Annotated in this window: 116 protein-coding genes and 2 tRNA genes (2 of these 118 only partly in view); 50 read left to right on the forward strand and 68 right to left on the reverse strand. The window is 66.5% G+C overall.

Translation table 11 applies throughout. The features are described 5' to 3' along the window. Positions 1-3 carry the start of a DUF4238 domain-containing protein gene (locus AAC067_RS02645; RefSeq protein WP_339929248.1) on the reverse strand. The gene continues 1,281 nt to the left of window position 1, outside the view, so 3 of the gene's 1,284 nt are visible here — the first part of the coding sequence; the start codon lies at positions 1-3; the stop codon falls past the left edge of the window. 115 nt (positions 4-118) lie between these two features. Here AAC067_RS02645 and AAC067_RS02650 point away from each other — a divergent pair, with 115 nt between their 5' ends. Further along, the gene (locus AAC067_RS02650; RefSeq protein ID WP_339929250.1) at positions 119-712 is read left to right on the forward strand and encodes a hypothetical protein; all 594 of its coding nucleotides are present in this window, start codon (positions 119-121) and stop codon (positions 710-712) included. A 66-nt stretch (positions 713-778) separates the two neighbouring features. Here the strand turns inward: AAC067_RS02650 and AAC067_RS02655 are convergent, their stop codons facing one another. From AAC067_RS02655 to AAC067_RS02665, 3 genes are all read right to left on the reverse strand, one after another. Then, the gene (locus AAC067_RS02655; RefSeq protein WP_339929252.1) at positions 779-1,294 is read right to left on the reverse strand and encodes an HAD family phosphatase; all 516 of its coding nucleotides are present in this window, start codon (positions 1,292-1,294) and stop codon (positions 779-781) included. Positions 1,295-1,439: 145 nt separating this feature from the next. Further along, complete coding sequence (mazG, locus tag AAC067_RS02660; protein WP_339929254.1) at positions 1,440-2,225, reverse strand: nucleoside triphosphate pyrophosphohydrolase; 786 nt, start codon at positions 2,223-2,225, stop codon at positions 1,440-1,442. Further along, entirely contained in the window at positions 2,222-3,592 is a 1,371-nt protein-coding gene (locus AAC067_RS02665) for an MFS transporter (protein WP_339929256.1), read from the reverse strand. The genes mazG and AAC067_RS02665 overlap by 4 nt, the downstream gene beginning before the upstream one ends. Before the next feature lie 160 nt (positions 3,593-3,752). Here AAC067_RS02665 and AAC067_RS02670 point away from each other — a divergent pair, with 160 nt between their 5' ends. Together AAC067_RS02670 and AAC067_RS02675 are read left to right on the forward strand one after the other, a co-directional pair. Then, positions 3,753-4,637, forward strand: coding sequence for a D-alanyl-D-alanine carboxypeptidase family protein (locus AAC067_RS02670; RefSeq protein WP_339929258.1), 885 nt, complete (start codon positions 3,753-3,755; stop codon positions 4,635-4,637). Further along, positions 4,634-5,101 carry a hypothetical protein gene (locus AAC067_RS02675; RefSeq protein WP_339929260.1) on the forward strand — a complete coding sequence of 156 codons (468 nt, stop codon included), beginning with the start codon at positions 4,634-4,636 and terminating at the stop codon, positions 5,099-5,101. The genes AAC067_RS02670 and AAC067_RS02675 overlap by 4 nt, the downstream gene beginning before the upstream one ends. Before the next feature lie 82 nt (positions 5,102-5,183). Here the strand turns inward: AAC067_RS02675 and AAC067_RS02680 are convergent, their stop codons facing one another. Together AAC067_RS02680 and AAC067_RS02685 are read right to left on the reverse strand one after the other, a co-directional pair. Further along, entirely contained in the window at positions 5,184-5,603 is a 420-nt protein-coding gene (locus AAC067_RS02680; RefSeq protein WP_339929262.1) for a DoxX family protein, read from the reverse strand. A gap of 84 nt (positions 5,604-5,687) precedes the next feature. Beyond that, positions 5,688-7,244, reverse strand: coding sequence for an AMP-binding protein (locus tag AAC067_RS02685; RefSeq protein WP_339929264.1), 1,557 nt, complete (start codon positions 7,242-7,244; stop codon positions 5,688-5,690). A gap of 188 nt (positions 7,245-7,432) precedes the next feature. Between AAC067_RS02685 and lipA the strand changes: the two genes are divergently transcribed. The 14 genes from lipA to AAC067_RS02755 all read left to right on the forward strand — a co-directional run bounded on the left by lipA (position 7,433) and on the right by AAC067_RS02755 (position 19,812). Continuing rightward, complete coding sequence (lipA, locus tag AAC067_RS02690) at positions 7,433-8,407, forward strand: lipoyl synthase (RefSeq protein ID WP_339929266.1); 975 nt, start codon at positions 7,433-7,435, stop codon at positions 8,405-8,407. 7 nt (positions 8,408-8,414) lie between these two features. Further along, the gene (locus AAC067_RS02695) at positions 8,415-8,870 is read left to right on the forward strand and encodes a type II toxin-antitoxin system RatA family toxin (protein WP_339929268.1); all 456 of its coding nucleotides are present in this window, start codon (positions 8,415-8,417) and stop codon (positions 8,868-8,870) included. Further along, positions 8,867-9,979: an NAD(P)/FAD-dependent oxidoreductase gene (locus AAC067_RS02700; protein ID WP_339929270.1), complete on the forward strand. Its 1,113-nt coding sequence runs from the start codon at positions 8,867-8,869 to the stop codon at positions 9,977-9,979. The genes AAC067_RS02695 and AAC067_RS02700 overlap by 4 nt, the downstream gene beginning before the upstream one ends. Beyond that, positions 9,972-10,505, forward strand: coding sequence for a GNAT family N-acetyltransferase (locus tag AAC067_RS02705; protein ID WP_339929272.1), 534 nt, complete (start codon positions 9,972-9,974; stop codon positions 10,503-10,505). Before AAC067_RS02700 ends, AAC067_RS02705 begins: the two co-directional genes overlap by 8 nt. Before the next feature lie 31 nt (positions 10,506-10,536). Further along, on the forward strand, positions 10,537-11,052 hold the full coding sequence (locus AAC067_RS02710; RefSeq protein WP_339929274.1) for a GNAT family N-acetyltransferase: 516 nt from the start codon (positions 10,537-10,539) through the stop codon (positions 11,050-11,052). Between the two features lie 112 nt (positions 11,053-11,164). Then, the gene (gene rpmF / locus AAC067_RS02715; RefSeq protein ID WP_300445374.1) at positions 11,165-11,347 is read left to right on the forward strand and encodes a 50S ribosomal protein L32; all 183 of its coding nucleotides are present in this window, start codon (positions 11,165-11,167) and stop codon (positions 11,345-11,347) included. Positions 11,348-11,442: 95 nt separating this feature from the next. Continuing rightward, the gene (locus tag AAC067_RS02720; protein ID WP_339929276.1) at positions 11,443-12,033 is read left to right on the forward strand and encodes a hypothetical protein; all 591 of its coding nucleotides are present in this window, start codon (positions 11,443-11,445) and stop codon (positions 12,031-12,033) included. A gap of 66 nt (positions 12,034-12,099) precedes the next feature. Further along, the gene (gene eno, locus AAC067_RS02725; protein WP_339929278.1) at positions 12,100-13,377 is read left to right on the forward strand and encodes a phosphopyruvate hydratase; all 1,278 of its coding nucleotides are present in this window, start codon (positions 12,100-12,102) and stop codon (positions 13,375-13,377) included. A 104-nt stretch (positions 13,378-13,481) separates the two neighbouring features. Continuing rightward, positions 13,482-13,811, forward strand: coding sequence for a septum formation initiator family protein (locus tag AAC067_RS02730; protein ID WP_339929280.1), 330 nt, complete (start codon positions 13,482-13,484; stop codon positions 13,809-13,811). A gap of 114 nt (positions 13,812-13,925) precedes the next feature. Continuing rightward, on the forward strand, positions 13,926-14,954 hold the full coding sequence (gene pdhA, locus AAC067_RS02735; protein ID WP_339929282.1) for a pyruvate dehydrogenase (acetyl-transferring) E1 component subunit alpha: 1,029 nt from the start codon (positions 13,926-13,928) through the stop codon (positions 14,952-14,954). Between the two features lie 3 nt (positions 14,955-14,957). Further along, positions 14,958-16,322, forward strand: a complete 1,365-nt coding sequence (locus AAC067_RS02740) for a pyruvate dehydrogenase complex E1 component subunit beta (protein ID WP_339929284.1) — start codon at positions 14,958-14,960, stop codon at positions 16,320-16,322. Beyond that, entirely contained in the window at positions 16,319-17,647 is a 1,329-nt protein-coding gene (locus tag AAC067_RS02745) for a pyruvate dehydrogenase complex dihydrolipoamide acetyltransferase (RefSeq protein ID WP_339929286.1), read from the forward strand. Before AAC067_RS02740 ends, AAC067_RS02745 begins: the two co-directional genes overlap by 4 nt. Positions 17,648-17,657: 10 nt before the next feature. Continuing rightward, positions 17,658-19,061 (forward strand): dihydrolipoyl dehydrogenase, encoded by a 1,404-nt coding sequence (gene lpdA, locus AAC067_RS02750; protein WP_339929288.1) that lies wholly within the window; start codon positions 17,658-17,660, stop codon positions 19,059-19,061. A gap of 49 nt (positions 19,062-19,110) precedes the next feature. After that, entirely contained in the window at positions 19,111-19,812 is a 702-nt protein-coding gene (locus AAC067_RS02755; protein WP_339929290.1) for a VIT family protein, read from the forward strand. Positions 19,813-19,909: 97 nt separating this feature from the next. Here the strand turns inward: AAC067_RS02755 and AAC067_RS02760 are convergent, their stop codons facing one another. From AAC067_RS02760 to AAC067_RS02780, 5 genes are read right to left on the reverse strand one after another with little or no spacing between them, the layout of a single operon-like run. After that, positions 19,910-20,713 (reverse strand): MBL fold metallo-hydrolase, encoded by an 804-nt coding sequence (locus AAC067_RS02760; protein ID WP_339929292.1) that lies wholly within the window; start codon positions 20,711-20,713, stop codon positions 19,910-19,912. 5 nt (positions 20,714-20,718) lie between these two features. Beyond that, a complete protein-coding gene (locus AAC067_RS02765) occupies positions 20,719-21,507 on the reverse strand; it encodes a TatD family hydrolase (protein ID WP_339929294.1) in 789 nt (262 codons plus the stop codon). Continuing rightward, the gene (locus AAC067_RS02770) at positions 21,507-22,499 is read right to left on the reverse strand and encodes a DNA polymerase III subunit delta' (protein WP_339929296.1); all 993 of its coding nucleotides are present in this window, start codon (positions 22,497-22,499) and stop codon (positions 21,507-21,509) included. Before AAC067_RS02770 ends, AAC067_RS02765 begins: the two co-directional genes overlap by 1 nt. Continuing rightward, entirely contained in the window at positions 22,496-23,122 is a 627-nt protein-coding gene (tmk, locus tag AAC067_RS02775) for a dTMP kinase (RefSeq protein WP_339929298.1), read from the reverse strand. Before tmk ends, AAC067_RS02770 begins: the two co-directional genes overlap by 4 nt. Before the next feature lie 49 nt (positions 23,123-23,171). Beyond that, entirely contained in the window at positions 23,172-24,008 is an 837-nt protein-coding gene (locus AAC067_RS02780) for a septal ring lytic transglycosylase RlpA family protein (RefSeq protein ID WP_339929300.1), read from the reverse strand. Between the two features lie 99 nt (positions 24,009-24,107). Here AAC067_RS02780 and AAC067_RS02785 point away from each other — a divergent pair. The 13 genes from AAC067_RS02785 to AAC067_RS02845 all read left to right on the forward strand — a co-directional run bounded on the left by AAC067_RS02785 (position 24,108) and on the right by AAC067_RS02845 (position 36,715). Beyond that, positions 24,108-24,194 (forward strand) — tRNA-Ser (locus AAC067_RS02785). A 186-nt stretch (positions 24,195-24,380) separates the two neighbouring features. Then, positions 24,381-26,681: a bifunctional salicylyl-CoA 5-hydroxylase/oxidoreductase gene (locus AAC067_RS02790; protein WP_339929302.1), complete on the forward strand. Its 2,301-nt coding sequence runs from the start codon at positions 24,381-24,383 to the stop codon at positions 26,679-26,681. After that, a complete protein-coding gene (locus AAC067_RS02795) occupies positions 26,678-27,439 on the forward strand; it encodes an SDR family NAD(P)-dependent oxidoreductase (protein ID WP_339929304.1) in 762 nt (253 codons plus the stop codon). Before AAC067_RS02790 ends, AAC067_RS02795 begins: the two co-directional genes overlap by 4 nt. After that, positions 27,436-27,933 (forward strand): MarR family transcriptional regulator, encoded by a 498-nt coding sequence (locus tag AAC067_RS02800; protein WP_339929306.1) that lies wholly within the window; start codon positions 27,436-27,438, stop codon positions 27,931-27,933. The genes AAC067_RS02795 and AAC067_RS02800 overlap by 4 nt, the downstream gene beginning before the upstream one ends. Further along, the gene (locus tag AAC067_RS02805; RefSeq protein ID WP_339929308.1) at positions 27,930-28,742 is read left to right on the forward strand and encodes an enoyl-CoA hydratase family protein; all 813 of its coding nucleotides are present in this window, start codon (positions 27,930-27,932) and stop codon (positions 28,740-28,742) included. The genes AAC067_RS02800 and AAC067_RS02805 overlap by 4 nt, the downstream gene beginning before the upstream one ends. Positions 28,743-28,745: 3 nt before the next feature. Next, positions 28,746-29,915 carry an acyl-CoA dehydrogenase family protein gene (locus AAC067_RS02810; protein WP_339929310.1) on the forward strand — a complete coding sequence of 390 codons (1,170 nt, stop codon included), beginning with the start codon at positions 28,746-28,748 and terminating at the stop codon, positions 29,913-29,915. Continuing rightward, positions 29,915-31,519 carry an AMP-binding protein gene (locus AAC067_RS02815; protein ID WP_339929312.1) on the forward strand — a complete coding sequence of 535 codons (1,605 nt, stop codon included), beginning with the start codon at positions 29,915-29,917 and terminating at the stop codon, positions 31,517-31,519. The genes AAC067_RS02810 and AAC067_RS02815 overlap by 1 nt, the downstream gene beginning before the upstream one ends. Then, on the forward strand, positions 31,516-31,938 hold the full coding sequence (locus tag AAC067_RS02820; protein WP_339929314.1) for a thioesterase family protein: 423 nt from the start codon (positions 31,516-31,518) through the stop codon (positions 31,936-31,938). Before AAC067_RS02815 ends, AAC067_RS02820 begins: the two co-directional genes overlap by 4 nt. Next, entirely contained in the window at positions 31,935-32,324 is a 390-nt protein-coding gene (locus tag AAC067_RS02825) for a RidA family protein (protein ID WP_339929316.1), read from the forward strand. The genes AAC067_RS02820 and AAC067_RS02825 overlap by 4 nt, the downstream gene beginning before the upstream one ends. 125 nt (positions 32,325-32,449) lie before the next feature. Next, on the forward strand, positions 32,450-33,832 hold the full coding sequence (locus AAC067_RS02830; RefSeq protein WP_339929318.1) for a mechanosensitive ion channel domain-containing protein: 1,383 nt from the start codon (positions 32,450-32,452) through the stop codon (positions 33,830-33,832). Positions 33,833-34,042: 210 nt separating this feature from the next. Beyond that, entirely contained in the window at positions 34,043-35,785 is a 1,743-nt protein-coding gene (locus AAC067_RS02835; protein ID WP_339929320.1) for a serine hydrolase, read from the forward strand. A 7-nt stretch (positions 35,786-35,792) separates the two neighbouring features. Then, positions 35,793-36,137 (forward strand): PadR family transcriptional regulator, encoded by a 345-nt coding sequence (locus tag AAC067_RS02840; RefSeq protein ID WP_339929322.1) that lies wholly within the window; start codon positions 35,793-35,795, stop codon positions 36,135-36,137. Then, positions 36,134-36,715: a hypothetical protein gene (locus tag AAC067_RS02845; protein ID WP_339929324.1), complete on the forward strand. Its 582-nt coding sequence runs from the start codon at positions 36,134-36,136 to the stop codon at positions 36,713-36,715. Before AAC067_RS02840 ends, AAC067_RS02845 begins: the two co-directional genes overlap by 4 nt. Before the next feature lie 68 nt (positions 36,716-36,783). Here the strand turns inward: AAC067_RS02845 and AAC067_RS02850 are convergent, their stop codons facing one another. Further along, positions 36,784-38,433: an amidase gene (locus tag AAC067_RS02850; RefSeq protein ID WP_339929326.1), complete on the reverse strand. Its 1,650-nt coding sequence runs from the start codon at positions 38,431-38,433 to the stop codon at positions 36,784-36,786. A 515-nt stretch (positions 38,434-38,948) separates the two neighbouring features. Between AAC067_RS02850 and AAC067_RS02855 the strand changes: the two genes are divergently transcribed. The 6 genes from AAC067_RS02855 to AAC067_RS02880 all read left to right on the forward strand — a co-directional run bounded on the left by AAC067_RS02855 (position 38,949) and on the right by AAC067_RS02880 (position 43,472). Next, positions 38,949-39,476, forward strand: a complete 528-nt coding sequence (locus AAC067_RS02855; protein ID WP_339929328.1) for a DUF2231 domain-containing protein — start codon at positions 38,949-38,951, stop codon at positions 39,474-39,476. 54 nt (positions 39,477-39,530) lie between these two features. Further along, positions 39,531-40,025, forward strand: a complete 495-nt coding sequence (locus tag AAC067_RS02860) for a nuclear transport factor 2 family protein (protein WP_339929330.1) — start codon at positions 39,531-39,533, stop codon at positions 40,023-40,025. 55 nt (positions 40,026-40,080) lie between these two features. Then, positions 40,081-40,548 (forward strand): DUF411 domain-containing protein, encoded by a 468-nt coding sequence (locus AAC067_RS02865; protein ID WP_339929332.1) that lies wholly within the window; start codon positions 40,081-40,083, stop codon positions 40,546-40,548. 9 nt (positions 40,549-40,557) lie between these two features. Next, positions 40,558-41,283: a PepSY domain-containing protein gene (locus tag AAC067_RS02870; protein ID WP_339929334.1), complete on the forward strand. Its 726-nt coding sequence runs from the start codon at positions 40,558-40,560 to the stop codon at positions 41,281-41,283. Between the two features lie 60 nt (positions 41,284-41,343). Further along, a complete protein-coding gene (locus AAC067_RS02875) occupies positions 41,344-42,669 on the forward strand; it encodes an APC family permease (protein ID WP_339929336.1) in 1,326 nt (441 codons plus the stop codon). 260 nt (positions 42,670-42,929) lie between these two features. Further along, entirely contained in the window at positions 42,930-43,472 is a 543-nt protein-coding gene (locus AAC067_RS02880; RefSeq protein ID WP_339929338.1) for a DsrE family protein, read from the forward strand. A gap of 21 nt (positions 43,473-43,493) precedes the next feature. Here the strand turns inward: AAC067_RS02880 and AAC067_RS02885 are convergent, their stop codons facing one another. The 7 genes from AAC067_RS02885 to tpiA all read right to left on the reverse strand — a co-directional run bounded on the left by AAC067_RS02885 (position 43,494) and on the right by tpiA (position 51,109). Continuing rightward, on the reverse strand, positions 43,494-44,225 hold the full coding sequence (locus tag AAC067_RS02885; RefSeq protein WP_339929340.1) for a proteasome-type protease: 732 nt from the start codon (positions 44,223-44,225) through the stop codon (positions 43,494-43,496). Between the two features lie 34 nt (positions 44,226-44,259). Next, entirely contained in the window at positions 44,260-45,060 is an 801-nt protein-coding gene (locus tag AAC067_RS02890) for a transglutaminase family protein (RefSeq protein ID WP_339929342.1), read from the reverse strand. Between the two features lie 4 nt (positions 45,061-45,064). Further along, entirely contained in the window at positions 45,065-46,006 is a 942-nt protein-coding gene (locus tag AAC067_RS02895; RefSeq protein WP_339929344.1) for an alpha-E domain-containing protein, read from the reverse strand. Between the two features lie 22 nt (positions 46,007-46,028). Further along, entirely contained in the window at positions 46,029-47,456 is a 1,428-nt protein-coding gene (locus AAC067_RS02900) for a circularly permuted type 2 ATP-grasp protein (protein ID WP_339929346.1), read from the reverse strand. A 597-nt stretch (positions 47,457-48,053) separates the two neighbouring features. Continuing rightward, positions 48,054-49,706 carry a CTP synthase gene (locus AAC067_RS02905; protein WP_339929348.1) on the reverse strand — a complete coding sequence of 551 codons (1,653 nt, stop codon included), beginning with the start codon at positions 49,704-49,706 and terminating at the stop codon, positions 48,054-48,056. Between the two features lie 150 nt (positions 49,707-49,856). Continuing rightward, positions 49,857-50,264, reverse strand: coding sequence for a preprotein translocase subunit SecG (gene secG, locus AAC067_RS02910; protein ID WP_339929350.1), 408 nt, complete (start codon positions 50,262-50,264; stop codon positions 49,857-49,859). 95 nt (positions 50,265-50,359) lie between these two features. Continuing rightward, positions 50,360-51,109 (reverse strand): triose-phosphate isomerase, encoded by a 750-nt coding sequence (tpiA, locus tag AAC067_RS02915; protein WP_339929352.1) that lies wholly within the window; start codon positions 51,107-51,109, stop codon positions 50,360-50,362. 128 nt (positions 51,110-51,237) lie between these two features. Between tpiA and AAC067_RS02920 the strand changes: the two genes are divergently transcribed. Together AAC067_RS02920 and trpE are read left to right on the forward strand one after the other, a co-directional pair. Continuing rightward, the gene (locus tag AAC067_RS02920) at positions 51,238-53,181 is read left to right on the forward strand and encodes a peptidyl-prolyl cis-trans isomerase (protein WP_339929354.1); all 1,944 of its coding nucleotides are present in this window, start codon (positions 51,238-51,240) and stop codon (positions 53,179-53,181) included. After that, positions 53,178-54,692, forward strand: a complete 1,515-nt coding sequence (gene trpE, locus AAC067_RS02925) for an anthranilate synthase component I (RefSeq protein ID WP_339929356.1) — start codon at positions 53,178-53,180, stop codon at positions 54,690-54,692. Before AAC067_RS02920 ends, trpE begins: the two co-directional genes overlap by 4 nt. Before the next feature lie 4 nt (positions 54,693-54,696). On the opposite strand, the gene AAC067_RS02930 is transcribed toward trpE, so the two are convergent. Next, a complete protein-coding gene (locus tag AAC067_RS02930; protein WP_339929358.1) occupies positions 54,697-54,903 on the reverse strand; it encodes a peptidoglycan-binding protein in 207 nt (68 codons plus the stop codon). Positions 54,904-55,122: 219 nt separating this feature from the next. Here AAC067_RS02930 and AAC067_RS02935 point away from each other — a divergent pair, with 219 nt between their 5' ends. The 4 genes from AAC067_RS02935 to lexA all read left to right on the forward strand — a co-directional run bounded on the left by AAC067_RS02935 (position 55,123) and on the right by lexA (position 58,318). Further along, positions 55,123-55,713 (forward strand): aminodeoxychorismate/anthranilate synthase component II, encoded by a 591-nt coding sequence (locus AAC067_RS02935; protein WP_339929360.1) that lies wholly within the window; start codon positions 55,123-55,125, stop codon positions 55,711-55,713. Between the two features lie 4 nt (positions 55,714-55,717). After that, on the forward strand, positions 55,718-56,755 hold the full coding sequence (trpD, locus tag AAC067_RS02940; RefSeq protein WP_339929362.1) for an anthranilate phosphoribosyltransferase: 1,038 nt from the start codon (positions 55,718-55,720) through the stop codon (positions 56,753-56,755). Continuing rightward, positions 56,752-57,540 (forward strand): indole-3-glycerol phosphate synthase TrpC, encoded by a 789-nt coding sequence (gene trpC / locus AAC067_RS02945; RefSeq protein ID WP_339929364.1) that lies wholly within the window; start codon positions 56,752-56,754, stop codon positions 57,538-57,540. The genes trpD and trpC overlap by 4 nt, the downstream gene beginning before the upstream one ends. 82 nt (positions 57,541-57,622) lie before the next feature. Continuing rightward, positions 57,623-58,318, forward strand: a complete 696-nt coding sequence (lexA, locus tag AAC067_RS02950; RefSeq protein WP_339929366.1) for a transcriptional repressor LexA — start codon at positions 57,623-57,625, stop codon at positions 58,316-58,318. On the opposite strand, the gene AAC067_RS02955 is transcribed toward lexA, so the two are convergent. Beyond that, the gene (locus AAC067_RS02955; protein WP_339929368.1) at positions 58,299-60,452 is read right to left on the reverse strand and encodes a ComEC/Rec2 family competence protein; all 2,154 of its coding nucleotides are present in this window, start codon (positions 60,450-60,452) and stop codon (positions 58,299-58,301) included. The two genes, lexA and AAC067_RS02955, sit on opposite strands and share 20 nt — an antisense overlap. A 12-nt stretch (positions 60,453-60,464) precedes the next feature. On the opposite strand from AAC067_RS02955, the gene gltX reads away from it, so the two are divergent. Further along, entirely contained in the window at positions 60,465-61,877 is a 1,413-nt protein-coding gene (gene gltX / locus AAC067_RS02960) for a glutamate--tRNA ligase (protein ID WP_339929370.1), read from the forward strand. A gap of 62 nt (positions 61,878-61,939) precedes the next feature. Then, positions 61,940-63,241: a citrate synthase gene (gene gltA / locus AAC067_RS02965; protein ID WP_339929372.1), complete on the forward strand. Its 1,302-nt coding sequence runs from the start codon at positions 61,940-61,942 to the stop codon at positions 63,239-63,241. Between the two features lie 45 nt (positions 63,242-63,286). On the opposite strand, the gene lpxB is transcribed toward gltA, so the two are convergent. From lpxB to rpsB, 16 genes are all read right to left on the reverse strand, one after another. Next, complete coding sequence (gene lpxB / locus AAC067_RS02970) at positions 63,287-64,459, reverse strand: lipid-A-disaccharide synthase (protein WP_339929374.1); 1,173 nt, start codon at positions 64,457-64,459, stop codon at positions 63,287-63,289. After that, positions 64,456-65,310, reverse strand: coding sequence for a UDP-2,3-diacylglucosamine diphosphatase LpxI (gene lpxI, locus AAC067_RS02975; protein ID WP_339929376.1), 855 nt, complete (start codon positions 65,308-65,310; stop codon positions 64,456-64,458). Before lpxI ends, lpxB begins: the two co-directional genes overlap by 4 nt. Continuing rightward, on the reverse strand, positions 65,307-66,092 hold the full coding sequence (lpxA, locus tag AAC067_RS02980) for an acyl-ACP--UDP-N-acetylglucosamine O-acyltransferase (protein WP_339929378.1): 786 nt from the start codon (positions 66,090-66,092) through the stop codon (positions 65,307-65,309). The genes lpxI and lpxA overlap by 4 nt, the downstream gene beginning before the upstream one ends. Continuing rightward, positions 66,089-66,553, reverse strand: coding sequence for a 3-hydroxyacyl-ACP dehydratase FabZ (fabZ, locus tag AAC067_RS02985; RefSeq protein ID WP_339929380.1), 465 nt, complete (start codon positions 66,551-66,553; stop codon positions 66,089-66,091). Before fabZ ends, lpxA begins: the two co-directional genes overlap by 4 nt. After that, positions 66,550-67,569, reverse strand: a complete 1,020-nt coding sequence (gene lpxD / locus AAC067_RS02990) for a UDP-3-O-(3-hydroxymyristoyl)glucosamine N-acyltransferase (protein ID WP_339929774.1) — start codon at positions 67,567-67,569, stop codon at positions 66,550-66,552. The genes fabZ and lpxD overlap by 4 nt, the downstream gene beginning before the upstream one ends. Before the next feature lie 22 nt (positions 67,570-67,591). Continuing rightward, a complete protein-coding gene (locus tag AAC067_RS02995; RefSeq protein WP_339929382.1) occupies positions 67,592-68,179 on the reverse strand; it encodes an OmpH family outer membrane protein in 588 nt (195 codons plus the stop codon). Positions 68,180-68,213: 34 nt separating this feature from the next. Continuing rightward, a complete protein-coding gene (gene bamA / locus AAC067_RS03000; protein ID WP_339929384.1) occupies positions 68,214-70,589 on the reverse strand; it encodes an outer membrane protein assembly factor BamA in 2,376 nt (791 codons plus the stop codon). 86 nt (positions 70,590-70,675) lie between these two features. Next, complete coding sequence (locus AAC067_RS03005; protein WP_339929386.1) at positions 70,676-71,893, reverse strand: M50 family metallopeptidase; 1,218 nt, start codon at positions 71,891-71,893, stop codon at positions 70,676-70,678. Positions 71,894-71,933: 40 nt separating this feature from the next. Beyond that, a complete protein-coding gene (gene dxr, locus AAC067_RS03010; protein ID WP_339929388.1) occupies positions 71,934-73,130 on the reverse strand; it encodes a 1-deoxy-D-xylulose-5-phosphate reductoisomerase in 1,197 nt (398 codons plus the stop codon). After that, complete coding sequence (locus AAC067_RS03015) at positions 73,127-73,945, reverse strand: phosphatidate cytidylyltransferase (RefSeq protein WP_339929390.1); 819 nt, start codon at positions 73,943-73,945, stop codon at positions 73,127-73,129. The genes dxr and AAC067_RS03015 overlap by 4 nt, the downstream gene beginning before the upstream one ends. Beyond that, on the reverse strand, positions 73,945-74,694 hold the full coding sequence (gene uppS / locus AAC067_RS03020) for a polyprenyl diphosphate synthase (RefSeq protein WP_339929776.1): 750 nt from the start codon (positions 74,692-74,694) through the stop codon (positions 73,945-73,947). The genes AAC067_RS03015 and uppS overlap by 1 nt, the downstream gene beginning before the upstream one ends. Positions 74,695-74,747: 53 nt before the next feature. Beyond that, complete coding sequence (gene frr, locus AAC067_RS03025) at positions 74,748-75,305, reverse strand: ribosome recycling factor (protein WP_300445279.1); 558 nt, start codon at positions 75,303-75,305, stop codon at positions 74,748-74,750. Between the two features lie 29 nt (positions 75,306-75,334). Beyond that, positions 75,335-76,078: a UMP kinase gene (pyrH, locus tag AAC067_RS03030; RefSeq protein WP_339929395.1), complete on the reverse strand. Its 744-nt coding sequence runs from the start codon at positions 76,076-76,078 to the stop codon at positions 75,335-75,337. A 204-nt stretch (positions 76,079-76,282) separates the two neighbouring features. After that, the gene (locus AAC067_RS03035) at positions 76,283-77,899 is read right to left on the reverse strand and encodes a M20/M25/M40 family metallo-hydrolase (protein WP_339929397.1); all 1,617 of its coding nucleotides are present in this window, start codon (positions 77,897-77,899) and stop codon (positions 76,283-76,285) included. Between the two features lie 126 nt (positions 77,900-78,025). After that, a complete protein-coding gene (tsf, locus tag AAC067_RS03040; RefSeq protein ID WP_339929399.1) occupies positions 78,026-78,967 on the reverse strand; it encodes a translation elongation factor Ts in 942 nt (313 codons plus the stop codon). Between the two features lie 91 nt (positions 78,968-79,058). Further along, entirely contained in the window at positions 79,059-80,015 is a 957-nt protein-coding gene (gene rpsB, locus AAC067_RS03045; RefSeq protein ID WP_339929401.1) for a 30S ribosomal protein S2, read from the reverse strand. A gap of 248 nt (positions 80,016-80,263) precedes the next feature. On the opposite strand from rpsB, the gene AAC067_RS03050 reads away from it, so the two are divergent. Both AAC067_RS03050 and AAC067_RS03055 read left to right on the forward strand, forming a co-directional pair. Further along, the gene (locus AAC067_RS03050) at positions 80,264-80,926 is read left to right on the forward strand and encodes a hypothetical protein (RefSeq protein ID WP_339929403.1); all 663 of its coding nucleotides are present in this window, start codon (positions 80,264-80,266) and stop codon (positions 80,924-80,926) included. Further along, positions 80,923-81,744, forward strand: a complete 822-nt coding sequence (locus tag AAC067_RS03055; RefSeq protein WP_339929405.1) for a M23 family metallopeptidase — start codon at positions 80,923-80,925, stop codon at positions 81,742-81,744. The genes AAC067_RS03050 and AAC067_RS03055 overlap by 4 nt, the downstream gene beginning before the upstream one ends. A 9-nt stretch (positions 81,745-81,753) precedes the next feature. On the opposite strand, the gene dnaE is transcribed toward AAC067_RS03055, so the two are convergent. After that, positions 81,754-85,197: a DNA polymerase III subunit alpha gene (dnaE, locus tag AAC067_RS03060; RefSeq protein ID WP_339929778.1), complete on the reverse strand. Its 3,444-nt coding sequence runs from the start codon at positions 85,195-85,197 to the stop codon at positions 81,754-81,756. Positions 85,198-85,625: 428 nt separating this feature from the next. Here dnaE and AAC067_RS03065 point away from each other — a divergent pair, with 428 nt between their 5' ends. After that, the gene (locus tag AAC067_RS03065; protein ID WP_339929407.1) at positions 85,626-85,742 is read left to right on the forward strand and encodes a hypothetical protein; all 117 of its coding nucleotides are present in this window, start codon (positions 85,626-85,628) and stop codon (positions 85,740-85,742) included. Positions 85,743-85,769: 27 nt separating this feature from the next. Here the strand turns inward: AAC067_RS03065 and AAC067_RS03070 are convergent, their stop codons facing one another. The 30 genes from AAC067_RS03070 to AAC067_RS03215 all read right to left on the reverse strand — a co-directional run bounded on the left by AAC067_RS03070 (position 85,770) and on the right by AAC067_RS03215 (position 110,467). Further along, the gene (locus AAC067_RS03070; protein WP_339929409.1) at positions 85,770-86,177 is read right to left on the reverse strand and encodes a hypothetical protein; all 408 of its coding nucleotides are present in this window, start codon (positions 86,175-86,177) and stop codon (positions 85,770-85,772) included. A gap of 39 nt (positions 86,178-86,216) precedes the next feature. Next, positions 86,217-86,945, reverse strand: coding sequence for an ABC transporter ATP-binding protein (locus tag AAC067_RS03075; protein WP_339929780.1), 729 nt, complete (start codon positions 86,943-86,945; stop codon positions 86,217-86,219). 7 nt (positions 86,946-86,952) lie between these two features. Next, entirely contained in the window at positions 86,953-88,257 is a 1,305-nt protein-coding gene (locus tag AAC067_RS03080; protein WP_339929411.1) for a lipoprotein-releasing ABC transporter permease subunit, read from the reverse strand. Then, complete coding sequence (gene proS / locus AAC067_RS03085) at positions 88,254-89,570, reverse strand: proline--tRNA ligase (protein ID WP_339929413.1); 1,317 nt, start codon at positions 89,568-89,570, stop codon at positions 88,254-88,256. Before proS ends, AAC067_RS03080 begins: the two co-directional genes overlap by 4 nt. Positions 89,571-89,642: 72 nt before the next feature. Beyond that, positions 89,643-89,906, reverse strand: a complete 264-nt coding sequence (locus AAC067_RS03090) for a DUF1467 family protein (RefSeq protein WP_339929415.1) — start codon at positions 89,904-89,906, stop codon at positions 89,643-89,645. Between the two features lie 2 nt (positions 89,907-89,908). After that, complete coding sequence (mce, locus tag AAC067_RS03095) at positions 89,909-90,331, reverse strand: methylmalonyl-CoA epimerase (RefSeq protein WP_339929417.1); 423 nt, start codon at positions 90,329-90,331, stop codon at positions 89,909-89,911. 8 nt (positions 90,332-90,339) lie between these two features. Continuing rightward, the gene (locus AAC067_RS03100) at positions 90,340-90,678 is read right to left on the reverse strand and encodes a DUF3088 family protein (protein WP_339929419.1); all 339 of its coding nucleotides are present in this window, start codon (positions 90,676-90,678) and stop codon (positions 90,340-90,342) included. A 19-nt stretch (positions 90,679-90,697) separates the two neighbouring features. After that, a complete protein-coding gene (locus AAC067_RS03105) occupies positions 90,698-91,123 on the reverse strand; it encodes a hypothetical protein (RefSeq protein ID WP_339929421.1) in 426 nt (141 codons plus the stop codon). Positions 91,124-91,134: 11 nt separating this feature from the next. Further along, positions 91,135-92,808, reverse strand: coding sequence for a ribonuclease J (locus AAC067_RS03110; protein ID WP_339929423.1), 1,674 nt, complete (start codon positions 92,806-92,808; stop codon positions 91,135-91,137). After that, positions 92,805-93,587, reverse strand: a complete 783-nt coding sequence (locus tag AAC067_RS03115) for a type III pantothenate kinase (RefSeq protein ID WP_339929782.1) — start codon at positions 93,585-93,587, stop codon at positions 92,805-92,807. The genes AAC067_RS03110 and AAC067_RS03115 overlap by 4 nt, the downstream gene beginning before the upstream one ends. Continuing rightward, positions 93,584-94,333: a biotin--[acetyl-CoA-carboxylase] ligase gene (locus AAC067_RS03120; RefSeq protein ID WP_339929425.1), complete on the reverse strand. Its 750-nt coding sequence runs from the start codon at positions 94,331-94,333 to the stop codon at positions 93,584-93,586. Before AAC067_RS03120 ends, AAC067_RS03115 begins: the two co-directional genes overlap by 4 nt. A 4-nt stretch (positions 94,334-94,337) precedes the next feature. Continuing rightward, a complete protein-coding gene (gene nuoN, locus AAC067_RS03125; protein WP_339929427.1) occupies positions 94,338-95,783 on the reverse strand; it encodes an NADH-quinone oxidoreductase subunit NuoN in 1,446 nt (481 codons plus the stop codon). A 7-nt stretch (positions 95,784-95,790) separates the two neighbouring features. Then, positions 95,791-97,269 (reverse strand): NADH-quinone oxidoreductase subunit M, encoded by a 1,479-nt coding sequence (locus tag AAC067_RS03130; RefSeq protein ID WP_339929784.1) that lies wholly within the window; start codon positions 97,267-97,269, stop codon positions 95,791-95,793. Between the two features lie 18 nt (positions 97,270-97,287). Next, positions 97,288-99,372, reverse strand: coding sequence for an NADH-quinone oxidoreductase subunit L (nuoL, locus tag AAC067_RS03135; RefSeq protein ID WP_339929429.1), 2,085 nt, complete (start codon positions 99,370-99,372; stop codon positions 97,288-97,290). Positions 99,373-99,379: 7 nt separating this feature from the next. Further along, complete coding sequence (nuoK, locus tag AAC067_RS03140) at positions 99,380-99,688, reverse strand: NADH-quinone oxidoreductase subunit NuoK (RefSeq protein ID WP_339929431.1); 309 nt, start codon at positions 99,686-99,688, stop codon at positions 99,380-99,382. Then, positions 99,688-100,314, reverse strand: a complete 627-nt coding sequence (locus tag AAC067_RS03145; protein ID WP_339929433.1) for an NADH-quinone oxidoreductase subunit J — start codon at positions 100,312-100,314, stop codon at positions 99,688-99,690. Before AAC067_RS03145 ends, nuoK begins: the two co-directional genes overlap by 1 nt. Positions 100,315-100,377: 63 nt before the next feature. Then, positions 100,378-100,869, reverse strand: a complete 492-nt coding sequence (gene nuoI, locus AAC067_RS03150) for an NADH-quinone oxidoreductase subunit NuoI (RefSeq protein ID WP_339929434.1) — start codon at positions 100,867-100,869, stop codon at positions 100,378-100,380. Then, positions 100,869-101,087 (reverse strand): hypothetical protein, encoded by a 219-nt coding sequence (locus AAC067_RS03155; RefSeq protein ID WP_339929436.1) that lies wholly within the window; start codon positions 101,085-101,087, stop codon positions 100,869-100,871. Before AAC067_RS03155 ends, nuoI begins: the two co-directional genes overlap by 1 nt. Further along, the gene (nuoH, locus tag AAC067_RS03160; protein ID WP_339929438.1) at positions 101,084-102,160 is read right to left on the reverse strand and encodes an NADH-quinone oxidoreductase subunit NuoH; all 1,077 of its coding nucleotides are present in this window, start codon (positions 102,158-102,160) and stop codon (positions 101,084-101,086) included. The genes AAC067_RS03155 and nuoH overlap by 4 nt, the downstream gene beginning before the upstream one ends. 3 nt (positions 102,161-102,163) lie before the next feature. Further along, positions 102,164-104,209, reverse strand: coding sequence for an NADH-quinone oxidoreductase subunit NuoG (nuoG, locus tag AAC067_RS03165; protein WP_339929440.1), 2,046 nt, complete (start codon positions 104,207-104,209; stop codon positions 102,164-102,166). Further along, on the reverse strand, positions 104,209-104,601 hold the full coding sequence (locus AAC067_RS03170) for a hypothetical protein (protein ID WP_339929442.1): 393 nt from the start codon (positions 104,599-104,601) through the stop codon (positions 104,209-104,211). Before AAC067_RS03170 ends, nuoG begins: the two co-directional genes overlap by 1 nt. A 7-nt stretch (positions 104,602-104,608) precedes the next feature. Beyond that, complete coding sequence (gene nuoF, locus AAC067_RS03175) at positions 104,609-105,922, reverse strand: NADH-quinone oxidoreductase subunit NuoF (protein WP_339929444.1); 1,314 nt, start codon at positions 105,920-105,922, stop codon at positions 104,609-104,611. Between the two features lie 3 nt (positions 105,923-105,925). Further along, positions 105,926-106,192, reverse strand: coding sequence for a hypothetical protein (locus tag AAC067_RS03180; RefSeq protein ID WP_339929446.1), 267 nt, complete (start codon positions 106,190-106,192; stop codon positions 105,926-105,928). Further along, the gene (gene nuoE, locus AAC067_RS03185) at positions 106,189-106,851 is read right to left on the reverse strand and encodes an NADH-quinone oxidoreductase subunit NuoE (protein ID WP_339929448.1); all 663 of its coding nucleotides are present in this window, start codon (positions 106,849-106,851) and stop codon (positions 106,189-106,191) included. The genes AAC067_RS03180 and nuoE overlap by 4 nt, the downstream gene beginning before the upstream one ends. 3 nt (positions 106,852-106,854) lie before the next feature. Then, positions 106,855-107,190, reverse strand: a complete 336-nt coding sequence (locus AAC067_RS03190; RefSeq protein ID WP_339929450.1) for a nuclear transport factor 2 family protein — start codon at positions 107,188-107,190, stop codon at positions 106,855-106,857. Continuing rightward, positions 107,187-108,470, reverse strand: a complete 1,284-nt coding sequence (locus tag AAC067_RS03195) for an NADH-quinone oxidoreductase subunit D (RefSeq protein ID WP_339929452.1) — start codon at positions 108,468-108,470, stop codon at positions 107,187-107,189. Before AAC067_RS03195 ends, AAC067_RS03190 begins: the two co-directional genes overlap by 4 nt. Further along, positions 108,463-108,867: a hypothetical protein gene (locus tag AAC067_RS03200; protein ID WP_339929454.1), complete on the reverse strand. Its 405-nt coding sequence runs from the start codon at positions 108,865-108,867 to the stop codon at positions 108,463-108,465. The genes AAC067_RS03195 and AAC067_RS03200 overlap by 8 nt, the downstream gene beginning before the upstream one ends. A 6-nt stretch (positions 108,868-108,873) precedes the next feature. Beyond that, positions 108,874-109,434, reverse strand: coding sequence for an NADH-quinone oxidoreductase subunit C (locus AAC067_RS03205; protein ID WP_339929786.1), 561 nt, complete (start codon positions 109,432-109,434; stop codon positions 108,874-108,876). 56 nt (positions 109,435-109,490) lie between these two features. Further along, positions 109,491-110,120, reverse strand: a complete 630-nt coding sequence (locus AAC067_RS03210) for an NADH-quinone oxidoreductase subunit B family protein (protein WP_339929456.1) — start codon at positions 110,118-110,120, stop codon at positions 109,491-109,493. After that, positions 110,090-110,467 (reverse strand): NADH-quinone oxidoreductase subunit A, encoded by a 378-nt coding sequence (locus AAC067_RS03215; RefSeq protein WP_339929458.1) that lies wholly within the window; start codon positions 110,465-110,467, stop codon positions 110,090-110,092. The genes AAC067_RS03210 and AAC067_RS03215 overlap by 31 nt, the downstream gene beginning before the upstream one ends. A gap of 240 nt (positions 110,468-110,707) precedes the next feature. Between AAC067_RS03215 and AAC067_RS03220 the strand changes: the two genes are divergently transcribed. The 3 genes from AAC067_RS03220 to AAC067_RS03230 all read left to right on the forward strand — a co-directional run. Continuing rightward, positions 110,708-110,784: transfer RNA gene (locus AAC067_RS03220), tRNA-Asp, on the forward strand. A gap of 158 nt (positions 110,785-110,942) precedes the next feature. Beyond that, positions 110,943-111,317: a BlaI/MecI/CopY family transcriptional regulator gene (locus AAC067_RS03225; RefSeq protein ID WP_339929460.1), complete on the forward strand. Its 375-nt coding sequence runs from the start codon at positions 110,943-110,945 to the stop codon at positions 111,315-111,317. Continuing rightward, on the forward strand, positions 111,314-113,044 hold the 5' portion of the coding sequence (locus tag AAC067_RS03230) for a M56 family metallopeptidase (RefSeq protein ID WP_339929462.1). The gene runs 33 nt beyond the window's last position; the window shows 1,731 of its 1,764 coding nt (coding positions 1-1,731); the start codon lies at positions 111,314-111,316; its stop codon lies off the right edge, out of view. Before AAC067_RS03225 ends, AAC067_RS03230 begins: the two co-directional genes overlap by 4 nt.

Below are 113,044 nucleotides of genomic sequence, written 5' to 3' on the forward strand. Positions count from 1 at the left end.
CATTCGCCTTGGTCTTTCTCTTATCGGCAACTAATATTCGGTGGATTTTCGCGAGAAAGCTAGCGATGCGGAATGGCCCCCGACCGCTTCTGACGTCGCCGCATGCCAGACTGCCCGCATGACCTCCGACACCCAGATCAACCCCGCCGACCTCGACGGTCTTGGCGGCAACATGTGGGACCACGCCCGGCGGGAATATCTCTCGGGGGTGAAGGCGACGACCGTGTGCCAGCGCTACGGCATGTCGCTCAGCTCGTTCCGGCTGCATGCGCGGGCCGGGGGCTGGCGGCGCATGGACCAGGCCGCCTGCGACGTCCCGCCCGAAGCCGGCGAATACCACCCGGATGACGATGTCAGTTTCGCCGACCTCGCCGACGAGGCCTTCCTCAACATCCGCCGCGCCCTGGGCATGGGCCGCGCGTCGGAGGCCTCGACCTGGATGCGCGTCTACGACCGGCTCGCCGACCGCGCCCGCGCCCAGGTCATGGCCGACCTGCCCGACGTGGCACCGCCCCGGCTCGAGTCCCGTCACGAACCGCTGAGACTGGTCGCAACCGAAGACACGACCGTCAATGATTTGAATGTCGTGCCCGAACATCCTGACATCGAACCCCAGGAGTTGGACGCCTTGCACCCGGTTTTTCCGGAGTCCAATTCGCCCTCCGAATCCCTTCTCCCGGTGGGAGAAGGTGGCCGCGCAGCGGACGGATGAGGGTCGGCCCTGACCGTCGGCGAAGCCGTCGCAGGGACGTCGGACACAGCCGACCCTCACCCCGACCTACGGACCATCCAGCAGCGCCGTAACGCCCGCATAGTCATCGACCACATGATGTGCCCCCGCCGCGTGCAGACGATCGGCATGACCGTCACGGATATGACCGCCGGCGCACAGTCCGACGACCGTCATCCCCGCGGCAACGCCGGCTCTGACGCCGGTCGGCGTATCCTCGATCACCAGGGCACGGGACGGATCAACCGCCATAACCGCAGCGGCATGCAGGAACAGGTCCGGGTGGGGTTTGCCCCGCTTAACGTGCACCGCGGCGCTGAAGATGGGACCGTTGAAGGACGTCGCCACACCGAACCGGGCCAGGCCCATTTCGATCCAGCCGACCGGGCTCGACGAGGCGATGCAGCGCCGTTCCCGACGCGACGCGAGAAAATCAGTGAACCCGGGACGGGCTGCAGTTCGGCCGCGGCACGGTCGTGGCAGCGCCGGGTCCATTCGCCATGCACGTGGTCGGGACAGGGCCCGCCCAGTCGTTCCTCGACCAAGGGCAGACAGTCGAGCCATCGCTTGCCCATATAGGTCGCCAGGGCGTCATCCAGACTGGTGGTGAGACCGGTCTCGGTCAGCAGGTCGGCCAGCACCTGATTGTTGAGCAGTTCGCTGTCAGCGACGACCCCGTCGTAGTCGAAGACGATCAGGTCGTATCGGCTCACCCCCGCTCCGCCACCTTCGCCGCGTTCCATAGCCGGTCCATCTCGGCCAGGTCCGACTGCTCCGGCGACCGCCCGTCCTTGGCCAGTTCGGCCTCGATAAAGCCGAAGCGGCGGATGAATTTGGCGTTGGTGCCGCGCAGGGCGTCCTCGGGTTCGACGCCCAGCTTGCGCGCCAGGTTGGCGACGACGAACAGCAGGTCGCCCATCTCGGCCCGGGCCTTGTCGAGGTCACCGGCGGCGATCTCGGCGCGCAGTTCGGCCACCTCCTCATGCAGCTTGTCGAACACCTGATCGGTCGAGGGCCAGTCGAGGCCGACGCGGGCGGCCCGCTTGGTCAGCTTCACCGCCCGGGTCAGGGCCGGCAGGCCGACGGGCACGTCATCCAGCACCCCGTGCTGGGCCTTCGCCTTGCGCTCCCCGGCCTTGATGTCTTCCCAGCGCATCTTCTGGGCCGCCCCGCTCATCTTCGGATCCTCGTCGCCGAACACATGCGGATGGCGGCGGGTCAGCTTGTCGGCGATGGCCTCGACCACGTCGTCGAACACGAACAGCCCGGCTTCCTCGGCCATGCGGGCATGAAACACGACCTGGAACAGCAGGTCACCCAGTTCGGACTTCAGATCATCCCAGTCCCCGCGCTCGATGGCGTCGGCCACCTCATAGGCCTCCTCGACCGTGCAGGGGGCGATGGTGGCGAAGGTCTGCTCCACGTCCCACGGACAGCCGCCGTCGGGATTGCGCAGGGTGCGCATGATGCCATTCAGCCGGTCGATCGGGCTCATGTCGCCGCTCCGTCGCGGGCTTCCAGCGCCTTGCGGATCTCGTCATGCCGCGCTGGCGTCAGCGGATACCCTTTCAGCACCAGCGCCGCCGCCGCCAGCAGCAGGCCGGGCACCAGGATGAACAGCACCTGCAGCGTCAGCAGCGAAGACTCGCTGTTGCCGGCGATCCCGGGCAGGGCGCGGAACCCGACCCACTGCAGGATCAGATAGGGGATCAGGGCCACGACATGGCCAATCTTGGTGGTGGCCGACAGGATCGAGAACATCAGGCCGGTCCGGTCTACGCCCGTGTCCAGCCGGATCTCGTCGCCGGCGTCCGCCATCATCGCCCGCAGCAGGAACAGGCCCGCCGCATAGGGCAGGCCGGCGATGAACATGGCGACGGCGGTCAGGGCGAAATTGCCGCCCGGAACCAGCGTCGCGCCGATGTAGAAGACGGCGAAGATCAGGCTGGCCACGGCCAGCGCCTTGTCCTTGCCGATCTTGGTCGCCAGCCAGGCCCAGAACGGCGCCCCGACCAGTCCGGCCATGAAATAGAACAGCATGAACAGCGAGGCCTCGGTGTGGTCATAGCCCTTCACCTGGCCGAAGAAGAAGAACAGCAGCGAGCCGGTGATGCCCGGTGCCACGCCCAGCAGCAGGTCGGCGAACAGCAGCTTGCGCACCGTCTTCTTGGTGAACAGCGCCAGATAGGCGCGCGGTCCGCCATGCGGGGCGGCCCCGGCATTGACCGGTTCTGGCACCACGAACATGGCCAGACCGATGGTGACGGGCAGGGCGATCATGATGGCCCAGCCCATGATGCGGACACCGTCGGCGTAGTCGCCGATGCCGGTCCTCACCACGATGGTCGGCAGCACCAGAATCAGGATCACCCCGATGATGTTGAATACCTGCCACCAGCCATAGACCCGGCTGCGCTGGTCATATTGCGGGGCCAGCACCGAAGCCCAGCCCAGCTGACCCAGGGTGCCGATCGAGAAGCCGAGGTAGAGCACCAGCAGCCAGCCGAACAGATAGACCGGGCCGGCTCCCGGCTGGACCACCACAAACATCATCAGGGCCGACAGCATCAGGATCGGCGTCGACAGCACCATCCACGGCCGGTAGCGGCCGAACCGCGTCCGGGTCCGGTCCATGCCCCAGCCGATGAAGGGATCGAACAGGATGTCGATCAACCGCACGGCCATGAACACGCCCGCGACCACACCCAACTCCAGCCCGACATGGGTGGCGTAGAACTCCGGCAGGGTCACCGGCAGGGCCACGCCGAAGGCCGCCAGCGGCAGACAGGGGCCGGAGAAGGCCGCCAGCACCGCATTGGAACGGCGGGGCGCTGCGGGTGCGGACGAAACGGCGTCGGTCATACGGGGCCAGGGGCGATCCGGCCCGAGTCGGCCGTGCCCTCACCATGCCAGTTTTTCAGTCCGACATGACCCCGGGAAATTGCGCGGAACCGTCTGGCGGCCGGGCAAGGAATCGGACCGGTGACTTGCCCCCGGCGCGTGGCTGGGGCTTGCTGTCACCATGTCCCTGCGTCTGATCCTGATCGTTCTGCTGACCGTCACAGGAATAGTGGCCGCAGCGCCGGCCCACGCCCGGGACACAGGGTCCGAAGGCGCGACCATCTGCGACACGCCCACGAGCTGGTACGAGCCAGCCGCAGCCAATGCGATCTCCTACTATTCGCTGGAATGGGCCCCGTTCGGTCAGACGGAATGGGGCTGGGAAACCTATCTACCGCTGATCCAGCAGGAGCTGGCGACCGGCTGCGGGGCGGGGACCCCGGCCTTCGCCGTCGCCCTGGCGGACTTCCAGAGCCGCTACAACCTGCCCGCCACCGGCCTGTTCGACCTGGCTACCTTCCAGGTGTTCAAGGGGGTGTGGCAGGAGCGTCGTCCCTTCGTCATGGCCCGCTTTACCGGCGGCGGAGCCTGCCCCGAGCCGCCGCCGCTGAACCAGCTGGGCTATCTGGTGACCGAAGAGGAACACGCCGACCGCCTGACCCGGCTGCTGCGCCGCGACACCCTGGCCGCCTATCGCGCCATGGTCGCCGCGGCCCGGGCCGAAGTGCCCGACATGGCCGACGACCCCGAACTGCTGCAGATCTTCTCCGGCTTTCGCGATCCCGAGGCTGACGCCGCCCGCTGTGCCGTCGACAACAATTGCGACGGCGTCCGCCGCGCCGCCTGTTCGCCCCACCGCACCGGCACGGCGGTCGACCTCTATGTCGGCCAGATCATCGGTCTCGGTGTCGATTCCACCATACCCGCCAGCCGCCTGCACATGACCCGCGGGGCCACCTATCGCTGGCTGGTCCGCAATGCCGGCCGCTTCGGCTTCGTGCCCTATGTCTATGAGCCTTGGCACTGGGAGTGGACCGGTCGCCCGACCGCCGGAGCCCATCCGTGATCCGCGGCCTGACCCCCGGTGAAGCCGCCCTGGCGCTGGAGGTGTTCGGCGACGCCCTTGATCCTGCCCGGGTTCGCATCCTGGCGGCACCCTGGCCCTTTGTCCGCGCCTTCGTGGCCGGGCGCTGGTTCGGCCGCGACTGGATCATCTGGCCGCGCCGGACCCTGCCCGATGACCTGGCCCTTGGCCCGCTGTTTCGCCAGGCGACGCTGGTGCATGAACTGGCCCACGTCTGGCAAGTCGCCAGAGGGGTAAACCTGCTGACCGGCAAGCTGCGGGCAGGGGATCGTCCGGCGGCTTACGAATACCCGATGGATGCGGGCTGCGATTGGGACGCCCTCAACATCGAACAGCAGGCGATGATCATTGAACATCGCTTCCGTCTGTCGCGCGGTGGCAGCGTTCCGGCCGAGCGCGCCTTCTACGACCGTATCTGTCCGCTGGCCCACCGCATGGAAATCTGAATCCGTCCGCCGGCGGCGTCCGGGCCCTTTCCCGGACGCCCGGACGACCGCGGCCGTCCGGGGTGGGATCGGAATCGGCTGATCAGAAGCGGCGGCGCTGCGACGGCAGGTGGTGGTCCAGCGCCCATGCGCCGGGTCCGGCGAAGACCAGATACAGGAAGACCCAGCAGTACAGGGCCGCAAGCTCCCCCTGGTTGACCAGCGGGAAGAAGGAGGCTCCGCCGAACTGCCAGTGGAACTGGACGAAGGCCACGGCCATCATGCCGGACAGGATGAAGGCGACCGGACGGGTGAACAGGCCCAGCACGATCAAGGCCCCGCCGACCAGCTCCAGCACGCCGCCGATGCCCATCTGGCTGGCGATATTGAACGGGCCCATGGCCTCGGCCGGGAAGCCGAATATCTTCTGGGCCCCGTGCTGCATGAACATCAGGCCGGCAACGATGCGCAGACCGGACAGCACCTTGGGCGCGTGACCGTCAAATCGGGAGAACAGGCTCATGGCGTCGTGTCCTTGGAAATGCGGCCGGTTGGCCAGCTGGCCGCCATACTGCAACCTGAGCTGTAGCCGTCAACCGTTCGACGATCAGGCAGCCTGGGCCTCGGCCTCGACGAGCTTCTGAATGCCGACATAGTCCGTCTTGCCCGTGCCCAACACCGGAACCTCGGCCAGGCGCAGGATCTTCTTCGGCACCGCCAGGTCCGGGGCCCCATGTTCGCGCGCCCATTGACTGAGCCGGGCGCTCTCGGCGTCCATCCGGTCGGTCACCAGCACCAGTTTTTCGCCCTTGCGACTGTCAGGAATGGAGATCACGGCATGGCGCGATTCCGGCCACACCGCCGCCGCCAGGCCCTCGACCGCCGCCAGTGAAACCATCTCGCCCCCAATCTTGGCGAAGCGTTTGACCCGCCCGAGAATGCAGACATAGCCGTCGGCGTCGATGTCGACGATATCGCCCGTATCGTGCCATCCACCGCTCAGCGGTTCGATCACGCGGGGATCGTCGGGGGACATATAGCCCCGCATGACATTGGGTCCGCGCACGAACAGACGGCCGCCGCCGGTGATGCCCTCGACCGGCTCGGTGCGCCATTCCAGTCCGGGCAGCATCTGGCCGACACTGCCGGGACGATTGCGGTCTGGATGGTTGACCGCCACAACCGGTGCCGCTTCGGTCGCGCCATAGCCCTCCAGCAGCTTCACGCCGCCGAACTTGGTGTTGAAGAGATGATGGGTCTCGTCCCGCACCCGTTCGGCACCGGCAACGACGAACTGCAGGGTCGCGAAATCGTCCGGCCCGGCGACGCGGGCATACTGGTTCAGGAAGGTGTCGGTCGCGAACAGGATCGACGCCTTCACCTGGGGCAGCAGCTCGACGATCTGTTTGGCGTGCAGCGGTGACGGATACTGGAACGCCTTCATTCCCGTCAGCACCGGCAGCAGCACGCCGCCCGTCAGGCCGAAACAGTGGAAGGTCGGCAGCGGGTTGAACACCACCCAGTCGGGGTTCAGCGCGATATGACCAGCGACCTGACGCACGTTCGACACCAGATTGGACTGGCTCAGGACCACCCCCTTTGGCGCACCGAAGCTGCCGGAGGTGAACAGAACCACGCCGGGCTCCGAAGGCGCGGTTTCGGTCCGGAAATGGTTCGGAAAAATCCCCGCCATCAGGCCGAACAGCTTGTCCTGCAGACCGACGGTTTTGCGCAGATCATCCAGCCAGACAATCTCGGTCACGGTCGCCAGATCATCGATCAGCGGCTCGAGCTTGGCCTGGGTGACGAAACGCCGCGCCGACAGGACACGCTTGACCCCAGACGCCTTGATGGCGGCCTTCAGATTGCGCTCACCCGAAGTGAAATTGAGCATGACCGGCACCCGGCCATAGGCGTGCAGACCAAAGAAGGTCACGACCACCCCGGCGCTGGACGGCAACAGGATACCGACCCGCTCGCCCGACTCGGTGAAGGCCGCGATCTTGCGGCCCAGTACGAAGGCGGCCCGGATCAGGCCGGTATAGGTGAGGGGATTACGATCCTGGTCCTCCAGGATCTCCTTGTCGCCGAACCGCTCTCGCGCCGCGATAAGGGCGTCGAAGATGGGTTCTTCGCTCGCCTCGGGGGTCAGGGCAGCCCGCAAGCACTTCCTCCTTCAGAGGGCAGGAGGCCCCCTCGTGTTCATTGCGCCGGAGCCTAGAACCGACGCAGGGGATTGAAAAGGTGTGTTACGATGCGTGACCCGGCAAGGTCGAACCGACCGACACCTTGCCATCCGGGGCCGGAAAGACGACATAGCGGCTTCACCCACAGGAGCCTGCGACGCCCTCGATGGTCACTCTCATCGACACCCTGACCAAGACCCCCGCCGAGCTTCGCCATCCGGAGAAGCAGAATCGGCCGGAGAGCGCGGTGCTGCGCAAGCCCGACTGGCTGCGGGTCAAGGCCCCGGGTTCGGGTCAGTACAATGCCACCAAGGCTATCGTGAAAGACAAGGGTCTGGTCACCGTCTGCGAAGAGGCGGCCTGCCCCAATATCGGCGAGTGCTGGAGCCAGAAGCACGCCACCCTGATGATCATGGGCGACACCTGCACGCGGGCCTGTGCCTTCTGCAACGTCAAGACGGGCCTGCCGCAGCCACTTGACCCGGAAGAACCGGGCAAGGTCGGTCTGGCCGTGGCCCAACTGGGTCTGAACCATGTGGTGATCACCAGCGTCGACCGCGATGATCTGGCCGACGGCGGGGCGACTCATTTCGCCGAGGTCGTGCGCCAGATCCGGCTGCAGGCCCCGAACACCACGATCGAAATCCTGACGCCCGACTTCCTGCGCAAGGACGGCGCGCCTGAGGTGATGATCGACGCCACCCCGGACGTGTTCAACCACAACCTCGAGACCGTGCCGCGGCTGTATCTGAAGATTCGGCCGGGGGCCCGCTACTTCAACAGCCTGCGCCTGCTGCAGATGGTCAAGGAACGCGACCCCAACCAGTTCACCAAGTCGGGCATCATGGTCGGCCTGGGCGAGACCAAGGAAGAGGTCATGCAGGTGATGGACGACATGCGTTCGGCCGGCGTCGACTTCATCACCATCGGCCAGTACCTGCAGCCCACGCGCAAGCATGCCGCCATCGACCGGTTCGTGACCCCGGACGAGTTCAAGGCCTATGAGGCGATTGCCCGGGCCAAGGGCTTCCTGATGGTATCGTCCAGCCCGCTGACGCGCAGTTCGCACCACGCCGGCGACGATTTCGCCCGACTGCGTAGCGCCCGCATGGCCCAATCTCCGTCATTGGCCGGACGCTGAACCGGACTTGGCCGTCCATCGCGTCACCCGCATCCTGCCCTATGCGCCCGACCAGCTGGCCGAGCTGGTCGCCGACGTCCCGGCCTATCCCGACTTCGTCAAATGGGTCACCGCCATGCGCGTCTGGAACCGACGCGATGAAGCCCCCGGCGTCACCGTCCTGGACGCCGAGGCCCAGGTCGGGTTTTCCTTTCTGACCGAGCGGTTCTCGACCTGGGTCCGGCATGACCGGACGGTCCCGTCGGTCGAGGTCGGCCTGATCCGCGGTCCGTTCCGGCACCTTAAGAACCGCTGGATCTTCCATCCCGACCCCAAGGGCACACGGCTGGAGTTCACCATCGACTTCGCCTTCAAGTCTCCAATCCTGAACGCCATGCTTAACGCCAATTTCGACCGCGCGGTCTCCGCCCTGATCGGCAGCTTCGAGGCCGAGGCCAAACTGCGCTATGGAGCGAAACCATGAGTTTCGATTTCGACGCCACCGTGATCGGGGCCGGGGCCGTCGGCCTCGCTTGCGGCCGGGCTCTGGCGCGACGGGGTCTGACCGTGCTGGTGCTCGAACAGGCCCCGCACATCGGTCAGGGCGTGTCCTCGCGCAATTCCGAGGTCATCCACGGCGGCCTCTACTATCCGACCGGGTCACTGAAGGCCCGGTTCTGCGTCGAGGGCCGCCGCGCCCTTTATGATTTCCTCGAAAGCCGCAAGGTCGACTACCGAAAATGCGGAAAGCTGGTCGTGGCAACGGAGGAGGGGGAGGTCGCGCGGATCGAGGCCATCTTCCAGCAGGCCACGATCAATGGGGTCGAGGGCCTGGCTCATCTGAGCGGGGCCGAGGCCAGGGCGCTGGAACCCGGGCTGAACGCCCACGCCGCCATTTTGTCGCCAGAGAGCGGCGTGTTCGACAGCCACGGCTATATGTCGGCGCTGGAGGGCGAGATCGGGGACGCGGGCGGTTCGGTCGTGGTCGCGACCCCGTTCGAACGGGCCGAACCCCTACCGGGCGGCGGCTTCACCATCACGGCGGGCGGGGAGGGCGGGGCGACCCTGACCACCCGTCTGCTGGTTACGGCGGCCGGGCTGCAGGCCCAGGCCGTAGCTGCGCGCATCGACGGCTATCCGGCCGAGCACATTCCGACCGGCCATTTCGGCAAGGGCGTGTATTTCCGCCTGACCGGCAAGGCCCCGTTCGAGCGGCTGATCTATCCGCCGCCGATCGCCGGGGCCCTGGGCACCCACTATCGCAAGGACCTGGGCGGGCAGGCTGTGTTTGGGCCAGACCTCGAGTTCGTGGAGACCGAAGACTATTCGGTCGACCCGGCCAAGGCAGATGTCTTCGCCCACTATATCCGTCGCTTCTGGCCCGGCCTGCCGGACGGGGCGCTCAGCGCCGACTACGCCGGCATCCGGCCCAAACTGCATGGCGCGGGGGCGACCCAGCCCGATTTCCAGCTGTACGGGTCTGAGGTACACGGGCTGGACGGGCTGATGGCCCTGTTCGGCATCGAGAGCCCCGGCCTGACGAGTTCGCTGGCCATCGGCGAGGCCGTGGCGGCTCGGCTGCTTGATGACTGAGACCCTCACGTTCGCCGAGGCGACAGTCGACGACCTGCCGGAACTGCATACCCTGGTGCACGGAGCCTATCGCGGCGACAGCGCCCGGCGCGGCTGGACCCATGAGGCGGACCTGCTGGACGGCCAGCGCATCGACCGGCCCTCGCTCGAGGCGGCGCTGGTTGATCCGACCCAGCTGATCCTGCTGACACGGCAGACCGGCGTTCTGACCGGCTGCGTCCAGATCAGCGACCGCGGCGACGGCCTGGCCTATCTGGGCATGTTGTCGGTCGATCCCGCCCGGCAGGCCGCCGGACTCGGGCGTCGGCTGGTTGCGGCAGCCGAGGTCGCGGCGCGCGACCAATTCGGTGCTGCCCGCATGGAGATGACCGTCATCGTCCAGCGCACCGAACTGATCGCCTGGTACCAGCGGCTCGGCTATGTCCGCACCGGCGAAACCCGGCCGTTTCCGGCCACGGACCCGCGTTTCGGCCTGCCGCGCCGTGACGATCTGGCGTTCACCGTTCTAGCCAGATCACTGCCTTGACCGGCCGGAAACCGACGCGCATTGGCCGAACATGGAAATTTCCACACCCCGGCTGAAACTGAGAACGGCACAGCCGGGCGATCTGGCAGCCATTCATGCCATCATGATCCGGCCCGACGCCATGCGCTGGTGGTCGACCCCGCCGCACGAGACGCTGGATCAGACCCGGGTCTGGCTCGACAGCATGATCGCCAACGGGCCCGACCATCCCGACTTTGTCATCGAATTCGAGGGACAGGTGATCGGCAAGGCGGGGTTCTGGTCCCCGCCGGACGTTGGCTACATCCTGCACCCGAACTATTGGGGCAAGGGCCTGGCGACCGAGGCGCTGGAAGCCGCGATCGACCACATTTTCATCGACCAGCCGTTCGATATGCTGACGGCGGACGTCGATCCAGACAACGTCGCATCGATTCGGTTGCTCAACCGTCTCGGCTTCACAAAAACCGGCCAGGCCGAGCGGACGATGCAGGTCGGCGACACCTGGGTCGACAGCGTCTACTACGGCCTGCAGCGCCATGTTTGGGAGTCGCGTCGCAAGGCTTGAACTCCCGGGCATGTTCATGCATAAGCCCCCGCTCACGTGGCGGCTCTTCCGAGGGCCGCCGCATCTGTTTTCGCGCCTTTACCGGCGCACCGACCCTGAGATCGAGACGGTCATGGCTGTTCCCAAGCGCAAAGTATCGCCCTCGCGTCGCAATATGCGCCGCGCCCACGACTCCCTGGGGGCCAACCCCTACGTCGAGGACAAGGACACGGGCGAGCTGCGCCGCTCGCACCACATCGACCTGAAGACCGGCACCTATCGCGGTCGCCAGGTGATGACGCCCAAGGAAGACTAGGTCTTTCCACCGGTTTGAACGAATTGACGGCGCGCGATGTCATCGCGCGCCGTTTTCGTGCGTTGTAGCTCCGGAAACCCATCTGGAGACCCGCCATGATCCGTATAGCCACCCTAGGATCCGTCGCCCTTCTGGGCCTGTCCGCCTGCAATTCCCCCGAACCGGCCCCGCCAGCCTCCGCGCCGTCGGTGCCGCAGACACCCACGCCCCCCGCACCCGCAAACGCGCTCACGGCTGAAGGCTACGGGCCGCTGCGGATCGGCATGACCCGGGCTGAGGTCATTGCCGCCATGGGCGCAAACGACAACCCGAACACCGTCGGCGGTCCCGATCCCGAATCCTGTGACATGTTCCACCCGGCGCGGGCTCCCGAGGGCCTGTACGTGATGGTGGAAAATGGCGTGCTGACCAGCGTTCAACTCGGCAGCACCAGCGTCCTCAAGACCGACCGGGGCCTGGGTATCGGCGACACAGCCGCAGCGGTGAAACAGGCCTACGGCCCCGACGCCCGGGTCAGCCCGCACAAATATGCCGATGCCCCGGCGGAATACGTCACCACCTGGACCACGACCGACCACGACAGTCCGGCGGCCAGGGGCGTGCGCTACAACATCGGCGCGGACGGGCGGGTTCAGGGGGTCGCCGTCGGCGGCCCGTCCATCCTGTATGTCGAAGGCTGCGCCTGACCATTGGCGTATCCGGACGGCTGGGCTACACCGCGAGCGTCCTCCCTCCCTGCATAGAGCCGCTCCATGACCGACATCGCCGACATTGTCGCCCGCCAGATCCTCGACAGCCGCGGCAATCCGACGGTCGAGGTCGATGTGATCCTGGATGACGGCAGTTTCGGCCGCGCCGCCGTTCCCTCGGGCGCGTCGACCGGGGCTCACGAGGCGGTGGAACTGCGCGACGGCGACAAGGACTTGTGGGGCGGCAAGGGCGTCGGCAAGGCCGTCGACGCCGTCAACGGCGAGATCTTCGACGCCCTGTCCGGCATGGATGCCGAGGACCAACGCCGTATCGACGAGGCGCTGATCTCGCTGGACGGCACCGAGAACAAGGGTCGACTGGGTGCCAACGCCATCCTCGGCGTGTCGCTGGCCTGCGCCAAGGCCAGCGCCATCTCCTCCAACCTGCCGCTGTATCGCTATCTGGGCGGGGTCACGGCCCGGGTGCTGCCGACGCCGATGATGAACATCATCAACGGCGGCGCCCATGCCGACAATCCGATCGACATCCAGGAGTTCATGATCCTGCCGACCGGGGCCGACAGCTTCTCGGAGGCCCTGCGCATGGGGGCCGAGATCTTCCACGCCCTCAAGGCCCAACTCAAGGACGCCGGTCACAACACCAATGTCGGCGACGAGGGCGGCTTTGCCCCCAACCTGGGCTCAGCCGAAGAGGCCCTTGCCTTCATCACCCGCGCCGGACAGGCGGCGGGCTATCTGGCGGGCGAGGACTTCCACCTGGGTCTCGACGTCGCCGCCACCGAATTCTTCAAGGACGGCAAATACGTGCTGGCGGGGGAGGGCAAGACCCTCGATCAGGACGGCATGGTCAACTATCTGGCCGACCTGTGCGAACGCTTCCCGATCATCTCGATTGAGGACGGCTGCGCCGAGGATGATTTCGACGGCTGGAAACAGCTGACCGACCGTCTCGGCGACCGGGTCCAGATCGTCGGCGACGACCTGTTCGTGACCAATCCGATCCGTCTGGCCGCCGGTATCGGCGAGGGTTTGGCCAATTCCATCCTGATCAAGGTCAACCAGATCGGCACCCTGTCCGAAACGCTGGACGCCGTCGATATGGCCCAGCGCGCCGGCTATACAGCGGTCATGAGCCACCGTTCGGGCGAGACCGAGGACTCGACCATCGCCGACCTGGCCGTGGCCACCAACTGCGGACAGATCAAGACCGGGTCGCTGGCGCGGTCGGACCGCACCGCCAAATACAACCAGTTGCTGCGCATCGAAGAGATGCTGGGCGACCAGGGCGTCTATTTCGGCGACGGCATGCTGCTCAAATAGATCGCAAAGGCTTACGGCCAAGCTACGGTTTGTTAGGCATTTCCGGTCAGGTTTCAGTCATTACAAGTTCGCGCTCAGAACGAGCGTAAGTGGTGCCTGAACGGATGAAGTCCTACACCCTGTCTGCCTGCCTTCTGCTGATGATCGTCTACCTCGGCGTTCAGGCCCTGACCGGTCAGCGCGGCCTGCTGAGCGGCGGCCAGCGCGACGCGCTGCTGGACGCCCGCGAAACCCAGTTGCACCAGCTCGTGGCCGAGCGCAGCGACCTCGAGGTCCGCGTGCGCTATCTGCGCAGCGACAGTCTGTCGCGCGATCTGCTGGAAGAGCGCGCCCGGGCCGTCATCGGTTTCGCCGACCCTCGCGACTATGTGATCCCGATCTCCAACACCGCCCCGGCCATGGTCCCGGGCAGGGCAACCGCCCGGAAGTCCTGAACTTTCGTTACAGGGCCGACGGGGCGCTTTGCCTTTGGGGAACGAAGGCTGCTAAAGCCCCTTTCCGTAACGACAAGAGGCCCTTCATACGGGGGTCCAGCCGGGAGATGACGGATGGCGAAGGCCCCCGCCGCCAAAGCTGATTCCAGCAAGGCGACAAAACTGCCCAATACGCCGACAGCCTCCAAGGAGGACCTGCTGCGCTTCTACCGCGAGATGGTACTGATCCGCCGTTTCGAGGAACGCGCGGGTCAGCTCTACGGGATGGGCCTGATCGGCGGCTTCTGCCATCTGTATATCGGCCAGGAAGCCGTGGCTGTGGGCGTGCAGGAGAGCGTGCGTCAGGGCCACGACAAGATCATTACCGGCTACCGTGACCACGGCCATATGCTGGCCGCCGGCATGGACCCGAATGAGGTAATGGCCGAACTGACCGGACGCTCGGGCGGCTCGTCCAAGGGCAAGGGCGGCTCGATGCACATGTTCGACACCGCCACCGGCTTCTATGGCGGCCACGGTATCGTCGGGGCCCAGGTGGCGCTGGGCACCGGCCTGGCCTTCAGCGGTCGCTACCGGGAAGACGACAGCGTCGCCTTCATCTATTTCGGGGACGGTGCGGCCAACCAGGGCCAGGTCTATGAGAGCTTCAACATGGCGCAGCTGTGGAAGCTGCCGGCCATCTACATCATTGAGAACAACCAGTACGCCATGGGCACGAGCATCGAGCGCTCGTCCTCCACAACTGACTTGAGCCAGCGCGGGGCCAGCTTCGGCATCCCCGGCGAACAGGTCGACGGCATGGACGTGCTGGCCGTGCGCGACGCCGTGGCCAAGGCTGTCAAACGCGCGAGGGAAGGGGAAGGCCCCTACATCCTCGAGGTGAAGACCTATCGCTACCGCGGTCATTCCATGAGTGATCCGGCCAAATACCGGTCCAAGGAAGAGGTCGACGAGGTCAAGAAGACCCGCGACCCGATCGATCACATCAAACTGCTGCTGGCGGACGCCAAGGCCACCGAGGACGAGCTCAAGGCCATCGACGCCGAGATCAAGGCCATCGTCGCCGAAGCCGTCCGCTTCGCCCAGGAAAGCCCGGAGCCGGATCCGTCCGAGCTCTACACCGACGTCTATGTGGAGGCCTGAGCGTTGACCGACATTCTGATGCCGGCGCTGTCCCCCACGATGGAAGAGGGCACGCTGACCAAATGGCATATCAAGGCCGGAGACACCGTCTCCGCCGGTGATGTCATCGCCGAGATCGAGACCGACAAGGCGACGATGGAGGTCGAGGCCGTCGACGAGGGCGAGGTGCTGGAAATTCTGGTGGCCGAGGGGTCCGAGAACGTGAAGGTCAACACGCCGATCGCCCGTCTGGCCGGTGAGGATGGGGCCGCTGCGCCTGCACCCAAGGCCGACGCTGAGCCGAAAGCCAAAGAGGCAGAGACGGAGGCCCCGGCTGAGTCCGAAACGGAACCGACGCCCGCCGTCACCAAGACCGAACTGCGCGATCCCGATATTCCCGAAGGCACGAAGATGGTGCGCACCACGGTTCGCGACGCTCTGCGCGACGCCATGGCCGAGGAGATGCGCCGCGACGAGTCCGTTTTCCTGATGGGTGAGGAAGTCGCCCAGTACCAGGGGGCCTACAAGGTCAGCCGCGATCTGCTGCAGGAGTTTGGCGACAAGCGCGTCGTCGACACCCCGATTACCGAACACGGCTTCGCCGGTCTCGGCGTCGGGGCAGCCTTCGCCGGTCTGAAGCCGATCGTCGAATTCATGACCTTCAACTTCGCCATGCAGGCCATCGATCACATCATCAACTCGGCGGCCAAGACCCTGTACATGTCCGGCGGCCAGATCCGCGCCGGCATCGTCTTCCGCGGTCCGAACGGCGCGGCCAGCCGGGTCGGGGCCCAGCATAGTCATGACTATTCCTCCTGGTACGCCAACGTTCCCGGCCTGAAGGTCGTCGCTCCCTACGATGCGGCCGATGCCAAGGGCCTGCTCAAGGCGGCGATCCGCGATCCGAACCCCGTCGTCTTCCTCGAGCATGAGATGATGTACGGCACCGAATTCGACGTGCCGGAGATCGAGGACTGGGTCCTGCCGATCGGCAAGGCCCGGGTGCGCCGCGAGGGTACCGACGTGACCATCACCGCGCACAGCCGCATGGTCGGGTTTGCCCTCAAGGCCGCCGAGACACTGGCCGAGGACGGCATCAGCTGCGAGGTCATCGACCTGCGTACGCTGCGGCCGCTGGACCACGAGACCATCGTCGAGAGCGTCAAGAAGACCAGCCGTCTGGTCAGCGCCGAGGAAGGCTGGGGCCCGATGGGCGTCGGGGCCGAGGTCGTGGCCCGGGTCATCGAACACGCGTTCGACTATCTCGACGCTCCGCCGCTTCGGGTGCATCAGGAAGACGTGCCGCTGCCCTATGCCGCCAATCTGGAAGTGCTGTCCCTGCCGGGCGTGGACAAGATCATCAAGGCTGTGAAGGCGGTGATGGCATGACCGACATCCTGATGCCCGCTCTGTCTCCGACCATGGAGGAGGGCGTTCTGTCCAAATGGCTCGTCAAGGTCGGCGACACGGTCAAGGCCGGTGACGTCATGGCCGAGATCGAGACCGACAAGGCAACCATGGAGGTCGAGGCCGTCGACGAGGGCGAGATCACCGAGATCCTCGTGGCCGAAGGCACCGAGGGCGTGAAGGTCAACTCGCCGATCGCCCGGCTCAGGCAGGACGGTGAGACCGCCGCGCCCGCCCCGAAGGCCGAGGCCCCCAAGGCCGGGACCGATAAGGCGGAAAAAGCCGAGGCGAAGCCGGAGACGGACACCGCTCCCAAGGCCGACACCACCAAGACTAAAAAAACCGAAGTGGCCGAGACGAAGGGCGAAACGGCCAAGGCGGCACCGGCCGCCAAACGGGCTGACGGCGCGCGCATCTTTGCCTCGCCCCTGGCCCGTCGCCTGGCCGAACAGGCCGGTCTGGATCTGGGTTCCCTGACCGGCTCCGGCCCGCACGGCCGGATCGTCAAGCGCGACATTGAGGCCGCCGGCAAGGGTGAAGCCCGACCTGCCGCCAATGCCACCGCGAGTGCCGAGCCGCGCAAGGTCCAGTCCCTGGCCCAGATGGGTATCCCGGACGGCAGCTACGACCTGATCCCGCTGGACGGGATGAAGAAGGCCATCGCCCGCCGCATGGTCGATGCGATCCAGCAGGTGCCGCATTTCCCACTGTTCATCGACGTCGAGATCGACGCCCTGCTGGCCGCCCGCGCCAGGGTCAACGCCCTGCTCGAAAAGGACGGCGTCAAGGTCTCGGTCAATGACTTCGTGATCAAGGCCGCGGCCATGGCCCTCAAGGCCGTGCCGGAAGCCAATGCCAGCTATTCGCCGGAAGGCATCGCTATGCACCACAACGCCGATGTGGCGATGGCGGTGGCGATCGACGGCGGCCTGATCACCCCGATCATCCGCAAGGCCGAGACCAAATCCCTGTCGCAGATCGCCGTTGAGGCCAAAGACCTGGCCAAGCGCGCTCGCGAGCGCAAGCTGAAGCCCGAAGAGTTCCAGGGCGGCACCTTCTCGGTCTCGAACCTGGGCATGTTCGGCATCAAGGCCTTCTCCTCGATCATCAACGAGCCGCAGGGCGCGATCATGAGCGTCGGGGCAGGGGAGCAACGCCCGGTCGTGAAGAACGGCCAGCTGGCGATCGCCACTGTGATGACGGTCACCCTGACCTGCGATCACCGCGTCGTCGACGGCGCCATCGGCGCGCGCTTCCTGCAGGCGTTCAAGCCGATGATCGAAGATCCTGTGACGATGCTGGCGTAGGGAAGACACCGTGGCTGAATTCGATCTCATCGTCATCGGCTCGGGACCGGGCGGCTATGTGGCCGCCATCCGCGCCACCCAGCTGGGCCAGAAGGTGGCCATCGTCGAGCGCGACCTGCTGGGCGGCATCTGCCTGAACTGGGGCTGTATCCCGACCAAGGCCCTGCTCAAGTCGGGCGAGAAGTACGAAAGCCTGTCGCACCTCAAGGATTTCGGCCTGTCAGCCGAAAAGGTCGGCTTCGATTTCGACGCCATCATCGCCCGTTCGCGCGGCGTGGCCAAACAGCTGAACGCCGGCGTCGGCTATCTGATGAAGAAGAACAAGATCGAGGTCATCGAGGGGACCGCGAAGCTTGAAAAGGGCAGCGCCGCCCCGAAGGTGGTCATTGCCCTCAAGGCCGGTGGCAACCGCACGGTCGAAGCGAAAGCCGTCATTCTGGCCGTCGGTGCCCGGGCCCGGGCCCTGCCGCAGATCGGCCTGGAAGCCGATGGCGAGCGCATCTGGGCCTATCGCGAGGCCATGGCCCCCAAGAGCCTGCCCAAATCGATCATCGTCATCGGCTCGGGTGCCATCGGCATCGAGTTCGGCAGCTTCTATCGCGCCCTCGGCGTCGACGTCACCGTGGTGGAAGCGCTGCCGCGCATCCTTCCCGTCGAAGATGAGGAAGTGTCCAAGGCCGCACAGAAATCATTCGAGAAACGTGGCTTCAAATTCCGTGTCGACGCCAAGGTCACCAAGGTCACCAAGAGCGGCAAGGGCGTCAAGGTCGCGATCGAGGCCGGCGGCAAGTCCGAAACCCTCGAGGCCGAGGTCTGCATCTCGGCCGTCGGCATTACCGCCAACACCGACGGCATCGGACTGGACGCCCTGGGCGTCAAGATGGACCGCGGCCACATCACCATCGACGGCCATTGCCAGACCAACGTCAAAGGCCTGTACGCCATAGGCGACTGCGCCGGAGCCCCATGGCTGGCACACAAGGCCTCGCACGAGGGCATCCACGCCGCAGAGCACATCGCGGCGTGGAAGACGCCCAACGTGCATTCGCCGATCGCCGGCTGCACCTATTCGCAGCCGCAGATCGCCTCGGTCGGGCTGACGGAGCAGGGGGCCCGCGAGGCCAAGCGTGAGGTCAAGGTCGGCCGCTTCCCCTTCAAGGTGAACGGCAAGGCCATCGCAGCCGGTGACACCGACGGATTCGTCAAGACCATCTTCGACGCGAAGACGGGTGCGCTGATCGGCGCCCATATGATCGGGGCCGAGGTCACCGAGATGATCCAGGGGTTTGTCACCGCCATCACCCTCGAAGCGACCGAGGAAGACCTGCACGGCACCGTCTATCCGCACCCGACCATGTCGGAAGCGATGCATGAGTCCGCGCTGGACGCCTACGGCCGCATGATCCACCTGTAGGCCGCCGCCGGGCCTTGCCTCAGGCGGCGGGACAGCGTCGAATAGCCGGATGAGCCGTCTTCATGCCCATGGTGAGTCCCACCTCGTGTCCCGCATCGGCTGGATGCGCGCCGCCGTTCTGGGAGCCAATGACGGCATCGTCTCGACCGCCAGCCTGATCGTCGGCGTCGCCGCCGCTGGATCCTCCAAGAGCGCCATCCTGATCGCCGGCGGAGCCGGGCTGGTCGCCGGGGCCCTGTCGATGGCAGCGGGGGAATACGTCTCGGTCAGCTCCCAGTCAGACACCGAAAAGGCCGATCTGGCACGCGAGGCCGAGGAACTGGCCACCAATCCCGAAGCCGAACACCACGAACTGGCCGGAATCTACATCATGCGGGGCCTGAGCCCGGACCTGGCGGTTCAGGTCGCCACCCAGCTGATGGCCAAGGATGCCCTCGGCGCCCACGCCCGCGACGAACTGGGCATTTCCGCAATAAGCACGGCACGCCCCATTCAGGCCGCCTGGACATCGGCCCTGACCTTCGCGGTTGGCGCGGCGGCCCCATTGATCGTCGTCAGCCTGACACCGTCCAGCCTGACTATTCCGCTGGTCAGCGCGACCTCACTGATCTTTCTCGCGGCCTTGGGGGCCGCTGGTGCCCGGGCGGGTGGGGCCGGTCTGTTGCGGCCGGTGGCCCGCGTCGTGTTCTGGGGGGCCGTGGCCCTGGCCGCCACCGCCGGCATTGGCAAGCTGTTCGGAAGCGTAACGTAGAGGGGGGCGAATCCATGCCTCGATTTCGCGATCCATTTATCGCCTAAGATATATTATGCGAAATTTGAAGATGATAAAACGCCGCTGGACTGGTCCGTCACAGCGAAAACCGACCGTTCCAGCCGTCGAACGCTACCTCAACACCGTCCGGCACGATGGCCGACAAGGCGTTGTAATCCAGATCAAGATGCAAGTTTGTCAGCACGGCTCTCGGCACTCCGGACCGCGCGACCCACTCCAGCGTGCGATCCAGATGGGCGTGCGTCGGATGCGGCGTCCAGCGCAAGGCATCGACGATCCAGAGCTCCGCGCCACGCACGGCCTCCATCGCGCGTTCATCCAGCCCCGAGACGTCGCTGGAATAGACCACCGGACCGATCCGGTAGCCGACCGAGCGGATCGGTCCGTGCGCCTGATCGAAGGTGTTAACGGGCACGGGGCCACCCGCGCCGTTAACACTCCAGGCTTGGCCGTGCGGCGGGATGGCCTGCGCCTCCAGAATGGCCGGATAGCCCTCGACACTGTCGAAGATGTAGGGAAATCGTCCGGTCAGGGCCGCGCGCGTCGCCGCATCCATCCAGGCCGGAATCCGCCCGCGCGCCCGCATGGCGAACACCCGCAGGTCGTCGATACCGTGCGTCTGGTCGGCATGGTCGTGGGTGTAGAGTACGGCGTCGACGTGGCGGATCCCGGCGGCCAGCGCCTGGCTCCGGATGTCGGGCGAGGTGTCGATCAAAACGCTGGTGATGCCGTCAGGCCCGTGGCGGCGCAGCAGCAGTGAACAGCGACTGCGGCGGTTCCGGGGCTCGGCCGGATCACAGCGGCCCCAGTCACCGTCGCCGCGCGGCACCCCGCCAGACGATCCGCAGCCCAGGATCACGACCTCCAGCTCGCCCGCCATGGCCGTCAGGCCCCCGCCGGACGCGGAATGCGGTCGAACAGGGCGAAGAAGGCCTCGGTCGTTTGACGGTCGGCCTCTTCGGCGCTCCAGCCGCGGATTTCGGCCAGCTTCTCCAGCACATGGCCGACATAGGCCGGTTCGTTGCGCCGACCCCGATGCGGCATCGGGGCCAGATAGGGGCAGTCGGTTTCGATGATCAGCCGGTCGGACGGCAGGGTGCGGATCACCGCCCGGACATCCTCGGCCGCCTTGAAGGTGGCGATCCCCGACACCGAGAACCACGCCCCCAGTTCAACTGCCAGATCAGCCAGTTCCTGACCACTGGTATAGCAATGCATGAGGAGCTTGAACGGCCCGGCAGCGTGTTCTTCGGCCAGGATCGCGCCCATCACATCGTCGGCCTCACGCGTATGCACGACCAGCGGCAGGCCGGTCTCGCGTGCGGCGGCGATATGCTGGCGGAACACGGTCGCCTGGATATCGCGCGGGCTCAGGTCATAGTGGAAGTCCAGGCCGCATTCACCGATGCCGATCACCCTGGGACGCGCGGCCAGATCAATCAGGGTTTGCGCCGTCAAGTCCGGTGCGTCCTTGGCCTCATGTGGATGCACCCCGACCGTGCACCAGATGTCGTCATGCGCCATGGCCAGCGCATGGGTCGCCTCGAACGTCGTCAGCCGGTCCGAAATCTCGACCATCAGGCCGACTCCGGCGGCGCGGGCCTGGGCGATGACAGCGTCGCGATCCTCGTCGAACTGCGGTGCGTGCAGGTTTACGTGGCTGTCGATCAGCATCAGCCGGCCGCCTTGGTCCGCGCCAGATCGGCCAGCGCCCCGGCCAGCACGTCACCGCGATCAAGGTTCAGCCCGGCGGTGCGGTCAGGCAACTCCGACAGCCGGGTCCACAGCTCGGCCCAGCGCCCCCCCTGCCCCCGGCTCTCACCCTCGCTTTCCCCGAGGGCCCGAACCTTCACCGCCGCGATCAGCCGGTCCATTAGCGTCTCGAACCGGGCCTGGCCCTCGGCCCCGCGGAAGCCGTCCGCGATCTTCAGGGCCTCGGCCCGGTCGACCGTGGCCGCCTCGACCCAGCTGCGCGCCAGCCGATCCGCCTCCAGAGTCGAGCCCGAAGCCAGCGCCAGGGCCGCGCCCGGCGAGCCATTGGCCAGTCCGGCGATACGACCTGCCTCCTCCGCCTCCAGCCCGGCCCGGTCGCCCAGCAACTGCTCCAGCGCCGCCGGGGACCAGACCGGAAAGGCCAGCCGGCGACAGCGCGAGCGGATCGTCGGCAGCAGCCGCCCCGCCGCATGCGTCACCAGCAGCAGCACACCGCGCGCAGGCGGCTCCTCAAGAACTTTTAACAAGGCATTGGCAGCATTGGGATTCAGGTCGTCCGCAGCATCGACAATCGCGACCCGGTACCGGGCTCGGGACGGACTCTTGGAAAAGAATTCCGGCAAATCGCGGGCCTGGTCGACCGAGATGGACTTCTTGGTCTTGCCGCCCTCGACCAGCCGTTCCAGCACCATCAGGTCCGGGTGCGACTGGGCCGAGACCAGCTGGCTGACCGGATCGCCCGGCCGCGCCCCCAGCGGACCCCGCGTCGGGTCTGGTTCTGCCCCCAGCAGCCGCCGCGCGGCGCGATAGGCGAAGCTGGCCTTGCCGGTACCCTCGACCCCGCACAACAGCCAGGCGTGATGCAGTCGCCCGCGATCCCAGGCCTCGACAAAGGCGGTCTCGGCCGCCAGATCCGGCATCAGGTCAAAACGGTCGCGCGGATGCTCGCTCATGCCGTGCGCGCCTGAACAGCGGCCCAGACCCGGGCCTCGACCGTGTCCTCGTCGCCGTCGGCGTCGATCAGCACGCAGCGGTCGGGATGGTCGCGGACGATGGCCAGAAAGCCCTCGCGCAGCCGGGTATGGAAGGCCAGACCCTTGGACTCGAACCGGGTCTCGAACAGGCCACGCCCGAACGCCCGCTCCAGCCCGACCTCGACCGGCAGGTCGAACACCAGGGTCAGGTCCGGCTGGTCACCGGCGACGATGCCGGCGTCCAGTGCCTCGATGAAGGCCGGCGGCACCCCGCCCCCGGCCCCCTGATAGGCGCGGCTGGAATCGGCGAACCGGTCACAGACGACCCAGGTCCCGCTCTCAAGCGCCGGGCGGATGGTCCGCTCCAGATGGTCGGAGCGGGCCGCATACATCAGCAGGGTCTCGGTGCGCGGCGACCAGCGCTCGGCGTCGCCGGCCACCACCAGGTTGCGGATCGCCTCGGCCCCGGTCGAGCCGCCGGGCTCGCGCGTCTGCACGACGCCGTGCCCGAGGGCGCGCAGGCGGTCGACGAGCCGGCGGGTCTGGGTCGACTTGCCGGTTCCCTCGCCGCCTTCCAGGGTGATGAAGATTCCACGGGACACCGGCGCACCATGGCGACCCCGGGCCGCCGTGCAAAGCCTTCGCCGGATATCAGGAGGCGGATATCAACAGGGCGTCGTCGATCCCGCGCGCCAGAATGGCCTGACGGGCCCGTTCGGCGGCGTTGGCGTCATTCCAGGGCCCGACCAGCACCCGGTACAGCGTGCCCTGACTCGTCCGGACCTCGTCGACGGCCGCCGTGTCGCCCAGGCGTCGGGCGATCCGCTGCGCCGTGCGCCGATTCGCATAGGCCCCGGCCTGAATCCAGTAGGCCGTGCCGCCGTAGACCGGCGCGGGGGCCGGGGCTTCCGCCCGGACCGGCGCGGCGGCCGAGGCTGTCTGCAGGCGCATGCCGCCGCCCTGGCGCGGAGCCCGGCCCAGATAACGCACCCGCACCTGACCGACGCCGCGCGACAGCAGGTCCAGTTCCTCGGCCGCGCCGCGCGACAGGTCGATGACGCGATTGTCGACGAACGGCCCCCGGTCATTGACCCGCAGCACCACGCTGCGCCCGTTGGCTAGGTTGGTGACCTCGACCAGACCCGGCAGCGGCAGGGTCTTGTGGGCTGCGGTCAGGGCATGCATGTCGAAAATCTCGCCGGTCGCAGTCGGGCGGCCGTTGAACTGGTCGCCGTACCAGGAGGCCAGGCCGGTCACGTCATAGTTGGGATCCTCGACCGGTCGGTACCACTGGCCGCGGATCTGATAGGGCCGCATTGTGCCCGACACGATCGGCGCCGGATCGGTCACCACCGGCATCCGCGCCGCGGCCGCATAGCCCCCGTCCCGCACCCCGCCACTGGCGCAGGCGGCCAGCAGCGACATCAGGCCCAGGATCAGGGCCCCCTTCAGCATTCTCGTGGTCATGGCGGTCGGCGCAGGTTTCATGATGACTCAAGCATGACCCAAGACATTTCCGCTTTGGTTAATCCGCCGTTTGTTTGCTATGCCCCCTCGCCCGCACCGGATTTGCGAATCCGGTCCGCAGGACAGGTGGCCGAGTGGTTTAAGGCAGCGGTCTTGAAAACCGCCGTAGGTGTGAGCCTACCGTGGGTTCGAATCCCACCCTGTCCGCGGCGGCGAAATCCTGAAACCTGTCGCTATTCAGACGACAGCTCCGACGAGCGTCGCACCGTTGACGGAAGGCGCTGTACCCGGGCCTGGAATTTGAGGCGCACCGCCGTGCAGTCTCAGGGCATGCCGGAACGCGCCCGCCATCCGCCGCTGGACGTCGCGGTTCAACTATTTTAGGCTTAAAACATGTCGTCGAGTCGCGCCGTCAGAAGCATCGCCGTCGTGGGTGCCGGTCCGGGCGGGCTTTACGTCGCCATCTCCCTGAAGCTGCGCGATCCGTCGCTGACGGTAGTCGTGTATGAGCGTAACCGCCCGGATGACACCTTCGGCTGGGGGGTGGTCTTCTCCGACCAGACCCTGGCCAACCTCAAGGCCAATGATCCCGAAACCGCGGCCCTGATCGAGGCGGCCTTCGTCCACTGGGATGACATCGACGTCCATATCCACGGCCGGACCATACGCTCGGGCGGCCACGGCTTTGCCGGTATCGGGCGCCAGCGGCTGCTGACCATCCTGCACGACCGCGCCCGCGCCCTCGGCGTCGAGCTACGGTTCGAGTCCGAGGTCGCGGACGCCTGGGCGCAGGACGCCGACATTGTGGTCGCCGCCGACGGCCTGAACAGCCTGACCCGCAATGCCCGGCCTGAGACCTTCGGGGTCGACGTCGATGTGCGCACCAACAAATACATCTGGCTGGGCACGCATCAGGCGTTCGACGCCTTCACCTTCGCCTTCGTCGAGACCCCGCACGGCTGGATCTGGGCCCACGCCTACCAGTTCGAACCGGGGGCCTCGACCTTCATCGTCGAATGCACCGAGGCAACCTGGCGCGGTCTCGGCTTCGACGAGCTGGATCAGGACCAGACCTGCCGCGCGGCCGAGGCCCTGTTCGCCGACTGGCTGGATGGCCACGCCCTGATGAGCAATGCGCGGCATATCCGCGGCTCGGCCTGGCTCAACTTCCCGCGCGTCGCCTGCTCGAACTGGCGCGACGGTAAAGTAGTGCTGCTGGGCGACGCGGCCCACACCGCGCATTTCTCGATCGGCTCGGGCACCAAGCTGGCGTTCGAGGACGCTATCCATCTGGCCGGGGCCCTGACCGATGGCGATGACCTCGACGCCGCCCTCGCCATCTATGAGGCCGAACGCCGGATCGAGGTGCTGAAGCTGCAGAGCGCCGCCCGCAACTCGACCGAATGGTTCGAGACGGTCGACCGCTACGTCGACCTCGATCCGCTGCAGTTCACCTACAGCCTGCTGACCCGCAGCCAGCGCGTCAGCCACGAGAACCTGCGCCTGCGGGACGAGACGTTCCTGACCGGAGTCGAGCGCTGGTTCGCGGACAGCGCCGGTGCCCCGCCCTCGGCCAGCCCGCCCGCCCCCATGTTCGCCCCGCTGCAACTGCGCGGCCTGACCCTGGCCAACCGCGTCGTGGTCTCGCCCATGTGCATGTATTCGGCCGAGGACGGGCTGATCAACGACTTCCATCTGGTCCACCTCGGCGGTCGCGCTCTCGGCGGAGCCGGGCTGGTCTTCACCGAGATGACCGACGTCTCGGCCGACGCCCGCATCACCCCCGGCTGCGCGGGGATGTACCGGCCCGAACACCGCGACGCCTGGAAACGGATCGTCGATTTCGTCCACGGTCAGGGCGCGCGCATCGCCATCCAGCTGGCCCACGCCGGCCGCAAGGGCTCGGTCGAACGGCCGTGGGGGCCACGAGCCGATCAACCATTGATTACCGACGGATGGGAGCTCATCGCGCCCTCACCCATCGCCTGGTCAGAGGGGGATCAGGTCCCGCGCGAAATGACCCGCGCCGACATGGACCGCGTCCGCGACGACTTCGTCCGCTCCGTCGGCTGGGCCGTCGAGGCCGGTTTTGATATGGTCGAACTGCACTGCGCCCACGGCTATCTTCTGTCGTCCTTCCTGACCCCGGTGTCGAACCATCGCACCGACGACTACGGCGGCTCCGTCCAAAACCGGCTGCGTTTCCCGTTGGAGGTCTTCGCCGCCATGCGCGCGGCCTGGCCCGACGACCGCCCCATGTCGGTGCGCCTGTCGGCCACCGACTGGGTCGACGACGGCATCACACCCGAGGAGACGGTGATCATCGCCCGCGCCTTCGCCGACGCCGGTTGCGACCTGATCGACGTCTCCGCCGGATCGACCACGCCGGAAGGCGAGCCCGTCTACGGCCGCATGTTCCAGACTCCGTTCAGCGATCGCATCCGCAACGAAGCGGGCGTCGCCACCATGGCCGTCGGTAACATCTACGAGACCGACCACGTCAACAGCATCCTCGCCGCCGGGCGCGCCGACCTGTGCGCCTTGGCCCGGCCGCATCTGGCCGATCCGAACTGGAGCCTGCGCGCCGCCGCCGAGCTCGGCTGGCGCGGCCTCCAGCCGCCGGTCCAGTACCGCGCCGGCTTCGCCCAGCTGGCCCGCAACCTCGAGAAACAACAACAGGCGGAGGCGGTATGAGTCTGCAGGGACGCCATGCGGTGATCACCGGTGCCGGCTCCGGCATCGGCCGCGCCACGGCCGAACGGCTGGCCGAGGCGGGGTGCCAGGTCACGCTGATCGGTCGTCACCTGGGTCGCCTGACCGAGTCCGCCGACCGCATCGGCGACGCAGCCTTCGTCGCCCCGGCCGACGTGACCGACCCCGACGCCCTCGCCGCCGCCATCGAGGTCGGCCGCGACCGCTTCGGCCCGATCGACATCCTGGTCAATAACGCCGGCACCGCCTCGTCCGCACCGTTCCTGAAGACCTCAGCTGACGACCTGCGCGCCATGCTGGCCCTCAATCTCGAGGCCCCGGCCGAGGCCGCGCGACTGGTGCTGCCGGGCATGCTGACGCGTCGCTGGGGCCGGATCGTCAATGTCGCCTCGACCGCGGGGCTGAAAGGCTACCCCTATGTATCGGCCTATGTGGCGGCCAAGCACGGGCTGGTCGGCCTGACCCGCGCCGTGGCGCTGGAGGTCGCCAGCAAGGGCGTCACCGTCAACGCGGTCTGCCCCGGATTCACCGACACCGACCTCGTCGCCCGTTCGGTCGCAGCTATCACCGGCAAGACCGGCCGCACCGAGGACGAGGCCCGCGCCGCCCTCGCCGCCTCCAATCCCCAGGGCCGGCTGATCACCCCCGACGAAGTGGCCCAGACCATCGTCTGGCTGTGCGGCGACGGGGCCTCGGGCGTCAACGGCGTGGCCTTGTCGGTGGCCGGAGGCGAGCTGTGAGCCCGACCGCCGCCCTGCTCCCCGACAGGCTCGGCGGTGCCCCGGACGGCAAGCGGGCGCTGCGCCTCTGGCTGCGTCTGCTGACCTGCACCACCACGATCGAACAGACCATTTCCCAGCGCCTGCGCGACACCTTCGACACCACCCTGCCCCGCTTTGACATGCTGGCGGCGCTCGACCGCGCCGGCGACCCCGGCCTGACCATGGGCGAGGCCGCCGGCATGCTGATGGTGTCGAACGGCAACGTCACCGGTCTGGCGGCGCGCCTGAAAGCCGACGGCCTGATCGAATCCCTGCCGGGTCCGGATCGGCGTGTGCAGCGGATCCGGCTGACGCTGACGGGTCGCACCCGCTTCGCCGCCATGGCCGCCGCCCACGAACACTGGATCGAAACCCTGTTCGCCGGTCTCAGCGACACCGAGGCCGAAGACCTGACCCATCTGCTGGAGCGCACCAAACGCTCGCTGCAACCGCACACGGAGCCGACCCCATGAAGGCGCGCGACTACAAGGCCGAACATTTTCTCTGGTCGGTCGATGACGACGGGATCGCCACCCTGACCCTGAACCGGCCAGAGCGGAAAAATCCGCTGACCTTCGACTCCTATGCCGAGATGCGCGACCTGTTCCGCGCCCTCGTCCATGCCCGCGACTGCAAGGTGGTGATCATCACCGGGGCCGGGGGGAATTTCTCGTCCGGCGGCGACGTGCATGAGATCATCGGTCCGCTGACCGAGATGGCCATGCCGGCCCTGCTCGACTTCACCCGCATGACCGGCGATCTGGTCAAGGCCATGCGCGGTTGTCCGCAGCCGATCATCGCCGCGCTGGACGGCATATGCGTCGGGGCCGGCGCGATCATGGCCATGGCCTCCGACATGCGGATCGCCACCCCGAAAACGAAGACCGCCTTCCTGTTCACCCGCGTCGGCCTGGCCGGCTGCGACATGGGGGCCTGCGCCATCCTGCCCCGCCAGATCGGTCAGGGCCGGGCTTCGGAACTGCTGTTCACCGGCCGTATCATGACCGCCGACGAGGGCGAGCGCTGGGGCTTCCACAACCGGCTGGTCGAGCCGGACGCCCTGATGGGAGCCGCACGCGAACTGGCCCAGTCGCTCGCCAAGGGGCCCACGTTCGCGCACGGGATCACCAAGACCCAGCTCAACCTCGAATGGGACATGAGCCTCGACGCCGCCATCGAGTCCGAGGCCCAGGCCCAGGCCATCTGCATGCAGACGAAGGATTTCCGCCGCGCCTTCGAGGCCTTCGCGGCCAAGCGTGATCCGGTGTTCGAGGGGAACTGAGCCATGAGCGATCGCACCTTCCTCGACTGGCCCTTCTTCGACGACCGCCACCGCGCCTTCGCCGCTGATTTGGAACGCTGGGCCGAGGCCAATGCCACGACGGTCAATCTGCACGGCGACCATGATCTGGACGGCGACTGCCGCCGCATCCTCAAGGCCCTCGCCGACGGCGGCTGGCTGAACAACGCTGTGCCCGACGTCGACGGCAGGCTGGACGTGCGTACCCTGTGCCTGACGCGCGAGACCCTGGCGCGGCGTTCGGGCCTGGCCGACTTTGTCTTCGCCATGCAGGGGCTGGGCACCGGCCCGATCAGCCTGTTCGGTACCGATGACCAGAAGGACCGCTGGCTGCCCGGCGTGGCGTCGGGTCAGACCATCGCCGCCTTCGCCCTGTCCGAGCCCGAGGCGGGGTCCGACGTCGCCGCCCTGTCGACCACCGCCCGTCGCGACGGTGACGGCTGGGTGCTGGACGGGACCAAGACCTTCATTTCCAACGGCGGCCTCGCCGACCGCTACACCGTCTTCGCCCGCACCGGCGAGGCCCCCGGGGCAAGGGGCCTGAGTGCCTTCGTCGTCGATGCCGACACGCCCGGTTTCGAGATCGTCGAACGCATCCCGCTGATGGCCCCGCATCCGCTGGCCACGATCCGTTTCAACGCCTGTCGCATCGACGGCGACCGCCTGTTGGGTCAGCCCGGCGAAGGCTTCCGCATCGCCATGGCCACGCTGGACGTGTTCCGCTCGACCGTCGCCGCCGCCGCCCTCGGCTTCTCGCGCCGCGCCTTCGACGAGGCCGCCGCCCGCACCACCGCCCGCACCCTGTTCGGGGCCCCGATGAGCGACCTGCAGCTGGTCCAGGCCTCGCTGGCCGACATGGCGTTGAAGATCGACGCCTCGGCCCTGCTGATCTACCGCGCCGCCTGGCTCAAGGATCAGGGCGCACCGCGCATCACCCGCGAGGCGGCCATGGCCAAGCTCTACGCTACTGATGAGGCCCAGGCCGTAATCGATGCGGCAGTCCAGCTGTTCGGCGGGCTCGGCGTCGTGTCCGGTAACCCGGTCGAGCGGCTGTATCGCGAAATCCGGGCCCTGCGCATCTATGAGGGGGCCTCGGAGGTGCAGAAGATCGTCATCGCCCGACAGGCGCTGGCCGCCATGGCGGGAGGGACCTGATGGCCCGCAGCGCGCATCTCGACCGGTTCGTGCTGGACCATCTGCCACCTGCTGAGCAGCAGCCCGATCTGATCTTCAGCCTGCCGGAACTGGCCCATCCCGAGCGGGTCAACGCCGCCGCTGAACTGCTGCGCCGCGCCCTCGCCGCCGCCGGTCCCGAGGCCCGCGCGCTGATCGACCACGATCTCGAGTTTTCATGGGGCCGAGTTGACGCCATCTCCAACCGGATGGCGCGGGTGCTGGTCGAGGACATGGGTCTGGTCCCCGGCAACCGCGTCCTCTTGCACGGCCCCAACGCGGCGTGGACGGTGCTGGCCTGGTTCGCCATCCTGAAAGCCGGCGGCGTCGTGGTCGCCACCATGCCGATGCTGCGCGCCGCCGAACTGGCCATCGTCATCGACAAGGCCCGCATCAGCCATGCCCTGGTCCATGAGACGCTCGTCGAGGCTGTGACCGAGGCGCAGGCGACCGCCCCGTCGCTCACCCAGGTCATGGACTCCGCCACGCTGCAGAAGGCCGCCCAAGCGCAGCCGCCCGGTATCGGTTTCGACGCGGTCGACACCGCCGCCGACGACCCGGCCCTGATCGCCTTCACCTCGGGCACCACCGGCCAGCCCAAGGGCTGCGTCCACGGTCACCGCGACATCCTGGCCATGGCCGACACCTTCGGCCGCCATATCGTCGGCCTGACCAGCGACGACATCGTGGTCGGCACCCCGCCGATCGCCTTCACCTTCGGCCTCGGCGGGCTGGTGGTGTTCCCCGCCGCGGTGGGTGCCGCGACCGCCTTCGCCCCCTGCCCCGGCTTTGATACCCTGGCAGAGACCATCGCCCGCCACCGGGCCACCGCCATTTTCACGGCCCCGACCGGCTATCGCGCCCTGCTGAAGCTGACGGACGCGCACGACCTGTCGAGCCTGCGCACCTGTGTCTCGGCCGGCGAGGCCCTGCCCGCCGCCACCTCCGACGCCTGGCACGACGCGACCGGCGTCCGCATCATCGACGGGATCGGCTCGACCGAGATGATCCATATCTTCATCTCGGCCGGCGGCGACGACATCCGGCCCGGTGCCACGGGCAAGCCCGTCCCCGGCTATGAGGCCCGCATCATCGACGCGGACGGCAGGCCCCTCCCCGCCGGGGAAACCGGCCGCCTCGCCGTGCGCGGCCCGACCGGCTGCCGCTATCTCGATGACGCGCGGCAGGCCGCCTATGTTCAGGACGGCTGGAACCTGACCGGCGACGTCTACCGGCTGGATGAGGACGGCTATTTCTGGTTCGTGGCCCGGGCCGACGACATGATCGTATCGTCCGGCTACAATATCGGCGCGCCCGAGGTGGAAAACGCCCTGCTGCGCCACCCCGCCGTGGCCGAGGCCGCTGTGATCGGCGTTCCCGACGAGGAACGCGGCCAGATCGTCAAGGCCTTCGTGGTGCTGAACCCGGACCACACACCGTCCGACGCCCTGACGTGCGAGCTTCAGACCCACGTGAAGAGCGTCATCGCCCCCTACAAATACCCCCGGGCGCTGGCCTTCGTGGACGCCCTGCCCAAGACCCAGACCGGCAAGCTGCAGCGTTTCCGGCTCAAGGCGGACGCATGACCGGCCAGATCTTCACCGCTGAACGTCGCGTGCGCTTCGCCGACTGCGACGCCGCCGGCATCGTCTTCTTCCCGCGCTATTTCGAAATGCTCAACGGCGTGGTCGAGGACTGGTTCGCCGGTCCGCTGCAGGTCTCGTTCCGCGAGCTGCATCTCAACCGCCACGTCAGCGTGCCCACCGCCGCCGTCGAGGCCCGCTTCATCGCCCCGTCGCGGCTCGAGGACGCGCTGACCTTCGCCTTGACGGTGACCAAACTGGGCGGGGCCTCCTGTGGCCTGCGCCACCGCATAACCTCCGGCGACCAGCTGCGTTTCGAAGCCAGCCAGACCATCGTCTACGTCGGTCAGTCCATGAAGCCCGAGCCCTGGCCCGAACCCCTTCGCACCCGCATCGCCCCCTTCCTGGAGAGCCAGCCATGAACCGCGTCCTGCTGCCCGAAGGCTGGCCCCGACCGAGGGGCTATTCCAATGGCATCGCCGCCACCGGCCAGCTGGTCTTCGTCTCCGGCCAGATCGGCTGGGACACGGTGGGGCAGTTCCCTGACGGCTTCGCGGCCCAGTTCCGCCAGACCATCGACAACACCCTGGCCATCCTGGCCGAGGCCGGTGCCGGGCCCGAACACATCGTCCGCATGACCTGGTACATCGTCGACAAGGCCGAATACCTCGCCGCCCAGCGCGACATCGGGGCCGTCTGGCGCGAGCGCATCGGGGCCCACTACCCAACCATGGCCGTGGTCGAGGTCAAGGGCCTGATCGAGGACGCCGCCCGCATCGAGATCGAGACCACCGCGGTGGTGGGCTAGGCCCCAGCTCGACCGGGACTGTCGCCCGGACCGGGCCGCGAACCCCTTTGCGTGTTGCACCGGTTTACTGAACAATACCCGCACCACGCCCCGGTGTTTCGGTACGTGAATTTCGGGATGACCACATGAAGGAGAAGATCAGTTTCGGATATCTGGTCGCCTGTCTGACCCTGGCCGGCTGCCTGATCTCGACGCCTGATCGCGCCCACGCCCAGACGGTCGAGCCCGTCCAGGACGCGCCGGTCATCAGCACCCGGAGCGATGCGCAATCAGACGCCGCCATCGCCGAGCGCCTGCGCCGCATCTTCGGCGAACTGGACACGCTTTCCGCTGTGCAGGTGCGCGTGGCCGAGGGCGTGGTCACACTGGGCGGGGCGCTGGCAGACCGGGACGACCTGGATCGCGCCGAAAACATCGCCGGCCGGGTCGAAGGCGTCGTCGCGGTCCGCAACGACATCGAGACCAGCGTCGATGTCGGTGAACGGGTCTCGCCCTTCCTGCAGAAGCTGACCGGCCTGTTGCGGTCGGCCTTCAACGCCGCCCCGTTGCTGCTACTCGGCGGTCTGGTGCTGGCGGGCTTTGTGATCCTCGGCTGGTGGCTGGCGTCGTTCAACCGGTTCTGGCGGCGGCTGACGCCCAACCCGTTTGTCGGCGACCTGCTGGCCCAGGCCATTCGGGTGGTCAGCGTGGTGGTGGGTATCGTGATGGCGCTCAATCTCGTCGGGGCCACGGCCCTGATGGGCACGGTGCTGGGCGGGGCCGGGGTCATCGGCCTGGCGATCGGCTTCGCGGTGCGCGACGCGCTCGAGAACTACATTTCCAGCATCATGCTCAGCCTGCGCCAGCCGTTCCGCGCCAACGACCACGTCGTCATCGACGGTCAGGAGGGCAAGGTGGTGCGCCTGACCTCGCGCGCCACCGTGCTGATGACGCTGGACGGCAACCATCTGCGCATCCCCAATACCATCGTGTTCAAGGCTGTGATCCTCAACTACACGCGCAATCCCGAACGGCGGCTGGAGTTCGAACTGGGCGTCGACGCCGAGGACGATCCGGAATCGGCCATCTGCACCGGGGTGGAAGCGCTGGCGGCGCTGGACTTCATCCTGACCGAGCCCGCGCCGAGCGGCCTGATCGTTGCGGTCGGCGACAGCAATATCGTGCTGAAATTCATGGCCTGGATCGATCAGGGCGAGGCGGACTTCCTCAAGGCGCGAAGCCGTTCGATCCGCGCGGCGAAGATGGCGATCGAGGCGGCGGGCTTCACCCTGCCCGAACCGATCTATCGCCTGCGGGTCGATCAGTTTCCCAACCTGGCGAAAGCGACCCCCGCCCCGGCCAGACGGCAGCCGGCCCCGCCTGCGACCCCACGGCCGACGCGGACCGCTGCGGCTCCGGCCGAAGAAATGTCGGTGCGTCCCGACGTGCATATCGATGAAACGATCGAGGCGGAGCGGCGCGGCGCGTCTGAGGAGGATCTCCTTTCGACAGAACGCCCGATCGAATAGAGGGCCGGGCCCAGGCGCTGCCCGGCCACCTCCCCGGAACCGCGCGGGAGTCGACGCGGCGCTGAACCGCCACCGTATCGGCATCGGGACCGGCTGCCCCGCCCCATCCGCCCGCCCGGTGAACCTGTCCGCAATTTAACTCGACATAACCATGGCCAACTCAGTACCTACTACTAGGTATAACCTATCAGCAGGTCATGGAGCCCCAACATGAACACCCTCCGCCGGGCGATCCCCCTTATCGGCAGCGCCATTCTGATGGCCGCCGTCACGACCGGACAGGCCTCTGCAGGCCCCGTCGCCGATCTGGCCGACGACGCAAGGGTCGGCCGTTTCTCGGGCATTGTGGCCGCCGCCGAGCAAGGGGCGATCCGCATCGTCGACGCCCGCGGTTCCGCGGTGGCCGACGGCAGCACCGTCAACGGCTCCCGGGTCGCCTATCCGCTGGCCTCGGTGACCAAGGTACTGACCGCCACCGCGATCATGCGGCTGGTCGAGGATGGTCGCATCGATCTGGCGGCCACCGTCCAGACCTACCTCCCGGAATACGCGGCCCGCCCCTTCGCCGACGTCACCATCGCCCAGCTGCTCAGTCACATAGGCGGCGTGCCCAGCCTGCTCAAGGACGACCAGGGACTGGGCGACGGCCCGCCGGACTTCGACGCCCTGTCACAGCCGACCGGCACAAGCGCCCTGATCGATCAGTTTTCAGCCGCGCCCCTGCTGTTCGAACCCGGTGCACGCTACAGCTATTCGAACTCCGGCTACATCCTGCTGGGCCGCATCATCGAGGTCGTGACCGGCCAGCCCTACTCTGCCGCCCTGGACGGTCTGGTGCTGGCCCCGGCCGGGGTCTCGGACGCCTTCTGCCTGTGCCGTGACCTGCCGGGCTACCCCGATGCGACGGCGTTCGAACGGCACGGCGACACCGTCACTCCCGCCCCCGTGATCGATCCGAGCCAGATGTTCAGCGCCGGCGGCATCCGGGCGACGCCGGACGGATTGCTGAAATGGAGCGAGGCCCTGATGTCCGGACGCATCCTCCGGCCGGAAACCCTGCAACAGATGTGGACCCCGGTGGTCCCGACCCGCAAGCCGGGAGAATCCTTCGCCCTCGGCTGGCTGGTCCGGGACGTCGACGGCGTGCGTCAGGTCGCCCACGACGGGGCCCTGCCCGGCGCGGTCAGCTATCTGGTCCTGACCCCGGCCCACCACCGCGCGACGTTCGGGGAGCTCAACCGCACCCTCGACCTCGATAACCTGTCGGACAGCGAGACCTATCTGCGCCGGGTGGTGTCCTCCGTGGTCGCAGGCCAGATGCCCGCAACCGTTCCGGCGCTCGCCTCGCCCGGGGCAGCCCGGGCGCTGGCGGGCAGCTACCGCCTGCCGGAAGATCGTACCTTCACGCTCGCGGTCGACGCGCAGGACCAGCTCTGGCTGGAGACCGATGGCGGCTGGTCGGCCCTGCAACTGCCCAAACTGATCCGCGCCGAAGGCCCGCTCGCAGCGGACGCCCGGGCGGCCATCACCGGCTGGGCGACCAGCGGCCAGTCAGGGATGGCACCGCACTTCAGTCCGGACATGGTCGCCAACCTGCCGGATGGCGCGCTGGATGGGGCCTGGAGCCAGTTCATCGACCAGTTCGGGGCCTATCGCAGCCACCACGTCTATGCCGTCACCAGCGACTTCGCCGAGGTTCGCATCGACTTTGCGCGCGGCTCCATGGACATTGGCATTGTTTACGACGCCGAGGGTCGTATCAACGGACTGCAGCCCGTGGGACAGGAGACCGATATGCCGGCGACGCGCGTGCGCGCCTGGGCCACCGCCGACGGCGGCCTCTGGATCGATGGCTACGCCCATGTCGGCCCGGACGTGGCCGCCGCGGTCGACAGCGACGGGGGGCTGACCTTCGCTTCGGGCCAGCGCGCCGTGCGCCAGCCCCCCCGGTAATCCGCGCATGCCCTTCGATATTGGCAACTGGGAATCCCAGGTCCGCAAGGGCCTGCTGGAACTGGTCCTGCTGACCTTGCTGCAGCGGGGCGAGCGGTACGGCTATGAGCTGGTCCGCGCCACCCGCGACGCCCTTGGGTCGGCCATTATCGAGGGCACGGTCTATCCCATCCTGACCCGACTGGCCCGGGACGGCCTGATCACCCACCGATGGTCGACCGACGATACGGCGCAACCGCGTAAATACTATCGTCTGACCGCTGACGGAGTCGCGGTGCTGAAGGACATGTCGGACCGATGGCTGAAACAGGACGAGTCCGTTCGCCGGCTGCTGATGGAGAGTTCCCGATGAGCGACGTCACCCTGCCCGCCCTGGCGGCCTATCTGACGCAGCTGGACCGGGTGCTTGCGCCGCTGGGCGACAGCGAACGCCACGAGATCCTCCAGGAGATCCGCGCCCATCTGGCCGACAGCGCCGCGGCCGAGACCGGCGACGACGCGCAACGCATGGCCGGTGCCATCCGCAAGCTCGGCTCCGCCCGGGTCGTGGGACAGGCCTACGTCAGCGAATCCCTGCTTGAGCGCGCCAGTCACGGCCTGCGACCGGGCCTGACCGCCATGGGGCTGGTCACCGCCCTGGGCGGCGGCGTGGGCATGACCGTGCTCGGCCTGGTGTTTGCCTTCGGCTATCTGGCGCTCACGATCATCGCCATCGCCACCGTGGGCAAGCTGTTCGTCCCGGCGTCCGGACTGTGGCTGCATGACACCGGGAGCTGGTCGCTGTCGTTCGCGGCCATGCCCGGTGCCCGCGAGGTGCTGGGCTGGTGGATCGTGCCGATCGGCACCAGCCTGGTGATCGGCGGCTGGCTGGCCCTCAACCGCCTGCTTCGGCTGATGCTGAGATTCGCCCTGCCGCGACCGAAAGCCTGAACCGGTCTCGACAGCCGAGCTGTCGGGAACAGTCGCAGCCGCACGAGCCAAAAACAGGAACCGGAACCTTACCTCGCAACGTCAGGGAGAATCGCCGCGGCGTTGCCGGGCGTCGCGAGCGGGCCATTGGCATAGCCGGGTGCAAGGGTCTTGTTGCTGTGTATTTGATAGGCATGCCCGACCGTCAGCACCCGGGCATCGTCCCACGCGGTCCCGACAATCATCAATCCAAGCGGCAGGGTCATATAATCTCCCATCGGCACGGTCAGCGTGGGGTATCCGGCCATCGCGGCCAGCCAGCCCGCCCCGACCGGACCTCCCACGGGTCGGGAGGTGAACGCAATATCGACGGGTGACGCGGCTCGCGTGGTCGGCATGACCAGCACCTGCACATTATGCTCGCGCAGCAGCAGGTCGATTCCCTTGGCACGTGCGGCCTCGGTAATCGCTGACGCGTTGGCGATATACTCCGGATCATCAAGACCGGCAGATTGTTCGGCTTGAATGAGGATTGACTGGTCAAAGAGGGCAAGTTCCCTGTCTGCATGAGCGTCGTTATAGGCGATCAGCTCCGGCAGCGACCGCACCTCAACCCCGGATGCGGAGTCAGCCAGGTAGGCGTTCAGGGCCTGCTTGAACTCAACCCTCAAAACGGTATCGCCGCTGACGAACATGACCGGGTCCGGCTCGAACTCGCGAATGTCGACCAGGACGGCCCCCTGGTCGGTGAGAACTTTCAGGGCTTCATTAAAGGCCGCGGAAACGGCCGCGTTGTCACCCTCGGCCCAGCGAAAAACACCGATCCTCATCCCGTCAATACCGGCGTCCAATCCTTCAACATAGTCGCGGTACTGATTGTTTGGGTTCACAGTGGCCGGGTCGTTGAGATCCGTGCCCGCCATGACCGTCAACATCAGCGCGGCGTCGCGAACGGTTTGCGTCATCGGTCCGGCGCTGTCCTGTCTTGGAGAGAGCGGCACAATGTTTGTCCGGGACATGAGCCCGACGGTGGGTTTGAAACCGACAATTCCATTCATTGCGGCCGGACAGGTGATCGACCCGTTCGTTTCGGTGCCCAGCGCCAATGGCGCAAAACGGGCCGCCACGGCAGCGGCCGATCCGGCCGACGACCCACAAGGGCTGCGATCAAGACTGTGGGGGTTGCGCGTCAGCCCCCCCACGCCGCTCCATCCGCTGATAGACCGGCTCGAACGGTAGTTGGCCCATTCTGAAAGGTTCGTCTTTCCAAGAATGATGGCACCTTCGGCACGCAGCCTCGCAATTATCGGCGCGTCGCGACCGGTCCGGTTTTCAGCCAGCGCCAGCGAACCGGCAGTGGTCGGCAACTCCCGGGTTTCGATGTTGTCCTTAACGAGCACCGGAACACCGTGCAGCCGCCCGCGAAATCGTCCTTCGCCGGCTTCGATATCCAGCATCCGCGCCTCGGAGAGCGAATCGGGATTGAGCGAAATGACGCTCTGAATCATCGGACCCGCGTCGTCGTAAGCGTCAATTCGCGCAAGGTAAGCTTCAACAACCGCCTCAGACGTAACGTCGCCGTTTCGGATTGCAGTCGCAAGATCGCTCCCGCTCATAGCCGTCAGCGGTGACAGGACCGTCGCCGGGCCAGTTACGACCGTTAGAGGTGAGATCAGGGACGCCGACACCATGTCCTTCGGCGCGCAGGAAGCCGCAGCCAGAAGGAGTGAAATCAGCAAACCTCTTTGGACAGCATGTATTTTTTGCACAGTTCATCTTCCAGAGAATTTTGAATAGTATTACAGCACCTTTTTGCAGTTCAAATCTTCCGTCAAGTTACAATAAATCAATGGAACGACCTGATCGGTACTGATCTACGACGCCAGCCTGTTCGAAGTAACCCTTCCCCGTAATAGATAAATACGATCGGTTTGCCCGATAAAGGGACCACCCGGACGCTCCGCCCAACCTTCAGCTGCCGGCATCGATATCGACTGAATTGACGGAGGCTCGACTGACCGCGCGCCTTCGTTGCGCTCAAACGACGGCTTCGCAGCCCGCCAAACGAGGGGACCGTCCGGCCCGCGCGTACCCTTGAAGAGCAGGCATGCCTCGGGAGGTGTTTACCGTGATAGAACGTTGGATCGCGATCTTGTTGGCATTCGGCGTCCTCGTGACGGCGGTTCCGGCATGGGCGCACGAAGGTCATAATCAGGTCGCGGCCCCACCCGCAGCGGCCGCCGCTCAACCGGGCATGACCGGTACGATGGCCGGCATGCCGGTGGCTATGGATCACGGCGATACCGACCACGGCGGCATGGAGATGGGCCCGCCCAAACCCATGCCGCAACGCCTGTATAGCTGGCTCGGGCGCTGGCACCCCGCCGTCGTGCATTTTCCCATCGCCCTGTTTCTGATCACCGGCGTCCTTGAGGTCGCCGCCCTGCTCGGCCGTCGCGCCTGGCTGACGGACGGAACGCGGGTACTCATTGGCCTGGCGGCCTTGTCAGCGCTGGTCGCCGCGGGTCTGGGCTGGCTGGCGATGGGTCTGCCGGGTCCGGCCGAAGACCTGACCCACACCCTGCATCGCTGGATCGGCACGGCCATCGCCCTGATCGGTCTGGCCGCCTGGTGGGCCAAGGAACGCGCGATGCGGCCGGACGCCGGCCCGGGGCGGCGACGTCTGTACGCCGGGCTGCTGACCACGATCGTCGCCGCCGTGCTGGTCAACGCCTACCTCGGCGGCGCGCTCACCCATGGTGCCAACCATCTTCGCTTCTAAGGGCCTGTCCCCCTTACCGCCCCACACCGCCCACAACATTCAAGGAGAGTCTCCATGATGACCCGAACCCTGATGATGGCCGTATTCGCCCTCGGCCTTCCCGCCGGCACCGCCTCGGCCTTCAATGACCCCCCTCAGGCGGTCGCTCCCGCTCCGCAAGCCGAAGTAACCCAGGTGCTCCGCGGCTACCGCGAGGCTATTGAAGCCCTGGACGGCGACGCCGGGTCGGCCTTCTTCTGGCCGGATGGCCGGGTCTACGAACAGGGCGGCGTCGAGGGCATCTACGGCGAGTATCTGGCGCACCATCTCGGCCCGGAACTCAAGGTGTTCTCGGCCTTCAACTTCAACGACTACACCAGTGAGGTCACGGTGGCCGGTGACGTCGCCTATGCGACTGAGACCTATGTCTACCGGATCGTCTTCAAGGACGCAGCTCGCCCCGCCGTCGAACGCCGCGGCGTCGCAACGAGCGTGCTGGAACGTCGGGGTGGCATCTGGCGGATCGTCAGCTACCATTCCTCCGCCCGGGCACCGCGACCCGCCGCCTAGGCAGGCGCTTTCAAACGCCTGCCCACCCGTCACAACCGCTCATCGAGATCCGACCATGACCCCTCTACCCCGTCGCGCCTTTCTCGGCGGCGTCGCTATTATACTCGCCGTCCCGATTGCCGCCTGTGCCCAAACGCCCGGCCGGAGTGAAATCGCGGTCTACAAGACCCCGACCTGCGCCTGCTGCGACGGCTGGGTGCGCCATTTGCGCGACGCCCGTTTCGATGTCAGCGTCACCGTCACCACGGATCTGGCGACGCTGCGCAGCCGCCACGGCATGCCCGACGCCCTGGCCTCCTGCCATACCGCCCTGATCGGCGACTATGTCATTGAGGGTCATGTGCCGGCCGAGGATGTTCGCCGTCTGCTGATCGAGCGTCCGGATGCAGTGGGTCTCAGTGTCCCGGGCATGCCACTGGGGTCGCCCGGCATGGAGACAGCCGACGGCCGCCGGGAGACCTACAACACCCTGTTGGTGCTGAAAGACGGTAGAACCCGCGTCTTCGCCCGTCACAACGCCTGAGGCTCCCCGATGAAAGTCCTTCGACTGTCGACCCAGCTGCATAAATGGATCGCCCTGGCCGTCGGCATCCAGGTCCTGTTCTGGGTTGCGGGCGGTCTGGTGATGACCGCGATTCCGATCGAGACGGTACGCAGCGAGCACCATGTGCGCGAGCAAACCCCGACGCCGCTGGTCTTTGACGGCGTTCAGGCTCCGGGTGCCATCGCCGCGGCACAGAACCTCGCGGTCGCGCGCGCCGAACTGAAGTCGACACCCCGCGGTACGGCCTGGGTCCTGACCCCGGTCGAGGGTGACCCCGTCACGGTGTCCGCCGCGACAGGCCAGGCATTTCCGGCACTCGACACGGCAACCGCGACGCAGATGGCCGCCAACGCCTATCGCGGAGACGGCACACCGACCTCCACCGTCCTGCTGCCCGTCGCCCCGCAGGAAACCGGCAAGGAGGGCCCGATCTGGCGCGTGGATTTCAACGACACCGAACGCACCAGCTTCTACCTGTCACCGCAAACCGGCGAGGTCGTCACCCGGCGCTCGAACGTCTGGCGTTTCTACGACTTCTTCTGGCGGCTCCACATCCTGGACCTCAAGGAGGGCAAGGATTTCAATCATCCCCTGCTCATCGGGCTGACGTTCCTGACCTTCACCATCGTGATTACGGGATTCATCCTGCTGTGGATCCGGGTGGGACGCGACATCACAGTGTGGCGGGCGCGCCGACGCGACAGGACCGGCTGACAGGAGACATCCCGCCCACCCGCGCAGTGACAGAACAGTATCGACTGAAGGCGACCCGACATGCAGCAAGGCCCCGAAGGCAATAGCTACAAAAAAGGCTCGATCTCGCTCGGCGGGGCGGTGGCCATGGGCACCGGCGTGATGATCGGGGCCGGCATCTTTGCTCTGACGGGCCAGATCGCGCAGCTGGCCGGGCCGCTCTTTCCGCTCGCCTTCGTCGCGGGCGCGATGGTCACGAGTTTCAGCGCCTACAGCTACATCAAGATGTCGAACGCCTGGCCCTCGGCAGGCGGGATCGGGATGATCCTGCAGAAATGCTACGGCCCGGGTGCCGTCGCCGCTGGGGCCGCCCTGCTGATGGCGCTCAGCATGATCATCGCCGAGAGCCTCGTAGCCCGAACCTTCGCCACCTATATCCTGCGGCCCTTTGATATCGTGGGCGGGCCGCTGGTGCCGATTCTCGCGGTCGCCGTGATCGTGTTTGCCTTCCTCGTCAATATTGCCGGCAACCAGTCGGTCGGGCGGTTCTCCCTGGTCATGGCTGCGGTCAAGATCGGCGGTATCGCGCTGTTTGGTATCGCCGCGCTCTGGTCGAGCGGCTTCCAGTTCGCGGCGGCATCAACCTCGGCAGAGGCCGCGAGCGTGACGGGCTTCATCGCCTCGGTCGCCCTGGCGATCCTTGCCTTCAAGGGCTTCACAACGATCACCAACAGCGGAGCTGAGGTCACTGACCCCCATCGCAACGTGGGCCGGGCGATCGTGATCTCGATTGCGCTCTGCGTCCTTGTCTATCTGCTCGTAGCCTTCGGTGTGGGATCGAGCCTGACCATAGACCAGATCGTCGCCGCGCGAGATTATTCCCTGGCCGAGGCTGCCCGGCCGGCCCTCGGCCAGACGGGCTTTTATCTGACGGTCGTTCTGGCCGCGGTTGCGACGGCCTCCGGCGTTCTCGCCAGCGTCTTCGCGGTGTCACGCATGTTGGCGATGCTGACCGAGATGAAGATGATCCCGCACCGTCATTTCGGCATGTCCGGGGACATTCAACGTCACATGCTGGTCTACACAGTGGTCCTCGCCTCGACGCTGGCGATCTTTTTTGATCTCGGCCGGATCGCCTCGCTGGGTGCCTTTTTCTATCTCATCATGGACATGATCGTGCACTGGGGCGTGTTTCGTTTCCGCCGGAAAGAGGTCGGTGCCGCAGGGGCTGTTGTTTTGGCTGCATTGGCGTTCGACGCCGTGGTTCTTGCGGCCTTCACAGCAATGAAGCTGGAAAGCGATCCGGTCATTGTCCTCATTGCAGGGATGGCCATCGCAGCGGTCTTCGCCTTTGAACGGATGTACCTGTCACGCTGGCTGGCCCCTCAGGCGAGCCATGATCACTGAGGCCGACGCCCTCTTTCCGCCCTTCCCGCACCGCCAAGCCACTGACATTATTCATCTTCCAGAAAAATTGCGGTCAAAAACCCGCCGGGGTCCGCGGCTGTGGCAGACTCCTCGGGTTACGGCGTTCGAGGCGCAGGGTTCTGACCGGATGGCAGGTTGGCACGGTTGGCACCCCGTTTTCGCCAAACCCTGCCAAAGGTAGTCCGGACCTCGTCGCCGGGTGATCCGCCTGCTAGCAAGGGGGTGAAAGCGAGACTCTCATGCTGAAGTTGCTGCCCATCGTCGCCGCCCTGCTCCTGCTGCCGCTGCAGGCGGCCGCCGAACCGCGTGCCGGCTTCCACACCGGGCCTGTATTCACGACCTTCGGCCACATCGCATCGGTCCAGAGCGACCTGCCGATTCCCGAAGGCACGGTGTTCCGGGTGGTGTTCGACGTGACCGACAAGGCCACGCCGGGCCAGTTGAACCGGACGATCGACTCGGCCGCCCGCTTCATCAACATGCATGTCGAGGCCGGCGTCCCGGTCGCCGACATTCACGTCGCCATCGTCGTCCACGGCGGCGCGGCCGCCGATCTGCTGACCCCATCCGTCTACGCCGCCCGCAATGACGGCGCGACCAACGGCAGTGCGGCGGCGATTGCGGAACTGACGGCCCACGGGGTCGACATCTGGCTGTGCGGTCAGACGGCCGCTGCCCAACAGATCACCAAGGCCGACCTGTTGCCCGGCGTCGGCCTGTCCCTGTCGGCCATGACCGCCCTGGCCCTGCTGCAGCAGCAGGGCTACACGCTCAATCCCTGAGCGCGAAGCGTCCGCTCGAGGCTAAAACTCGGGGTCCGGCAGCGAGTTGAACGCCCCCTTCAGCGCGCCCGCCCATTCGGAAGCGATCGTCTGGAAATAGGGGTCATCGTGTTCGACCCGCCGCTCATGGGCCGGCGCATAGTCGTCGGAACGATAGATCTGATAATCCAGCGGCAGGCCAACCGACAGATTGGCCTTCAGCGTTGAATCGAACGAGACCATCAGCAGCTTGACCGCCTGTTCAAAGCTCATGTCGGGATCGAAACCGCGCACCAGGATGGGTCGACCGTATTTGGTCTCGCCGATCTGGAAGAAGGGATTGTCCCCGGTCGCCTCGATGAAATTGCCCTCCGGATAGATCAGGAACAGCCGCGGCGGCATGCCCTTGATCTGGCCGCCGACAATGATCGTGGCCCCGAATTTGGCCTCGGCGGTCTGGCCGCTGTGCGAGTTCGACTTGATGGTTTCGCGCAGGGTCTCGCCGACCAGTCGCGCCGCCTGGAACATGGTCGGCACTTCCAGCAGGGACGGATTGCGTTCGGCCGGAATCTTGCTGCGCTCGTCCAGCGTGCTGACCACCGACTGGGTGGTGGCCAGGTTGCCGGCGGTCATGATCGTGATCATCCGCTCGCCCGGCTTGTGCCAGGTGAACATCTTCCGGACCTTGGCGATGTTGTCGACCCCGGCATTGGTCCGGGTGTCGGTCATGAACACCAGCCCCTTGTTCAGGCGCAGGCCGACGCAATAGGTCATGGAAGTCTCACACGGTTCAGTCGGGCAGACATCGCTACTGCTGAACCTGCAGCTGCACGATCATGGATTCGTTGTGTCCGCCGAACACGATACCCGAAATCGGGGCGGCTTCGCCATAGTCGAGACCGGTGGCGACCCGGACATAGCGCGGATCGGGCGACACCCCGTTGGACACATCGAACCCGACCCAGCCCAGCCCCTCGACATGGGCCTCGGCCCAGGCGTGGCCAGCCTCCTGCTCGACGCGATCGTCCATCACCAGATAGCCGCTGACGTAGCGGGCCGGATAGCCCATCAACCGAGCGGCGGTGATGAAGATATGGGCGTGATCCTGACAGACCCCCTGCCCCGCCTCCAGCGCCAGCTCAGCCGTCGTCGACAGGTCGGTCGCCCCCGTCGCATAGGGTACCGCGCCCAGGATCAGGGCCGACAGCGCGTGCAGACGCGCCGTGTCGTTGTCGAAGTCCTTGCCGAGGTCCCGCACCAGCTGTCGCACTCGAGGACCGGGCCGGGTGTGCGACGTCGTCCGCTGGAAATACCACAGCGGGGCAAAGCCCCCGTGCTGGCCGATGATCCCGACCGTGTCGGCCGTGTCGACCTCGCCCCCACAGACGATGGTCACCGACCGGGCCCCCGGATCGATGGTCAGCAGCTCGACCTGGTTGTTGTGCTGGTCGGTGAAGGCCACCGCCTTGCGCCCGCCCTGCACCTCCGTGCGCCACGACACGATGGTCTGCCCCGCCGAGGCCTTGGGGATCATCCGCAACTGTTGCAGGCCATGGGTGGGCGGCTGGTCGTAGGTGTATTCGGTGCTGTGCCGGATCTTCACGCGCATGGGGTCATCCGTAGAATCGGTAGTCCTGCTCGATCTGGAGACCGAGCGCGGTATTGCAGGCGATGAAGTCGGCCAGGAACTGGTGCAGGCCGGTTTCAAAGATCGAGTCGATCGAATGGCTGGCCAGACGGCTGACCGCGGCGCGAGAAAGGTCGTGACAGGCGGGGGACTCGCCATAGGCTTCGGCCAGAAGATCCAGCTGCTCGCAGATCTGGCCGACGCTGTAGGCCAGCGACCGTGGCATGCGGTGATCCAGGATGATCAGATTGGCGATCTGCTTGGGATTGGCCGTGCCGTCGCTCAGCCAGCGATAGGCCCGCTGCGCCGAAACCGAGCGCAGGATCGTCTCCCACTGCACATTGTCGAGCGACGAACCGACGAACGACACCGACGGCAGCAGCACATAATATTTGACGTCGAGGATGCGCGCCGTGTTGTCCGCCCGCTCGATGAACGTCCCCATATGGGCGAAATTATAGACGTCGTTGCGCATCATCGTGCCGGTCAGGGCCCCGCGCACGAGGGCGTTCTGGCGGCGGATGGTGGCCAGCACGTCAGGCAGGTCGCTTTCCGACACCGGCCGCTTCAGCACGGCCTTGATGGTCATCCAGCACTCATTGGTGGCCTCCCAGACCTCGCGCGTCAGGGCGGTCCGCACCAGCCGCGCATTGGTGCGGGCGCTGTCGATCGCCGACATAACGCTGGACGGGTTGGTCGGGTCCCGCAGCAGGAAGTCGATGACACTGGTAGCCCGGAAATCGTCGTAACGGGCCAGATAGGCCTTGCGGACCCCCGCCGTGCCGATGACCGACGCCCACTCCGCCTCGGCCGCGGCCGACCGGGTCAGGGCGATGCGGAATCCCGCATCGACCAGGCGCGCGGTATTCTCGCTGCGCTCCAGAAAGCGGAACATCCAGAACAGGCCGCCTGCGGTCTTGCCTAGCATGGGCTGTCTCCCTGAACGGCGCTCATTCCTCCAGCACCCAGGTGTCCTTGGTGCCACCGCCCTGGCTCGAGTTGACCACCAGCGAACCGGGCTTCATCGCCACCCGGGTCAGGCCGCCGGGCGTGATGTCGATCTTGTTGGGCGAAACCAGCACGAACGGGCGCAGGTCGACGTGCCGCGGGGCCAATCCGGCCTTCGTCAGCACGGGAACCGTCGACAGGGCCAGGGTGGGCTGGGCGATATAGTTGCCCGGGCGCGACTTCAGCTTGGCCGCAAAAGCGGTGATTTCGCGCTTGCTCGCCGCGGGGCCGACCAGCATGCCGTAGCCACCGGACCCGTGCACCTCCTTCACCACCAGTTCGGACAGGTGCTCCAGCACATAGGCCAGCGCATCCGGTTCGGCACAGCGCCACGTCGGCACATTTTTCAGAATGGCTTTCTCGCCGGTATAGAATTCCACGATCTCGGGCATGTAGCTGTAAATCGCCTTGTCGTCGGCGATCCCGGTGCCCGGCGCATTGGCGATGGTGATCTTGCCGGCGCGGTAGACGTCCATGATCCCCGGCACCCCGAGCTGGGACCCCGGATTGAAATTCAGCGGGTCGAGAAAGTCGTCATCGACCCGCCGGTACAGGACATCGATCGGCTTGTATCCCTGGGTGGTCCGCATCGCGATCCGACCGTCGACCAGTCGCAGGTCATGCCCCTCGACCAGCTCAACCCCCATCTGGTCGGCCAGGAACGAGTGCTCGAAATAGGCTGAATTGTGTATGCCCGGCGTCAGCACTGCCACGACCGGCGTCCCCTCACACCCCTCGGGCGCGCAGGCCGTCAGCGAGCGTCTCAGCAGCTTGGGATAGTCCCCCACCTCCCGGACTGACACCTTGGAGAACAGCTCCGGAAACATCTGAAGCATCGTTTCCCGGTTTTCGAGCATGTAGGAGACACCCGACGGGGTCCGGGCATTGTCCTCAAGGACGAAGAAGTCATCCTCGCCGGTCCGGACGATGTCGGTCCCGACGATGTGGGTATAGATCCCGCCGGGCGGCGAAACCCCGATCATTTGCGGCAGAAAGGCTTCGTTTCTGGCGATCAGCTCGGTCGGTATGCGGCCGGCCCGCAGGATTTCCTGGCGATGATAGATGTCGTGCAGAAAGGCATTGATGGCCCGCACCCGCTGCTCGATCCCCCGGGTCAGGCGGCTCCATTCCCGCGCCGCGATAATGCGCGGAACGATGTCGAACGGCAGCAGACGCTCATTGGCCTCCTGTTGCCCGTACACATTGAAGGTGATGCCGGTGCGGCGGAAGAAGACCTCGGCCTCCTTCGACTTCTGCCGAAGTCTTCCGGCATCCTGCCGATCAAACCACCCTGCGTAATCACTATAGGGCGCTCGCGAAGCATCGCCAGAACCGTACATTTCATCGAAAAAGTCTATCTTATCGGCCATTGGCATCAGTATTCCACATATTATGCCAAATTACAATGCAAACAGAAATAATATTGCGATATAATGTTGTTTTTAGAATAAATGCTGCAACTATATTTGTAGTCTAGTCATTGAGGTCCGTCGTTACTGATACCACCCCTGCCAAATATCTCATGGCAGTGCCTGTTCTGACCGTCCGCCAGAGAACAGTCGCACCCCGATGGCCGGGCCCCATCATCCGGCGCGCCTGTCCGTGCGAATTCAAGCGGAACCGTAGCGCGCCTTTCGCGTTGCCGGTCAATGCAGAGGGCCTCGCCACAGCAGCGCCAACCAGCCCGTTCGACCCGCCCGGCGGTCGTCAGCGGCAGCATCGTCACCTTCGACGGTGCGCAAGGGACCATACCCGACGAGAAATCAAGAAACGGCGATATTTTACAAGGGCCGACGGGAGCGCCATGCTTCCAGTGGAGATGCCCGTGAAAGCTTGGTTGTGTTATCTGCGCTGCCTGTTTCGCGGCCATCGCTGGGTCGACAGCCACAGCGTCCCCGGAATGATGACCTGCGTCCGTTGCCGGCACCGCAAACAGGCCTGAGCCGGCCTCCAGAACGACCGGCTCGTCAGACCAGCCGGCTCTGCACCACGGCAGCCTCGATAAAGCCGGCGAACAACGGGTGCGGGGCGAAGGGGCGGCTCTTCAGTTCCGGATGATACTGAACGCCGACGAACCAGGGATGGTCCTGGCGCTCGACGGTCTCCGGCAGGACCCCGTCCGGCGACAGGCCAGAAAAGACCAGACCGCCCCGCGTCTCGATCGCCTCGCGATAGTTGATGTTGACCTCATAGCGATGACGGTGCCGTTCGCTGATAGTCGTGGTGCCGTAGATCTCAGCGAGCTTCGATCCCGGCACCAGCACCGAGTCATAGGCCCCCAGCCGCATGGTACCGCCCAGATCGCCGTCCTTCCGGCGTTGAACCCGCTGGTTGCCCTGGGTCCATTCGGTCATCAATCCGACGACGGGCTCCTCGGTCGGACCGAACTCGGTCGACGAGGCCTCGGGACAGCCGGCCAGGTTCCGGGCCGCCTCGATCACCGCCATCTGCATGCCGAAACAGATGCCGAAATAGGGGATCTTGCGCTCGCGGGCGAAGCGGGCCGCCTCGATCTTGCCCTCGGCCCCGCGTGCGCCGAAGCCGCCGGGGACGAGAATGGCATGGGCCCCCTGCAGGCGGGCATCGCACGCCTCGCGATCGCCCTCGAAGGTCTCGGCCTCGACCCAGTCGATGTTGACCTTGACGTTGTTGGCCACGCCGCCGTGGTGCAGCGCCTCGATCAGGGATTTGTAGGCGTCCTTGAGCACCGTGTACTTGCCGACGATGGCCACAGTGACCTCGCCGTCCGGGTGCAGGCGGCGACGGACGATCTCGTCCCACATCGTCAGATCCGGCTCGGGGGCGTCGGTCAGGCCGAAATGGGCCAACACCTGTGAATCCAGACCCTCGCGGTGATAGTCCAGCGGCACCGCGTAGATGTCGGCAGAATCCATCGCCTGGATCACCGCCTCCTGACGCACGTTGCAGAACAGGCCGATCTTGCGCTTCTCCTCGGCCGGGATCGGCTGTTCGCAGCGACACAGCAGGATGTCGGGCTGGATGCCGATCGAGCGCAGCTCCTTGACCGAATGCTGGGTCGGCTTGGTCTTCATCTCGCCGGCGGTCTTGATGAAGGGCAGCAGGGTCAGATGCACGAAACACGACTGACCGCGCGGCAGATCCTGGCCCAGCTGACGAATGGCCTCGAAGAACGGCAGGCCCTCGATGTCGCCGACCGTGCCGCCGATCTCGATCAGCACGAAGTCGACCTCCTCACCCGCGTCGGTCAAGGCCGGGGACAGGGCGAAGGTCTTGATCTCGTCGGTGACGTGCGGAATGACCTGGACGGTCGCGCCCAGATAGTCGCCTCGCCGCTCCTTCTCGAGGATGGTCGAATAGATGCGGCCGGTGGTGACGTTGTCTGACCGGGCCGCCGACACGCCGGTGAAACGCTCGTAGTGGCCCAGGTCGAGGTCGGTCTCGGCCCCGTCATCGGTGACGAACACCTCACCGTGCTGATAGGGGCTCATCGTGCCCGGATCGACGTTCAGATAGGGGTCCAGCTTGCGCAGGCGCACCTTGTAGCCGCGCGCCTGGAGCAGCGCACCGAGAGCGGCGGAGGCGAGGCCTTTTCCCAATGAGGAAACCACGCCGCCAGTGATGAACACATAACGGGCCATGGGAGCTTACCTTACCGCCGATTCGCGCGGCCTGTGATGGCGCTTGCGCGATCCATCTGTTGAAAACGAAACGGGCGCGCCTGCGCGCGCCCGGGATTTGAGACTTCTAGGGCGAAGGCCGGAGGCGGAAACGACCGCCGGCCACATTCCCTATTGCGCCGGGGCCGGCGCGCCGGACGGCAGGCTGGCTTCCAGATCGTCCAGCGACGGAGCCGCGGGCTGAAGCGGCGTGGTCGGGGCCGGAGCCGGAGCGGTCGTGGCCGGAGCCTGCGCATCACCACCGACCGCGATCGCACCCACGTCATCGGCATTGATCACCGACTCATTGGCCCGCGACATGTTGCCGGCGATGGTCAGGCTGATCGCACAGGCGAAGAACAGGACCGCGAGAATAGAGGTCGCATTGGTCAGCAGATTGCCGGCACCGCGGGCGGTCATGAAGCCCGACGGACCCCCGCCCATGCCCAGCGCGCCGCCTTCGGAGCGCTGCAACAGGATCACCCCGGTGAGGGCGACCGAAATCAGGATCATGGCGACGAGCAAAATGGTCTGGAGCATGGTGTCAATCATGTGGGCGCGAAGCTGCGCCGATCAAGCGGGGGCGTCTAACATTGATGTGCCCGGGGAGCAATCATCGATGCCGTCGGTTCAGGTCAGACGGCGCGGATGATGTCGAGGAAATCGCTCGCCTTCAGCGACGCCCCGCCGACCAGCGCGCCGCCGACCTCGGGCACGGCGAGGATTGCTGCGGCATTGGCGGGCTTGACCGAACCACCGTAGAGAATCGGGGCGACGTCGCCGGCGGTCCCCAGCCGGGCCTGAATGGCCAGCCGAACGGCCCGGTGAACCGCCTCGATTTCTTCCAGCGTCGGCGTCAGCCCGGTGCCGATGGCCCAGACCGGCTCATAGGCCAGGGCGAAGGGTCGGCCGGCCACGCTCATCGGCACCGATCCGGCGACCTGGCGGCTGACGACGTCAATGGCCTCGCCGGCCTCACGCTGTTCCAGGGTCTCGCCGACACAGATAATCGGCTCCAGGCCCGCGGCGAGCGCAGCCTCGGCCTTGGCGGCCACGTCCGCGTCAGTTTCCCCGAAGCCCGCACGACGCTCCGAATGGCCGACGATGACCAGACGCGCACCGGCATCGGTCAGCATCTCCGCTGAGACCGAGCCGGTGAAGGCTCCCGCGGCCGCGGCGTGACAATCCTGTCCGCCCAGCTCAACAGCCCCGCCGCCCAGCAGCCGCGCCATGCGCTCGATCAGCGTGGCCGGTGGGCACAACACGACCCGGCAGGCTGCGGGATCGGCCTCGAGAGCCTGTTTGAGGGCCTCGGCCTCGGTCAGATCGCGGCCCAGGCCGTTCATCTTCCAATTGCCGGCGATCAGCTTCACGGATTGTTTCATTCGCCCTGTTTAGGCATCCTGTCGACCCAAGCCAAGCCGTCTGGGGCACCGGCCGCTTGCCGTGCCACCCTGACGAGCCCTATACGCCACAGACATTCCCCTTGCCGCCGGCCCGTCAGGTTCTCTCGATGATCTCCCTGCTCCGCGATTTCGCCAAATCCAAATGGGCCATGGGCCTGATCGTCCTGCTGGCGCTCGGCCTGCTGGTGACGGGCGGCTCACAGATGGATGTGCTGGCCAACATCGGTCCCAGACATGTGATCACCGCAGGTGACCGCAGCGTCGACCAGCAGCAGTTCCGCACCGATTTCGAACGGGTCCGCAACAATCTGCAGGAACAGGCCGGTCGACCCGTGTCGATCGATGACCTGATCAACGAAAGCATCCACCTGCGCTATCTCGACGGCCAGGCCCAGCGTCTCGGTTTCCTCGACTGGGCCTGGAAGGCCGGCATTCGCCCCGGCAAGGCGTTGGTGCTGAAGCAGATTCGTCGGGCCCCGGTGTTTTTCAACCAGGTCACCGGCGAGTTCGACGACGATGCCTACCGGACGGCCCTGGCGGCCCAGAACGTCACCCCGGCCCAGCTGGAACAGGAATTCCGGGATGAGTACGCCAGCAACCATTTCAGCGCTGCGATCTTCGCCGGGACCCGCCTGCCCCGCATCTACGGGGCGCTGATCGCCGGTCAGGCGCTCGAAACCCGCGACGGCCGCTTCTTCACGGTGACCCAGGCCATGGCCGGGACTTCGCCCAAGCCTACCGAAGCCCAACTGACGGCCTTCATGACCGAGAACGCCGATCGCCTGCGCCAGCCTGAATACCGGATGGCCGCCCTGATCCTGTTCAACGGCGGCCCCGCCGCCACCGCCCCGATCGCGGAATCGCGTATCCAGGAGCGTTTCGAATTCCGCAAGGACGCCCTGTCCGACGCCGAGACACGGACCTTTGTCACCCTGACCGCCCCGACCCGGGCTGCCGCCGACAAGGTTGCCGCCGCCCTGCGCGCGGGTCAGACCCCGTCCGAGGCCGCCGCCGCCAACGGAGCCCAGGTCGCCCCCTATACCGACACCGCGCGCACGGCCCTCGGTGACCCCGCCGTCGCCGCCGCCGTGTTCGGCCTGGCCGCCAATGAAGTGTCTGCCCCGGTTCAGGGGCGGGTCGGCTTCACCGTCGCCAAGGTCACCGCGATCAACGCGGGCCGGGCCGTCACCCTGGACGGCGTGCGCGACGCCATCGTCGCCGAACTGCGTCAGGAAGACGTTCGCGGGGCCGTCTATGACCGCGTCGACCGCTATGAGAAGGCCCGGACGGATGGCAAGACGCTGGAAGCCGCGGCTGAGGAAGTCGGCGCCCGCATCATCCAGCTGCCGCCCTTTACCGAGGACGGCAAGACGCCGGACGGCCAGCCGATGAACGCGCCGCCCCAGATCTTCAGCACGGCCTGGAGCCTGACCAAGGGTGGCGAGAGCGAAGTGATCGACGCCGGTCAGGGTCAGTATTTCGTGCTGCGTCTGGATGACATTCGCCCGTCCAGCCTGCCGGCACTGGCCGACATCCGTGGCCCGCTGGAACAGCAGTGGATCCTGCGGGAAAACAATCGTCTGCTGGTGACCAAGGCCGAGGAACTGGCCGGTCGCATCCGCGCCGGCGAGGATGTCGCCGCCGTCGCCGGATCGGTGGGGGCCCCGGTCCAGATCCACACGGGCGTCAAGCAGGACCGCCAGAGCCAGGAAGCCCTGGGCGAAGGCGCTCTCCAGGGGCTGTTCGGCCAGGGCCGTGGTCAGGTGTTCACCCTGCCGCAATCGGCGTCCAGCTATGTGATCGGCCGGGTCGACCAGATCCACGCCGCCGTTCCGGCCCTGGCCGCGCCGATCGCTGAACAGGTTCGCCCGCGCATGACGCAAGAGCAGGTCCAGGCCATGATCCAGCAGTCGATGACCGCGGCGTCCGCCCGGATCAAGGCGACCTATGATGTCGCTCGCGCCCGGGTCGCCCTTGGCCTGAGCGCCGAACCCGAGGCCGCGCCTACGGCCGCAGCTGCGCCGACCCCGGCACCCGCCCCGGCCCAATGACCACCGGACCGGGTGCGGCGGGCTTCGACGCCTTTGCCGGAGGCTGGGCTGCGGGACGGCCGCAGGTCGTCGTCCGCCGTCTGGTCGACGATCTCGAGACCCCGGTTTCGGCCTTTCTGAAGGTCGGCCACGGCCGGCCCTATGCCTTCCTGCTGGAGTCCGTCGAGGGCGGCGCGGTCAACGGTCGCTATTCGATCCTGACCCGTGATCCCGATGTGGTGTGGCGCTGCCGCGACGGCCGCGCCGAACAGGCCCGCGGCCCGGCTGTCGCCGCCGGCCGATTCACGCCTGATCCGGCACCGGCGCTCGAGTCCCTGCGCACCCTGATCGCCGCCACCCGGTTTGACCTGCCCGATGACCTGCCGCCGATGGCCGCGGGCCTGTTCGGCGTGTTCGGCTACGACATGGTGCGTCTGCTGGAACCGCTGGGTGCGCCCAACCCCGATCCGCTGGACCTGCCCGATGCCGTCTTGGCCCGGCCCTCGCTGGTGGCCATCTTCGATTCGGTGCGCCATGAGATCGTTCTGATCTCCGCCGCCTATCCCGACAGCGGTCACGACGACCGAGTGGCCCATGACGCCGCCGTGGCCCGGCTGGACGCTTTCGAGGCCGAGCTGCGGGCCCCGCTGAGCGCGCGAGCGACCCCGGTCGAGGTCCCGGCTCCCGACTTCCACTCGCCCGTTGACCAGGCCGCCTTCACCGACATGGTGACCGCAGCCAAGGCCTATATCGAGGCCGGCGACATCTTCCAGGTCGTGCTCAGCCACCGCTTCTCGGCCCCGTGGAGCGAGGATCCGTTCGCCTTCTACCGCTCGCTGCGCCGCCAGAACCCGTCGCCCTATCTGTTCTATCTCGACTTCATCGACTTCCAGCTGGCCGGCTCGAGCCCGGAAATCCTCGTGCGGCTCAAGGACGGGGCGGTCACCATCCGTCCGCTGGCCGGGACCCGCCCGCGTGGAGCCACACCCGAAGCCGACCGCGCGCTGGAGGCCGAACTGCTGGCCGATCCCAAGGAACGGGCCGAGCATCTGATGCTGCTGGATCTGGGCCGCAACGACGTCGGCCGGGTCTCGGTGCCCGGGTCGGTCGAGGTGACCGAGAGTTTCACCGTCGAACGCTACAGCCAGGTCATGCACATCGTCTCGGACGTACGCGGCCGCGCCGATCCCAAACTGGACGCCGTCGACACCCTGTTGGCCGCCCTGCCCGCCGGTACCCTGTCCGGCGCGCCCAAGGTGCGGGCCATGGCCATCATCGACGAGCTGGAGTCGGAAAAGCGCGGCGTCGGCTACGGCGGCGGGGTCGGCTATATTTCGGCGGGGGGCGAGGCCGACATCTGCATCGTGCTGCGCACCGCGATGTTCACCGATGACCGGATCTTCGTCCAGGCCGGAGCCGGCGTCGTGGTCGACAGTGATCCGGCGGCGGAATATGCCGAGACCCGGGCCAAGGCTCGTGCCCCGATGAACGCCGCGATCGACGCCTGGCGCTACACCAGCGGCAACCGCTGAGGGGTCAGCCCGGCTGGGCCGGAATCGTCGCCGGATCGACCGGGATGCCGTTGTCGTTGAAGCGCACACCCGGTCCCAGAACCATCACACCGGCCATCAACACCGCCGCCGTCGCCGCCAGGGCGCTGGCGACCAGGGTGGACCAGGGGCTGTGAACCGGCGTCGGCGACTGCAGCAGTCGGCGCGCCTCGGGGATTGTGGAATCAGTCATCGGCTTTCCCGTCGCTACAGCCTGATTGCAGCCTGACACGGTTAACGAAGCCTTACCGTTCCGCGAACGCTTGGCGGACGGGCCCTGTAGCCCGTGAGCGAAATCGGTTGAGGTGGACGAAGGTCCAACTCGGCTCAGATTTCGCTCCAGTTTGAATCTGGACCATTTTTTGGATTCAGGTCGATTCGACCTGAAACAAAAATGGTCTAGAAGCGCGGGATGATCCTCGTCGTCGATAACTACGACAGCTTTACCTACAACCTCGTCCACTACCTTGCGGAACTGGGCGCGGAGACGCGCGTGGTGCGCAACGACGACCTGACCGTAGAACAGGCCTGGGCCCTGAAGCCGGAGGCCGTGCTGCTGTCGCCCGGCCCCTGCGCCCCCGATCAGGCCGGCATCTGCCTGTCGCTGTTGACCTCGGCTCCCGCCGATATGCCGATCTTCGGCGTCTGTCTCGGCCATCAGGCCATGGGTCAGGCCTTCGGCGGTGAGGTCATCCGCGCCAAGAGCCTGATGCACGGCAAGACCTCGCCGATCGAACACACAGGACAGAGCGTGTTCAAGGGCCTTCCCTCGCCGTTCACCGCCACCCGCTATCACAGCCTCGCCGTGCGCCGGGACACCCTGCCCGACACGCTCGAGGTCACCGCCTGGACAGCCGATGGCGAAATCATGGGTCTGGCCCACAAGACCCGGCCGATCCACGGGGTCCAGTTCCATCCCGAATCGATCGCCACCGACCACGGCCACGACCTGCTGGCCAATTTCCTCGACCTCGCCGGGGTCAAACGTCTGGCCGTGGTCTGACGCCGTGGCTGACGGTTTCAAGCCCCTGCTGGCGAAACTGGTCGACGGGAACGTCCTGTCCGACACGGAGGCGCATGCCTTCTTCGCCGCCTGCCTGAGGGGCGAGCCCAGTCCGGCCCAGGTCGCCGCCGCCGTCACCGCCCTGCGCATGCGCGGCGAGACCGTGGGCGAGATCGCCGCCTTCGCCGGAGCCATGCGCGACGCCGCCCTGACCCTTGATCATCCCTATGAGGTGATCGACACCTGCGGCACCGGCGGCGACGGCCAGCACACCTTCAACATCTCCACCGCCGCCGCCCTGGTGCTGGCCGGCGCGGGCCTCAAGGTCGCCAAGCACGGCAACCGGGCCCTCAGTTCGAAATCGGGCTCGTCGGATGTGCTGTCGGTGCTGGGCGTCAACCTCGCCGCCACCCCGGCCCAGCAGCGCCTGTCGCTGGACGAAGCCAATATCGCCTTCCTGTTCGCCCCCGCCTACCACGGGGCCATGCGCCACGTCGGACCGGTCAGGGCCGAGATCGGCTTCCGCACCGTGTTCAACCTGCTCGGTCCGCTGTCCAATCCGGCCGGGGCCCGCCGTCAGGTGATGGGCGTTTACGACCCCCGCCTGCTGGAGCCGCTGGCCGAGGTGCTGGGGCGTCTGGGGGCCACCCGCGCCTGGACCGTGCACGGTCAGGGTCTGGACGAGTTGACCACCACCGGCCCGACCGAGGTGGCCGAGTGGAAGGACGGGGCGGTGCGCCGCTTCGCCGTCACGCCTGAGGACGCCGGTCTGCCCCGCGCATCGATCGAAGCCCTGCGTGGTGGCGACGCCGAAGAGAATGCGACCGCCCTGCGCGCCCTGCTGGCCGGACAGGCCGGAGCCTATCGCGATATCGTGCTGCTGAACGCCGCCGCCGCCCTGGTCGTGGCCGACCGCGCCGCCGATCTGGCCGAAGGCGTGGTCCAGGCCGCCGCCGTCATTGACGACGGGCGCGCCGCCGCCGCTCTTGAGGCCCTGGCGCGCATCACCAGCACCCCGATCGAGCCTGAAGAGACCGTATGACCGACGTGCTGGACCGGATCGCCGCCTACAAACGCGACGACGTGGCTACCCGGAAAATTGCGACGCCCCAAGCCGAGATCGAGGCCCGCGCCGCTGCCGCCTCGCCGCCGCGTGGCTTCCGCGCCGCCCTGACCCGCACCGCCATGCCCGGCCGTCCGGCCCTGATCGCCGAGATCAAGAAGGCCAGTCCGTCGAAAGGGTTGATCCGCGCCGATTTCGATCCCCCCGAACTGGCCCGCGCCTATCAGGTCGGGGGTGCCACCTGCCTATCCGTCCTGACTGACGGCCCCAGCTTCCAGGGCGATGACGCCTATCTGGTCGCCGCCCGCGCCGCCGTCACCCTGCCCTGTCTGCGCAAGGACTTCCTCGTCGATCCGTGGCAGGTGGCCGAAAGTCGCGCCCTGGGGGCCGATTGCGTCCTGATTATCCTGGCCATGGTAGAGGATGTCCTGGCCGCCGAGCTTCTGGCCGAGGCCCGCCGGTTCGGCATGGACGCCCTGATTGAAACCCACGACGAGGCCGAGATGGTCCGGGCCTGCAAGCTGGACGGGGATCTGGTCGGCATCAACAACCGCTCGCTGCGCACCTTCGACGTCGATCTGGCCACCACCGCCCGTCTGGCCGCCCTGGCCCCGCCGCAGGCCCTGCTGGTGGCCGAAAGCGGCCTGTTCACACCCGGCGACGTCGCCCGGGTCACTGCCGACGGTGCCCGCGCCATCCTGGTCGGTGAAAGCCTGATGCGTCAGGCTGATGTCGCGGCGGCGACGCGGACCCTGCTGGGCTGATCTTCCGTTAAGTTGACATTAGGATAGAACACTTACAGAACATCGACAACGGTTCACGCCTTGTTCTGGACGATTCGCCTCCATGCTTACGCGCAAACAGCACGAACTCCTGATGTTCATCCACGAACGCATCAAGGAAACCGGCGTCTCGCCCTCCTTCGACGAGATGAAGGAAGCGCTTGATCTGGCGTCCAAATCCGGCATTCACCGGCTGATCACGGCGCTGGAGGAACGCGGCTTCATCCGCCGTCTGGCCCATCGCGCCCGGGCGCTCGAAGTGGTCAAGATGCCGGAACAGGCTACGACCGGGGCCCCGGTCCGGGGCCGCGCCCCCTTCCGCCCCGACGTCATCGAGGGCGGCGGCCGTCCGCAGGAGATCGAGGCCGCCAACGACGTCCGCGAACTGTCGCTGATGGGCAAGATCGCCGCCGGCACCCCCATCGCCGCCATCGAACACGAGACCGCCCGCTATCCGGTGCCGGAATCCATGCTGGGGGCCGGTGAACACTATCTGCTCGAGATCGAGGGCGATTCGATGATCGAGGCCGGCATCCTCGACGGCGATCTGGTGATCATCAAATCGGTCGACACCGCCAACTCCGGCGAGATCGTGGTGGCTCTGGTTGAAGGTGAAGAAGCCACCCTCAAGCGCTTGAGGAAAAAGGGCCAGTCTATCGCTCTGGAACCCGCCAACCGCGCCTATGAGACCCGCATCTTCGGTCCCGATCAGGTCGAGGTCCAGGGCAAGCTGGTCGGACTCATCCGCCGCTATCACTGACGTCCGGATCGGGCCGCGCGCTCCACGGCCGCTGACCCCGCACCTGCGCCGACCATACCGCCTTCCAGCCTGAGCCCTCGCGCCACAGTTCGACCGCTCCGCCCCGGGCATGGTCTGCCCCGTCCAGCACCAGCCGCCCGTCACAGGTCGCTGGCAACACCGGCACGCTCGCGCGCAGACTGATCACCTGCGCCGAACCGCACAGCGCCTCCAGCATCTCCGTATCGGGTGCCTTGCGGCCCCAGTTCATCGCCAGCACCCCGTCGGCTTTCGGGCGGCAACTGAACCGGTCGCAGACCCAGCCTGCATCTGGACGGTCGACACCCTGCAGGCCGCGTCGCCGCGACCACAGGTCGGTAGCAAAGGTGCGCACGCCCGGCCGCACGATCACGGCCTGATCCCCGACGACAACGGCCGCATTGGTCCCGCCGTCGCCGATCCAGATATCCGGCACCGGCCCGCGCGGCCAGATCATCACGGCTGCAGCGAACGGCAGGCCCAGCCAGCGCATTCGCCCGCGCCACAGGCACAGAAACAGCACCCCGATGAAGGCCACTGGCAGGGCGGCGACCGGCGCGCTCGACACGGTCTTCACCGCTCCGGGCAGGCCGGCGACGGTGGTACCGATGGTCATCATCACCTCGATCGCCCGCGCCGCGACCCACAGGAATGGCGCGCCCAGCCCCAGCGGCTCCAGCATCGCCCCGAGGGCCAGGGCGGGCATCATCACAAAGTCCGCGACCGGCGAGGTGCCCATATTGGCCAGCAGCCCATAGACCGCCGTGCGGTTGAAATGCTGCATGGCGAACGGTCCGGTCGCCAGCCCGGCCACCAGACTGGCGGCACAGGCGGCCAGGATCCAGCTGCCGATGCGTTGCACAGTGACTATCGGCCAGGGAGCCGACAGCTCGCGGATCCGGCGTGGCCAGACCTCCGACAGGGCCACCAGGGCGGCCGTCGCCGCAAATGACATCTGGAAGCCCGGGGTGACGATGGCCTCCGGCTGCAGCAGCAGGACCACGAAGGCAGCCGTCGCCAGGGCGTTCATGGTGATCGCCTGCCGGTCCAGCAGGATGGCGGCAAAGGCGATCGAGGCAGTAATGGCCGCCCGCTCGGCCGGCGGCGGGGCTCCCGACAGGATCAGATAGCTGAATACAGCGATCAGGCCCGCCACCGCCGCCACCTTCTTGCCCGGCACCCGCAGGGCCAGCCATGGCCAGGCGGCGACGACCAGCCGCACCAGGAAAAAGGCAAAGCCGCCGACGATGGCCATATGCAGGCCCGAGATCGACAGGATGTGGGCCAGACCGGAATCCCGCATCACATCCACATCGGCGCGGCGAAGCCACGCCTCATGGCCGGTGGTCATGGCTGCGGCGATGCCCCCGTTGCGCTCGCCCAGCCGCGCCACGATCCGCTGCGCCAGACCGTAGCGGACCCGGTTCACCCGCATGGCCAGCCGCAGCCGCCACGGGGCGTCGTCCAGCACCGCCGGCCGCGTCTCCCCCAGGGCGAAGGCCACCCCGCCCATGCCCTGGAACCAGGCGTTGCGGCCAAAGTCATAGGCCCCCGGCGCGGCCGGAGCCGGCGGCGGGTTGAGAATGGCGAACAGCCGCACCGACGCGCCGGGCGGCGGTGGCTCACCGCGCAGTGTGGCCCGCAGCCGATGCGGCGTCGCGGCCGGGTCCAGCCCCCGCACTCGTACCGGCGCGATCACCACGCGGGCCCCGCGCTCGCCGGGACTGTCGACATCGACGACCCAGGCCTCAATCACGGTCGGCTCCGACAGGGCCGGGGCGATCGGGGCGGCGATCCGTTCGCTACGAACCCTGGCCGTCGCCAGCCCCATCGCCAGACAGGCCAGCAGCAGCAGCGGCAGTGTCCAGCGCCGCGACCGCCCCATCCGACGCGCCCCCAGCCACAGGCCAGCGGTCAGGGCTGCCAGCACCACCAGCGGCCACAGCGGTGGCTCGACCTTGAGCACGAAATAGACGCCGCAACCGCCGCCGAAGGCGACCGGGGCCCACAGCCGCCAGCGCGGACTCTGCGCCGCGACCTCTGACCGAAGTCCATCGCGAATCCGGGCCGCGGCCCTGTGAATTGCGGAACCGAACGGTATAAGAACGGCACTCATGGACATGCCTGAATGACCTCCTCCGCTCCCGTCGTCACCCGCTTCGCCCCCTCTCCAACCGGCTACCTGCATATAGGTGGCGCGAGAACGGCGCTGTTCAACTACCTATACGCGAAAGGTCGCGGCGGGAAATTTCTTGTCCGTGTGGAAGACACCGACCGCGAACGCTCGACCGACGGGGCCGTGAAGGCGATTTTCGACGGTCTCAGCTGGCTGGGTCTGTTCGCGGACGAGGAGCCGGTGTTCCAGTTCGCCCGTGCCGACCGGCACCGCGAGGTCGTGGCCCAGCTGGTCGCGGCCGGTCACGCCTATCGCGACTGGACCTCGGCCGAAGAGACCGGAGCCCTGCGTGACGCCGCCAAGGCCGAGCGTAAGACCTTCGAATCCCCGTGGCGTGACCGCGAGGCGTCCGAAGGTGATCCGGCCCAGCCTCACGTCGTGCGTTTCCGCCGCCCCCTGCCCGGCTCGGTCACGGTCGAGGATGCAGTCCAGGGCACGGTGACCTGGGCCAATGCCGATCTCGACGATCTCGTGCTGCTGCGTTCGGACGGCGCGCCGACCTACAATCTGGCCGTGGTGGTCGATGACCACGACATGGGCGTGACGCACGTCATCCGCGGTGACGACCACCTGAACAATTCGGCACGCCAGTCTCTGATCTATGATGCCATGGCCTGGGCCCTGCCGACCTTCGCCCATATACCGCTGATCCACGGACCCGACGGGGCCAAGCTGTCCAAGCGGCACGGGGCCCAGGCCGTCCATGAATATGCCGAGATGGGCTATCTGCCCGAGGCCATGCGCAACTATCTGACCCGTCTGGGCTGGGCCCATGGCGACGACGAACTGTTCAGCGACGCCCAGGCCCTGGAGTGGTTCGATCTGGACGGCGTCGGCAAGGCCCCGGCCCGGCTGGACTTCGACAAGCTGGCCCACGTCAACGCCCACTGGATCCGCCTCGCCGACGATGAGCGGCTGGCCAAGCTGACGCTGGATATCCATCTGGCGCGCGGCCACAGCCTGTCCGAGCATGACGAGGCCCGCCTGGCCCAGGCCCTGCCCTTCATCAAGGACCGCGCCAAGACTACGCTCGAGCTGGCCGACCAGACGGCCTTCGTGCTGAAGGTACGGCCGCTGGTGATCGACGAGCGGGGCCGGACCCAGCTCGCCGGTGAGGCCGGCGAGCGTATCGGTCGACTGCGCGCGCGCCTTGCCCTGTTCGAAAGCTGGGACGTTTTTGCCCTGGAGACCGAGCTCAAGGTCTTCGCCGATGAAGAGGCGGTCGGCTTCGGCAAGATCGGCCCGCCGGCCCGCGCCGCGCTGACCGGCGGCCATTCCGCGCCGGATATCGCCAAGATCCTGGCGGCGCTCGGGCGCGAGGAAAGTCTCGGGCGCTTGGATGATGCGCTGCAACCGACTATCTGACACTAACACTTGGATCCGGTTCGCGACTCCCCTCGCTGGCTGGACTGCACAAAGGGGCTGCAATGACTGAACAAGCCAAACCCGCCGGAACGGCCACGCTCGCCTATGACGGCAAGAGCGTCGACCTGCCGGTTCTGGCCGGGACGACCGGTCCGAACGTGATCGACATCCGCAAGCTGTATGGCGCAACCGAAGCCTTCACCTACGACCCGGGCTTCACCTCGACCGCCGCTTGCGAAAGCGCCCTGACCTTCATCGACGGCGACAAGGGCACGCTGCTGCACCGTGGCTATCCGATCGACCAGCTGGCCTCTCAGTCCAATTTCGTCGAGGTCTGCCACCTGCTGCTGCGCGGCGAACTGCCGACGGCCGCGGAATACGAAGCCTTCGAACGCAGCATCACGATGCACACGATGCTGCATTCGCAGTTCGACCGCTTCTTCGAGGGTTTCCGTCGCGACGCCCATCCGATGTCGATCATGGTCGGCACGGTCGGTGCCCTGTCGGCCTTCTATCACGACAGCCTCGACATCCAGGACCCGGTCCAGCGCAACATCTCGGCCATCCGCCTGATCGCCAAGATGCCGACCATCGCCGCGCGCGCCTATAAATATCACGTCGGCCAGCCCTTCGTGTCACCGCGCAACGACCTGAACTACGCCGAGAATTTCCTGCGCATGTGCTTCGCCGTTCCGGCCGAGGACTATGTCGTCAATCCGGTACTGGCCAAGGCCATGGACCGCATCTTCATGCTCCACGCCGACCACGAGCAGAACGCCTCGACCTCGACCGTGCGTCTGGCCGGGTCGTCGGGTGCCAACCCGTTCGCCTGTATCGCCGCCGGCATCGCCTGCCTGTGGGGCCCGTCGCACGGCGGGGCCAATGAAGAGGCGCTGAACATGCTGAAAGAGATCGGCACTCCGGACAAGATCCCGGAGTTCATTGAGGGCGTGAAGGCCAAGAAATACAAGCTGATGGGCTTCGGACATCGCGTGTACAAAAACTATGACCCGCGCGCCAAGGTCATGAAGGAATCCGCAGACGAAGTGCTGGCCGCCGTCGGCGACCCCAACGACCCCCTGTTCCTGGTGGCCAAGGAGCTGGAGCGGATCGCGCTGAACGACGAATATTTCATCGAGCGCAAGCTGTTCCCGAACGTCGACTTCTATTCGGGCATCACCCTGTCGGCGATGGGCTTCCCGACCTCGATGTTCACCGTGCTGTTCTCGCTGGCCCGCACCGTCGGCTGGATCGCCCAGTGGCAGGAAATGATCGGCGACCCGACCCAGAAAATCGGCCGTCCGCGTCAGCTCTACACCGGCCCGACCGAACGCGATTTCGTGCCGATCCAGTCGCGCGGCTAGGGTTCGCGCCGCGCAATAGGCTGAAAGACAGAGACGCCGGGGCCCTCAGGCTCCGGCGTTTTTCTTTACGATCACCTTCAGCACCGCCTCGGCCGCCAGCTCCGACGGGTCCGGGGCCCCGCGCCCCATCAGATCCAGCGCCGCCGTCTGCCGCGCCGCCTGATCCGCCCGGGCGGCCGGATCGTTCAGCAACCGCCCGACCTCGGCTGCCATTCGTTCGGGCGTGGCCTCGGTCTGGATCAGCTCGGGTGCGATCTCCTCGTCGGCGGCGATGTTGAACAAGGTCGCGTATTTGCCGGTGAAGAAGGGCCGCATGATCGCATAGCTCAGGCCGTCGAACCGGTAGGCGATGACCATCGGGGCCCCGGCCAGAGCCAGTTCGGTCGAAACGGTGCCGCTGGTCGCCAGGGCCACGTCACAGGCGCGCATGGCGTCGTATTTCTCGGCCTCCTGCACCAGCTGGACCCGGAACGGCCAGGCGGCGATGCGAGCGGCGACCTCGGTGGCCACGGTCCCGGCCGCGACCACCGCGACCTGCAGATCGGGGCGGTCGGCCTTCAGCTGCGACACCGCCTGTTCGAACACCGGGGTCATGCGGCTGATCTCGCCCGGTCGGCTGCCCGGCAGGACCAGCAACAGGGGGGCGTCGGCGGCCATGTTCCGGCTGGCCCGGAAGCGCGCGCCGTCGGCCTTGTCCATGTCGACATGCACCGCCTGGGACCCGACCACCGTGGTCGGCAGGCCTTCGCGCTCGAACCAGGGCGCATCAAAACTGTACAGGGCCAGCAGATGATCGACCGTCGCCGCCAGCGTCTTCGCCCGGCCCGGACGCGAGGCCCAGACCTGCGGACCGACATATTTGACCAGGGGCACACCCGGCAGCACGGCCTTCAGCGCCTTGGCCACGCGGATGGTGAAGCCCCAGCTGTCGATCAGCACCACCGCGTCGGGCTTTTCAGCCACCGCCAGGGCCACTGTGTCCGTGACCCGGCGCTTGACCGTCCCATAGGCCTTCAACCCCTCCAGCCAGCCCAGAATCGACAGTTCGGCGATGTTGAACGGGCTGTCGATGCCCAGGGCCGCCATCCGGGGTCCACCGACCCCGACGAACTCGACCGGTCCATCGGCCTGCGCCTTCAGCGCCGAGGCCAGACCGGCCCCCAGGGCATCGCCCGAAGCCTCGGCCGCCACCAGCATGATCTTCAGCGGACGGGTCATCCCCGGTCCTCGCCCCAGATGAACAGACCCAGCCGGTCGGCGGTCTCGATCAACGCCGGGCGGTTGATCAACATCAGGCGCCCGGCCTGACCGCCAACTCCGGCCAGACCGGCCAGGGCGGCCAGCTCCAGCGTCCGGGTACCAATGACCGGCATGTCGACGCGCAGGTCCTGGATCGGCTTGGGGGCCTTGCCCAGGGCGCCGCGCGGTGCACCGGGGCGTCCGCGCAGGTCGGCGGGCAGGCCGGCGACCCGCATCAGCATCGCGTCCGTGCCCTCCTGGGCCTCGACCGCCAGCACCAGGCCGTCGCAGACGACCGCCCCCTGACCAATGTCCAGTTCCCCGGCCTTTTCCGCGACATGAAGCGCTTTTTTCAGATCAGCAATCTGATCGGCGGTCGGGATGACGGATCCCAACGCCCCGGCCGGCAGGGTCTCGCCGCCGAGGATGTCATCGGCCCCCTCGATGGCATAGCCCTCGGCCTCGAACACCGACAGGATCTTGCGCAACAGGGCGTCGTCGCCCCGCGTCGCGGCGGCGATGATCCCGGGCAGCAGGGTCGCGCCCTTCAGATCCGGCTTCAATGTCTTGAAATCTGGCCGGTTGACCATGCCCGCAAAACAGACCGACCCACACTCGGCGGCCTTCAGCGCCCCCAGGATGCGACCGATCTCGGCCATGCCCGCCGCAATTCCCGGATAGCGGGCCAGATGCGGATCGGCGAACCCGTTCAGCCGGATCACGAACAGGGGGCGGCCCTCGGCCTCGCACCGGGCGGCGATCGCCTGCGGCAGGGCCCCGCCGCCGGCGATCAGGCCGAGACGCGCGCCCGTCGGGCGATCGGCACTCATTCGCCCGGCAGGCACAGCGGCCGCCGCGCATCGGCGCGGATGAAGGCGACGATCTCCATGATCTCGGGCAAGTCAGCATAGGCCGTTGCCACCCGGTCCAGGCGTTCGGCAAACACACCGTCCGCCTCGAACAGCTCACGAAAGGCGGCCAGCAGGCGGCGGATCTGGTCCTTGCCATAGCCCTTGCGCTTCAGCCCCACGAGGTTGAGCCCGTGCAGCCGCGCATGATTGCCCCAGGCCGAGCCATAAGGGATGACATCGCGGGTCACGGCGGCCAGACCGCCGATGATGGCACCCTGCCCGACCCGGCCGAACTGGTGGATGGCGCACAGACCGCCGAGGAAGACCCTGTCTCCGATGGTCGTGTGACCGCCAAGGGTGGCGTTGTTGGCCATGGTCACATGGTCGCCGACGACTGCGTCGTGACCGACATGGGCCCCGGTCATAAACAGGCCGTTCGACCCGATCCGGGTCAGGCTGCCGCCCTGGGGCGTGCCGCGATTGAAGCTGCAATGTTCGCGGATCACGGCATCGGCCCCGATCTCCAGCCGCACGGGCTCGCCCTTGTAACCGCCATGCTGCGGATCGCCGCCGATCAGGGCGAAAGGATGGATCACGCCGCGCGCGCCCACCGCCGTGTCCTGCTGGATCACCACATGGCTGGCCAGGTGCACATCCTCTGCCAGGGTCACCCCGGGTCCGACCTGGCACCAGGGCCCGATGCCGACGCCGTCAGCCAGAACCGCCGACGGATGAACCAGCGCGGTCGGGTGGATGGTCACGGCTGCGCCACGGTGACGACCATGGCGGCGAAATCCGCCTCGGCCGTCAACTTGCCGTCGACGAAGGTCTCACCCCGGAATTTGAAGATGTCGCCCCGCTGGCGGGTGACCACCACCTTCATCCGCATCTGGTCGCCCGGTCGCACCGGCTTGCGGAAGCGCACGCCGTCGATCGACATAAACATGATGACCTTGCCCTCGACTGCCACATCCAGCGTCTTGGACATCAGCAGGGCCCCGGTCTGGGCCATGGATTCGACGATCATCACCCCGGGCATGACCGGATCGATCGGAAAATGACCTGGAAAATAGGGCTCGTTGTGGGTGACGTTCTTGATGCCGGTGATCGAGGTGTTGGCGACGAAATCCTCGGCCTTGTCGATCAGCAGGAAGGGATAACGGTGCGGCAGACGCCGCATGACCTCGGCATAATCGATAGAGACGCTGGTTTCTTCGGTCATTCCGCCTTGTCCTTTGTCGCGGGACTCGCCTTCCGCGACACCTGTCTGGCGAGCCAGACCGCCTCACGCAAGGACTGGCGGATCGGTTTGGCGGGATAACCGGACCAGGTCTCGCCCGCCGGGATGTCGGCCAGCACACCGGCACCGCCCGCCACGCGCGCGCCGTCGCCGATACGGATGTGGTCACCGATCCCCGCCTTGCCGCCGAACATGACATTGTCACCGACGGTGACCGAGCCGGAAATGCCGGTATGGGCCGCCATCAGGCAGTTGCGGCCGATCACGCAATTATGGCCGATCATCACCAGATTATCGATCTTGGTATTCTCGCCAATGACCGTGTCGTCATAGGCTCCACGGTCGATACAGCTATTGGCCCCGACGCTGACTCCGTCCTGCAGGATGACCCGGCCCAGCTGGGGCACGTCGATCGGTCCGATGCTGGACCCGGCGGCCCCAAAGCCCGGCTCGCCGATCCGGGCCCCGGACAGGATCCGAACCCGATCACCGATCAGGGCAAAACCGATCGAGGCATTGGATCCGATCTGGCAGTTGCGGCCGATCTGGACGCCCGGGCCGACGACCGTATTGGCCCCGATGCGAGTGCCACGGCCGATGCTGACGCCCTGGCCCAGCACCACACCGGGCTCGATGGTGACGTCGTCATCCTCCAGCAGGGCCCGCGGCCCGGCCCCGATGCCGATCACAGTGTGAAGGATAAGAGAGGCGCGCGCCCAGGCCGCCTGCGGCTCGGGCGAGACGATCACGGCGGTGTCCGCCGGCACATGGTCCACCGCGGCGGCCGGCACGATCACGCAGCCGGCGGCGGTGGTCTTCAGGGCCTCGTTGAATTTGCGATCGGCCAGAAAGGCGACGGCGTTGGCGTCGGCCACAGCCAGCGGGGCAACGGCGGAAATCGACCGTTCACCACCCCGCACAACCGTCCCGCCGATCCGGTCACCCAGCTGGGTGACCGTCACGGCGGACAGGCTGTCGAAGAAGCGGGGGTCGGGCATCATGCTCCGCCCGATCCCGGACCTATTGGCCCGGTTGCTGGACCGGCACCGCCATGCGGTTGAAGCTCAGCGTCGGCAGGGCCGTGTTCAGGCGCTGGATGGCCAGATCGGTGACGTCCATGGCCGGGTTCATCATGAAGACGCTCTCGCGGCTCAACAGGATGCCGCAACCGCGCTCCTGATAGATGGCGACCAGGATGGGCTCGACGGCGACCGAGATCAAACGGCGCTGTTCACTGAGCGTATAGCGCAGCTCGTTGTCGCGGGTCTGTTCCAGCTGCTGGGCTTCCTGGATACGCTGCTGCAGGGCTTGGCTGCGCGAGTTACGCTCGGCTTCCGGCAAAGCCGCACCGCTGGTCTGCAGGGTCTGGATCTCGGACTGGATCGTGGTGGCGTACGGGGTCAGTTCACCCTGCACTTCCTGCGAGAGCTGCTCCATCCGGGCCTGGACGGCCTGACCGGCGGTCGACTGGGCCAGCAGGCGCTGGTTGAAATAGACGCAAACACCGGGAATGACCGGGCCCGGGTTGGCCGGACCGGCCGTCTGGGCCACAGCGGTTGAAGCGACGAGCGAAGCGAGCGCGAAAGCGCCGATAGCGAACAGTTTCATCTTTGGCCTTTAGAACGAACGGACGGTGCCGCGGTTAGAACTGGGTGGAGGTCGAGAAGCGGAAGGTCTCTGTCTTGTCGTAGTCTTCCTTGCCCAGAATATGACTGAGGTCGAAACGGATCGGTCCCATCGGCGACTTCCAGTGGACGCTGAGACCGGCCGAGGCCCGGAACTGCAGGTCGTCGACGATGCGCGTCGACGGATTGCCGAGTTCATCGGTCGTATAGCGGTCGTCCAGCATGCCCAGCGTGCCGACATCGGCGAACAGGGACGTCTTGATCCCGTACTGCTCAGGCAAATAGTTCGGAACGGTCAGCTCGATGGTGCCGATCAAATAGAAATTGCCGCCCAGGGCATCGCGCGTGCTCAGGTCACGCGGCCCCATGCCGGCCGTCTCGAAGCCGCGGAAGCTGTTGCCGCCCTTGAAGAAGCGGTCGTTGATGCGGATCGCATCACCGGCCCAACCGGCCACATAACCGGTCGAGGCCTGAGTCGAGACGACCCATTGCGGAGCGATGCCGTAATAGGCCGAGACGTCCGCCTCGGTCTTTACATAATTCACGTCGCCGCCGATGCCGGCAAAGTCCTGCCGGAGCGAGCCGGCCCAGCCGCGCGTCGGGCGGACCGGATCATTGGTCCGGTTGACCTGCAGCGTGTAGCCCGCCGACGAGTTGATAAAGGACCCGACCTGATCACACAGCGCCGAGGAACCTGTGCCGTTGCAGAAGCCGGTCGGCACGATGATCTCGTCCGCCTTGATGAAATAGCGGGTGCTGAACAGGGTGAAGGCGTTCAGCGGATAGGACAGGCGCAGGCCCGCCCCGGTCGACCGGTAGTCATACGACGAATATTTGCTGAGGTCGTAGCGCGAGTGGAAGGCGTCAAAGCCGGCCCGCAAATCCCGACCCAGGAAGCGGGGCTCGGTGAAGCGGAAATCAACCTGCTGACGCAGCGAGCCCCATTCGACCCGGGCTACGACATTCTGGCCGCGACCACGGAAATTGCGCTCGGTGATGCCCAGGTTGACGACGAAGGAGTCGACCGAACTGAAGCCCGCACCGACCGAAAGCTCGCCGGTCGGCTGCTCCTCGACGGTAACATTGACGACGGACCGGTCGGGGGCGGCACCGCGCACCTCCTCGACGGTGACGTCCTTGAAGAAGCCGAGACTGCGCAGATTGTTACGCGACCGCTCCAACAGGGTGCGGTTGAAGGCGTCACCCTCGGTCAGCGCCATTTCGCGGCGAATGACCGGGTCGATCGTGCGGGTATTGCCGACAATGTTGATCCGCTCGACATAGACCCGCTGGCCCTCGGTGACATTGAAGGTCACGTCCACCAGCCCAGTCTCCGGGTTGGCGGTATAGGTCGGGTTGATCTCGACGAAGGCATAGCCGGCCGAGCCGGCGGCGAAGGTCAGGGCATCGACAGCCCGTTCGATCTTGTCGCTCTCGTACAGGTCGCCGGAGGTGATCGGCAGCAACCGTTTGAGGAAATCACCGTTCAGTCGGTCGCTTTCCGTAACGACCTTGATCTCACCGAAATTGTATTTGCGACCTTCATCAAGGGTGATGGTCACGCCGAAGGCGCTGTCGTCCGGGCTCAGTTCGGCCACGGAGGACAGGACGCGGAAATCGTAATAGCCCCGATTGGAGTAGAATTTCCGCAACTGCTCGCGGTCATAGTCGAGCCGGTTCGGGTCGTAATTGTCGTTAGAGGTGAAGAAATTCCACCAGACCGACTGCTTGGTCACCATGACCTCGCGCAGGTCATTGTCCGAGAAGGCCGTGTTGCCGAGGAAGGTGATGGCGCGGATGCCCGTCTGGGGGCCCTCATCGATCTCGAACACGACGTCGACGCGATTCTGCTCCAGCTGGACCAGCTTGGGCGTGACCGTGGCCGAGATCCGGCCCGACAGGCGGTACAGTTCAACCAGCTTGCCGACATCCTCCTGGATGCGGGCGCGGGTATAGATGCCGCGCGGACGGATCGTGACCTCCTCGCGCAGCTTGCTCTCGGTGATCGCGCTGTTTCCCTCGAACACCACCTGGTTGATGATCGGGTTCTCGACGATATCGACGATCAGGTCGCCGTTCTGCGCCACGCCGAGCTGAACGTCGGCGAACAGACCCGTACGGTTCAGGGTGCGGACGGCGACGTCCAGCACGACCGGACTCACCATGTCGCCCGGCTGGATCGGCAGATAGGACAGGATCGTGGTCTGATCGATACGCTGGTTACCGCGCACCACGATGCGGTTGACGACGGCGGCTTCTTCCTGACGCGGGGCCGGCGAAGCCTCGGCCGGTGCCTGAGTCGGGGCGGCGGACGCCGGGTCCGTCTGTGCCAGTGCGGGCGCACCCAGACCGGCCGCGACCGCCAGGGCCAGCAGGCTGGGAACCAGCGACATCGGCCTCAGGGCACGGACATCGGGACGAAGAACAGCGGACGCATCATTTTGGATCATACGGGAAACCATCGGGGGCTGGCGTCGGCTCATGAGGCGAGCCCGCCGAGGAATTTGAACAGGCTCAGCTTTTGCAGGTCGTTCCACGTCGCGAACAACATCAAACCTACGAGCAAAGCAAGGCCGACGCGATAGCCGACCTCCTGAACCTTGGCGGGGACTGGCCTGCGAGCAACAGCTTCATAGCCGTAAAATAGCAGGTGGCCCCCGTCGAGAACAGGAATCGGCAAGAGATTTAGAAAGCCAATTCCAATCGAAACTATGGCGGCGAACTGAACCAGCATCAGAGCGACGTTGGCGGCCTGCAATCCGACGTCCGTGGTGGCGGCCGCAGCCTGTTTGGTCACACCGCTGGCCGCCTTGGCAATGCCCAGCGGTCCACTGAGCAGATCGCCCGACTCCTTGCCGGTGGCGATCCGCCCCAGATAGGTCATGGTCGTGCCCAGAATGTCGCCGGTCTGCTTGACCGCCTGGCCGAGCGCCTCATGAGGGGGATAGCGGATATAGGTGACCTCGCCGGGACGCGGATCCCAGCCGACACCGAGGAAGCCGACCCGGACCGGACCCGAAATGGGATCCTCGCGCAACTGACGCACCGGCGTCGCCGTCAGCTTGACGCGCTGCCCGTCGCGCAGAACGACGAAATCAACCGGCGTACCGGCCCTGAGGGCCACGACCTGACCGACATCGCGAAAGTCGGCGATGGTTCGGCCGTCGACCTCGATGACCCGGTCCTGAACCTGGAAGCCGGCCGCGGCGGCGGCGGTGCCCGGCTGAACCTCGGCGATCCGCGCCGGCACCACGCTGACGCCGAGGCCGGCGAACAGCAGGGTGAAGATGGTGATGGCCAGGACAAAATTCGCCACCGGCCCGGCCACGACGATCAACGCCCGCTGCCAGATCGGTTTGAAATAGAAATAGTCGCGCTCGGCCCCGGGTCCGTGCTCGGCCACGATTTCCTGACGCAGCGCTTCGATCCCGGCCTGGTCAGGCACGGAGGAACTATCGAGGTCGCCGGAAAATTTCACATAGCCACCCAGGGGCAGCAAGGCCAGTCGCCACTCGATTCCGTTCCGGTCGGTCCGACTGAACAGGGTGCGGCCAAAGCCGATCGAGAAGCGGTCGACCTTCACCTTGAAGGCACGCGCGACGAGGAAATGACCCAGCTCGTGAATGGTGACGACGACCGTCAGCACCACCAGAAACGGGACCACATAGACGAAGACCTGTCCGAGCAGGTTCAGCATTACGATCGTCTCTCCCGTTGCCGATGTGGCGTCCTGATGGTCAGGCCGCCCTGGCGAGTCTGCCGATGATGGACTCCGCCACCCGTCGCGCCTCGGCATCCACGGCCAGGGCCGCGTTGCAGGCGTCGTCGGAACCGGAACTCACCCCCGAGTTCGTCACGCGTCCCAAGGTGTCGGCGATGACTGCGGCAATATTGAGAAAGGCCAGTCGGCGGTCAAGGAAAGCCATGGCTGCGACCTCATTGGCCGCGTTGAAAATCGTCGGGGCCCCGCCTCCGGCCTGCAACGCCTGCCGCGCCAGCGCCAGGGCCGGAAAACGGGTCTCGTCGGGGGCCTCAAAGGTCAGACGACCCAGCGCCGGCAGGTCCAGACGCGGTGCCGGCCAGGCCAGCCGGTCAGGCCACGCCAGGGCACAGGCGATCGGCGTCTTCATTTCGGGCGGCCCCATCTGGGCCAGGGTCGAGCCGTCGATGAACTCGACCAGACTGTGAATGATCGATTCCGGATGGACCACGACATCGATCCGCTCGGCCGGCATATCGAACAGATAGGCCGCCTCGATGGTCTCCAGCCCCTTGTTGGCCATGGTGGCACTGTCGACCGAAATCTTGGCCCCCATGCTCCAATTGGGATGGGCGACGGCCCGCTCGGGCGTGATTCCGGCCATTTCGGCCCGGGACAGGGTCCGGAACGGCCCACCGGACGCCGTCAGCACCAGCCGGGCCACCCGCTCGGGTGCGTCGGCCGGAAACACCTGGAAAATGGCTGAATGCTCGGAATCGACGGGAATCAGTTGACCACCCGAGCGCCGGACCCGGTCGATCAGGGCCGTCCCGCAGCAGACCAGACTTTCCTTGTTGGCCAGGGCCAGGGTCGCCCCCGTGCCCGCGGCGGCCCAGGCCGAGCGAAGGCCGGCGGCTCCGACGATGGCCGCCATGACCCAGTCCACCGGGCGGGTCGCGGCCTCGACGATGGCGGCCTCTCCGGCGGCGGTGGCGATCCCCGTGCCGGCCAGGGCAGCGGTCAGCGCCTCCAGCTGGGCCGGCCAGGCGGTGACCACGAGAGCCGGACGCCAGCGACGGGCCTGTTCGGCCAGTCGGGCAATATTGGCCCCGCCGGTCAGAACCTCGACCTCAAAGGCCCCGGTGCCCGCCGTCTCGGCCGCATCCATCAGATCCAGGGTCGAGCAACCGACCGAACCCGTCGAGCCGAGGATGCTGACGCGCCGCCGGATCATGCGCCCCGCTCCAGCAGGATGACGATCAGACGCCCGCACGCCACCACCACCACCGCGAACATCAGGCCGTCGACGCGGTCCAGCAGACCGCCGTGACCGGGGATCAGCGTGCCCGCATCCTTGACCCCGAAGCGCCGCTTCAGCGCCGATTCCCACAGATCACCGGCCATGGTCGCAAGCGCCGCGGCCAGGCCCAGCACTCCACCCCAAAATGCTGTCAGCGCCCCCATGTCCAGCCAGGCCGCCATGATGACCCCCGCCGTCGCCCCGGCCGCCAAGCCGCCGAAGAAGCCTGACCATGTCTTGTTCGGCGAAAAGCGCGGCCACAGCTTCGGGCCTCCGACCGTGCTGCCGACGAAATAGGCCATGATGTCGGACGACCAGGCCACGGCGAACACCAGCACGGTCCAGTGCAGGCCGACGGTCGAATCCAGATCCCGCAGCCAGATCAGCAGGACGATCGGCCAACCGAGGTAGAGGACTCCATAAGCGGCATCCAGCGCCTCCTCGCCGCGGCTGCGCGCAAACATGGCGGCCGCGAAGGAGCCGAACACCAGCATGATCAGGGCCAGCGACAGCTGTCCGGCATGGGCGGTCACGGCAGCAGCCACCAGCCCAAAGGCGACGGCCCCGGCCATCACCCGCCAGGTGCGCGCGGCGCTCATCGCCGCCCATTCGACCGCCAGCAGTCCGGACGCCAGAAGCATCAGCCCCAGGAACCAGATCCCACCGGCCCAGGTCGCCAGGACGGCGGCCGGACCCAGCACAAAGGCCGAGGCGGCGCGCACGCCGATATCGCCGACCTTGACCGCCATCAGCCTGCCGCGAGAGCCGCGACGCCCTCGATCCCGCCGAAGCGCCGGTCCCGGTGACGATATTGCTCGACGACATCCGCCAGCGCCTCGGGCCCATAGTCCGGCCACAGCACCTGCTGATAGACCAGCTCGGCATAGGCGGCTTCCCACAGCAGGAAGTTCGACAGCCGCCGCTCGCCCGAGGTGCGGACGATGACATCGACCGGCGGTGCCCCTGCCGTCGACAGCCCGGCCCCCAGAATATCCTCGGTCAGCGGGCCGCTGGCTTCACCGGCCAGCACGCGGTCCAGATGGCGCTGGGCGGCGTCGACCACATCGGCGCGACCGCCGTAGTTGAAGGCCACCTGCAGCAGGAAACGGCTGTTGTGCGCCGTGGTCCGCTCGGCCCGGTCCACGATTTCGGCGATGTCGTCCGGCAGACCCGTACGTCGACCCAGAACCCGCAGCCGAACCCCGGCCTTGGCCAGTCGCTTCAGGTCGCTGCTCACATAGGCCCGGACCAGCCCCATCAGGTCCGAAACCTCTTCAGCCGGGCGATTCCAGTTCTCGGTCGAGAAGCCGAACACGGTCAGGCATTCAATACCGAAGTCCGGGGCCGCCTCGATGGTCCGCTTCAGCGCCTTGACCCCTTCGCGATGGCCCATTGTACGCGGCAGGCCACGCGCCTGGGCCCAGCGACCGTTGCCGTCCATGATCAAGGCGACATGCTTCGGCCCGTCGGGAATCGACCCGTCGGCAACACGCGGCATGGTCGTCGCTTCGACCGTCATGGCGGATGAATGTTCCAAGCTGATGTGCGCCGTCAGACCTGCATGATCTCAACTTCCTTGGCCTTCAAGGCCTCATCGATGCGCTTGATAACGGCATCGGTGTCCTTCTGGACCTCGGTCTCCATCCGCTTCTGGTCATCCTGACTGATCTCGCTGGCCTTCTCGGCCTTCTTCAGATCGTCATTGGCGTCGCGGCGGACGTTACGCACCGAAATCTTCTGCTGTTCGGCATATTTGCCGGCCAGCTTGGCCAATTCCTTGCGACGTTCCTCGGTCAGCGGCGGCACCGGAATGCGCAGGGTCTGACCGTCAACGATCGGGTTCAGCCCCAGGCCGGCGGCGCGGATGGCCTTCTCGACCGGGCCGACCATGGTCTTGTCCCAGACATTGACCGAGATCATCCGCGGCTCGGGCACGCTGATGGCGGCGACCGAATTCAGTGGCGAGGTCGAGCCGTAGGCCTGGACCTGGACCGGATCCAGCAGGCCGACGTTGGCCCGGCCGGTCCGCAGGCCGGCGAACTCTTCCTTCAGGGCCACGACAGCCTTGTCCATGCGGTCGCGGTAGGTCTTGAGATCGGGTTGGGCCATCAGAGTTTCCCTAGGAGGTCAGACAGATGTCAGGCGGACTTTTCGCCGGACGTGATAACAGTGAACGTACCCTGACCGGTCAGGGTCTTGCGCAGCGAGCCGGGCTCGCGGATCGAGAAGACCACGATCGGAATGCCTGAGTCCCGCATCAGGGCGATGGCCGAGGCGTCCATCACCTTCAGGTCCTTCGACAGCACATCATGGTAGGTCAGGGTATCGTAACGGGTTGCGGCCGGATCCTTCTTGGGGTCGGCGGTATAGACCCCATCGACGCTGGTGCCTTTCAGCAGGGCGTCACAACCCATTTCCGCCGCGCGCAGGGCAGCGCCGGAGTCCGTGGTGAAGAAGGGGGCACCGACACCGGCGGCGAAGATCACCACCCTGCCCTTTTCGAGGTGCCGCAGGGCGCGGCGGCGAACGTAGGGCTCGGCCACGGCGTTCATGGTCAGGGCGCTCTGCACCCGGGTCTGCACGCCGATCTTCTCGAGCGCGGCCTGCATGGCCAGGGCGTTCATCACCGTCGCCAGCATGCCCATATAGTCGGCGGTGGCCCGTTCCATGTCCCCGGCGGCCTTGGACAGGCCGCGGAAGATGTTGCCGCCACCGATGACCAGACAGATCTCGACACCCTCACGCGCGACCTGGGCCACAGCCTGGGCCACCCGGTCGACGGTCTTCATATCGATGCCGTAGGCCTGATCGCCCATCAGCACCTCACCCGATACCTTCACCAGCACGCGCTTGTAGCGAAACTCGGACGGGACGTCGGGCATGGGCAGGATCCGTGTGCAGGCGGGAATCGGGCAAGGTATCATAGACGAAGGGCGCGCCGGGCTTCAAAGCCCAACGCGCGCCGATAGGCAACCGCTACCGTTCGGCAGCGGACATAGGGTCAACCCTTGTCGACCGTCATCTTCGGTCCGACGGGCACCGGAAATGACGTTCCGGATCACTGATCCGGGCGGCGCGTCCGTTGGTCAATCACCGCCCGGATAGGCGAACGGGTCGCTGGCCGTTGGTCGGGTCGGCAGGGGCATGCGCGGCAGGGGCTCGTCGCTGTTGGCCGCGTTGAGCAGGAAGCTGGCCAGGATCACCGCCGCCTGACGCAGGTCGTCGGGCCTCAGGTGGTCATAGCTGTCGATCGAGGTGTGGTGCAGGCGACTGCCATAATCGAGCGGGTCCTGGATGAACTGATACCCGGGCACGCCCACGGTCTGCATGTAGACGTGATCGGTGCCGCCCGAATTGCGCAGGGACACGGTCGAGGCTCCCATGCTGCCAAAGGGCTCGAGCCACTGCTCGAACACCGGCACGGCGGCGACATTGCCCTCGGCGTTGATGCCGCGGATCTTGCCCGAACCGTTGTCGAGGTTGAAATAGGCCACCAGGTCGCGGTAGCCGGGGCGCGGCTCGACCGGCCAGCGGGCGCGCCAGGTGCGATTGTTCGGCAGGGCGGCGAGGGCCGGATCGCTCAGGGCCGCACGTGTCGCCAGATGACGGTCGACATAGGCCAGCGAGCCGAGGATGCCCTGCTCCTCCCCGCTCCACAGGGCAAAGCGGATGGTGCGTTTGGGCCGGACCCCCAGCACCTTGAGGATGCGCGCCGCCTCCATGATCACGGCGCTGCCGGCCGCATTGTCCACGGCTCCGTCCGACGCCACCCAGCTGTCGAGGTGGGCACCGGCCATGACATATTCCCCGGACCGACTGGTCCCTGGGATGTCGGCCAGAATATTGTAGGCATTGACGTCGTCGTCGTGGAACCGGACCTCGCTCATCAGCTCAAGGGTCGGCGGCGTATCGGTCAAGGCCAGACGGGCAAGGCGGCGATAGTCCTCGGCGGCCAGTTCCATACCCGGAACGCTCGGGGTGGCACCGACCTGATAGGTGTAGCCGGTGCCGTGCAGCAGGCCGCCGTCGCGAGCGGACATCTTGACCCAGGCCAGCGCCCCCTCTTCCGCAAGGAAGGCGTCAAGCCGCAGGGCGAAGTCCGCACGGCCGGACTGCAGCCCGCGCTCGACGGCCTCGGGATCATGCCGGGGCAGCGCATAGCCGGCCCGGTCCTGCAGTTCCTCATCGGTCCAGCGACGGAACGCCGGCTCCGTCGGCTCGGACGCGGTATCCGGCCGGGTGATCATGACGATCTTGCCACGCAGCTTGCCGCGCCACTGATCGAACTGACCGGCGCTGGTGATCGGTGCGACGACCACGCCGCCGCTGATCACGCCGTTGGTCGACGGCGTCCAGGCGATCGGAATGGCGCGCAGGTCGATCGGGCGCGGTGCGGTCATGCGGGCGCTGGAACGCACGATTGACCAGCCACGGCCGAACTCGAAACCTTCGGCCCGGACGTTGGACAGGCCCCAGTCGCGGAACCGCTGCTGGGTCCAGGCCTCGGCCTCGCGCATCTGGGGCGAGTTGGTCATCCGTCCGCCGATCCGGTCGGTGAGATGGGCAGCGGTCTGCATGACCTCGCTGTGGTTCAGCCCCTGGTCGATGATGCCGTTGATAGCGACGCGGTCCACCTCCTGGGCGGTCACCGGCCCGGCAGCGAGGATGGCGATGGCGGAAACAGCGACGAGCAGACGCTTCATGAACAGACCCCTTTGAATCAAGCGGAGCCATTTGAGCCGAGACTGCCGTCCGCGCAAAGGTGAATCGAAAAGGGGGCCGGCGATTTCTCACCGGCCCCTTGATCAGTTGTGGTGGACGAATGCGGCCTACTGACCGCCGGTCATCGACGCCACTTCAGAGGCGAAGTCCGGGCCTTCGACCTTCTCGACGCCTTCACCCAGCGCCAGACGGACGAATCCGGCCAGGTGCAGGCCGGGCGCGCCCAGTTCCTTGCCGGCGTCAGCGACCAGCTGCTCGATGGTCACGTCCGGGTTCATCACGAACGGCTGCTTGGACAGCACCACGTCCTTCTGGAACTTGTTGATCTGGCCTTCGACGATCTTGTCGATCATGGCTTCCGGCTTGCCCTCTTCCTTGGCCTTTTCGGTCAGGACAGCGCGTTCCTTGGCGATGGCGGCCGGGTCGAGGTCGTCGGTGTTCAGCGACAGCGGCGCGGTGGCGGCGACGTGCATGGCAATCTTGCGACCCAGTTCACGCAGCTTGTCCTTGTCGCCACCGCCGTGCAGGGCGACCAGCACGCCGATGCGGCCCAGACCCGGTGCCACGGCATTGTGGACGTAGGAGGCGACAACGCCTTCATCGACCGACAGGCGGGCGGCGCGGCGCAGCTGCATGTTCTCGCCGATGGTGGCGATCATGCTGGTCACTTCATCCTGGACCGTCTTGCCGACTTCAAGCTCGGCACCGTGCAGGCCTTCGAGCGTGGCGTGATCCAGACCCAGTTGGGCGAAGGCCTTGGCGGCGTTCTGGAACAGGTCGTTGCGGGCGACGAAATCGGTTTCCGAGTTGAACTCGATGGCGGCGCCGACTTCACCGGCTCCGACTTCTTTCGAGGCCACGGCCACGAGGCCTTCGGCGGCGACGCGGTCGGCCTTCTTGGCGGCCTTGGACAGGCCCTTGGCGCGCAGCCAGTCGATCGAGGCGGCGATGTCGCCGTCATTCTCGATCAGGGCTCTCTTGCAATCCATCATGCCGACGCCGGACTTGGCGCGAAGTTCCATGACGAGGGCGGCGGTGATCTCGGCCATTATGGGCTCCTGAGTATTTGTATGCGGGAACGGCCGGACCCGTTGAGGTCCGGCCGCATAGTCTGGTGCCGGCAGTAGAATACGGGGCTGTTTAGGCCTTCGCGTCCTCGGCCTTGGCAGGCTCTTCAGTCGTCTCGGCAGCGGCCGGGGCCTCAGCAGCGGCCGGAGCTTCGGCGGCGGCCTTGGCAGGGGCCTTGGCTTCAGCAGCAGCAGCCGGGGCTTCAGCGGCGGCGATCATTTCCTCAGCGACGGCTTCGGTACCGGCCGGAGCGGCGTCGGCCTTAACCGGGGCGGCAGCCTCGGCCAGCATCGGCTCGACCGGCGCTTCCGACGCACCCAGATCCACACCTGCCTGCGAGGCACCGGCGGCCAGGCCGTCGAGGACGGCGTCGGCGATCAGGTCGCAATAGGTCTGGATGGCGCGGGCGGCGTCATCGTTGCCCGGGATCGGATAGGTGATGCCGTCCGGATCGGAGTTGGTGTCGAGGATGGCGATGATCGGAATATTCAGCTTGCGCGCCTCAAGGATGGCGATGGCCTCCTTGTTGGTGTCGATCACGAACATGATGTCCGGCACGGAGCCCATGTCCTTGATGCCGCCGAGGCTCAGCTCGAGCTTGTCGCGCTCGCGCTCGAGGTTCAGCAGCTCCTTCTTGACGCGGCCGTCGCCACCCGACTCCAGCAGGGTGTCCAGCTCGCGCAGGCGGGCGATCGAGCCCGACACGGTGCGCCAGTTGGTCAGCGTGCCGCCGAGCCAGCGGTTGTTCATGTAGTACTGGGCGCAGCGGGTCGCAGCCTCGGCGACCGGGCCGGCGGCCTGGCGCTTGGTGCCGACGAACAGGACGCGACCGCCCTTGGCCGCGACTTCACGCACGGCGACCAGCGCCTGGTGCATCAGCGGCATCGACTGCGACAGATCGATGATGTGGATGTTCGAGCGCGATCCGAAGATGTAGCGCTCCATCTTCGGGTTCCACCGGTGCGTCTGGTGGCCGAAGTGCGCGCCGGCTTCGAGCAGGGTACGCATGGAGAATTCAGGCAGAGCCATGATCTGGTAAGTCCTTTTTCCGATCAACCTTGCGCAGACGGTGAAAGAGCCGCCCGGAATTGGGAGGCTCCTCGGAACGGCAGGGATCGGGATGTTTCCCCGAACCTCACCACGCCTGCGTGAGAAGTGCCGCGGCTTCTAGGCGTATACGACCGCAAAGGCAAGGACCGGCATGCCATGCCCGCACAGGCTCCGTAGCGAAACTGACATATCGACGGTATATTGATCGTCCCTGAACGGAGGGCGATATGAACCGACGCAGAATGGCGGCCATCGGTGCGGGCGCAGGCCTGGCCCTGGTCCTCGGGGCCGTGGCCTGGACCCAGATCCGGTCGGATCCCGCCCCGATACCGTCCGAGGTTACCGTGACGCCGTCACGGACCGATGCCGCGGCCCTGACCGTAGCGCGACGCGATCCCCTGGCCGCCCGCCTGCGCGAGGGGCTGGACAAGGACCCCGCGACCCGCACCCTGATGGCCCGCGCGGCCGCCTCGCCCGTGCCGGTGCTGGCCCCCTCGGACCCGGCCCTGCTGCAGACCGCCCGGCTCTTCACCGGCGACCGCCACTATATGATGGTAGTTCTGCGTGAGGATCAGATCATCGAGATCTACGGGACGACCAAGGCGTTCCAGTCGCCCGTCGTCCGGCCCCGGCGCCCGGCTCCGGCCCCCGCCATCACCGCCGCCCGCGTCGTTCCCGGTGCAGCCGCCATGACCCGCGCCCGCGCCCAGGGCCTGACCAACATCGGCACCGAGCGAACCGAGTACGGTATCGACGTCACCTTCAACCGCTTCGGCGCGGCTTATAACGTCAGCTTCATCTGTGAGAACCAGGGCGCGACGGGCTGCGCCGAGGCCGAGGCCATCGCCTTTGCCGCCGACCTGCGACTGATCGGCGGAGGCCCACAATGAGGCGGTTGATCCCGGTGGGGCTGCTGCTGCTTCTGACCGCCTGTTCGCCCAACGGCTGCAGCGGCACCGACACCACGCCCCAGACCGGAGGCACCGCCGTCGGTGACACGGTCGCCCCGGACCCCGAAGTCACACCGGAGCCGGAACCCGAGCCTGAACCACCCCTGCCCGAGCCGGTCAGCTGGCCGCATGAGGCGGGCGGTGGCCTGGTCCCGGGATCGGGGTCCGGTGCCGCCGACCCGACCCTGTGGGCCCCGGGGATCCGCTTTCCGATCGAGGCAGCCCCGGCCTATGCCAACTCACAGGTCTATGGCTACGGCGGCTTCGCCGCGCCCGGTCCCGGCGGCCAGTGCGACACCCGCAACTACAGCTATCCATGGCGCGATAATTTCTGCGAAACCCGCTCATGGACCAACGGCTTCTGCCCGACGGGCAAGGGCCATCAGGGTCAGGACATCCGCCCCGCGACCTGTGAGAAGAAGGTCCACTGGGTCGTGGCGGCCGAGGCCGGCCAGATCACCTCGATCGGCAGCTATACGGTCACGGTGCTGGGTGAGTCCGGCCGCATCTACCGCTATCTGCATATGGACATGGCCGGGGTCCACGCCCTATTCCCCACCCTCGCCTCACGCACGGTCACCCGCGGCCAGCATCTGGGCCGGGTCTCGAACGATTTCGGCGGCTCGGCCACGACCATTCATATGCATTTCGAGATCAAGGCCCCGGTCACCGAAGGCGGACCGACCACGGTGACCTTCGTCCCGACCTATTCCAGCCTGGTCGACAGCTATGGCCGGCTGCTCAATGACTCCGCCTGAAGGATCGCCTCAGGCGTCTTCCAGCATCAGCACGCCGGGGGCCGATTTCAGCGCCCCGCGCAGGGCTCCGTCCAGCCGGTAGCGGCCGGGCAGTTTGACCTCGACCTCGCGCCGGCCGTCCAGCGAGGCGACCAGCGAGACCTCGCCCCCCTTGCCCGGTGAACTGGCCCGGTCCAGTCGCGCCTTCAGCGCCGCCGGGTCGGTGCCGCGCGACGAGACATGGATGCGCAGGCCAATCGTATTGTCGTCCAGCAGGGTGTCGAGCCGCGTGGCGTCGTCGCCGAAGTAGCGCACCTCGCCATCAGCGCATTTGGCCCGCACCCGCACCAGCACCGAGGCCCCGACCTCCAGCACCTCACGGCATTTGCGCAGCTGTTCCGGTGGGAACAGGCACTCGAACTCCCCGGTCGGATCCGAGAAGGTGACGAAGGCGAATTTCTCGCCCGACCGCTGGCTGGCGCGTTCCTGACGGCGGCGCACCACCCCGGCCATCATGAAGGCCTCATGGCCACTCTCGGCCAACTGCGCCGCCTCGGCCACGAAGGTGACGCGCTTGCGCTTCAGCGCCGGGGTCATGTCTTCCAGCGGGTGGCCGGACAGGTAGAAGCCGACCGCCGCCAGTTCCTGATCCAGCTTTTCGGGTCCGACCCAGGGTTCGCGCGTCTTCAGTCGCGGCCGACCGGCACCGACCTGATCGCCGCCGAACAGATTGACCTGGGCCGAGGCCCGTTCGGCCGCCACGCTCTGGCAATAGGCCATTAGCACATCGGCCTGGTCGAACAGCTGACCACGGTTGGGGTGGATGCTGTCGAAGGCCCCGGCCTTGGCCAGCCCCTCCAGCGCCCGCTTGTTGACCGCACGCGGATCGACCCGCTCCAGAAAGTCAAAGATGTCGGTGAACGGACCGCCGGTCTCCCGCACCTCGACCACATGTTTCATGGCCTCCAGCCCGACGTTGCGGATGGCCCCCAGCGCATAGAGGACCGCCCCGGTTTCCTCCTCATAGGCCACGTCGAAATCGGCCGAGGAGCGGTTCACATCGGGGGCCAGAACCGGCACCTCGAATTTGCGCGCGTCCTGATAGAAGACCGCCAGCTTGTCGGTGTTCGACAGGTCCAGGCTCATCGAGGCGGCGAAGAACTCGACCGGGTGGTTGGCCTTCAACCAGCCGGTTTGATAGCTGATCATCGCATAGGCGGCGGCGTGTGACTTGTTGAAGCCGTAGCCGGCGAATTTGGCCACCAGTTCGAAGATGAAGTCGGCCTGGGCCTCGGGCACGTCCTTCTCGGCCGCCCCCTTGAGGAAGCGGGCCTTCTGGAAGTCCATCTCCTCCTTCTTCTTCTTGCCCATGGCCCGGCGCAGCAGGTCGGCCTCGCCCAGGCTGTAGCCGGCCAGGATCTGGGCGATCTGCATCACCTGTTCCTGGTAGATGATGACCCCGTAGGTCTCCTGCAGGATGCCGGCCAGCGACGGGTGCAGGGTATCGACCTCGGCCCGACCGAATTTCCGGTCGATATAGACGTCGATGTTCTCCATCGGCCCGGGCCGGTAGAGCGAGATCAGGGCGGTGATCTCCTCGATCGCGCCACAGCGCATCTTGCGCAGGGTGTCGCGCATGCCCTGGGATTCCAGCTGGAACACCCCGACCGTCTGGCCCGAGGCCATCAGCTCATAGGTGCGCACGTCGTCCAGCGGCAGCAGGTTGAAGTCGCGGTCGGCCCCGCGCCGCTTCAGATAGCCCGAGGCCCGGTCCAGCACAGTCAGGGTCTTCAGCCCGAGGAAGTCGAACTTCACCAGACCGGCGGGCTCGACCCATTTCATGTTGAACTGGGTCGCCGGAATGTCCGAGCGCGGGTCCTGGTACAGCGGCGTCAGCTCGACCAGCGGCCGGTCGCCGATGACGATGCCGGCGGCGTGGGTCGAGGCGTTGCGGTACAGCCCCTCCAGCTCCAGCGCCGTCTCCAGCAATGTGGCCACGGCCTTGTCGTCGTCGCGCGCCTCGCGCAGGCGCGGCTCCAGCGCGATAGCCTGAGCCAGAGTCACCGGATTGGCGGGATTGGCCGGGATCATCTTGGCCAGACGGTCGACCTGGCCGAGCGGCATCTGCAGCACCCGGCCGACGTCGCGCAGCACCGCGCGCGCCTGCAGGGTGCCGAAGGTGATGATCTGGGCCACCCGGTCGCGGCCATAACGCTGCTGGACGTATTCGATCACCTCTTCCCGCCGCTCCTGGCAGAAGTCGATGTCGAAGTCGGGCATGGAGACCCGCTCGGGATTGAGGAAACGCTCGAACAGCAGGCCGAACCGCAGCGGATCCAGATCGGTGATGGTCAGCACCCAGGCGACGAGCGACCCGGCCCCGGAGCCCCGCCCCGGCCCCACTGGGATCCCGTGCGACTTGGCCCATTTGATGAAGTCCGACACGATCAGGAAATAGCCGGGGAAGCCCATCTGCTGGATGATGGACACCTCCCACTCCAGCCGGGTCCAGTAGTCCTCTTCCGGGAAGGCCGGGGTCACGGTCTTCAGCCGTGCCTTCAGCCCCTCGCGCGCCTGGTACGCCAGCTCATCGGCCTCGGTCCGACCGTCGCCGGTGTCGAAACTGGGCAGGATCGGGGCCCGGGTCTGCACCATGAAGGCGCAGCGACGGGCAATATCGATGGTGTTGTCGCAGGCCTCGGGCAGGTCCGCGAACAGGGTGCGCATGTCGGCCGCGCCCTTGAACCAGTGCTGACCCGTGACACGCCGCCGGTCGTCCTGACCGGTGAAGGCCCCGTCGGCGATACACATCAGGGCGTCGTGCGACTTGGCCTGTTCGGCCTTGGCGTAATGAACGTCATTGGTGGCGACCAGCGGCACTTCCGCCTTGTAGGCCCAGTCGACCAGTCCGCGCTCGGCCGCGCCCTCGCTGGGCAGGCCGTGGCGTTGCAGCTCGACATAGAAGCGGTCGCCGAACGCCGCCTGCATCTCGGCCAGGGCAGCCTCGGCCTCGGCTCCCTTGCCCTGCACGAACAGCGGATCGACCGGTCCGTCCGGCCCGCCCGACAGCAGGATCAGCCCCTCGGCCCTGTCCGCCACCATCGCCCACGACACACCCGGCTCGGGCAGTTCCGCCGACTCGAGGAAGGCCGCCGACGACAGGGCGCACAGGTTCAGCCAGCCCTGTTCGTTCTGGCAGATCAACACCACGGTCGGGCATTTGGCCCAGCGGTCGCTGATCTTGCCGCCGATGCCCAGTACCGGCAGGGCACAGGCGATCAGCGGTTGCACTCCGGCGTCACGCGCCGCCTGGCTGAATTCCAGCGCCCCGAACAGATTGGCCCGGTCGGCCACGGCCACCGCCGGCATGCCGTGATCGGCCGCCATCGGCCCGACCTTGTTGGCCTTGATCGCGCCTTCCAGCAGCGAATAGGCCGACCGCACGCGCAGATGGACAAAGCCGTCGGTGCCCAAGGGGGCGTCAGGGACTACCGGATCGGCCAAATCACACTCCGCTCATCCCCGCGACGACGGAGACACCTTGCCGTGGTCGCCGATGCGACCGAAGCGACTATGCAGGGATTCTGGCCGTCACCCGCGCCCGAGTGATGAATTCCGGCCCCCGCCTGTGCGGGAACCGGCCATCCGGGGCTCAGGCGACCAGCAGGGCCGCATGCCAGACCATCCAGACAAAGCCGCCGCATGATGCAAGCGACAGCATATCCCGAACCCAACGCGCCATGGTCTTATCCCCTGAATGATGTGTTCCCGGTATGTTCTATGTTCTCTTTGTGTTCACGTCAACTCCGGGCAAAATGTCCGCCCCCGACACCGCGAATGCTGTATCCTGACGACTGACGTCCCTCCCCGCCCTTCCGGCGGGCGGCGTCCGGAGAGCGGTCATGGCCAAGGGTCAAGTGCGCAGCAACAAGGAAACCCGCAAACCCAAGGCGGAGAAGCCCAAGCCGGCGGTGGCCGCCGGGACCTCGCCCTTCACCACCCCGCCCGGCAAGAAATAGGGTCCTGACCTGCGGCCGGAGCGGCGGTCAGCCCGTCGTCCGGCCCGCACAGGCGGCCGCCGCCTCGGTGTCCCCGGCTGCCTGATACAGGTCGCAGGCTGCGTTCCAGCGCTCGGCGGCCTCGGGGCTGCGGCGCAGCTCATCCAGCGCCAGAGCGGCCAGTTTCAGCACCACGGCCAGGTCCAGCGGGTCACTGTCGTCGTGGGCCCGATACAGGGCGGCGGCCTGGTCGGCATGGGCCAGGGCGGCCTCGGGCCGGCGCGCGCCCAGATCGATCTCGGCCAGATGGCGCAGGCCCAGCGCCTGCAGCGCGTGCGCCCCCGCTTCCCGGCTGAGAGCCGTGGCCCGGGCATAGGCATTGCGGGCCTCGACCATCCGGCCATCGGCCCGGGCCTGTCGCCCCGCCGCCAACTGGCTCTCGATCGCCTCGGTCATGTCAGGTCCTGCGGCCGGGGCACCCCGGCCCGTGGCGGCTTAATAGGCGTGGCTCTCGGCCGGGCGCTCTTCCAGATGGCCGTCCTTCAGGGCGAAGACCCGGTCCATATGGCCGGCCAGCTCCATATTGTGGGTGGCGATCAGGGCCGCGACCCCGGTCTCACGCACCATCACCCGCAGCGCCTCGAACACCGCCTGGCTGGTAGCCGGATCAAGGTTGCCGGTCGGCTCATCGGCCAGCAGCAGGCGCGGCCGGTTGGCCAGGGCCCGGGCCAGGGCCACGCGCTGGCGTTCCCCGCCGGACAGCTGCCCCGGCTGATGGGTAATCCGCTCGGCCAGCCCCAGGGCTGTCAGCGCCACCTCGGCCCGGTTACGCGCCTCGGTCAGTGAATAGCCGGCGATGCGCATCGGCAGGGCGACGTTGTCGCGGGCGTCGAACTCGGCCAGCAGATGGTGGAACTGATAGACGAAGCCGATCCGCGACAGGCGCAGACGGGTCCGGGCCCCCTCGGCCAAATCACCGACGTCCTCGCCATCGATCAGAATATGGCCGCCCGTCGGCCGCTCCAGCAGGCCGGCGGCATGCAGCAGCGACGACTTGCCCGAGCCCGACGGCCCGATCAGGCCGACGATCTCGCCGGGCATGACGTCCAGATTGACCCCCTTCAGCACCGTCAGCCCGCCACCGGCGGTGTCATAGGTGCGGGTCACGTCGCGAATCGACAGCACGGGTGTGGCGTCCGCCTGTGGATGGAGCTGTGGAGCGATCTGTGGACTATTCAAAACGCAGGGCCTCCACCGGATCCAGCTTGGCCGCCTGCCAGGACGGAAGCAGCGAGGCGACACAGGACATGGACAGCGACCAGATCGCGACCCAGAACACGTCGACCGGATCGACCAGGGCGGGGATGGCGTCCAGCATATAGACCTCCTGGTTGAACAGGGAGACACCCAGCAGGCCCTCCAGGAAATGCTGGATCGAACCGATGTTCAGACAGAACAGCAGGCCCAGCACCAGACCGCTTACGGTGCCGGCGATGCCGATGGCGGCCCCGGCCAGGAAGAAGACCCGCATCATCGAGGCCTGACTGGCCCCGACCGTGCGCAGAATGGCGATGTCGCGCGTCTTGTTCTTCACCAGCATGACGATGCCGGAAATGATGTTGAGGGCAGCGATGGCCACCACCAGACCCAGGATGATGCTCATGGCCACCCGCTCGACCTTCAGCGCGCCCCAGAAGGCGGCCAGTCGATCACGCCAGTCGCTGACGAGCGACCCCGGCCCCGCCGCCTGCCGCACCGGCTCCAGATAGTTGGCGACATTGTCGGGATCGGCGACCTTCATCTCGATCACATCCCAGAGCCCCTCCTTGCCGAAGAAGAGCTGGGCCTGTTCCAGCGGCATGAACACGAACAGCCGGTCGAAATCGGCGGTGCCGGAACTGAACACCCCGCCAACGGTATAGGTCTTCTCCAGTCCGCCCAGATTGCCGAAGGCCGAACTGGCCCCGTCCGGCGAATACAGGGTGACCGGATCGCCGACCCTGATACCCAGCGAGTCGGCCAGCGCCTTGCCGATCAGCACCCGGTCGCCGCCCCATTCCCCCTGACCGAAGCCGGCACGCGCTTCCGGCGTCAGGCTCTTGAACACATAGGCCATGGAATCCAGGTCTTCGGCGCGCACGCCCCGCACCATGGCCCCCGTGGTCTGACCGGCCGCGCGCAGCAGGCTCTGGGACTCGGTCAGCGGGGTCACACTGACCACGCCCGGAAGGTCTTTCAGCCGCGCCACGGCGGCGTCGCGCTCGGGCGACACCAGCACCTGCCCCTGGACGTACATATGGCCGTTGAACGACAGCATGCGGCTCAGCAGCTCGCTGCGGAAGCCGGCCATGATGCTCATCACCGTAATCAAGGCCAGCACCGCCAGGGTGATGGCGACGTAGCTGATGATGGCGATCAGGGCGATGCCGCCGTCCTTGCGACGGGCCCGCAGATAGCGAAGGGCCAGACCGATCTCCCACGAGGAGAAAGGCCCGGCAGGCTTGGGCGACTTCGCCGCCGGGATCGTGTCCGTCATCGGGCGATCAGCTCCATCGCATCGGCCAGCGGCAGGGACTGTTTCTCGCCGGTGGCCCGGCGCTTCAGTTCGACCACGCCCTCGGCCACGCCCTTGGGTCCGATGGTCAACTGCCACGGAATACCGATTAGGTCAGCGGTGGCGAATTTGCCGCCCGGGCGTTCGTCGGTGTCGTCGTACAGCACGTCCTTGCCGAAGGCTTCCAGCTGGGCCACGGCCTCTTCGCAGGCAGCGGACACCGCCGCGTCGCTGGCGCGCAGATTGATCACGACCACGTCGAACGGCGCCACGGCGTCGGGCCAGATGATGCCGCCGGCGTCGTGGCTGGCCTCGATGATGGCCCCCATCAGACGCGACACACCGACGCCGTAGCTGCCCATGTGCACCGGCCGATCGACGCCGTCCGGACCCTGGACCGAGGCCTTCATCGGGGCGGAATATTTGGTGCCGAAATAGAAGATGTGGCCGACCTCGATGCCGCGCGCGGTCAGGCGGTCCGCCTCGGGCGTCTCGCTCTCGAACCGGGCGGCGTCGTGCATTTCCTCGGTCGCCGCATACAGGGCCGTGCGCTGGTCGACGGTGGCCTGCAGGTCGTTCCAGTCGACGTCGGGTCCGGGGACCGGCATCTCGACCAGTTTGCGGTCACAGAAGACCTGGCTTTCGCCGGTCTCGGCCAGCACGATGAACTCGTGGCTCAGATCGCCGCCGATCGGACCGGTATCCGCGCGCATCGGCACCGCCTTCAGACCCAGCCGGGCGAAGGTGTTCAGATAGGCCACGAACATGCGGTTGTAGGATTTGCGCGACGCGGCCTCGTCGATGTCGAAGGAATAGGCGTCCTTCATCAGGAATTCGCGACCGCGCATCACCCCGAACCGGGGGCGGCGCTCATCGCGGAATTTCCACTGGATGTGAAACAGGTTCAGCGGCAGCGACTTGTAGGATTTGACGTAGGCCCGGAAGATGTCGGTGACCATCTCCTCATTGGTGGGGCCGTACAGCAGCTCCCGCTCGTGGCGATCGGTGATGCGCAGCATCTCCGGCCCATAGGCGTCATAGCGCCCCGACTCGCGCCAAAGGTCGGCCAGTTGCAAGGTCGGCATCAGCAGCTCGACCGCCCCGGCCCGCTCCTGTTCCTCGCGCACGATCTGCTCGATCTTCTTCAGCACCCGTAGGCCCAGCGGCAGCCAGGCGTAGATCCCGGCCGCTTCCTGTCGCACCAGTCCCGCCCGCAGCATCAGCTGGTGCGAGATGATCTGCGCCTCGGACGGCGTGTCTTTCAGCGTGGGCAGGAAATAGCGCGAAAGGCGCATGGGCAAATATCCGGCAATGGGTCAGTTGACCTGTGCTTTAGCCGGGTCAGCAGGGCAAAAGCTAGGCGTGCCTCAGACTGTCGGTGGTGCCAGGTCCGGCAACGGCATCCAGCCGATCCAGACCAGCAGCATGACGGCGGCCCAAACGATCAGCGAAACCCACGTCGTCGTCAGGAATTTGCGCTTCAGATTCGGATTGTCGGGCGCGCCCCACTGGGCCCCGTCGGTCGGCGGGGCATGCCTTTCCTTCGAGGTGCCCAGCGGCAGGACGGCGAACAGAACCACCCACCAGATCACCACATAGACGGCGAACATTGTCATCGGACCAATCGGCATGATCAGTGCGCCTCCTTCGGCGTTTCCATCAGTTCGACGAGCATACCACCCATGTCGCGGGGGTGAACGAAGATGATCGGTGTGCCATGTGCGCCGATGCGCGGCTCGCCGGTACCGAGGATGGTCGCCCCTTTGGCGCGCAGGGCGTCACGGGCGGCGATGATGTCCTCGACCTCGAAACAGATGTGATGCTGGCCGCCGCGCGGGTTCTTGGCCAGGAAGCCATGGATCGGCGAGTCCTCACCCAGCGGTTCGATCAGCTCGATCTGGGCATTGGGCAGGTCGACGAAACAGACCCTCACCCCCTGGGACGGCAGATCAAAGGGAGTGCCGATGGCCGTCACGCCCAGCATGTCGCGGTACAGGGCGATACTGTCGGGAATGGACGGGGTCGCGACCCCGACGTGATTCAGCTTGCCGATCATGACCGTCCTCAGGGATGGGGCAGACCCACGCCGTAGCGGGCCGCCAGATAGGGCAGGATGGCCTCGTCCTGCAGAAAGCGCTGTCCGGTCGCCGCGCTGGTTTCGGCGTCCGGCCAGTCGAGCTCACCGTCCAGCACCAGCAGCGGACAGCTCTGGTGCGCCTCGCCCACCAGATCGATGACCGGCGGGCGCGGACGCGGATGATCCAGATATCGGATATCTAACTGTTCGCGCAGGGCCGGATAGAAGCCCAGCACCCCCTCGACGACCGAACCGGCCGGGCAGAACCACGGCCCGCCCTGGTCGTCGTGCCAGCCCGGATTGATCAGGAACAGCCGGTCGGTCATGCAGATTCCAAATCCATTCTCATAGCCAAGCACCGGTTACCATCATACCCGAGAGCAGGGCCGCAAGAAGGGCGAACCATCCGTTGATGAGCGCCAGTATGGCGGTCGCCAGCCTCGCTGGAGCTGCTTTTACGACCGCCATTGAACTCAACACCAAGGTAGCGACGAGCTCGCCGAGAACCAATCCGTTCAAAAGGCCATCCATACCGTGACTGTAGGAAGAGCCCGGTTCTGCCCAGTGCCAGCCTGCCCAAACGCCAAGCAACAGCCAAGGCAGCGGCATGGCCGCCATCCAGACCATAGACTGCCGCGACGGACCACGCTGAATGATCCAGACAACAATCGCCACCACTCCCAGAGCGACGGCGCCGCTAATCCAAAGATTGAATGTTCCCTGGAAGAAGATGAACAGGGGAGCGTTCAGAGCACTCTTCAGTTCGCTCACGCTATCGTCTCCTACAGGCGCAGCACGATGGTCTCGACGATCGGTCGGCGATCCCAGATCTGCTGGCTGGCCTTTTTCAGTACGCGGGCCACAGCCTGTTCGACAGCGTCGTCATCGTCGCGGGCCTGGGGCTTGAGCCCGTTGACCACCTGTTCGACCCGTTCGGCCAGGCCATCGAGGGCGTCGCCCAGCGGACGTTCGTCACCGCTGGGCAGGCCTATGGCCCGCATGTCGATATCGCTGACGATCTTGCCGCCGGCATCGAGCGCGAAGGACACTACCAGAATGCCGTTGGTCGAGGCGTGGCGGCGCTCGCGCAGGGCCTCGCCCTGTTCGGTCACCAGCATCCCGCCGTCGACATAGAGGCGGCCGGACGGCACCTCGTCAATGATTGACGCAGGCCCGGGGGCCAGTCGCACCATGTCGCCGTTGCGCGGGGTCACCTGTTCCTTGATGCCCAGATCGCGGGCCAGGTTGGCGTGTTCCATCAGGTGGCGGCGCATGCCGTGGGTCGGCACCGAAATCTGCGGCCGGGCCCAGGCGTACATCTGCTTCAGCTCGTCGCGGCACGGATGACCCGAGACGTGGATGCCGGGATGGTCCTTCTCGGTGTAGAGGCGCACGCCCTTGTCGGCGAGCTTGTCCTGCAGGCGGCCGATCGACAGTTCGTTGCCGGGGATGACGCGCGACGAGAAGATGCAGTGATCGCCACGACCCAGACGGATCACCGGATGGGTGCCCTCGGCCACGCGCGACAGGGCCGCACGGCTCTCGCCCTGGCTGCCGGTGCACAGATACAGGATCTCGTCCTCGGGCCAGACGCGGGCTTCCTCGTCGGTCAGGAACGGCTTGATGTCGCTGAGCATGCCGACGTGTTTGGCGGCGGCAGTGATGCGGTGCATCGACCGGCCCGCCAACGAGACGCGGCGACCCGACGCTTCGGCGGCGCGGATGACGCTGTCCATGCGGGCGACGTTGGAGGCGAAACAGCCGACCGCGATCCGGCCCTTGAGGCCGCTGATCAGCTTGGTCATGGCCCGGGCGACACCGCCCTCGGACCCGGCCACGCCGTCGACGAACACATTGGTCGAGTCACAGACCATGGCCAGAACGCCCTCGTCGCCGAGCGCCGAGATGGCCCCGCCGTCGGTGACTTCGCCGACGACCGGTTCGTCATCGATCTTCCAGTCGCCGGTGTGGAACACCGTGCCCAGGGGGGTCTTGATGGCCAGGCCGTTCGGCTCGGCGATCGAATGGGTCATGGTGACCATGGTCACTTGGAACGGGCCCAGGTCGACGGTGCCGCCCAGCGGCACCTCGATCAGCTTGACCTGATCCAGAATGCCCGCCTCGCGCAGCTTGTCGCGGATCAGATAGGCGGTGAACGGCGTCGCATACAGCGGAGCCTTCATCCGGGCCCACAGCCAGCCGAGGGCCCCGATGTGGTCCTCGTGAGCGTGGGTCAGCACGATGCCGAGGATCTTCTCGCCCTCGAGGAAGGCGGGATCGGGCACGATCACATCGACGCCGGGCGTCGACAGGTCGCCGAAGGTCACGCCCACGTCGACCACCATCCACTGGCGATTGGACTCCGGCCCGTAGCCGTACAGATTGAGATTCATACCGATCTCGTTCGAGCCGCCGAGCGGCAGGAAAACGAGTTCGTCGTTGGTTTGTTTTTTCATGTGTCCGTCAAATGGGTATTGCGGCGCCAGATTTCGAGTAGGCCGCGTATGGTCAGGTCCTGATCGAACCGGTCGATGCTGTCTGTGGCCCCCTCGAACAGCGAGGCGACCCCGCCGGTGCCGACGACGGTCATGGGTTTTCCCCACTCCGCCTTGATGCGCGTGACCAGGCCTTCGATCAGGGCGACATAGCCCCAGAAGACGCCGGACTGCATATTGGAGACCGTATCCTTGCCGATAACACGTTCCGGGCGCTGGATGGCGATCCGCGGCAACATGGCCGCGGCCTCGTGCAGGGCCTGGAGCGAAAGGTTGATACCCGGGGCGATCAGACCACCCTCGAAGGCCCCGTCGGCGGCGACCACGTCAAAGGTGGTCGCGGTCCCGCTGTCGATGACGATCAGGTCGCCCGGATAGGCCAGATGGGCTCCCAGCGCGTTGACCAGCCGGTCGGACCCCGCCTCGCTCGGCTTGGTGATGCGCACAGGAATGCCCGGCGCGACATTCTCGCCAACCACCAGCGGCTCGACCGACAGATAGCGGCGCGCCAGGTTGCGCAGGTTGAAAATCGACTGCGGCACGACGCTGGAAATGATGCAGCCGTTCAGAACCGCCAGCGTCAACCCGCGCATGTTCAGCAACTGGGTCAGCCAGACGGCGTATTCGTCCGCCGTGCGGCTGGCCTCGGTCGCGGTCCGCCACTGGGCGATCCAGTCGGTGCCGTCATGCACGGCGAACAATGTGTTGGTATTGCCCTGTTCGATCGCGAGCAGCATCAGACAGCCTCTCCAAAGAACACATCGCCGGCCGAGATCAGACGTAGGGTTCCGTCGGCAAGACGCAAACGCAAGGCCCCGTCGGGGTCAACGCCTTCGGCCCGACCGCTGACGGTCTCATGACCCAGTTGGGCGACGGCGGGACCGTCCAGCCCCGGGGCGCGGGCGGCCCAGGCGTCGAGGACCGGCTGGAAACCGAGGCTTTCCCAGCGCGCCATCCAGACGGCGAAGGTCTTGGCCAGAGTCGCCGCGGCGATTTCGGGGGTGGGCACGGCAGTCACATCGCCACGCAGATGATCGGCCAGGGCGGTCGCCGGCCGATCGGTACCGGACGGGGCTCGGGCCAGATTGACGCCGATGCCGACCGCCAGCCACAGGCTGCCGTTGGCATGCCCCCCCGACTCGATCAGGATTCCCGAGACCTTGTCTCCGGCCAGCAGGATGTCATTGGGCCATTTGATGCTGACCAGCGACGGCGGCACGAAGGCGTCAACCAGATCCGCCACGGCCAGGGCGGCGACGAAGGTCAGTTGCGCCGCCTCGGCCGGAGACCGATGCAGGGTGGTCAGCAGGGTGGCGGACAGATTGCCCGACGGATCGATCCATTCCCGCCCGCGGCGGCCGCGCCCGGCGGTCTGGCGGCGGGCCACGATCCACAGCGGCCCGCTCTCGCCGGCCTCGGCCAGACGGCGGGCTTCCGCATTGGTGGAGTCGGTTTCCTCGAGCAGCCGGACGGGAGCGGGCGTCACCGCCCTACCCGGCTCCGAAGCCCGAGGCGGCGGCGCGGGTCAGCGGCTCCAGCCAGATCAGGCCGACGATCACCAGCGGGAAGGAGAAGGCCGCGCAGGCCCAGCCGATCCACTGGGCCTCGACCGGAGCCTTGTCGGTCGGGGTCTCGTCCAGCGGGGCATCGAACCACATCAGCTTGATGATGCGCAGATAGTAGAAGGCGGCCACGACCGAGGCGACCAGACCGACGGCGGCGACCATCCAGTAGCCGGCCCCGGCAGCAGCGCCGAACACATAGTATTTGGCCCAGAAGCCCGAGAACGGCGGCATGCCCAGCACCGACAACGACAGGATCGTCAGGGCAATGGCCGTCAGCGGCCGGTCGCGCTTGAGCCCGGCCAGGTCGGCGATGCGTCGGATCGGCTTGCCGCCCCGTGACAGGCTCATCAGGATGGCAAAGAAACCCATCTGGTCGATGACATAAAGCGTCATGAACATCAGCATCGCCTGCAACCCCGCCTCGGTGCCGGCCGCGATGGCCAGCAGGGCGTAGCCGATGTTGGCGATCGAGGAATAGGCCAGCAGGCGCTGGAAATCCCTCTGGGCCAGACCGCCGAAGGCCCCGACCGCGAAGCTGATCAGCGAGATCAAAATGATCACCTGGGCCCACTGGTCGTGAGCGCCGCCGAAGCCTTCCGACAGGGCCCGGGCGATCAGCACCATGGCGGCCATCTTGGGGGCAGTGGCGAACAGGGCCACGACCGGGGTCGGCGCGCCCTCATAGACGTCGGGCGTCCACATGTGGAACGGCGCGGCCGAGACCTTGAAGGCCAGACCGCAGATCAGGAAGACCAGACCGAAAATCAGGCCGGTGCCGGCGTCGCCCGACGCGGCGACCACGGCGATGTCCTCAAACCGCATCGAGCCGGTAAAGCCGTAGATCAGGCTGGCCCCGTAAAGCAGCAGACCCGAGGACAGGGCTCCGAGGACGAAATATTTCAGGCCCGCTTCCGACGCCTTCAGGTCGTCACGATGAAAGGCGGCCAGCACATAGAGGGCCAGCGAGTGCAACTCGACCCCGACGTAGAGGGAGATCAGGTCGCCCGAGGACGCCATCATGCTCATGCCGACAGAGGCCAGCACGATCAGGACCGGATACTCGAAACGGGTGATCCGCGTCCGCTCCATCCAGCCGGTGCCGAGGACAATGGCCACGGCGCTGGACAGATAGATGACGATCTTGCCGTAGACCGCCAGCGGGTCGGCGACATAGGCACCATTGAAGGCCGCGCCCAGCGGACCCGTCGCGGCCACGGCCGAAGCCGCGACCAGCAGGGCCACGGAGAGCATGGAGACCAACCGCGTCGATTTCTCGCCGGCGAAGGCCCCGAGCATCAGCAGCACGAGGCCGCCGATGGCGAGCGTCAGCTCCGGAGCGGACAGATGAAGTGCAGGGATCAGATCAGGCATCAGGGTCTCACCCGCCGATCGCGGCGTGATAGGTGGTCGTCAGGGCCTCGACCGAGGCGGCGGTGTAGTCGAGCACGAGGCCCGGATGGACGCCGAGCCAGATCGTGCCGACGATCAGCGGCACGAAGATCATCAGCTCGCGGCGGTCGATGTCGGTGATGGCCTTCAGCGCCGGATTGATGATCTCGCCGAACATGACGTTGCGATACAGGGTCAGGGCATAGACCGCCGACAGGATCACACCCGAGGCGGCGATAAAGGCCACCCAGGTCGAGGCCTGGTAGACCCCGGTCAGGCTCAGGATCTCGCCGATGAAGCCCGAGGTGCCCGGCAGACCGACATTGGCCATGGTGAACATCAGGAAGATGGCGGCGAACCACGGCATCTTGCTGGTCAGGCCGCCGTAGAAGGCGATCTCGCGGGTGTGCATTCGGTCGTAAATGACACCGACGCACAGGAAGAGCGCGCTCGAGATCAGGCCGTGGCTCAGCATCTGGAACACCGCGCCCTGCATGCCGATAGCGTTGCCGGCGAAGATGCCCATGGTGACGAAGCCCATGTGGGCCACCGACGAATAGGCGATCAGCTTCTTCATGTCGGTCTGCCGGAAGGCGACCAGCGAGGTGTAGACGATGGCGATAGCCGACAGGGCGAACACCAGCGGCGCGAACATCTGTGACGCCAGCGGGAACATCGGCACGTTGAACAGGATGAAGCCGTACCCGCCCAGCTTCAGCAGGATGCCGGCCAGGATGACCGAGCCCGCCGTCGGGGCCTGGACGTGGGCGTCCGGCAACCAGGTGTGGACCGGCCACATCGGCATCTTGACCGCGAAGCTGGCAAAGAAGGCCAGCCACAAGATCGGCTGGGCCGCCGGGCTGAAGGCGAAGGTCTTGAGCTCGGGAATGCTGGTGGTGCCGGCCGTATAGGCCATCCACAGCATGGCAAGCAGCATCAGGACGGATCCCAGCAGGGTGTAGAGGAAGAATTTGTAGGCCGCATAGATGCGGTTGGCCCCGCCCCACACCCCGATGATGATGAACATCGGCACCAGGGTGCCTTCGAAGAAGATGTAGAACAGGAACAGGTCCAGCGCCGTGAACACCCCGGTGACCAGGGTCTGCAGCACCAGGAAGGCGACCATATAGTCGACCACCCGGTCGTTGATGGTCTTCCAGCTGGCAATGATGCAGATCGGCATCAGGAAGGCGGTCAGCAGCACAAACAGGATCGAAATACCGTCGACACCCAGATGATACTGGGCCCCGGCGAACCAGACATAGCGCTCGATGAACTGGTAACCGGCATTGGCCGGATCAAAGACCAGCACCAGCATGACCGCGACGGCCAGCGTCGCCAGGGTCGTGCCCAGGGCGATCCAGCGTGCGGCGGAGTCCGCACCGCTCTTCATGGCAAAACGGGCCAGCAGGATCAGTCCGGCCCCGATCAGGGGCAGGAAGGTGACGAGGCTCAGGATGTGAGGAATTTCAGCGGGCACTTGGGCTCAGGCTCCCCACGTATAGATGGCGAAGGCGAGGAAGCCGGCGAGGCCGAGCAGCATCACGAACGCATAGAAATAGACGTAGCCGCTCTGGAACCGCGACAGGCCGCCGGCGAATTTGCTGGACAGCCAGGCCATGCCGTTCGGTCCGCCGCCGTCGATGATCTTCACGTCGCCGACCTTCCAGAACAGGTCACCCAGGGCGCGCGCGCCCTTGACGAAGACGAAGTCGTACAGCTCGTCGAAATACCATTTGTTGTAGAGGAAGGCGTGCACCGCCCCGCCCCGGTCGGCCATGCGCCGGCCCATGCCTTCGTTGACGACATAGATCCAGTAAGCGGCGAAGGTCCCGATCAACGTCAGCACCAGCGGCGACCATTTCACCCAGGTCGGGACGCTGTGGCTGTCGTGCAGCACATGGTTGGCCGGGCTGGTGAACACCGCGCCGTTCCAGAACGTGGCCGCGTGATCGCCGATGAAATAGGGGGCGAAGACAAAGCCGGCGGCGATTGCGCCGACCGCGAGCAGCAACAGCGGCACCAGCATGACCCAGGGGCTCTCGTGCGGCTGCAGCGGTCCGTGGTGGCCATGGTCATCATGGGCGTGGGCGTCGTCGTCCAGCGGTTCGGAATGGGTTTCCAGCTGGGCGTGCGAGGCAGGGTCATCATGCGCGTGATCGTCGTGATGCGCGTCCATCCACACAGGCTTGTTGTGGAAGGTCATGAACACCAGACGCCAAGAATAGTAGGCCGTCAGACCGGCGGCGAGGATGCCAACGAAGAAGGCGAACAGTCCCATGGCCGAATGGCCGGTCGTGAACGATGCGAACGCGCTCTCGATGATCGAATCCTTGGAGTAGAAGCCGGCAAAGCCACCGATGCCTGGGATGCCCAGACCGGTGATGGAAATGGTGCCGATCATCATCACGGCATAGGTGACCGGCAGCAGCTTCCACAGCCCGCCCATCTTCCGCATGTCCTGTTCGTGGTGCATGCCGTTGATCACCGAGCCGGCCCCGAGGAACAGCAGCGCCTTGAAGAAGGCGTGGGTGAACAGGTGGAACATCGCGGCCTGATAGGCCCCGACGCCGGCGGCGAAGAACATGTAGCCGAGCTGCGAACAGGTCGAATAGGCGATGACCCGTTTGATGTCGTTCTGGGCCAGGCCGACCGTGGCGGCGAACAGAGCCGTGATCGCCCCGGTGACGGCGATGACCCCGGCCGCGATCGGCGCATATTCGTAGATCGGCGACAGCAGGCAGACCATGTAGACGCCGGCCGTGACCATGGTCGCCGCGTGGATCAGGGCCGAGACCGGGGTCGGGCCCTCCATCGCGTCCGGCAGCCAGGTATGCAGGAAGAACTGGGCCGACTTGCCCATCGCACCGATGAACAGCAGGATCCCGGCGAGGTCGAGCGCCGACCATTCATAGCCCAGGAATTCCCAGCCGGTACCGGCCTTGCCGGCGATCATCGGGAACAGTTCGGCGAACTGGATTGTGCCGAACATCCAGAATACCGTCATGATGCCGAGGACGAAGCCGAAGTCGCCGACGCGGTTGACCACAAAGGCCTTGATCGCGGCGGCGCTGGCCGTGGCCTTCTTGAACCAGAAGCCGATCAGCAGATAGGACGCCAGCCCCACCCCTTCCCAGCCGAAGAACAGCTGCATGAAGTCGGCGGCGGTGACCAGCGCCAGCATGGCGAAGGTGAACAGCGACAGATAGGCGAAGAACCGCGGCTTGTCGGGATCCTCGGCCATATAGCCCCAGGAATACAGGTGCACGAGCGACGACACCGAGGTCACCACCACCAGCATCACCGCCGACAGGGCGTCGATGCGGATCGACCAGGCCGACTGGAAGTCGCCGACGTTGATGAACGGGAACAGCTCCAGCGTGAAGGCTTCCAGCCCGCCCCAGGTGTGGGCGTAGAACACGGTCCAGGCCACGGCGCAGGAGAAGAACAACAGGCCCGTGGTCACGGTCTGGGACACGACGTCGCCGAGACGGCGGCCGAAGAATCCGACGATGGCCGCGCCCAGCAGGGGGGCGAAAACGCCGAGGGTGACGAGAAGCGGAAGGGTCACGGTCGGCTCAACCCTTCATCACGGAGGCGTCGTCCACGGCGATGTCGCCGCGGTTACGGAAGAAGGTCACCAGAATGGCCAGACCGACGGCGGCCTCGGCCGCGGCGACGGTCAGCACGAACATGGCCATGATCTGCCCGGAGATGTCGTTCAGATAGGCCGAGAAGGCGACGAAATTGATGTTCACGGCCAGCAGGATCAGCTCGATCGACATCAGGATGATGATGACGTTCTTGCGGTTCACGAAGATGCCGAACACACCGATGGTGAACAGCATGGCACCGACCGCCAGATAGTGCTGCAGGGTCACGTCCATCAGAGAAGCTCCTCGGGGGTCACGCCCGCGCCGGTCTCGACGCTCTTGACCTCCATGGCGGTCTTGCGATCACGCCCGACCTGGGTGTGGATGTCCTGGCGACGGACGCCCGGCTTGTGGCGCAGGGTCAGGACAATGGCCCCGATCATGGCGATCAGCAGCACGATCCCGGCGGCCTGGAAGATGTAGACGTAGTCGGTGTAGAGCACCCGGCCGATGGCCTCGATGTTGGACATTTCGGGGGTGGCCGCAGCCGGCGCGGTCGCACCCGCGGCAGCCCCGCCGTTCACCGTCACCAGGGCGATCATGATCATCTCGGCCAGCAGCACCCCGGCCACAATCGCGGCCAGCGGCAGATAGCGCGCATAGCCCTCGCGCAGGCGGACGAAATCGACGTCCAGCATCATCACGACGAACAGGAACAGCACCGCCACCGCGCCGACGTAGACGACGACCAGCAGCATCGCCAGGAACTCGGCCCCCAGCAGCACGAACAGGCCCGCCGACGAGAAGAAGGCCAGGATCAGCCACAGCACGGAGTGCACAGGGTTGCGCGCGGTGACGACCAGCAGGGCCGAAACCACGGCCACGGCCGCCAGAATGTAGAACGCTATGCCTTGCAGCATGGGTGGGACCGAGCCCCCTTCACAGTCTTGAGCCGCGATCCCGTTCGGAATCGCGCGCTCCGTTTATCGGTATGGTGCGTCGAGTTCCAGATTCTTCGCGATCTGCCGTTCCCAGCGGTCGCCGTTCGCGAGCAGACGCGCCTTGTCGTAGAGCAGCTCCTCGCGGGTCTCGGTGGTGAATTCGGAGTTCGGCCCCTCGACGATGGCGTCGACCGGGCAGGCTTCCTGACACAGGCCGCAATAGATGCATTTGACCATGTCGATGTCATAGCGGGTCGTGCGGCGGCTGCCGTCCGAGCGCGGCTCGGACTCGATGGTGATGGCCTGGGCCGGGCAGATGGCCTCGCACAGCTTGCAGGCGATGCAGCGTTCCTCGCCGTTGGCGTAGCGGCGCAGCACATGTTCGCCGCGAAACCGCGGCGACTGCGGATTGCGCTCGAACGGATAGTTCACCGTGGCCTTGGGCCGCGCCATGTATTTCAGCGACAGGCCGATCGCGCCGACGAGGTCGAGCAGCAGGGCACCCTTGGTGGCCTGGACAATGCGTTTGAACATCAGGGTCTGTCCCGGGGGATACTGTTGCACAGCTGATCGTGACGGGGATCTTCGGGCTTGGTGATGGCGCACAGTCGGTCGCGTTCGGCCTGCTGGCGGGCGATACGGTCCTGGCGTTCCTGCCACTGCTGCGGCGTGACCGGTTCGGGCTCATAGACCGGCACAGCACAGGCCGCGGTGCCGAGTACCAGCGACAGCAAAATCACGGTGCGGATCATGAGCCGACTCCGAACACCCGCCAGGCGGCGACCACGACCACGGCCACGACCGACGTCGGCAGGAACACCTTCCAGCCCAGGCGCATCAGCTGATCGTAGCGGTAGCGGGGCACGAAGGCCTTCACCAGGGCGATCATGAAGAACCAGAAGACGATCTTGGCGAAGAACACCAGGAACAGCAGGAAGTTGACCAGGAACGGCGGCCAGCCGGCGGTGAAGTCGATCGGGAAGCCCGGGTTCCAGCCGCCGAAGAACAGCAGGCTGATCATCGCGCACATGAAGACGATGTTGGCGTATTCGCCGATCATGAACAGCAGGTACGGCGTCGAGGAGTATTCAACCTGATAGCCGGCCACCAGTTCGGACTCGGCCTCGGGCAGGTCGAACGGCGGGCGGTTGGTCTCGGCCAGGGCCGAGACGAAGAAGATGATGGCCATCGGGAACATGACGATGACGGTCGGCCAGGTGGCCAGACCGCCGCCGAAGGCGAACCAGTTCCAGATCCAGCCCTCCTGCTGAATGACGATGTCGGACAGGTTCATCGTCCCGGCCAGCAGGATGACGTTGATGATCACCAGGCCGATCGAGACCTCGTACGACACCATCTGCGCCGCCGAACGCATCGCGCCCAGGAACGGGTATTTCGAGTTGGAGGCCCAGCCCCCCATGATGATGCCGTAGACGCCCAGCGAACTGATCGCGAGGACGTACAGGATGCCGACGTTGAGGTCGGAAATGACCCAGCCCGGCGCGAACGGGATCACCGCCCAGACGATGAAGGCCAGCACGAAGCTGATCAGCGGGGCCAGCAGAAAGACGATCTTGTCCGACCCGGCCGGGACGACGATTTCCTTCAGCACGAATTTGAAGAAGTCGGCGAACGACTGCAGCAGGCCGAACGGCCCCACCACGTTCGGTCCCTTGCGCATCTGAACGCTCGCCCAGATCTTGCGATCGGCCAGCAGCAGGAAGGCGAGGCTGATCAGGATCCCGACGGTGACCAGCAGGATGCCGCCCGCGGTGATCAGGGTCCAGCCCAGCGGCGTGGTCCAGAAGGTGTTTGCGGCTTCCATCGGTTACTCCGCCGCCATCGCGACCGGGGCGATCCGCAGGGCGGACAGTTCGGCCATGGTCGCGCTGGCCCGCACGATCGGATTGTTGAGATAGGGGTCGGTGACGCTCGAACCGAAGGCCACGTCGCCCAGGTCGCCCTTCTTGCCGAGAGACGCGACATCGAACGACGCCGACGGGGCCAGATAGTCGATCCGGCCGAAGCTCGGGTGGTCACGCATCAGCACGGTGCGCAGCTGGTCCAGGGTGTCGTACGGCAGGGTCTTGCCGACCCGTTCGGACAGGGCGCGCAGCACGGCCCAGTCTTCCTTGGCCTGGCCCTTGGGGAAGACGACCCGTTCGGCCATCTGCACCCGGCCCTCGGTATTGACGTACAGGCCGCCCTTTTCCGTATAGGCCGCGCCCGGCAGGATGACGTCGGCGCTATGCGCGCCCGCGTCGCCGTGGCTGCCGAGATAGACCTTAAAGGCCTTGGACTTCGAGGTGTCGATCTCGTCGGCCCCCAGCAGGAACAGCAGGTCCAGCCCGCTCTTGCCCGCCATCTGCGTCGCCGTCAGGCCGCCCTCGCCGGGCACGAAGCCCATGTCGAGGCCACCGACCCGCGCCGCCGCGTGATGCAGGACGTTGAAGCCGTTCCAGCCGTCGGTGACGACGCCGGTCTTCTTGGCCAATGCGCCCAGGGCATTGAGCACAGCCGCCCCGCCCTCGCCGCCCAGGGCCCCGCCGCCGACGATGATCGCCGGCCGCTCGGCCTTGTTGAGCAGGTCCAGCGCCGCCTTGGGTAGTTTCGACAGGGTCTTCGATCCTGCGCCCAACCAGTTGTAATCATAGGTCAGGTCGGCCTGTTCGCCGATCAGCATGATTTCGGACTGGCCGGCCAACCATGTCTTGCGCAGCCGGGTGTTCAGCAACGGGGCCTCAGTGCGAGGATTGACCCCGACCAGCAGCACGGCATCGGCGTTCTCGATTCCGGCCAGGCTGGAGTTGAACAGCCAGCCCCCGCGCGGTCCGATGCCCAGCGCCGAACCGTCCTGGCGACAGTCGGTGTTGGCCGAGCCGAGGGCGCGGAACAGGTCCAGCGCCGCCTTCATCGATTCCGCGTCCTGCAAGTCACCGGCGATGACGCCGATCTTGCCCGGCTTGGCCACCTTCAGCCGGGTGGCGACGGCCCCCAGGGCCTCGTCCCAGGTCGCGGCGCGCAGCTTGCCGTTCTCACGCACATACGGCTTGTCCAGACGCTGGCGCGTCAGGCCGTCGACGGCATAGCGGCTCTTGTCCGACAGCCACTCCTCGTTGATGCCCTCATGCACGCGCGGCAGCACGCGCATGACCTCGGCCCCGCGCGAGTCGGCACGGATGTTCGAACCCAGCGCGTCCATCACGTCGATGGTCTCGGTCTTCTTCAGTTCCCACGGGCGGTAGTGGAACTGCCACGGGCGGTGGGTCAGGGCCCCGACCGGGCACAGGTCATTGACGTTGCCCGACAGCTCCGAGGCCACCGACTTCTCGAGATAGGTGGTGATCTCGGCATCCTCGCCGCGGCTGATCATGCCGATGTCCGGCACGCCGGCCACCTCGGTGATGAAGCGGACGCAACGGGTGCAGTGGATGCAGCGGGTCATGAAGGTCTTGATGGTCGGGCCCATCGCCTTCTCTTCGACCGCGCGCTTGTTCTCGGCATAGCGCGACCCGTCGCGGCCATAGCCCATGGCCTGGTCCTGCAGGTCGCACTCGCCACCCTGGTCGCAGATCGGGCAGTCCAGCGGGTGGTTGATGAGCAGGAACTCCATCACCCCTTCGCGCGCCTTCTTGACCATCGGCGTGTCGGTGAAGATCTCCTGGCCCTCGGCGGCCGGCAGGGCGCAGCTGGCCTGCGGCTTCGGCGGGCCGGGCTTCACCTCGACCAGACACATGCGGCAGTTGCCGGCGATCGACAGCCGCTCGTGATAGCAGAAGCGCGGAATCTCCTCGCCCGCGCGCTCGGCGACCTGAAGCACGGTCATGCCGGCTTCAAACTCGACCTCTACACCGTTGACCTTGGCGACGGGCATCAGCGGGTCTCTTTCACAGCAAACACAGATCGGGCTTCCGCACCGCCGCTATTGGCGCGGCGCCTGCGGATCGTCTTGACGATGAGCAGCAGGCTCATGGCGGGGCCAGCCAGCAGGGCGATCGCCGCCAGCGCGTTCAGGACAATGGCGGGAACGATGGAACGGTCGATAGCGAGTTCAAGGAAGATTACGGGTACCAACAGCACGCCCATGACAGCGGGCATGAGCTGGGCCGCAATTGACCATGCCGCCATCCGGCGCAAGCCATCGCGAGCGCGCGCGAACATGATCCCCGCGAACACCAGACCGCCGAGATAGGCCCAGCTCAGCAGAATGCCGCCCAGTATCAGGAGCTGCACAGCGGCGAATGATGGCATGCCGGAGGTGTTCACTGTTCGCCTACTCCGCCGCGATCGCATGACCGGCGAAATTCGCACGGCGGCTGCGGTACTGGGAGATGCGGTCCTCGATCTCGTGACGGAAATGGCGGATCAGTCCCTGGACCGGCCAGGCGGCCGCGTCGCCCAGGGCGCAGATGGTGTGACCCTCGACCTGTTTGCTGACGTCCAGCAGCAGGTCGATCTCGGTCGGATCGGCCTCGCCGACCGACATCCGCTCCAGCACGCGCCACATCCAGCCGGTGCCCTCGCGGCACGGGGTGCACTGGCCGCAGCTCTCATGCTTGTAGAAATAGCTGATGCGGGCGATCGCCTTCACCAGATCGGTCGACTCGTCCATGACGATGACTGCGGCGGTGCCCAACCCCGACTGCATCTCGCGCAGGGAGTCGAAATCCATCAGCGCCGTCTCGGCCATGTCGCGGGTGATCAGCGGCACCGACGATCCACCCGGGATCACCGCTTTCAGATTGCCCCAGCCACCGCGCACGCCGCCGCAATGCTCTTCCAGCAGCTGACGCAGCGGGATCGACATCGCCTCCTCGACATTGCACGGCCGGTTCACATGGCCGCTGATCGACATGATCTTGGTGCCGGTGTTGTTGGCGCGACCGAAGCCCGCGAACCATTCGGCCCCGCGACGCAGGATGGTGCCGATCACCGCGATCGATTCGACGTTGTTGACCGTGGTCGGGCAGCCGTACAGGCCGGCCCCGGCCGGGAACGGCGGCTTCAGGCGCGGCTGGCCCTTCTTGCCCTCCAGGCTCTCCAGCAGCGCCGTCTCTTCACCGCAGATGTAGGCCCCGGCCCCGTGGTGAATATAGACGTCGAAATCCCAGCCGTGGATGTTGTTCTTGCCGATCAGCTTCGCGTCATAGGCCTGCTTGACCGCCGCCTCCATCCGCTCGCGTTCCAGCACATATTCGCCGCGCAGATAGATGTAACAGGCGTGGGCCTGCATCGCGAAGCTGGCGATCAGACAGCCTTCGATCAGCAGGTGGGGATCATGGCGCATGATCTCCCGGTCCTTGCAGGTGCCCGGCTCGGACTCGTCGGCGTTGACCACCAAATAGTGGGGACGGTCCTTCACCTCCTTGGGCATGAAGGACCACTTCAGACCGGTCGGGAATCCGGCCCCGCCGCGTCCGCGCAGGCCCGAATTCTTGACGTTGGTGATGACCCAGTCGCGCCCGAGATCGAGCATGTCCCTGGTCGCATTCCAGCAGCCGCGGGTCTTCGCCCCGTCCAGCGTCCAGTCATGGAAGCCGTACAGATTGGTGAAGATGCGGTCCTTGTCTTCGAGGATTCCGACCATGGTTCAGTCCAGTTCCGCCATACGGCGGCGATGATAACGAGTGCGCATGAAGATGGCCGCGAGCATCAGCACCCAGCCGATGGCCAGCAGGCCGTAGCCCGCCCACTGGACCATGGGACCGGCGGCCCCGGCCGGACCGACCGACCAGACCAGGATGGCCCCCAGCACCACGCAGATCAGGCCCGCAAAGCGCTGCTTGCGACCCACGGCCCGCATCTCGGCCTTGTAGGCGGCGATGGCCGGATCGGAGCTCAGATCGGGGCGGCTCATGCCGGCACCGGATCGCTGTTGGGCAGTTTCTTGATCGGCTTGGCGGCCGAGCCGTCGTACAATTTCTTGTCGGTCAGGGTCAGCGCCACGCCCTCGGGCTCCGAGCTGTGGCGACCAACGCGCGAGCCGGGCTTGGGTGTCTTGCCGGCAGCGAAGTCGTCGATGATCTGCGCCATCGTCTCGGGCGTCAGGTCTTCGAAATAATAGTCGTTGATCATGGCCATCGGCGCATTGGCGCAGGCCCCCAGGCACTCGACCTCTTCCCAGGTGAAACGGCCGTCGGCGCTCAGCACCTGTTTCGGACCGATCTTGTCCTTGCAGACCTTCATCAGGTCATTGGCCCCGCGCAGGGCGCACGGCGTGGTGCCGCACACCTGGATCAAGGCCACGGACCCGACCGGCTCCAGCATGAACATGGTGTAGAAGGTGACGACCTCCAGCACCCGGATATAGGGCATGTCCAGCAGCGCGGCGATGGCGCGCAGCGCCGGCTCCGGGCACCAGCCCTCCTGCTTCTGCACCAGCCACAGGATCGGGATCACCGCCGACGCCTTGCGGTCGGCCGGATATTTGGCGATCCACCAGTCGGCCTTGGCCTTGGTCGCCTTGGAGAAGGCGAAGCTGGCGGGCTGAACTTTGGCGAGACGACGTACGCTCATCGGTCAGGCTTTCACGAAATCGATGCGGGCGATCTTGTCGCCGGCGACGGTGTAGATGGCCGCGACCTCGAATGGCGTGGCGTCCGGTGTGCGGAACACCCGCTCATGGTCGATCACGGTCGATCCGATCACGGTACGCGACACCAATTCGGCGCGGTTCTGCGGATGCTGGGCAAACAGGCCCAGGTGGCGCTCGCGAAAGGTGTCCAGCCCGCGCAGGTTCGGCTCGTCGTTCAGGTCGGCGACGGTCAGGTCATCCGCGAAATGGGTGACGAAGGCAGCGATATCCTGGGCATTATAGGCGTCCAGCTGGCCCTGTACGACGGATTCGACACTCATCGGTCGACCTCCCCGAACACGATATCCAGCGAACCGAGGATGGCGGACACGTCAGCCAGCATGTGGCCGCGGTTCATCCAGTCCATGGCCTGCAGGTGGCGGAAGCCCGGGGCCGAGATCTTGACCCGGTACGGCTTGTTGGTGCCGTCGCTGACCAGATAGATGCCGAACTCGCCCTTGGGGGCCTCGACCGAGGCATAGACCTCTCCCTCGGGCGTGTGGAAACCCTCGGTGTAGAGTTTGAAGTGGTGGATCAGCGCTTCCATCGACCGCTTCATCTCACCGCGCTTGGGCGGGACGATCTTGTTGTCCTCAACCATCACCGGGTCGCCGGGACGATTGCGCAGTTCGTGGATGCACTGCTCCATGATCCGCACCGACTGCTTCATCTCCTCGATGCGGCACAGGTAGCGGTCCCAGCAGTCGCCGTTCTTGCCGACGACGATGTCGAAATCCAGATCGGCATAGCATTCATAGGGCTGCGACTTGCGCAGGTCCCAGGCGATGTCCGAGCCGCGCAGCATCACGCCGGTGAAACCCCAGTCCAGCGCCTGCTGCTTCGACACCACGCCGATGTCGACGTTGCGCTGCTTGAAGATGCGGTTCTCGGTGACCAGGGACTCGATGTCAGCCAGCGCCGCCGGGAATTCATGGCACCAGCGGCCGATGTCGTCGATCAGGGCGCTGGGCAAATCCTGATGGACGCCGCCGGGCCGGAAATAGTTGGCGTGCAGACGGGCACCCGAGGCGCGCTCATAGAACACCATCAGCTTCTCGCGTTCCTCGAAGCCCCATAGCGGCGGGGTCAGGGCCCCGACGTCCATGGCCTGGGTGGTCACGTTCAGCAGGTGCGACAGGATGCGGCCGATTTCCGAATACAGCACGCGGATCAGCTGGGCCCGGTACGGCACCTCGATGCCCAGCAGGCGCTCGATGGCCAGACAGAAGGCATGCTCCTGGTTCATCGGCGCGACGTAATCCAGTCGGTCCAGATAGGGCACGTTCTGCAGATAGGTGCGCGCCTCCATCAGCTTTTCGGTGCCGCGATGCAGCAGGCCGATATGCGGATCGACACGGGTCACGACCTCGCCGTCCAGCTCCAGCACCAGACGCAGCACACCGTGCGCGGCCGGATGCTGCGGGCCGAAATTGATCGTGAATTTACGGTCGTCCAGCGCCTTCGCCTCGGCCGTCCGCACGTCGTACGGGCCGTCGAACACGTCAGTCGCCAGTTCGGCGCCCAGCGGCGGCTTTTTCGGAGTGGTGTGGCCGTCAGCCATCAGTCAGTTCCTCGTCCAGACCTTTGGGGTGCCGGGCCAGAGCGACGACCCAGCCCAGCACCAGCGTCAGCAGACCCATGCTCGACACGGCGGCGGTCGACAGCTGCCAGTCGCCGGTCAGTACGGCGATGGCCAGCGGCGTCGACAGCAGGATGGCCGAAGCCCCCAGCAGCGCGCTCTGCAGCTCGCCGGCCGACAGCCGCCGGATGCCGGCTCCAACCGCCAGACAGACGACGGCGATCATGATGGCGATACCCAGCGACTGGGTCTGCTCGGCCGGGATCACCGGCGCGCGCGTGAACCAGCCGGTCATCCGCGCGCCCAGCGTGAACAGGAACGCCGTCGAGAAGGTCACCAGGAAGAAGGAAGAGGCCGAGCGTACAGCTGCCTTGTTCATTGTCGATCATCCCGCCTTCTCGTCACCGGGCAGGACGGGAAGCGGATACTCGGCTCCCTCCCACGGCGACAGGAAATCAAAGTTCCGGAACTCTTGAGTCAGTTTGACAGGTTCATACACAACCCGCTTCTGCTCCTCATCGTAACGCACTTCGACATACCCGGTCATCGGGAAGTCCTTGCGGAGCGGATACCCCTGGAAGCCATAGTCGGTCAGCAGCCGGCGCATGTCCGGATGGCCCGAGAACAGCACGCCATACATGTCGAACGCCTCACGCTCGAACCAGCCGGCCGAGGGATAGACGGCGATGACGCTGGGCACCGGGGCCTGTTCGTCGGTTGCCACCTTGACCCGTACGCGCACGTTCCGGGTCATCGACAGCAGATGATAGACGATCTCGAACCGCTCGACCCGGTCAGGATAGTCGGCCCCGCAGACGTCCAGCAGCTGCTGGAAACCGAAGCGGTCGCGCAGGGCGGTCAGCACCTCGACGATGCGATCGCGGTGGGCGACCAGATTCAGCTCGCCGAACGCCACCTGGGCGTCGACGCCCAGTTCGCCGACCATCTCGGCCCCCAGTGGGGTCAGCACGGCCTCGCGGACCGCGATACGGGCTTCGGTGGTCATCGGTTGATGGTCCCGGTGCGGCGGATCTTCTTCTGCAGCTGCAGCAGCCCGTACAGCAACGCCTCAGCCGTCGGCGGACAGCCGGGCACGTAGACGTCTACAGGTACAATTCGGTCACAACCGCGAACTACACTGTAACTATAATGATAATACCCGCCGCCGTTGGCGCAACTACCCATCGACAGCACGTAACGCGGGTCTGGCATCTGGTCGTATACTTTACGCAGCGCGGGGGCCATCTTGTTGGTCAGGGTACCGGCCACGATCATCAGGTCGGACTGACGCGGGCTGGCGCGCGGGGCCATGCCGAACCGCTCCATGTCGAAACGCGGCATCGATGCCTGCATCATCTCCACGGCACAGCAGGCCAGGCCGAAGGTCATCCACATCAGGCTGCCGGTCCGGGCCCAGGTGATGACGTCGTCCAGCGAGGTGGTCAGGAAACCCTGCTCACCCAGTTCGGTGTTGACCTGCTCGAAGAATTTGTCGTGCAGCTTCGGATCATAGCCCTCGACCGTGGCGCGCGCACCCTGGCCGAAGCTCACGGGCGACGATCCCTGGTTGCCGGCCCCGATCAGCGGCGTGGTGTTGGTGACTATTCCCATTCCAGCGCCCCCTTCTTCCATTCGTAGATGAAGCCGACCGTCAGCACACCGAGGAACACCATCATCGACCAGAAGGCGAACACCATGCCGCCCTTGGACAGGTCGAACATCGACACGGCCCAGGGAAACAGGAAGGCGATCTCGAGGTCGAAGATGATGAACAGGATCGACACCAGATAGAAGCGGACATCGAATTTCATCCGTGCGTCATCGAAGGCGTTGAAGCCGCACTCATAGGCCGACAGCTTTTCAGAGTCGGGATTCTTGGGCGCGAGCACCCAGGCCGCCAGCATGAAGCCGAGGCCCAGCGCCGTCGCTATCCCGAGAAAGATAACGATCGGCAGATATTCCAGAAGAAATGCGTTCATTCGAGAAGACCTCGGCCGCCAGGGAGGTAGCGGATTCGGCGCTTTCTAGCCCCAACCCCGCCGGGGTTCAAACCCATGCTGATAAAGGATTTTATTGAGAATGGTTCGCAGGCCGTCCCGCCCCGGATGTTCGCCCCCGAGAGCCTGGAGAAATCACCGACAGCGCGCTTGACAGTGCGAGTGCCACCCGCCTAAACGACGCCCCTCGCCGCGACGCATCCAGCGCCGCGCCGGGAATACGCGGGTGTAGCTCAGTTGGTTAGAGTGCCGGCCTGTCACGCCGGAGGTCGCGGGTTCGAGTCCCGTCACTCGCGCCATTCCCTCTCGATCGTTCGAGGGAATGGCGCGCCCCGCCCCTGACCCGGTCCACACCCCTCCCCCTTCCCCTGAACCTGTCACCGATTTCATCTGCCCGCCCCAATCGCGCCTTATTCTGCTACAAATGTAACAGGCTACAAATGTAGCGGAGGCCCCGATGATCGAATCCCTGCCCAGACGAGAACGCGAGGTATTCGAGATTCTGTGCCGGCTCGAGGAGGGCACCGCCGGGGCCGTGCGCAATGCGATGTCCGGGTCACCCAGCGATTCCGCCGTCCGTACCCTGCTGTCGCGGCTGAAGGCCAAGGGGCTGATCGCCCACCGCACCGAGAACCAGGCCTATGTCTATGCGCCGGTGCCGCGCCCAGAGGCCGTGGCTGACGGGGCGCTGCGCCGTCTGGTCAACACCTTCTTCAACGGCTCCCCCGCCAGCGCCGCCACTGCCCTGCTGGGTCTGGCCTCGCAGCTGGATCCGGAAGAGCAGGCAACCCTGCGTCGGGCCATCGACGACGCCGGGGAGCGGGGCGCGTGATCGCCCTGCTGGTCAGCCTCGCCCTTAAGTCCGGCCTCGTCGCCGCCGGCGGCCTGTTACTGGCCGAACTGTTCGCGAAACGCCCCGCGGCCGAGCGCGCCGATCTGCTGCGCGCCACGGTCGGCCTGATGCTGGCCCTGCCCGTCATCGCCCTGGCCGGACCCGACCTGGCCCTCGCGGTTCTGCCTGCCGCCGCCGCGCCGGTTCCCGTCGTCCCGAACAGCGTGGCCTGGGCCGGCGAACTGGGGCCGGTCGCAGGGCTTTCGGTCAGCGGCACCATTGGGCCGCCGCCGGCCTGGGTTCTGATCATCTCGGCCTGGGCCCTGGGGGGCGTGCTGGTGCTGGGTCGCTTCGTCGGCGGCGTCTGGACCCTGTCGCGCTGGAGCCGCAGCGGTCACCCCGTGCAGGATCCGGTCTGGACCGAGGCGCTGGAGCGCCAGAGCGACGGACGTAGCCGCCGCCCGCGCCTGCTGGCCGCATCCCGGGTCGACGGGCCGCTCAGCTGGGGTCTGCCCCCGGGCACAGTGCTGATTCATCCCGACAGCCTGACCCGTCCGGCCGATGCCGACGCGGTGCTGGCCCATGAGATCGCCCATATCCGCCGCCTCGACTGGCCTTTCCTGGCGCTGTCGCGACTGGCCCTGGCCCTGTTCTGGTTCAACCCGCTGATGTGGCGGCTGCACAGGGCCCTGATCGACCGGTCCGAAGAGGCCGCCGACGCCCTGGCCATCGCCCGGGTCGACCCCCGCCAATACGCCCACACCCTGGTCAGTCTGGCCGCCCGCACCACCCCCGTCGCCGCGACCGGCATGGCCGGTCCCGCCCGCACCCTCAACCAAAGGATCGATGCCATCATGACATCCTCACGCAAGCCGCATGCCCGTTCCATCGCCATGACCGTTGCGGTCGGGGCCCTGGTCGCCGTCGCCACCCCCCTGGCCGCCGTGGAACTGTCGGCCCGTGCCGCGGACGGCAACCCGGTCAAGGCTTCGGCGGTGGCCGGCGTCGCCGCGACGGCGACCGTGGCCCCGTCTGCGTCCGTCGCGCCTGTCGCCCCGGCCCCGTCCGTTGCCCCGGTCGCACAGACCGGAGAGCGTTCGGGCCATTACACCTTCAGCTATTCCAGCAGCGACCAGACGGCACCATCGGCACCACACGCCGACAAACGCTCATCCCACGGCACCTACACCTACAGCTATTCCGGCGACGGCCCGCCACCGCTGGCCCCGTTGCCGCCCCCGCCGCCGGCACCTCCGGCACCACCGGCACCGCCCGCATTCTCGGCTCCGGCTCCGCCCGCGCCACCTGCGCCTCCGGCCCCGCCGCCGCCGCCCCGGCTGGTGAGCCTTCGCGCCCCGGTCGATGGCGCGACGTCGACCCGGGTTGCGCATAAACAGGCCGATGTCGCCCAGGACCGGGCCCGGGCCGAGGCCGATCGGGCCGCCGCCCTCCAGGACCGGGAACAGGCCCGTGCCGAAGCCCGCGCTGCCGTCGTGGACGCCCAGGCTATCCGGGCTGACGCCCAGCGTGCCAGTGCCGACGCACTGGAAAGCGCAGCCGCAACCATGCGTGAGACGTCAGTAAGACTGCAGAACCCGGCATATCGCGCCCAACTCATCGCTGAGGCCCGGGCCGAGGGTCGGACCGTGACCGACAGCGAACTGGAGGCCGGCATCTCGCGCTTCGCGATCGTGGCCGAAACGACTGCCGCCCGTGCCCGACAGCTG

Origin of the sequence: uncultured Brevundimonas sp. (assembly GCF_963977465.1) — a bacterium.
Lineage (GTDB): Bacteria > Pseudomonadota > Alphaproteobacteria > Caulobacterales > Caulobacteraceae > Brevundimonas.

Coding starts and splice junctions, on each gene's coding strand:
- AAC067_RS02875 (WP_339929336.1), top strand. CDS start 41,344: ATGCAGCAAGGCCCCGAAGGCAATAGCTACAAAAAAGGCTCGATCTCG.
- AAC067_RS02865 (WP_339929332.1), top strand. CDS start 40,081: ATGACCCCTCTACCCCGTCGCGCCTTTCTCGGCGGCGTCGCTATTATA.
- gltA (WP_339929372.1), top strand. CDS start 61,940: ATGACTGAACAAGCCAAACCCGCCGGAACGGCCACGCTCGCCTATGAC.
- AAC067_RS03215 (WP_339929458.1), bottom strand. CDS start 110,467: ATGAACGCATTTCTTCTGGAATATCTGCCGATCGTTATCTTTCTCGGG.
- AAC067_RS02935 (WP_339929360.1), top strand. CDS start 55,123: ATGATCCTCGTCGTCGATAACTACGACAGCTTTACCTACAACCTCGTC.
- AAC067_RS03110 (WP_339929423.1), bottom strand. CDS start 92,808: ATGAAAAAACAAACCAACGACGAACTCGTTTTCCTGCCGCTCGGCGGC.
- bamA (WP_339929384.1), bottom strand. CDS start 70,589: ATGTCGCTGGTTCCCAGCCTGCTGGCCCTGGCGGTCGCGGCCGGTCTG.
- AAC067_RS02680 (WP_339929262.1), bottom strand. CDS start 5,603: ATGAGCCTGTTCTCCCGATTTGACGGTCACGCGCCCAAGGTGCTGTCC.
- pdhA (WP_339929282.1), top strand. CDS start 13,926: ATGGCGAAGGCCCCCGCCGCCAAAGCTGATTCCAGCAAGGCGACAAAA.
- AAC067_RS02650 (WP_339929250.1), top strand. CDS start 119: ATGACCTCCGACACCCAGATCAACCCCGCCGACCTCGACGGTCTTGGC.
- dxr (WP_339929388.1), bottom strand. CDS start 73,130: ATGATCCGGCGGCGCGTCAGCATCCTCGGCTCGACGGGTTCGGTCGGT.
- AAC067_RS03195 (WP_339929452.1), bottom strand. CDS start 108,470: ATGGCTGACGGCCACACCACTCCGAAAAAGCCGCCGCTGGGCGCCGAA.
- nuoG (WP_339929440.1), bottom strand. CDS start 104,209: ATGCCCGTCGCCAAGGTCAACGGTGTAGAGGTCGAGTTTGAAGCCGGC.
- trpC (WP_339929364.1), top strand. CDS start 56,752: ATGACCGACGTGCTGGACCGGATCGCCGCCTACAAACGCGACGACGTG.
- AAC067_RS02720 (WP_339929276.1), top strand. CDS start 11,443: ATGATCCGTATAGCCACCCTAGGATCCGTCGCCCTTCTGGGCCTGTCC.
- nuoI (WP_339929434.1), bottom strand. CDS start 100,869: ATGTTCAAACGCATTGTCCAGGCCACCAAGGGTGCCCTGCTGCTCGAC.
- AAC067_RS02705 (WP_339929272.1), top strand. CDS start 9,972: ATGACTGAGACCCTCACGTTCGCCGAGGCGACAGTCGACGACCTGCCG.
- AAC067_RS02870 (WP_339929334.1), top strand. CDS start 40,558: ATGAAAGTCCTTCGACTGTCGACCCAGCTGCATAAATGGATCGCCCTG.
- fabZ (WP_339929380.1), bottom strand. CDS start 66,553: ATGACCGAAGAAACCAGCGTCTCTATCGATTATGCCGAGGTCATGCGG.
- AAC067_RS02845 (WP_339929324.1), top strand. CDS start 36,134: ATGAGCGACGTCACCCTGCCCGCCCTGGCGGCCTATCTGACGCAGCTG.
- AAC067_RS03055 (WP_339929405.1), top strand. CDS start 80,923: ATGAGGCGGTTGATCCCGGTGGGGCTGCTGCTGCTTCTGACCGCCTGT.
- AAC067_RS03180 (WP_339929446.1), bottom strand. CDS start 106,192: ATGAGCCGCCCCGATCTGAGCTCCGATCCGGCCATCGCCGCCTACAAG.
- AAC067_RS02900 (WP_339929346.1), bottom strand. CDS start 47,456: ATGGCCGATAAGATAGACTTTTTCGATGAAATGTACGGTTCTGGCGAT.
- AAC067_RS03210 (WP_339929456.1), bottom strand. CDS start 110,120: ATGGAAGAAGGGGGCGCTGGAATGGGAATAGTCACCAACACCACGCCG.
- AAC067_RS03035 (WP_339929397.1), bottom strand. CDS start 77,899: ATGAAGCGTCTGCTCGTCGCTGTTTCCGCCATCGCCATCCTCGCTGCC.
- AAC067_RS02665 (WP_339929256.1), bottom strand. CDS start 3,592: ATGACCGACGCCGTTTCGTCCGCACCCGCAGCGCCCCGCCGTTCCAAT.
- uppS (WP_339929776.1), bottom strand. CDS start 74,694: ATGCCGCGTGTTGCCGACGGGTCGATTCCCGACGGGCCGAAGCATGTC.
- AAC067_RS02745 (WP_339929286.1), top strand. CDS start 16,319: ATGACCGACATCCTGATGCCCGCTCTGTCTCCGACCATGGAGGAGGGC.
- AAC067_RS02825 (WP_339929316.1), top strand. CDS start 31,935: ATGAACCGCGTCCTGCTGCCCGAAGGCTGGCCCCGACCGAGGGGCTAT.
- AAC067_RS02670 (WP_339929258.1), top strand. CDS start 3,753: ATGTCCCTGCGTCTGATCCTGATCGTTCTGCTGACCGTCACAGGAATA.
- AAC067_RS03015 (WP_339929390.1), bottom strand. CDS start 73,945: ATGGCGGTCAAGGTCGGCGATATCGGCGTGCGCGCCGCCTCGGCCTTT.
- secG (WP_339929350.1), bottom strand. CDS start 50,264: ATGCTCCAGACCATTTTGCTCGTCGCCATGATCCTGATTTCGGTCGCC.
- tpiA (WP_339929352.1), bottom strand. CDS start 51,109: ATGAAACAATCCGTGAAGCTGATCGCCGGCAATTGGAAGATGAACGGC.
- AAC067_RS02905 (WP_339929348.1), bottom strand. CDS start 49,706: ATGGCCCGTTATGTGTTCATCACTGGCGGCGTGGTTTCCTCATTGGGA.
- AAC067_RS02885 (WP_339929340.1), bottom strand. CDS start 44,225: ATGACCTATTGCGTCGGCCTGCGCCTGAACAAGGGGCTGGTGTTCATG.
- AAC067_RS02655 (WP_339929252.1), bottom strand. CDS start 1,294: ATGGCTCGACTGTCTGCCCTTGGTCGAGGAACGACTGGGCGGGCCCTG.
- nuoH (WP_339929438.1), bottom strand. CDS start 102,160: ATGGAAGCCGCAAACACCTTCTGGACCACGCCGCTGGGCTGGACCCTG.
- AAC067_RS03070 (WP_339929409.1), bottom strand. CDS start 86,177: ATGACCGAGGCGATCGAGAGCCAGTTGGCGGCGGGGCGACAGGCCCGG.
- rpsB (WP_339929401.1), bottom strand. CDS start 80,015: ATGGCTCTGCCTGAATTCTCCATGCGTACCCTGCTCGAAGCCGGCGCG.
- AAC067_RS02995 (WP_339929382.1), bottom strand. CDS start 68,179: ATGAAACTGTTCGCTATCGGCGCTTTCGCGCTCGCTTCGCTCGTCGCT.
- AAC067_RS02790 (WP_339929302.1), top strand. CDS start 24,381: ATGTCGTCGAGTCGCGCCGTCAGAAGCATCGCCGTCGTGGGTGCCGGT.
- AAC067_RS02860 (WP_339929330.1), top strand. CDS start 39,531: ATGATGACCCGAACCCTGATGATGGCCGTATTCGCCCTCGGCCTTCCC.
- AAC067_RS02805 (WP_339929308.1), top strand. CDS start 27,930: ATGAAGGCGCGCGACTACAAGGCCGAACATTTTCTCTGGTCGGTCGAT.
- AAC067_RS03200 (WP_339929454.1), bottom strand. CDS start 108,867: ATGAACAAGGCAGCTGTACGCTCGGCCTCTTCCTTCTTCCTGGTGACC.
- AAC067_RS02820 (WP_339929314.1), top strand. CDS start 31,516: ATGACCGGCCAGATCTTCACCGCTGAACGTCGCGTGCGCTTCGCCGAC.
- AAC067_RS03050 (WP_339929403.1), top strand. CDS start 80,264: ATGAACCGACGCAGAATGGCGGCCATCGGTGCGGGCGCAGGCCTGGCC.
- lpxI (WP_339929376.1), bottom strand. CDS start 65,310: ATGAGTGCCGATCGCCCGACGGGCGCGCGTCTCGGCCTGATCGCCGGC.
- AAC067_RS03225 (WP_339929460.1), top strand. CDS start 110,943: ATGATCGAATCCCTGCCCAGACGAGAACGCGAGGTATTCGAGATTCTG.
- nuoK (WP_339929431.1), bottom strand. CDS start 99,688: ATGGACGTGACCCTGCAGCACTATCTGGCGGTCGGTGCCATGCTGTTC.
- AAC067_RS02795 (WP_339929304.1), top strand. CDS start 26,678: ATGAGTCTGCAGGGACGCCATGCGGTGATCACCGGTGCCGGCTCCGGC.
- gltX (WP_339929370.1), top strand. CDS start 60,465: ATGACCTCCTCCGCTCCCGTCGTCACCCGCTTCGCCCCCTCTCCAACC.
- nuoN (WP_339929427.1), bottom strand. CDS start 95,783: ATGCCTGATCTGATCCCTGCACTTCATCTGTCCGCTCCGGAGCTGACG.
- AAC067_RS02835 (WP_339929320.1), top strand. CDS start 34,043: ATGAACACCCTCCGCCGGGCGATCCCCCTTATCGGCAGCGCCATTCTG.
- AAC067_RS03100 (WP_339929419.1), bottom strand. CDS start 90,678: ATGACCGACCGGCTGTTCCTGATCAATCCGGGCTGGCACGACGACCAG.
- AAC067_RS02920 (WP_339929354.1), top strand. CDS start 51,238: ATGATCTCCCTGCTCCGCGATTTCGCCAAATCCAAATGGGCCATGGGC.
- nuoF (WP_339929444.1), bottom strand. CDS start 105,922: ATGGTCGGAATCCTCGAAGACAAGGACCGCATCTTCACCAATCTGTAC.
- AAC067_RS02700 (WP_339929270.1), top strand. CDS start 8,867: ATGAGTTTCGATTTCGACGCCACCGTGATCGGGGCCGGGGCCGTCGGC.
- proS (WP_339929413.1), bottom strand. CDS start 89,570: ATGCGCCTTTCGCGCTATTTCCTGCCCACGCTGAAAGACACGCCGTCC.
- eno (WP_339929278.1), top strand. CDS start 12,100: ATGACCGACATCGCCGACATTGTCGCCCGCCAGATCCTCGACAGCCGC.
- trpE (WP_339929356.1), top strand. CDS start 53,178: ATGACCACCGGACCGGGTGCGGCGGGCTTCGACGCCTTTGCCGGAGGC.
- AAC067_RS02810 (WP_339929310.1), top strand. CDS start 28,746: ATGAGCGATCGCACCTTCCTCGACTGGCCCTTCTTCGACGACCGCCAC.
- AAC067_RS03155 (WP_339929436.1), bottom strand. CDS start 101,087: ATGATCCGCACCGTGATTTTGCTGTCGCTGGTACTCGGCACCGCGGCC.
- AAC067_RS02930 (WP_339929358.1), bottom strand. CDS start 54,903: ATGACTGATTCCACAATCCCCGAGGCGCGCCGACTGCTGCAGTCGCCG.
- AAC067_RS02710 (WP_339929274.1), top strand. CDS start 10,537: ATGGAAATTTCCACACCCCGGCTGAAACTGAGAACGGCACAGCCGGGC.
- AAC067_RS02840 (WP_339929322.1), top strand. CDS start 35,793: ATGCCCTTCGATATTGGCAACTGGGAATCCCAGGTCCGCAAGGGCCTG.
- AAC067_RS03080 (WP_339929411.1), bottom strand. CDS start 88,257: ATGACGGACACGATCCCGGCGGCGAAGTCGCCCAAGCCTGCCGGGCCT.
- AAC067_RS03145 (WP_339929433.1), bottom strand. CDS start 100,314: ATGCTGCAAGGCATAGCGTTCTACATTCTGGCGGCCGTGGCCGTGGTT.
- AAC067_RS02765 (WP_339929294.1), bottom strand. CDS start 21,507: ATGCTGATCGACAGCCACGTAAACCTGCACGCACCGCAGTTCGACGAG.
- nuoE (WP_339929448.1), bottom strand. CDS start 106,851: ATGAGCGTACGTCGTCTCGCCAAAGTTCAGCCCGCCAGCTTCGCCTTC.
- AAC067_RS02760 (WP_339929292.1), bottom strand. CDS start 20,713: ATGGCGGGCGAGCTGGAGGTCGTGATCCTGGGCTGCGGATCGTCTGGC.
- lexA (WP_339929366.1), top strand. CDS start 57,623: ATGCTTACGCGCAAACAGCACGAACTCCTGATGTTCATCCACGAACGC.
- mce (WP_339929417.1), bottom strand. CDS start 90,331: ATGATCGGCAAGCTGAATCACGTCGGGGTCGCGACCCCGTCCATTCCC.
- AAC067_RS03190 (WP_339929450.1), bottom strand. CDS start 107,190: ATGAGTGTCGAATCCGTCGTACAGGGCCAGCTGGACGCCTATAATGCC.
- AAC067_RS02880 (WP_339929338.1), top strand. CDS start 42,930: ATGCTGAAGTTGCTGCCCATCGTCGCCGCCCTGCTCCTGCTGCCGCTG.
- AAC067_RS02955 (WP_339929368.1), bottom strand. CDS start 60,452: ATGAGTGCCGTTCTTATACCGTTCGGTTCCGCAATTCACAGGGCCGCG.
- AAC067_RS02890 (WP_339929342.1), bottom strand. CDS start 45,060: ATGCGCGTGAAGATCCGGCACAGCACCGAATACACCTACGACCAGCCG.
- lipA (WP_339929266.1), top strand. CDS start 7,433: ATGGTCACTCTCATCGACACCCTGACCAAGACCCCCGCCGAGCTTCGC.
- AAC067_RS02895 (WP_339929344.1), bottom strand. CDS start 46,006: ATGCTAGGCAAGACCGCAGGCGGCCTGTTCTGGATGTTCCGCTTTCTG.
- AAC067_RS02815 (WP_339929312.1), top strand. CDS start 29,915: ATGGCCCGCAGCGCGCATCTCGACCGGTTCGTGCTGGACCATCTGCCA.
- AAC067_RS02770 (WP_339929296.1), bottom strand. CDS start 22,499: ATGAGCGAGCATCCGCGCGACCGTTTTGACCTGATGCCGGATCTGGCG.
- AAC067_RS02830 (WP_339929318.1), top strand. CDS start 32,450: ATGAAGGAGAAGATCAGTTTCGGATATCTGGTCGCCTGTCTGACCCTG.
- lpxD (WP_339929774.1), bottom strand. CDS start 67,569: ATGCCCGACCCCCGCTTCTTCGACAGCCTGTCCGCCGTGACGGTCACC.
- rpmF (WP_300445374.1), top strand. CDS start 11,165: ATGGCTGTTCCCAAGCGCAAAGTATCGCCCTCGCGTCGCAATATGCGC.
- AAC067_RS03065 (WP_339929407.1), top strand. CDS start 85,626: ATGGCCAAGGGTCAAGTGCGCAGCAACAAGGAAACCCGCAAACCCAAG.
- pyrH (WP_339929395.1), bottom strand. CDS start 76,078: ATGCCCGACGTCCCGTCCGAGTTTCGCTACAAGCGCGTGCTGGTGAAG.
- AAC067_RS02730 (WP_339929280.1), top strand. CDS start 13,482: ATGAAGTCCTACACCCTGTCTGCCTGCCTTCTGCTGATGATCGTCTAC.
- tsf (WP_339929399.1), bottom strand. CDS start 78,967: ATGGCCGAGATCACCGCCGCCCTCGTCATGGAACTTCGCGCCAAGTCC.
- AAC067_RS03005 (WP_339929386.1), bottom strand. CDS start 71,893: ATGCTGAACCTGCTCGGACAGGTCTTCGTCTATGTGGTCCCGTTTCTG.
- AAC067_RS03205 (WP_339929786.1), bottom strand. CDS start 109,434: ATGGTCGGCGAACTGGGCGTCGACGCCCAGGTGGCGTTCGGCGAGCTG.
- AAC067_RS02755 (WP_339929290.1), top strand. CDS start 19,111: ATGAGCCGTCTTCATGCCCATGGTGAGTCCCACCTCGTGTCCCGCATC.
- AAC067_RS02780 (WP_339929300.1), bottom strand. CDS start 24,008: ATGAAACCTGCGCCGACCGCCATGACCACGAGAATGCTGAAGGGGGCC.
- AAC067_RS02855 (WP_339929328.1), top strand. CDS start 38,949: ATGACCGGTACGATGGCCGGCATGCCGGTGGCTATGGATCACGGCGAT.
- lpxB (WP_339929374.1), bottom strand. CDS start 64,459: ATGACCCGTCCGCTGAAGATCATGCTGGTGGCGGCCGAGGCTTCGGGC.
- mazG (WP_339929254.1), bottom strand. CDS start 2,225: ATGAGCCCGATCGACCGGCTGAATGGCATCATGCGCACCCTGCGCAAT.
- frr (WP_300445279.1), bottom strand. CDS start 75,305: ATGGCCCAACCCGATCTCAAGACCTACCGCGACCGCATGGACAAGGCT.
- AAC067_RS03090 (WP_339929415.1), bottom strand. CDS start 89,906: ATGCCGATTGGTCCGATGACAATGTTCGCCGTCTATGTGGTGATCTGG.